This is a genomic window from Sinorhizobium fredii NGR234 (assembly GCF_000018545.1).
In the GTDB taxonomy this organism is placed as follows: Bacteria; Pseudomonadota; Alphaproteobacteria; order Rhizobiales; family Rhizobiaceae; genus Sinorhizobium; species Sinorhizobium fredii_A.
Map to the genome: position 1 here is coordinate 1,856,507 of NC_012587.1, position 110,739 is coordinate 1,967,245.

The following is a 110,739-nucleotide window of genomic DNA, read 5'->3' on the forward strand; positions in this document are numbered from 1 at the left end:
CATCGACTCCGCCGCCAGCGAATAATGACCGTAGCGCTCAACCTCATCGCGGAACGGCCGGATCATCTGGCTGTGACAGACATAGCAGCCCTCGCGGACATAGATATCGCGACCGGCAAGCTCCAGCGGCGAATAAGGCCGCATACCCTCGACCTTCTCGATGGTGTTCTCGAGGTAGAAGAGCGGAGCGATTTCGACGATGCCGCCGATCGAGACGACGAGCAGGGAACCGACGAGCAGCAGCGTCGCATTGCGTTCGAATAGCGCGTGTTTGTCGAGAATGGACATGGGTCTCCCCTCCTATTCCGCAGCCGCTGGCAGCGCCGCGGCATCGAGGATCGAGGCCTCGTCGCGGACACGACCGAGGATCGTCATTGTTACGTTGAAGGCCATGATGAGCGCGCCGGCGAAGAACAGGGCACCCCCGGCGGCACGCATGACGTAATAGGGCAACATCGCCGCGACCGATTCCGCGAAGGAATAGACGAGGAAGCCCTGGTCATCGTATTCGCGCCACATCAGCCCTTGCTGGATGCCGGCGACCCACATGGTGGCGGCGTAGACGACGATGCCGAGGGTGGCGAGCCAGAAGTGCCAGTTGACCATGCGCAGGCTGTAGAGCCGCTCGCGGTTCCAGAGCTTCGGCACCAGGTAATAGATGGCACCGAAGGTGATCAGGCCGTTCCAACCGAGCGCGCCCGAGTGCACGTGGCCAATCGTCCAATCGGTGTAGTGGCTTAGCGAATTGACGGTCTTGATCGACATCATCGGGCCTTCGAAGGTCGCCATGCCGTAGAAGGCGACGGCCATCACCATCATGCGGACGATGGGGTCGGTGCGGACCTTGTCCCAGGCTCCCGACAGCGTCATCAGGCCGTTGATCATGCCGCCCCAGGAGGGCATCCAGAGCATCACGGAAAAGACCATGCCGAGCGTCTGCGCCCAGTCCGGCAGCGCCGTATAATGGAGGTGATGGGGACCGGCCCAGATATACATGAAGATCAGCGACCAGAAGTGGATGATCGACAGCCGGTAGGAATAGACCGGACGGTTCACCTGCTTGGGGATGAAGTAGTACATCATCGCCAGGAAGCCGGCCGTCAGGAAGAAGCCGACGGCGTTGTGGCCGTACCACCATTGCGTCAGCGCATCCTGCACGCCCGCGAAGGCGGAATAGCTCTTCGAGCCGAGGAACGAGACCGGCACCGCCAGGTTGTTGACGATGTGGAGCAAGGCGATCGTCACGATGAAGGCGAGATAGAACCAGTTCGCCACATAGATGTGCGGCTCCTTGCGCACCAGGATCGTGCCCAGGAAGACAATGAGGTAGGCGACCCATACGATCGTCAGCCAGAGGTCGACGTACCATTCCGGTTCCGCATATTCGCGCCCCTGGGTGATCCCGAGCAGATAGCCGGTGGCGGCAAGCACGATGAAGAGCTGGTAGCCCCAGAAGACGAACCAGCCGAGATTGCCGCCGAAAAGCCGGGCGCGGCTGGTGCGTTGCACGACATAGAGGGAGGTCGCAATCAGAGCATTGCCGCCGAATGCGAAAATGACCGCTGAGGTGTGCAGCGGCCGGACGCGGCCGAAGTTGAACCACGGCTCGATATTGAGGTCGGGAAAGGCGAGTTGCAGCGCCACGACGACGCCGACGAGGAACCCGACGGCGCCCCAGAAAACCGTGGCAATCACGCCGTACTTCACCACCTCGTCGAAATATTCCTGCCGCTGCGGCGCGTGCCCCGAAATGGCGGGGCGAAAATCGACCCGCCGCATCAGCACGATCGTGCCGCCGAACAGCGCGAAGAACAGCACCCACATATGCGCTGCAAAAAAGCGATCCTCAGCGAAACCGGCCCCTACCAGCGCCAGGAAGGCGCCGACACCGAGCAGGATCGTCTCCACCGTATATTTCATTGTTGGACCCCCAACTTTTCCACCTGCCGGCCATCGCGCACATGGTCGCGCGTCGGCCAACGCGGCTGGAGATTTGTCGGAATCATCCATCCCCTGCCTTGATTCAGATCAAGGTTAGGTACGGCGCACTGCCGCATCTTCCCTGTCGTGGAGGGCCGCGACGTGAAGAGATGCTGGACGGGACCTGAGCGCATGATAACGAGAAGTCACGACCTCCACCAGAGGTGGAGGTTTGAAACGCTGCGCTTGAACCGCTAGAAGCGGTTTTGCTATAAGTTAGTAGCTACGGTTAAAGAGGTCGGCAAAGTCGGAAGCTTTGTCGGCCTTTTCTTGATTACGGATATAGCGTCTGACGACCTGCTCATCATAGCCAGCCGTTGAGACGAAGTACCCACGCGCCCAAAAGTGATAGCCTTTGTAGCGCCGCTTGCGGGCATATTTGTTGGCCACGTAAAGGGCTGTCTTGCCCTTCAGGAAGCCCACAATGTGCGACACCGAGTACTTCGGCGGGATCGAGATCAGCATATGCACATGGTCGGGCATAAGGTGCCCTTCCTCGATCCGGCAATCCTTTTGCAGAGCAAGCCGATGCAAAAGGTCACCCAATTCACGGCGCAAGTCACCGTAAAGACGTTTCGTTCGGTATTTACTTGAAAAGACCACATGGTATTTGCAGTCCCACGTCGCGTGTGATTGCGATCGTTCATCCATAAAACCTCCGTTCTATGTCTCGGCCAGCCTAGCGGTCCAAGCACGGAGGTCTCTCAATCACAATGTAGAACGCGTCCAGTCCTCCACCGGAGGTGGAGGTTTATTTTGCTTACAATCAAGGGACTCGCGCCTTCTCAAGGCGCGCAGTCGCGAACGCCGAAAGTGGCTGCCGCCGAGCCGTTCGCCTGGCTTGCGGAGGCTCACAAGGACCAATTGGCGCTCTGCGACAGCCTGGAGGCCATCGCCGATACCCTTCCGGACATCGACCGGGAGATCTGCGCCTATGCCGCAAGAATGCTTGGCCCCCTGCTCCGGGAACTGCACGCCGGTGAGGAGCGGCTGGTCTTTGCCTGTCTCGAAAGACGGCACGGCGACGATCCGGACCTGGCCGCCATGCTCGAAGAGCTGAAATACGAGCATTGCGAGGACGAGTGCTACGCGGAGGAGTTAGCCGAGATGCTGGCGCGGCTCGGGGCGGCGGACGCGAGCGCCAATGCCGAAACCGCCGGCTACATGCTGCGCGGCTTCTTCACGAATGTGCGTCGGCACATTGCCTTCGAACAGGAATGCCTGCGCGGCATTCTCGCGCGGCACGAGGGCGAGCAGCCGGATACACTGCCGGCCTGAGCGAAGGCATCATGCCGGTCAGGCGGCCACCGCCCTGCGCCGGTCGGCATGTTCCTGAATGACGAGGATGGCGCCGATGAGCTTGCCGGCGCATGATCGGCAGGGTGTCATGCGGCAGCGAACGACGACCGTGCGGCCATCGACGGTCTTGGCAAAGGTGTAATCGATTACCTCGCCGGCGAAGCAGCGGTCGAGATGGAGCCTGACGCGCTGTTCGAATCGCTGAAGGCCGATGAACTCGACGACATGCCGTCCAACCAGGTCCATCGGCCGTCGTTCCAGATGGCTCGCATGCGCGGCATTGGTGTAGAGATACCGGTAATCCGGCGTAATGACCGCGACACGGTCGGGAAGACAGTCGAGAATCGCCTCGTTTAGCAATTCCTCGTCGGCGCGTCCCTTCGTCGGCAGTTTCGGGGCCAGGTCGAGATCGAGCCCGGCGAGGTCGACGGTTCGCGTTGCCGCAAGATAGCGGTCGATCAGCGATTTGAGCAATCGCGAATGGCGCAGCACACAGGCGATGTCGTCCGCCTCGGAACGCAACAGGTCCACGAGAAACTGGAACTGCAGGCGGGCGTCTTCGACGCTGGCGGCCTTCTCGGAGTAGACGGCCCTCAGAATTGGCTCAAGTTCACGATCGAGGATACCGATCAGATGGTCGTCCGCGATCTTTACCGCATACTGCAACTGCGAATACTTGAACCAAAACAGCTCAATCAATTCGTTCAATTTGAAAACCTCATCCCGCGGCCAAGGCCGCGCCAATGCGTCCAGACGAGTTAGTGCAGCTGAAAATTTCTAAGTACCAACCCCTGATGCGACGCGAAACCGCGTTGCACCTTCCACGTCCCTAGGCCCACGAAGAGTGTACACGCATCGTATGGTCGTTCAACAGCAGAAGGAAAGCGGCAATCGGCCGCAAACGTTTCCGACGCCGAATATTAGCGGACACCGTTCGGAATTGAGGGCAACCCGATATTCGCAACGCTCCGAGAGATTGGGACGCGGCGCGGCAGGCAGGTCGAAGCGCGATCCGATATGCGCTTCGCGGCTCACAGCTCCCGTCCGCAAATAACCGATCGGCTCAGAGATTGCCCTTGATACGCCAGCGGTCGTGATACCAGAGCCATTGGCCCGGATATTCGCGGACCCAGCTCTCGACCTTGTCGTTCAGCATCTGCGCCGTTGCGTTGACGTCGACGCTGCCATCGGCCCTACGGGGGATTTCGACGGCCGGTTCCAGTTCCAGGCGGAAGCGGCCGCCGGGGAGACGGACGCAACGGGCCGGATAGACCTCGCAGTTGAACTGGCGGACCAGTTTGGCGAGCAGCGGATTGGTCTGGACATCCTGTCCGAAAAACTTCGTCTTCAGCCCCTTGCGGAACTTCTGGTCGACCAGCACGCCAACGGCGCCGCCGCGTTCGAGCTGGCGGGCGAGCGCAAAGGAAGAGCCCGCATGGGACGGCACGAGGCTGCCCATCCGCTCCTTGCGGAACTCGAAGACCTTCTCCGCCATGTAGGGATTGTTCGGCGGCCGGAAGAGGACAGTCACGTCCAGTCCAAAAGCGGACCCCGCCACCGGCAGCATTTCGAAATTGCCGCTATGCGCCGTGAAGACGATGAAGGGCCGCGGATTGTCGCGCAGTTCCAGGAAGAGCGGAATGCCCGAGACCTCCACCCTGCCCGGCTCCGGGCGGTGTGGATCGAAGTCGAACAACCGGTCAAGGAAGACATATTCGGCGGCGAGCCGACCCATATTGCCCCAGCTTTCGAGCGCGATCGCCTCTATCCAGGCGTCGCTCTTTTCCGGAAAGGCATTGCGCAGATTGGTGAGCGTCAGTTTATGGCGGCTTGTCTTCGGCCCGATCCAGCGCGCGACACGATCCATGAAATTGATCGCCGCATCCGCCGGGAAAAGCTTCAGGACATTGAGCAGCAGAAAGACGAGCTGCGCGATCAGCCATTGCCGGAAGCGATCGGCAGCGAGCACCAGCCGTGTGATCAGCATCCGCACCGGTATCAATCCATCCGCAGGATGATCTTGCCGAAGATCTGGCGCGACTCCATCCGTTCGAGCGCCCGATCGATGTCGGTCAGACCGACCTCCGTATCGATGACAGGATGAACGAGACCGCGCGCCATCTTCTGCATGGCGTTCGCCATGTTCTCCATGCGGCAGCCGAACGAGCCGAGCAGCTTCAACTGCTGCTGGAAGAGCATCATCAGGTTCATGTCGGTCGACACGCCTGAGGTCGAGCCGCAGGTGACGAGCCGGCCGCCCCGCTTCATCGACAGCATCGAGCCCGCCCAGGTGTCCTTGCCGACATGCTCGAAGACGACGTCGACGCCCTTCTTCCTGGTGAGCTTGCGCACCACGCCCTCGAAGCGGTCGGTGCGGTAGTTGATGACATGATCAGCGCCGAGCGCCCTCGCCTTCTCGATCTTGTCGTCCGAGCCGACCGTGGTGATGACGGTGCAGCCGATCTTCTTGGCGAGCTGGATCGCCGCCGAGCCGATACCGGAACCGCCGGCGTGGACGAGGATCGTCTCGCCCGGCTCGAGCTTGGCATTGTCGAACAGCATGTGCTCGACGGTACCGAACGTGACCGGAGCAAGCGCCGCGCCGACCGCGTCGACACCGGGGGGCGCCGGCACCAGCAGGCGCGCCGGCAGATTGATCTTCTCCTGGGCGAAACCGTCGAGGTGGAAGCCGTGCACGCCGCCGACATGCTCGCACAGATTGTCGCGCCCCTCCTTGCAGGGACGGCAGAGGCCGCAGGTGCGTGCGCCATAAATCGAAACGAGCTGGCCCGGCAGAACGCTCGCAACACCCGGTCCGATACTCTCGACGACGCCGGATGCTTCCGCACCGATGACCAGCGGCATCTTGCGCTTGGCAAAGGCCATGCCGCGCCAGCCCCAGACGTCGATATGGTTGAGCGCCACCGCCTTGACCCGGAGCGTCACCTCGCCGGGACCGGGCGCCTCCGGCTCCGGCAGGTCGGTGATTTCGAGCTTGCGGTCATCGAGCAGTTGCAGGGCGCGCATGGTCTTTCCTTTGAGTATTTTCAATTGTCGTGCGGCTAGGCGGTGCGGACTTCCATGGCATGTAGCGCGCTCGTCCTACCCCCTCTGGCCTGCCGGCCATCTCCCCCACAAGGGGGAGAATAGATGTGGCATGCTTTCCGCCTCTCAACCAGGACCTCCGCTTGTAGCAGCGTTTCAAGCGGAGCGAGCCGCCAACCCCACCGTTTCTCCCCCCTTGTGGGGGAGATGGCCGGCAGGCCAGAGGGGGTGGAGCTTGCGCCATTCCTAGGCCGGCTCGGCAGTCATCACCAGGCTGGCGTTCTGGCCGCCGAAGCCGAAGGAATTCGACAGCACGGCAGTGACCTGCTGGCTGCGCTTCGCGTTCGGCACGACATCGAGGACGATCGCCGGGTCCGGGTTCTGGTAGTTGATGGTCGGCGGCAGGGTGCCGGTGAGCATCGTCTGGATCGAGAAAACCGCCTCGACCGCCCCTGCGGCCGTCAGCGTGTGGCCGATCATAGACTTGTTCGACGACACCGGGATCGACGGCAGCCGTTCGCCGAAGACGGCCGACATCGACAAATATTCCATCTTGTCGTTCTCCGGCGTCGAGGTGCCGTGCGCATTGATGTAGCCGATGCCGGTTTCATCGATGCCGGCGTCGGCGAGTGCGGCGCGGATCGTCGCGATCGCCGGCCCGCCATCGGGCGAGGAGCGTGTGCGGTGGAAGAGATCGGCCTTTTCACCGCAGCCCTTCAGAATGCCATAGACCCGGGCGCCGCGGGCAATCGCCGCTTCGAGCGATTCGAGCACCAGGGTGGCGGCGCCTTCGGCGATCACGAAGCCGTCGCGATCCTTGGTGAAGGGCTTCGATGCCTTTTCCGGCGGTTCGTTCTGTGTCGACAGCGCCGAAAGCAGCGAGAAGCGGATCAGCGCCTCGGCACTGACGGAGCCGTCGGTCGCAACCGTCAGGGCCCGATCGGTGCGGCCCTGACGGATCGCCTCGACGCCGAGCTGGATGGCGGTGGCGCCCGAAGCGCAGGCCGTCGACAGCGTCACCGGCAGGCCGCGTGTCCCAAACCGATCGGCGAGCCGTTCGGAGATCGAGCCGAACAGCACCGCCTCGTGGAAGATCGGGTCGGCCTTCTGGCGCATGGCGGCGAGGAAACGGTTATAGGCGTCGCCCGGCCGCTCCGAGGCGGGCGCCCGGTCCGCGAGTTCGAAGCGCGCGTTCCACTCCGGTTCGATCGGCGGCGCAGCCAGGAACAGCGGGCCGTTGAAATCGCCGGAAAGCCCGGCCTGCGCGAGCGCTTCCAGTGTCGTCTCGCGCGCCATGGCGTAGGAGCGTTCGACGGCGTTCTCGGCTGGAATTTCAATGAAGTCGACCGTGCCGCTGATACGGGTCGAAAGCCCCTCGGTCGGAAAGCGGGTAATCTTGTGAATGCCCGAAACGCCGCCGCTGAGCGCCGCCCAATTGTCCTCCAGCCCCTGCCCGAGCGAGGTGATGACGCCCATGCCGGTAACGGCGACGATCGGACGGTCGAGGTGATCGGTGTAAGCCTTGCTCATGCTCGAGCTCCTTATTCCGCGGACAGCACGGCGATCCCTTCGCCGCGGGCATGGCCGATAGTCGTGACGATCGCGGCCCTGACAGGCGCCGTCATCGGCGCTTCGGCGGGGTCGAAGGGCGGCACCTTGGCCGCATGCCCGATCGAAAGTGCTGCAAAGGCCATACCGACCGGGAACTGAGCCTCAATGCCGTGACCGACGAGACCGCCATAGGCACGGACCGGCCGTCCGGAAAGCTCGGTATCGAGGAAGGCCTTCTCGCGCTGCGCAAGATCATGAAAGCCGCTGGTGCCGGAAAAGACCACGGTCGACTGCGGCTCGAGTTCCGCGCCCGGCCGCGCCAGATCCCTGAGCCTTGCTTCGAGCCTGCCGTCCTCGCGGTTACCCCGATCGCCTTCGATCGCATCGATCGTGGCATAGATGCGGGCGCCGCGGGCCTCGGCGTATTGGCGCGACTCCAGAACGAGGAAGGCGCCGACGGAACCCAGGATCATGCCGCCGCCGTTCCCCCGCTTGCGCGACCAGATCGGGTGCCACTCACCGAGGGCATGGCCCTGGATGGCTTCGATCAACAGGAGGATATCGAGACGCTCGGCAGAAAAGGCGCCGCCGACGAGCGTATGCGTCGACTGCCCGGCCTTGATGCGGGCAAAGGCGGTTTCGATCGCCGAAATGCCGGCCGCTTCCTCGCCCATGAAGGTGCGCGACGAGCCCGTCACCTTGTGGACGATCGAAATATTGCCGGCCAGCAGGTTGGAGAGTTGGGCAAGAAACAGCGTCGGGCGGAGCTCCGTCGTCAGCTTCTCGTTCAGAAGCTGTTCGCGATCGTTGCGCTTCAGGCCCTCGTCGACGATCAGCGAGTCGACATTGATGTCGCGCTCGCCGCCGCCGGCAGCGACGATCATGTCCATGCTGCCGCAGGCTTCGAGATTGTCCTTGAGCCCCGCATCGTCCAGTGCAAGACCGGCTGCGAAGACGCCAAGGCGCTGCCAGTTCTCCATCTGCCGCTGATCGCCGCGCTTGGCGATCTGCTGCGACCAATCGATCTCCGGCAGAGGATGGACCGGATAGGGCGCGAAGCGCTCCGTCTCGACCCGAGCCTTCGGCGGTTCGACGGCATTCAGCAAGGCCACATGCGGCTCGGCACCGACGCCCTGACTCGTCACAATGCCGACGCCGGTGATCACAACGTCGTTTGCGGATTTGGTCATCTTACTTCTCCGAAGCGGCCGTCGCGGCCATCAATCCCACTTCGTCGGCCCGCTTGCGGACGATCTCGCCGAGCGGCACCTGATCGAATGGCATCGTCCTGAGCTTGAGCTGGGCGTCGCAGATCTTCTTGCCGCCCGAGTTGATCCTGGCCTTGGTGACCGCGAAGCCCGAGCCCTCGTGCTCGAGAAATGCTTCGATTTCGAGCTCGGCTGAAGGCTCGACGAAGGTGCGCATCTTGGCGCCGTCGACCGACATCAGGAAGGGCATTGCCACGAATTTCGTGGCGGCAAGCACGAGAAAGCCGGAGGCCTGCGCCATCGTCTCGATCAAGAGCACGCCGGGAACCAGCGGATAGCCCGGGAAATGCCCCTCGAACACCGGGCTTTTCTCCGGAACGACGGACCGAGCCGTCAGCCGGCCCGCCGCGAGATCGACCGTTTCGATCCGGTCGATCATCTGGAAATATTCAAGGAGCATGAGCGCCCATCCCGTTCGTTTCGGGCTCAAGTAAAAATGCCGATGCCGCCTGTCAAGCGAAGGACGCTTCAGGCGGCATCGGTAGACGGGTCGAACCGTATCAGCGCAGAGGCGATCAGGCCTTGGCCGCCCGAAGCTCGTCGATCTTGGCACAGAGGTTCTTCAGCACGAAGTATTCCTCGGTCGACACCTTGCCTTCGTTGACTTCCTGGGTCCACTGCTCGAGCGGAATCTTGATGCCGAATTCCTTGTCGATCGCAAAGACGATGTCGAGGAAGTCCAGGCTGTCAATGCCGAGATCGTCGATCGTATGGCTTTCCGGCTTGATCGTTTCGCGGTCGATCTCGCTCGTTTCCGCAATGATGTCGGCAACCTTGTCGAATGTAGCTGTCACGCGCTTACCTCTTGAAAATCGAGTCTTGGCGATCCCTATAGAAAAATGCACCGCAAAAGCCAATGCCTCCCGGCCTTTTGCCACTCAGATTCGAAAAATGGTGTTGCCAAACGGAAACCGTGTGTCCGAGAGCCCAGATATCCGTCGAAAACGGCCCCGCGCCCGCACCGGCCGTGGCGCTTTTTGATCTGGATCAAGTGATCGCCAGCCAAAGCCGGTAAATTGACATTCGTCAGTTCCGCCTGAGACATAGTTTCGCGCTTCGCGGATTCATACACGTCTAGACTTGATTTAACCGGGACGTTCCCCTTTTGCTGGTGACAAACGGCGAGGCAGTTAGAGATGCAGATCGTGGTCGAACATAGTCGCAAGGACATCCACAATTCCGACATTCCCGTCATCTGCGCCGCGTGCGAGGCGCGCCACGGCGGCGTTTGCGGCACGTTGACAGCGAGCCAGCTCACCGAACTCAGCCGCCATGCGGCGCGTCGGCGCGTCGAGCCAGGCAGCGAGATGATCGGCCAGGGCGAAGCAGCGAACAACTATGCAAACATCATTCGCGGCGTGGTGAAGCTCAGCAAGATGCTTTCCGACGGCCGCCAGCAGATCGTCGGGCTGCAATTCGCCCCCGACTTCATGGGCCGCCCGTTCATGCGGGAGAGCGCCTTGAGCGCGGAAGCGGCGACCGACACCGACGTCTGCGCCTTTCCGCGCGCGGTTATCGAACGCCTCGTCGGCGAAGCGCCCGGTCTCGAGCACCGGCTGCACGAACAGGCGCTCAAGGAGCTGGACGAGGCGCGCGACTGGATGTTGACCCTGGGCCGCAAGACGGCCCAGGAAAAGGTCGCGAGCTTCCTCTATCTCATCGCCACCCATGTTGATCCAGAGAAGGGCGCGGCCAAGGAATTCGACCTGCCTTTGTCGCGGGCCGATATCGCCGACTATCTCGGTTTGACCATCGAAACGGTGAGCCGCCAGATCACGAAGCTGCGCAAGGAAGGGGTGATCCGCGTCGAGAACAGCCGCCGGGTGATCGTGCCGGACAGCCGCCGCCTGACGCGTCATGCCGGCATCGACTGCTGATCAGACCCAGGGGGCAGGCCCTGTCCGAAGCATCCCGCCGCCAGACGCGGGTCATCCAGCAGGATCGCCTCGGGTCCGATCGGTCGAAGGCGCTCAAGCCCTTCCCGGTCAATAAGGCCAACCGGAAACGGCGGGTATTCGGGTAACGGCGTTGAGCGTGGCTGACCGACCATGATCGCCAGATGCAGGCCGGCACGACGAACGAGCGCCGAACGCTCAGGGCTCGCATCGCCCTGCCAAAGCCTGAACCAGTCTGCGCCGGCGTCCCGCGCCCGACGCGCGGCGTCAGGCTCCTCCAGAAAAGCGAGAATGGCTATGTCTTCTCTGGCGGAACGTGCGGCGGCGATGAGTTCGAGGCTGCGCAGGCCCAGCATCGTTCGCCCGGCAGCATGCGCACCGGCAACCTCGTCGAGGATGCGCCCGACCTGCCGCGGATCGGCAAGCTTGATATCCAGGAGCACGCCCAAGGAACCGGAGGCCGCCAGCGCCTCTCGCAGCGTCATCGTCGCCGGCAGCAGGTGCCGCAGCGTTGCGAGGTCGACGTCCGAAACGGCGCGTGCATTGCCGCACAGTCGCCGAAGGTCATCATCGTGCATGCAAACGAAGGTGCCGTCCTTCGTGAGGCGAATGTCCGTCTCGATGGCATCCGCCCCGCAGCACGCGGCGGCCTGCAGCGCCTCTACGGTATTCTCAGCGGCAAGGGCGGCACCGCCGCGGTGCGCTATGATCAGAGGTTTGGGGCCGGAGCGAGCGATCCATAAATCAGAGGGCATCGTCGTCTCCGGCGGCTGGATACTCACAAAAGCAGGAAGGGCAGGACCAATACGGCGGAGGCCGCAGCAAGCGTGGTGCAGGCACGATAGAAGACCGCCACGGCGGCGTCGATATCGTCTGCCGTTGCAATGGCCCGGCCGGCGCCGTTGATCATCGGCTCGTCCACCGTGACCCCACCGTAAACACGCGGACCGGCAAGCTGAATATCGAGCGCGCCCGCCATCGCCGCCTCGGGCCAGCCGGAATTGGGCGAGCGGTGAAAGCCATGGTCGCGCTTTGCCACGTCGATTGCGGCCTTTGCCGCCTCGACGCCGCGCTTGAAACGGGCTCCGGCGGCAATCAGGAACACCGAAAGTCGTGCGGCCGGCAGGTTGGCGAGGTCGTCGAGCCGCGCCGAAGCCCAGCCGAAATGAAGATATTTCGGGCTTTTATGGCCGATCATCGAATCGGCCGTGTTCAGCATCTTGTAGGCAAGGAGGCCGGGAAGCCCCGCCACCGCATACCAGAGGGCGGGCGCGACGACACCATCGGAAAAATTTTCCGCAAGGCTTTCGATCGCTGCCCGGCAAACGCCGGGCTCGTCGAGCGTTTTGGGATCGCGGCCGACGATCATCGACACGGCCTCCCGTCCCCCTTCCAGACCATTACTGCGCAAGCCGTCAGCGACCCGGCGAACGTGATCGGCGAGGCTCTTCTGGGCTAGGAAAACGGCAACGGTGATCGCCTCGAGGATGAAGCCAACAGCGCCGAGAACATCGAACAGACGATTGAGCACCACACCGAGCAGGATGCTTGCCGCGAGGAGAATGAGGATCGTCGCAACGCCCCGCATCTTCAGCCAGCCACCGTCCGCGCCGCGATTGAGCGCCTCGTCGAAAACGCCGATCGCCTTCCCGAAGAACACCACCGGATGCGTCAGCCGCTCCCAGAGCCAGTCCGGATCGCCGACGAGACGATCGATAATCAGGGCGACAACGAGAACGAGAAATATTTCGATCGACATCTACACTCCTGCTCGGCGCAAGGCTTCCGCAAGACGACGGTCGCCATCCGCGTCCGCCGCCAGGCCGATTCGCAACCAGCGCCGATCGTAGTCGAACTTGCGCGTCAGAATGCGCTCCCGGCATAGGCCCGCATGAAGATCGTTTGCCCGTTCATGGTCGACGAGCGCAAAGAGGCCGGTACCCCCGACGACATTGAGGCCGGCGCCGCAAAGCACCGCGTGAAGTGCCTCATTGCGCTGGAGGATGGCATCCCTGATCGGTTTCGTGTCGCTTTCCAAAAGCTTCGCAGAAACGGCGAGCGCCGGGCCGGAAACGGCCCACGGGCCGAGCCATTCGCGGAAGGATTCGATGATCGTCGAGCCGGCGACGACGAAGCCAAGCCGCAGGCCTGCAAGACCGAAGAACTTCCCGAAGGAACGAAAGACGACAAGGTTGTCATGGGCGGCGACATGTGGCGCAACGCTTGCCTCCGGCTCCAGATCCCCGAACGCCTCGTCGACGACGAGGAGACCGCCATGCGCCTTCAGCGCCGTTGCCATGGCCAGAATTTCGTCGGGCAGGAAGAGTCGGCCGGTCGGGTTGTTGGGATTTACGAGAACCACGATGCCGTGCGCCGCCGAAAGGTCATCGGCGCGTGCGACGGGATCGACGACAAAGCCCGTCGCCTTCAAGACGCGCGCATATTCGCCATAGGTCGGCGAGAAAATGGCGGCGTGCCTGCCCGGAGCGGCGAGCCGCGGCAGCAACTGGATGACAGCCTGGGTGCCAGGTACCGGCAGCGGCAGAAGCTTGCCGGTCCTGTAATAGCCCTGCGCGGCAGCGCGCGTTGCCTCCTCCAGGTGCCGATCCGGCAAGCGATGCCAGGCCCGCGCGTCGATCTCGGGCAGTGCGACCGGGCACGGGTTGATGCCGGTCGAAAGGTCGAGCCAGTCGTCCGGAGCGCCGCCGAAACGGGCCGCGGCCTCGGTGATTGCGCCGCCGTGGACGATCGGGGCGGACATCGTCACTCCGAAAGGTCGATCAGATGCATGAAGGAGCCGGCAACGTTGCCGCGGCGAAGGCCGGCACGGCCGAGATCGACGCCTGCCGCATCCTCGACGGCAAAGAGCGGCTCGGCCTGCCCTTCGGAAACGATGGTCGAATAGTGAAATTCGTGCGCCGTCATCGCTCCCTCGAAAAACCCGGTGTCGAACGGCGCGACGCGCCGATAGCCGAGATGCCGCTTGCGCTCCGCAAAACTGGTGACGAGCGGCAACAGCCCGAGCATCTCGTAGCGTCTACCGTCCGCGGCGACAAGCCCCTCGCCCAGCGCCATGTAACCGCCGCACTCCCCGAAGACACGCGCGCCCCGCCCGGCTGCAGCATGCATCGAAGCGCGGAAGTGCGAAGCACCGGCGAGCAACTCGGTGTGCAGTTCCGGATAGCCGCCGGGCAGATAGATGGCATCGGCGCCGACATCGGGCGCTTCGTCGCCAAGCGGTGAAAAGAAGGAAATTTCCGCGCCCTGCCTCAGCCAACCGGAGAACAGATGCTCGTAACTGAAGGCGAAGGCGACGTCGCGGGCGATGGCGATCCGCTGGCCGAGCGGCCGCAGCGTCCTGGCTTCCGAGGGCGAAGCGGTGCGCAAGGGAGACGCGTTGGCGAGAATGGCATCGACATCGCAGCCCGACGCGACGCGCATTGCCGCGTGGTCGATGAAGGCTTCGAGCGTCCCGTGCTCGCCGGCCTGGACGAGGCCGAGATGCCGTTCCGGAAGCGTCAACGCACCATCCTGGCGCAGCACGCCGAAAATCGGCACGGAAGCGCGGTCGAGCGCATCGCGCAGCATCGCCTCGTGGCGGTCGCTGCCGACGCGGTTCAGAATGACGCCGGCGACGCGCACATCGTCGCGGTGATCGCTATAGCCGCGTACCAGCGCCGCGACCGAATGGGAAAGACGAGCGCAGTCGACAACCAGGACCACCGCCAGCCCAAGCGTCGCGGCGAGGTCCGCCGGCGATCCCGTGCCGTCCGCAGCACCGTCATAGAGCCCCATCATCGCCTCGACGATGAGGGTGGAGGCGTCTTTCGTCGCGGCCGCGGCGTTGGCGCGGAGCAGTTCCGTCCGCATCGCCCAGGGATCATAGTTGAGACAGGGCTTGCCGCTTGCGGCCGTATGGAAAGCCGGATCGATATAATCAGGGCCTGCTTTGCCCGGCGCTATGGGGAATCCCCGCCGCGCCAGCGCCCGCAACAGGCCGAGCGTCACCGTCGTCTTGCCCGAGCCGGAGCTCGGGGCGGCAATCATCAGACCGCTCATGCCGGGTTCCGGTGTACGCGGCTTAGGAACGGATCGGCGACAAGCGCACGGCCATTGAGCGCGCCCAGCCAGTCGAGCGACGGGCGCAGCCGAACGACTTCACCGACGACGACGATTGCCGGCGGCTCCAGCCCCGAAGCCGTAACGTCGGCCTCGGCACGGGAAAGCGTCGTCTCGAGCACCACCTGCTCGGGCGTCGCTGCGTTGCAGACGAAGGCGACCGGCTCGTCAGGCGAGCGGCCGGCGGCGATGAGGTTCGCCGAAATCTGGCCGATATGCTTCATCGCCATGTACATGACGATCACCGGCGACCCCTTGGCGATGCCCCCCCAGTTGATCCGGTCCGGCACCACGCCGGAGGAATCGTGCCCGGTGAGGAATGTGACCGCATGATTGACCTCCCGGTGGGTCACCGGAATGCCGGCATAGGCAAGTCCGCCGATACCTGCGGTGATGCCCGGCACGATACGGAACGGGATGCCATGCTCGACGAGCGTCAAGGCTTCCTCGCCACCGCGGCCGAACACAAAGGGATCGCCGCCCTTGAGGCGCAGTACCCTGAGCCCGGCGCGCGCGAGTTCGACGAGACGGAGCGAGATGTCGCGCTGCTTCGGCGACGGCTTGCCGCCGCGTTTGCCGGCAAACTCCAGTGCAGCGCCCGGCTTGGCGAGCTTCAGGCAATCGGCATTCACCAGCGCATCGTGGACGATCACATCCGCCTGCCGGAGCGCATTGGCGGCATGCAGCGTCAAGAGGCCCGGGTCGCCGGGTCCAGCACCGACGAGCCACACTGACCCAGGTACGAGTTCGGGCAGGCCGGCAAAAAATGTATCCGTCACGGCGCGTTTCTCCCAACTCGGCAATACAGCAGCGCTGATTCTCTTTTGAAGGAAATGACTGCAGAGCATTGAATCTGCATGTCAAACAACCTGTGATGGGTGCAAGCATATGCCATCAAACAGGATCCGAGGCCGCTGTTTCGGTGCAGGCGCCGGCGCAATGCCGCGGCCCCGCGATCGCCGCCGTCGCGCAGGCCGAGCGTATCTTCGGAACGAGCAGGACTGCATCGCGCCCCGCACCTGCCAATGCCGCGCCCTCGGCGACGCCATGGCAGCCAGTGTAAGCAAAGACGATTTCGGACGGGTTCTGCAGGCGCGTCGCCTCCGCCTCGAGCGTCGCCGCGTCGAAGAAGCGGACTGGCACGCCAAAATATCGACCCGCCGCATGAATGGCGGGCTCTTCGGCACGCGCATCGAGCGACGCGACGAAGGTGACGTCGGTCCTCCCCGCGCCGGCTTCAGCGAGCGCCCGCTCGGCAAGTGCGATCACTTCTCCGGGCTCTGTGTTGCGCTCGCAGCCGAGGCCGAGAACAAGTTTTGCGGTCGGGTCTGGTCTCGTGACCGAAGGCATCTGCGGCGCGGCTCCCCTGCAACGCCACACGTCCCAAGGGGCGCGCGAACTTGCTGCAATCCATTGAACATCCGCGCGAGTTGCCCAATACCCGGAGGTGTTGATTCGCGCAGCGGTCGGCGTTCCATACGAAGCGCCGGCCTGGGCCGAGAGCCGCACCGGTCTGGACAGCACCGGATCTGGCCCCCTGAATGGGTCGGCCGCACCGGACGCTCTTTCGATCCGCTCGCACGGACGCCGTCGCATGATCCCCATTTCTACCGAAGCGCATCCGGGCGGTCAAACCGGATTGCGCCATCGCAGCGTCGTAAACGGCGCATAAGAACGGCATTTTCTGCGGAAAATAGCACCGACAATCCTTTGCTTTTCGCTGTCGCCTCTGACACAAGGCGGAAGCAATTTCCAATCCGGCCCGAGCCTTCCGTGACCGATCTCGCCTTCCATCTCCTGCTCTTCCTGTTCGTGGCCGCTTTCATCGCCGGCTTCATCGATTCGATCGCCGGCGGCGGCGGGATGATCACCATTCCCGCCATGCTGATCGCCGGCATTCCGCCGCTCGAGACGCTCGGCACCAACAAGCTGCAATCGCTGTTCGGTTCCGGCTCGGCCAGCATCGCCTATGCGCGACACGGCCATGTGAATTTGAAGGACCAACTGCCGATGGCGCTGATGTCGGCCGCCGGATCCGTGTTCGGCGCATTGATCGCGACCGTCGTGCCAGCCGATGCGCTGAAGGGGGTGCTGCCCTTTCTGCTGATTGCAATCGCCGCCTATTTCGGCTGCAAGCCGAATATCGGCGATGTCGAGAAGCACCGCCGCATGTCGGCATTTCTCTTCACCCTGACCTTCGTGCCGCTGATCGGCCTCTATGACGGGATTTTCGGGCCGGGTACCGGCTCGTTCTTCATGCTCGGCTTCGTCTCGCTCGCCGGCTACGGCATCCTCAAGGCGACGGCCCATACCAAGTTCCTGAATTTCGGCTCCAATCTCGGTGCCTTCCTCGTCTTCGTGCTTTACGGCGTTGTGCTCTGGAAGGTCGGGCTGATGATGGGTGCCGGCCAGTTCCTCGGCGCACAGGTCGGCTCCCGCTATGCGATGGCGAAGGGCGCGAAGATCATCAAGCCGTTGCTCGTCGTCGTCTCAATCGCACTGGCCATCCGGCTGCTGGCAGACCCTGCGCATCCGCTGAGGATCTGGCTGGGGATCTGATCGCGCCGGCCTCTCCCAGGGACGGCGCTTGAATATGTCAGCCCTGCCTCGTCAGAACTCGACGCCCTTCTGCCCCTTGATGCCGGAGCGGAACGGGTGCTTGACGAGCTCCATCTCGGTCACCAGATCGGCGATCTCGATCAAATCCTCCTTGGCGTTGCGGCCGGTCAGCACCACATGGGTCATGTGCGGCTTCTCTTCCTTGAGAAAGCGGACGACCTCGGCGATGTCGATGTAATCGTAGCGCAGCGCGATGTTGATCTCGTCGAGCAGCACCATGGAATTGCGCTCGTCGCGGATCAGTTCCTTGGCCTTTTCCCAGGCTTTCTCGGCCGTCGCCACGTCGCGGGCGCGGTCCTGCGTCTCCCAAGTGAAGCCTTCACCGAGGGTGTAGAACTGGCAGAGGTCACCGAAATGCTTGTCGATCAGATCGCGCTCGCCGGTCTGCATGGCGCCCTTGATGAACTGCACGACGGCACAGGGCATGCCATGGGCAATGTGGCGGAAGATCATGCCGAAGCCGGCCGTCGACTTGCCCTTGCCCTTGCCGGTGTGGACGATGATCAGGCCCTTCTCGTCGGTCTTCGTCGCCATGATCTTGTCGCGCGCCGTCTTCTTCTTCGCCATCTTCATGGCGTGGCGGGCTTCGTCCTTTTCGGCGACCGGTTCGCCGGTGTTTGCGGTTTCGTCGCTCATTGCATCCTCCCTATTCGTTTCCGGCCTGCAGGCGTTCGTTCGCGGCACGGCCGGACAGGCTGTTCAGTTCAAATCGCGCCGAGTTGGAGCGCGGGTTCCACAGATCGCGATCGACAGCCTCCAGGAACCGATCGGCGAGCTCGGCAAGGGCAGCAGGGTTCTTGTCACGCAGGAAATCGAGAACCTTCTCGTCGGCGATGAAGGCCCGGTAGGCAGCCTCGAAATGATGGTCGCGCACCGCCCCGGTCGTCGCCGCGAAGGCGAACATATAGTCGACCGTCGCGGCGATCTCGAAGGCGCCCTTGTAGCCGTGGCGCATGACCCCGTCGATCCATTTCGGATTGACGACGCGGGCTCGCACCACGCGGCCGATCTCCTCCTCCAGCGAGCGGATCACCGGCTTCTCCGGCCGGGAGTGGTCGTTGTGATAGATCGCCGGGCGTTGCCCCTTGAGATGTTCCGCCGCGGCGCTCATGCCGCCTTCGAACTGGTAGTAGTCGTCGCTGTCGAGCAGATCGTGCTCGCGGTTGTCCTGGTTCTGGACGACGGCCTCGATGGTGCTGAGGCGCTCCTCGAAAAGCCCGCGCTCCGCCTTGCCGTCTTCGCCGGCGCCATAGGCATAGCCGCCCCAGGTGAGATAGGCGTCGGCGAGATCGCCGCGCTTCTCCCAGCCTTTTTCATCGATCAGCGCCTGCAGGCCCGCGCCGTAGGCACCCGGTTTCGCGCCGAAGACGCGGTAGGAGGCGCGGCGCGCCGCCTTCTTCGGCTCGACACCCTTTTCCTCGAGCCGCCGAGCCTCGGCGCGCATCCGGGCGGCGATCATGTTGTCGGCATCGTCCTCCTCGAGCGCGCCGATCGCGCGGATCGCCTTGTCGAAGAGGGCGATCTGTTCCGGGAAGGCGTCGCGGAAGAAACCGGATATCCTGAGCGTCACGTCGACGCGCGGCCGGCCGAGCACGGCAAGCGGCACGATCTCGTAGCCGGTGACGCGGCGCGACGCCATGTCCCAGATTGGCTTGGCGCCGATCAGCGCCAGCGCCTGGGCGATATCGTCACCGCCGGTGCGCATATTGGACGTTCCCCAGGCGGTGAGCCCGAAGGACGACGGCCATTCGCCGTGATCCTGCAGATAGCGGCGGATCAGCAGCTCGGCCGATTTCTTGCCGAGCTCGTAGGCCGCCGGCGTCGGGACGGCGCGGCTGTCGACGGAATAGAAGTTGCGGCCGGTCGGCAGCACGTCGGGACGTCCGCGGGTCGGCGCGCCGGAAGGTCCGGGCGCGACGAAGCGGCCGTCGAGGCCGGTGAGGAGGCCCTCGATCTCCGCCGCACCCGAATCCTGGATCGAAGGCTTCAGCCGTGCCTCGATCTCGTCGAGGACGGCGCGCGTGTTGGTCCAATCGTAAGGGCAGGCAACCTCGCCCGACACCAGTTTCGCCGCGAGAAGTTCGACCCGCTCGACTGTGTCGCCCGCGGTGCGCCACGGGGCATCGGAGAGGGTGGCGAGGAGATCGGGCTTCGGGCCGGTCCAGGGCGCTGACATGACGCAGTCGAGGGGGTCGAAAGGTTGCGTGTGGGGAGCAAGAACCCCCTCTGCCCTGCCGGGCATCTCCCCCACAAGGGGGGAGAGGACGGATGCCACCGCTCGCTCCCCATCGACTGTCAAATTGGAGATGCTTCCTGCAACTTCCGGCGGCGCTGCGGGTTCTGAGGGAGTTGTGGCTGCGAGTGGTAGCCGCGAGTCACTCTCCCCCCTTGTGGGGGAGATGCCCGGCAGGGCAGAGGGGGTGCCTTGCCCCGAAACACCCAACCCCGAATCCGCCGCAATCGCCCGCTGCAAACTCTGGTCCCCGCCCTCACCCAAACCGCGCGGCACCCGGGCGAGAGCCACGGTGAGATCCGTCAACAGTCGCCCCTCCGGCGCGACGCCGAAGATGTGCAGCCCGTCGCGGATCTGCATCTCCTTGAGGTCGCAGAGATAGGCGTCGAGCTTTTCGAGCGCCTTGTCGTCGCTATCGCCCTTTTCGATGCCGGCGTCGTTGTCGAGGCCGATATCGCGCACGAGATCGAGGATCTGGCGGCTGAGCAACCGCAGCCGCCGTGGATCGCCGCCGGCCGCCTCGTAATACTCGTCGACCAGCGCTTCGAGGTCCTTCAGCGGACCGTAGGACTCGGCCCGCGTCAAGGGCGGCGTCAGATGGTCGATGATCACCGCGCTGCTGCGGCGCTTTGCTTGCGTGCCCTCGCCCGGATCGTTGACGATGAAGGGATAGAGATGCGGTGTCGGACCGAACACCGCCTCCGGATAACAGGCCTCGGAAAGCGCCAGCGCCTTGCCTGGCAGCCATTCGAGGTTGCCGTGCTTGCCCATGTGGATAATCGCGTCGGCACCGAAGACCTGGCGCAGATGGGCGTAGAAGGCGAGATAGCCGTGCGGCGGCACGAGATCCGGAGCGTGATAGGTTTCCTTCGGATCGATATTGTAGCCGCGGGCGGGCTGTACGCCGACCAGGACGTCGCCGAACCGGGCGAGCGGCAGCGCGAAAACGTCATCGAGGAAGAAGGGATCGGTCTCCGGCGCACCCCAGCGCTCGCTCACCTCCTGCTGAATCTTTTTCGGAAGAGAGGCGAGGAAATCCTTGTACTCGCTCAGGGAAATTGTTTCGCGGATTTCCCGATCACGGCTCGCCGCATTGGTCGGTCCGGCCATCAGGAACCGGATCAGCGCATCGCCATCCTCAGGCAGATCGCCGACCGTGTAGCCTTCCGCCGCCATCGCTCTCATGACTTCGATCGTGCCGGCGGGCGTATCGAGGCCGACGCCGTTGCCGAGACGGCCGTCGCGGTTCGGATAATTGGCCATGACAATGGCGACCCGGCGCACCTGCGGCTTCGCCCGGCGCAGCCTCGCCCAGTTGGCGGCAAGCCGGGCGGCAAAGCGGACGCGATCGGCAAGCGGCTCGTGCCCGACGATGTTGGTTTCGACGAGCGGGTCGTAAACCGATGCCGCCTTGAAGGAGACGGCGCGCGAAAGAATGCGGCCGTCCACCTCCGGCAGAGCGACATTCATGCCGAGATCGCGGGCCATCAGACCCTGCGGCGAGGCTTCCCACGCCTCGCGGGACGATCCTGAAAAGATGACCTGCAGCACCGGTGCGCCGGTCGATTCCAAGACGGTCGGCTGCCGGTCGGCGCCGGGCGCCGAGACGGCGAAGCCCGTGGCGTTCAAGACAACGTCGGGCGCGGCTTCCGCGAAGATCGCTACAAGCGTGCCGATCGAGACCTGGTCCTTGAGGCTCGAGACGAACACCGGGAGTGCACGCATGCCTTCAGCCGCCAGCGCGTCAATCAATGCCTCAACGGGTTTGGTCTCACCGCTCTGGACGAGGGCGCGGTAGAAGCAGATGGCGACGGTGGGGAGGGTTACCGCCTCCGGGGGTGCATCCCCTCGTCCTCGAACAAGCCGCATCCACTCACCGACCCCGATCACACCCCTGCCCGGCCACCAGATGCCGGCCTTGAGCAACGGGCGCGCCGGCTGCGGCTTTTCGCCTCCGTCGATCAGCGCCTCGGCATAGTCGAGGAACAGGCTGGCATTGTCGGCGCCGCCCTCGGTGAAATAGGCCCAGAGACGCTGGCGGTCATCGGCCGAAACAGTCGAAAAAGGCTCAAGACCGGGATCCGGCTTGTCGTCTCCCGGAAGTACGGCAATCTGGAACTTGCCGGCGACCGCCGCCGCAAAAAGCGCCTCCAGCACGTATCGAAAATAGCTGGCGCCGCCGAGCGGCCGGACGACGATCAGCTTCGCATGGCGCGCCGTGCGCTCGACATAGGTGTCGACCGACATCGGATGCATGAGGCTCATCAGGCTGGCGATGCGCAGACTCTTCATTCCTGCGCGCCGGCGATGGGCGGCCGCAATCGAAGCAAGCTCGGTATCGGCGGCCGACAGGAACAGGATATCGGCTGGGCTTTGGCCGAGATCGATCGCCTCGTTGCCGTCGGCGATCGTTCCTTTCTGGGCTAGGAGAAGATGCATGGGTGCTCCTCCCGGGCGTCGTGAGAAGACCCCTCCTCAACCCCTCCCCACAAGGAGGAGGGGCTAGACAGCGCCGTGCTCGCCGCATCGGCGAAAGCCGTCTCGCCACGACGTAAACAAGAAGCTGCACGCGCACTCAAGCGGTGCGCTTTGGAGCCACCCCATCGCGGCAAACGCCAACGAAGCCCCTCCCCCTTGTAGGGAGGGGTTGGGGAGGGGTAATTCCCACACACGTTCAAGACCGCCTCACACCAGCGCCGAGATTGCCGTGCGCACGGCGGCCTCGTCCATGTCGTGCAGGCCGATGACGACGAGGCGCGTGCCGCGAGCCTCGCCCGGTGCCCAGGCGCGGTCGTAATACTGGTCGATACGGCTGCCGACCGCCTGGATCAGCAGGCGCATCGGCTTGCCGGGGATGTCGGCGAAGCCCTTGAGGCGCAGCACGTCGTGCTCGGCGATGACGGTCTTCAGACGATCGACGAAGAGGGTCGGGTCGGCGACCGGTCCGAGTTCGACGACGAAGCTGTCGAATTCGTCGTGATCGTGCTCCTCACCCGCCTCATGGTCCAACTCGTGGTGCGACTTGCGGTTGGCGATCTCGCCCTCGGTACCGACGCCGAGGCCGAGCAGGATCGCAGCCGCCACCTCGCCGTTCCTTGCCTCGATCATCGTCGGCTTGCGGCTGATGCGCGAGGCGACCTCCTCGCGCACGGACTTGAGGCCGGCTGCGTCGATGAGGTCGGTCTTGTTGAGGACGATGAGGTCGGCGGCGGTGAGCTGGTCCTCGAAGAGCTCTTCGAGAGGGCTCTCGTGGTCGAGATTGTCGTCGACGACGCGCAGCGCATCGACCTTGTCGTGATCATCGGCAAAACGCCCGGCGGCAACGGCAGCACTGTCGACGACGGTGACGACGCCATCGACCGTCACTTCGCTGCGGATGTCCGGCCAGTTGAAGGCGGCGACCAGCGGCTGCGGCAGGGCGAGACCCGAAGTCTCGATGACGATATGGTCCGGGCGGTTTTCGCGCTCGAGCAGCTTCGTCATGGTCGGAATGAAGTCGTCGGCGACGGTGCAGCAGATGCAGCCGTTGGTGAGTTCGATGATGTCCTCTTCCGAGCAGGCTTCCGCGCCGCAACCCTTCAGCACGTCGCCGTCGACGCCGAGGTCGCCGAATTCATTGATGATCAGCGCGATCCGCTTGCCGTCGGCATTCTGCAGCAGGTTGCGGATCATCGTCGTCTTGCCGGCACCGAGGAAGCCGGTGATGACGGTTGCGGGGATCTTGCCCGGCTGGGCCTTTGCGAGTGTCATGAATCAACCCTTCATTTTCAGCGGCAATCCCGCCGCGACGAAATAGACTTCGGCGGATTTCTCCGCGACGATCTGGTGGAGGCGGCCGGCATGATCACGGAAGTCGCGCGCCATGCGGTTGTCAGGCACGATACCAAGACCGACCTCGTTCGAAACCAAGATGAGCTGCGCCTTGAGATCTGGCAGCACGTCGGCGAGGGCCGCGAATTCGGCTGCCATGTCGCGCTCTTCCATCATCAGGTTCGTGACCCACAGCGTGAGGCAGTCGACAAGGATGGCGCGCCCCGGAGCATCGAGGCGGCGAAGCAGACCGGATAGATCGAGTGCCTCCTCATGCGTCGTCCAGCCCTTGCCCTGCCGCGCGGCCTGGTGACGGGCGATACGGTCGCGCATTTCCTCGTCATAGGCTCGGCCGGTCGCGACGTAGTGCATCGGGAGCCCTGAGGCTTCGACGAGTTTCTCCGCAAAGCTGGATTTTCCGGAGCGCGCGCCTCCGAGCACGAAAACCGGAGCGGCATGGGAGAGTATCATCCGACCAGACTCCGCGCATGGAGTCCGATGGGACCAAAGCAGTGATAGGAAGCGTGCGCGTGACCGGCACGCGCAGAAAGCAATCTAAAAGCCACGACAACCTCCGTGCTGGCATAGGGGAGGACTCCCCCGGGCGATGCCCTGATGGACGGCAGGTCTCCTGGCTCTCGGCGTCACGGGCAAAGCGCTGCGCACGCGGTGCGCATCGACATTTGAGCCCGAACGGGTCCGCCTCGCCTTCCCGGCGTTTGCTGGCTCGTGAGGGCGGACGATTCGTAGAAGAAGAGGCGTCCAGCCCGGCTGCTCACGATGCCACGCCAGTGGCTTTTCCGGCACGCCATCCGATCCCGCGACAACTGCACCATGCAGTTACATCGGTAGCGGAGCGGCATGCCCGATGGCGAACCCTGACCGTTCTACAGTCGCGGGGTCGGCTGCGATAAGGGCGCCCTGCGTGGGTCCGCCCGTCACATTCCCATTTACTCCCTCACGCCGCTTCGGTGCGAGGGAACCATCCATGGCCGTTAATTATGAAGCCGTGGCTGCAAAGTCAATCGACGGGCTGCGACGCGAAGCCGGCGAATTGCGGCAGCGCAGCCCCACCGCCGGCGCCGGGGTGCTCATATACTCCAAACGGGTGAGCAGACACCCCTCGCTGCCCCGTGATAAATACAGCTTTGCAGGCCCGACGCGGCTCACATGCTGCGCCCAGGCTGGTGGGAGGGTGCGATGGCATATTTGCGTCGTGCCGCATTTGCCGCGCTAATCGTCGCGCTTTACGGCTCTATGCCAAGCAAGGCCGCCGAACCGATCGGTCAGGCGATCCGGATCAAGACCGAAGTGAGCGGGGCGACCGGACCTCTGGTCGTCAGGGACCCGGTCCACCGGGACGAGCTGATTCGGACATCCAGATCGGGGCTCGGGCAATTCGTTTTCCGTGATGGAAGCAAGCTTGCCGTGGGTGCCGGTTCGTCAGTCGTGATCGACAAGTTCGTGTTCGACGACTCGAGATCGGTGCAGAAGCTGACCGTCGCGGCAGCGAAGGGAACGTTTCGCTGGATCAGCGGCAACTCGAAGCACTCGGCCTATCAGATCTTGACGCCGGCCGGTACGATCGGCGTCCGAGGCACGGTCTTCGACTTTTACGTCGGCGGCGACGGCACCACGGCGGTGGTGCTCTTGAGCGGCGCTGCCGAATTCTGCGGCCGAGGTGGCTGCCAACAGCTGACACGGCGCTGCGACTGTGTGGTCGCTCGCCCCAATGGCGACATGACCGACACGCGTCGAGTCGACCGGAGCATCCTCAGGACACTCGGCAACCGACAGGCATTGCCGTTCCTCTCCGGCGGACAGCAACTCTCGCCCGGATGGAGCGGCACCGGCTGCGGCCTTTCAGCGGCGATTCAGATCCGTCCCGATCCGCCTCAACCCCGTATTGTGCCGCCAACCAGACTTGCCCCGCCAATCGAAACGCCGCCCAAGCCCGACAAGCCACCGAAACCGGACAAGCCGCCCAAACCAGATAAGCCGCACAAACCGGATAAGCCGCACAAACCGGACAAGCCGCACAAACCGGACAAGCCGCACAAACCGGATAAGCCCAGCAAACCAGACAAGCCGGGCAAACCGGACCGGCACGACAAGAACTGGCGCGATGACAGGCGATGGTGATTGGGATCGACATTTGGTAGAAGGCGGCACAGTTCCCGGCGGCAGCAAAGCGCACTACTCGCCAGCCGCATCCTTCGCCGTCGGCTCATCGATGAAATGGTCGCCGCGCCGCGAAATCCGGCGATAGAAATCCGACAATCCCGGCGCCAGCGCGGACGCCTTGAGCTTTACCACCCCCAGAATGCGCCGACTGTCAGTGGAACGGGCGCGCAAAGCGTCGACCAGCCGCCGGTGGACTTCCAGCAATTCGGCGAACGCATCCGAGGCGGCAAAACTTTCGTCGCCAACGACACCAAAGAGCCGCGTTCGCGTGCTTTTGCCCTTCAGCCCCAATGCTCCGGCCTCCAGCAAGGCGCAACGACCAGCCAATTTTGCCGTTGTCTCGGATACGAGGATATCGAAACCGACCTCCTTGCAGGCGGCTTCGATGCGCGCCGCCACATTGACCGCGTCCCCGACGGCCGAATAGTTGAAATGCGCCTCGGCCCCCATGTTGCCGACGCAGGCGAGCCCCGTGTGGATTCCAATCCCGATGGCGACCCTTTGCTCCGCTCCAAAACCGAAGGCATCCTTGTCATTGAGGCGAGCAAGCGTTTCCCGCATGGCCAAAGCCGCACGAACGGCCTTGCTTGGATGGCCGGCCACGTCGACGGGCGCGTTCCAGAAGGCCATGATCGAGTCGCCGATGAACTTGTCGAGCGTTCCCTCGTTTTCGATGACATCGCGGCTCAACGCATCGAGAAGCGTGTTCAGGAACCCGACGACCTCCGTCGGAGCCAAACGCTCGCTGATCTCGGTGAAATTCCGGACATCGACGAACATGATCGTCAATTCGCGATCGTCTCCGCCAAGGCGCAGAGCATTGTGCGTGTGCTCGATGCGATAGAGCAGCGACGGTGACAGATACTGGCCGAAAGCGCGCCGGACAACGCGCCGTTCCCGGTCGGTCACGAGGAAGCGGTAGGCCGTCGCGGCGAAATGCGTGACCAACCCGGCAAGGATCGGGGCGAGAGGGTCGAACAGCAGTCCTGCATAGAGGAACGCGATCCAGGAGGCCGCCAGTGCAAAGCCGGTGATCAATAGTCCGCAGGCGAGCGCCACGCCCGGGCTGACGAAGGTCGTCAGCATCACGAGAAGACTGCCCGCAACGGCAATCGACAGGATCTCAAGTCCGTCCGCCCAGTCCGGGCGCGAGAGGAAGCGACCGGACAAAATCTGCTCGACGGTCTGGGCGTGGAGCGAGACGCCGGGGACGTTGTGTCCGAGAGCCGTCGTCCTGATGTCCAGCAAGCCGGCAGCCGAGGTGCCGACGAAGACAATGCTGCCCTCGACCGCGGCGCCAACATCCGGGGGACCACCTGATGCGGCAAGCACGCGGCCGGCCGACACGTACCTCTCCGCGCGGTCTTCACTGACGTACAGCCAGAGTTCGCCGGCAGCAGTGACCGGAACGTTGAAATCACCAATCTTGATGTGGGTTATGGTGTCGGGCACATCCGTTGCTCCGGCCAGCAGATAGGTGGAGGCGCCCTGAGCGACCCGCAGCGCCTCGAGCGCCAGATTCGGATAGAGTTGCTCGCCATCGCTGAGAAGCAGCGGGACCGCGCGTACGACCGCCGACGGGCTGTCGGGATTGAGGCTGATATGACCGAGGCCGGCTGCACTCGCTTCGAATTCCGGCCGGAGCGGCGTCGCGGCCGTGAGCCGCGGCGGCGCATCGAACGGGCTCTCGCCGGTAAAGGCGAAGCCCGCCTTGATCGGCGGTCGATAGCTTCCCTCGTTCGACAGGCCGAAACCCAGCACGACCGGCTTGCCGGCGATCGCCCCGGCAAAGATTTCGTCATTGTCCGGCAAGCGTTGCAGCAAAGCCGGCTCGATCCCCGGGACGTCACGCACAACCGTGCGCGGCGACAGCCGATCGGGCTCGGCGAACAGGATGTCAAAGGCAATGACGGCGGCGCCCATTTCGGACAGCCTGTTCACCAGGGCTGCCAATCGATCCCTTGGCCAGGGCCACTGCCCGAACTCCCTCAGCGACGCCTCGTCGATATCGACGACCCGCACGGGCAGGTCTTCGAAGGGCCGCGGCGCCAGGCGCTGGTATTCATCGAAGGTGATTTCGCGGGCGAACCGCAGCAACTGCGGATCGTTTGCCCGCAGCACCGTCAGCGCCGCGACAATTGCCAATCCGATAAGGACGCCGACCAGTTGGGCGCGTGTCATAACCGCCGACCTTTGTGCCGGGCAGCGGCCTGACCGGTTTCTCCAGCGAGAACCGAAGCCGCCTCGCCGGCCATGCTGCATCCTTCGCAGCGGCCATGCAATATCGACCAAAGAGGGTTCGACGGCGTGTCACGCGGCGGCGCAGCGGCTAGCCGAGCAAGCGGTTGAGCCAGGCGCCGTCGAGCACGCCCTCCAGCTCGGCGGCGATCTCGTCGAGCGCGCTGTCGACCGACTGGCGATAGTTGGCGCCCCCGCCTTCGATCCCCAGGCTCTTCAGCAGTGCGGCGCGATAGGCATCGCTACCGAAAAGCCCGTGGAGATAGGTTCCCATGACGCGGCCGTCGGCCGACATCGCGCCATCGGGGCGGCCGTCGATCGTCACAGGGGCGCGTTCGCAATCTGCGCCTGTCGTCTTGCCCAGATGGATTTCGTAGCCTTCGAGCCCCACGTCATGCTCCAGCGACCAAGCGCGGCTGTTGCGAACTGTCTTTTCAGGCGCCATTTCCGTTTCGACCGAAAGCAGCCCCAGCCCGGCGATCTCGCGCTCGCTTCCTTCGATGCCAAGCGGATCGGCAACGCGGGTGCCCAGAATCTGATAACCCCCGCAGATGCCGATCACCCGGCCGCCGCGCCGGACGTGACGCTCGAGGTCGCGGTCCCAGCCCTGCGCCCGAAAGTTCTTGAGATCGGAAATCGTCGATTTCGAACCGGGGATGACGACAAGCCCTGCATCCTGCGGCAGCGACATGCCCGGCCGAACGAAGACAAGCTCGACCTCCGGTTCTGCCGCAAGCGGATCGAGATCGTCGAAATTGGCAATGCGCGACAGGACGGGCACGGCGACTTTCAAAGCCTTGCCGCTGCCGCGGGCCAATTTCTCGAGAACCACGGAATCCTCGGCCGGCAGCCGTGCCGCACTTTTCAGCCAGGGCACCACGCCGAAACAGGGCCAGCCGGTGAAGCGGCCGACGGCTGCGATGCCGTCGTCAAAAAGGCTTACGTCGCCGCGGAACTTGTTGATGAGATAGCCGGCGACCATCCGCCGGTCCTCCTCCGGCAGGATTGCATGGGTGCCGACCAGCGAGGCAATGACGCCGCCGCGATCGATATCGCCGACGAGAACCACGGGAACGTTGGCATGAGTGGCGAAGCCCATATTGGCGATGTCGCCGGCCCTGAGATTGATCTCGGCGGGGGAGCCGGCCCCCTCGACGACGACGAGATCCGCTCCGGCGGAGACGCGTCCGAAACTCTCCATCACCGCGCCGAGTAGCTTCGGCTTCAGCGCCTGATATTCCCTGCCCTTGGCCTGCCCCGCGACCTTGCCCTGCAGGATGACCTGGCTGCCCACGTCGGATTGCGGCTTGAGAAGCACAGGATTCATGTGTACCGAGGACGGCACGCGCGCGGCCAGCGACTGCAGCCACTGTGCCCGGCCGATCTCGCCGCCGTCATCGGAAACGGCGGCGTTGTTCGACATGTTCTGCGGCTTGAAGGGCCTGACCTTCAGGCCGCGATTGGCGGCGAGCCGGCAGAGGCCGGCCACCAATACCGATTTTCCGACATCCGAGCCGGTTCCCTGGAGCATGATCGCGCGTGTCATGCGATCTCCCGTAACATCGAAACCTTGTCCGGCAAAGCTCTGTTTCGACGCCATTTCGCCGCAATTCGGCCGATCTAGATCACGGGGTGTGTCACCCGCTAGCCAAGCTTGGCGACGAAGCTCTGCGATCTAGCGAAAATGCGACATGGAATGCCGAATTTGGCAGCGAAGACTGGCCGTAGCACGCCCATGTGGCCGCCATTGAAACAACCCGGCTCTCCCGGCTTTAGTCCTGGCGATATTCGCGTTCGTTGCGACACCGGTCAACGCGATGATTTGCGGCCGGCGCGTGGCTGTTCGTGCCAGATGCATCCGCGGCCCCGAAAAAGTGCGAGGATCTCCGAAGAGGCAGGTCCGGTACGCAACACCTAACCGGACCTGAGGCAGTCGCCTGCCGCAGGCAAACAATTAGCCTGACATCCTTACCGGATGGTTAGTGAGAGCTTAACCAAAGGTGAATTCGCAATATTTCCGGATCCATCGCCCATTCCCGAACACGGGAGCGACAGGCAGAACCGCGCGCATCTCTCAACTGGACGGCCCTCCGACGACTTAGGCGACGATAAACTGAAGAAGTTGATTTCTCATCGGAAACACCTAGTCTGACTCGTCGTGGCCCACGTAGCGGCAGGAGGTCCGGGAACATGACGAAACTCCTCGCAATCACGTTCGCCGCCGCCGGCATCTATGTCCTGGCCAGCCCGACCCAGGCCGCGGAGTGCGGCAAGGTCAGCATTGCCGAAATGAACTGGGCCTCCGCCGGCATCGCCGCCCATGTCGACAAATTCATTCTCGAACACGGCTATGGTTGTACCGTCTCGCTTGTCGCCGGCGACACGATGACGACCTTCGCGTCGATGAACGAGAAGGCTGAGCCCGACCTGGCGCCCGAGCTTTGGATCCACTCGGTGCGCACGCCGCTCGAAGCGGCGATCAAGGAAGGCCGCCTTATCCAGGCTGCTCCAATTCTCAGCGAAGGTGGTGTCGAAGGCTGGTGGATCCCGAGATTCCTCGCCAACGCCCATCCGGAGATCAAGACCGTACAGGAGGCCCTGAAGCATCCGGATCTTTTCCCGGCGACCGACGATCCGACCAAGGGGGCGATCCACAGTTGCCCCTCCGGCTGGAACTGTCAGATCTCGACGGCCAACCTCTACAAGGCACTGGGGGCTGAGAAGGCTGGTTTCAGGCTTGTCGAGCCCGGTTCGGCAACCGCGCTTGACGGCTCCATTGCCGAGGCCTTCGAGACAAAGACCGGCTGGCTCGGTTATTATTGGGCGCCGACGGCAATCCTCGGCAAATATGAAATGATCCGTCTTTCCTTCGGCGTCGACCATGACCGGGCGGAATGGGATTCCTGCTCGGCCGTGCCGAACTGCTCGAACCCGAAAATCAACTCCTATCCCGTCTCCGACGTCTTTACAGTCGTGACGAAGTCCTTTTCCGAAAAGGCAGGCGTCGCAATGGATTACGTGAATGCCCGCGGATGGGACAATGCAACGGTCAACAAGATTCTCGCCTGGATGGATCAGAACCGGGCTCGCAATGCGGATGCAGCAAGATATTTCCTGGAGCGCTTTCCGGAAATATGGGCGAAATGGGTGAGCCCGGAGGTCGCAGAAAAGGTAAGGGCAGCGCTTTGACGGAAGCCGCATCACGGACGGGCGGGCGGATGTGTTGGCTGCGGCAGCCGCATGTTTCGCGACGAAGCCCCGCCCCGCGTCGCAAACAGCACAGCAGCGCGCCCGTTACGCTGTCACATTGCGGGGAACCTGGAAGCAGTTACGTCTCGTACACGCTCTCAAAGAAGCGGACCGGCGGAACGCAGCTCCAGCGGTGTTGCACTGACCGGCAGCGCCATTATTTTCGATCGTGCCAGCCAAGCCTTCGGCAGGCGGCTGCAATAGCATTCGGAGGTTTTTCATGGCTAGTCGCGCAATCGAGGTGAAGAACCTCTACAAGATCTTCGGCCCGCGTGGGCACGAGTATATCGATCATGTCAAGAACGGCATGGGCAAGGCCGAGCTCAATGAGAAATACGGCCATGTCCTCGGCCTGCAGGACATCAACATTCCAATGCCCGGCGGCTGCATAACGGTGGTGATGGGGCTTTCCGGTTCCGGCAAATCGACGCTCATCCGCCACATCAACCGGCTGATCGACCCGACCGCCGGCGAAGTCCTCTATGACGGCGTCGATGTCTGCAAGATGACCCAGAACGACCTTCGCCAGTTCCGCCGCCACAAGACGGCGATGGTGTTCCAGAAATTCGCGTTGCTTCCGCATCGCACCGTACTTGAAAACACCGTCTACGGCCTGGAGATCCAGGGGGTCGAGCAACGCGAAAGCGAGAAGCGGGCGCTCGGCTGGATCGAACGCGTCGGCCTCAAGGGTTTCGAGAAGCACTATCCGAACCAACTTTCGGGCGGCATGCAGCAGCGCGTCGGTCTCGCCCGGGCGCTGACCAATGACGCCGATATCCTGCTGATGGACGAGGCCTATTCGGCACTCGATCCGCTGATCCGGATGGACATGCAGTCAGTGCTGCTCGACCTGCAGAAGGAGCTGAAGAAGACCGTGGTCTTCATTACCCATGACCTCGACGAAGCGCTACGGCTCGGCGACAAGATCGCCATCCTGCGTGACGGTCGCGTCGTACAGCAGGGAACCGGCCAGGAAATCGTGCTCTCGCCGGCCGACGATTACATCACCGCCTTCGTCAAGGAGGTGAACCGCGGCCGGGTCGTGCATGTCGAGACGATCATGCGGCCGCTGTCCGGCAACCCCGAGGGTTTGGCGATCGCGGCGGATACGGTCCTCGAGGCGGCCGCCCGGACGATGACGGGTGCGCGTATCAACGCAGCCCACGTCGTCGACGCCAACGGCCGCCCGATCGGCGCCATCGACCTGCAGATGATCATCGGCGCGATGGTGACGCCGACAAGTCACAACGAACGCCAGGCGGCGTAAGAGCCGTCCGCGGGAGTGGAGGGGGCGCCGATGCGGTGCCCTCTTCCGTTTTACGCGGCCGATTGCAACTTGCCGCTGATGAACCGGAACTCCTGCGTCTTGCCGCCGAAACCATATGCTGCGGCCGGCACCTCATGGACGAGCACATAGCTTTCGGGATGGATCTTGCCGAGCAGGACTTCGAACCCGGCATAGACCGCTTCAACGTAAGCGGCGAGCTCCTGTTTCGTATTGGTCCCATCGACAACCTTGATGTCCAGCCAGAAGCTCTTCGTCTGCTGTGACGCGATCGACTTTCCGCCGGCGAACCAGTGCTGCGGGTCGATATAGCTGATCGTAACGGCCGTGACGGTCGGATCCTTGCGCAGGTGCAGGCGGGTCAATTCGCTGATGGTAGCGGCGATTTGGGCGGACAGGTCAGCGTTCGCCTCGGCCGCGACGGCGATGTTGATGATCGGCATGAGAGTTCCTTCCTCGGATAGATGCAGGGACGAGGGAAGCTTGCCATCATCTTCGCATCAGAAAAATCGAATTGTATTGCAGGAATAATTCTGCATAATTGAAGTATGAGGATGATCGACCCGGAGCTCTTGCGGACTTTCCTCGCTTTCGCCGAGGGCGGCTCGCTTGCCCGTGCGGCGGAGGTGATCAACCGCTCGCCGTCGGCCGTCACGGCCCAGATGCAGCGGCTGGAAGCACTGGTCGGCGAGCCTCTTCTCGCACCGGCCGGGCGCGGACGATCACTGACACCCGTCGGCGAGGCGTTCGTGGCTCATGCGCGCCGCATCCTCGACGCCCATCGCGACGCCTGGCTTAGCCTCAAGGGCGCCCGGGCCGACGGTCGCGTTGCACTCGGCAGTACCCAGGATTTCGCGGACACCGCGCTACCAGCCTTGCTGCGCCGCTTCGCGCGGTCGCATCCTCGGGTTCGCCTCGACCTCAGGATCGGCCGAACGAAAGAACTGACGGCGGCTTACGAGCAAGGCCAGATCGACATCGTCCTGGCGATGCGGCAGACACCTTCGGCAGATGAACTGCTTGTCTTGCGCGAACCGATGATGTGGTTGTGCGCCGAGAGGGGCGTAACTTTGCCCGACATCGATCTGCCATTGGCTGTGCTCGATCCGCCCTGCGGCTTTCGCGCCGCCGCGATATTCGCGCTCGAGGCGATCAACCACCCCTTCCGCATCGCCGCGACCAGCCCCAGTCTCTCCGGCCTGCGCGCCGCTGTGCTGAGCGGTGTCGCGGTGACGGCGCGCACCGAACGCTTTCTGGGCGCCGGGATAGCGGTCGCACCGAAGGATCTCGATCTGCCGGCGCTGCCCGTCGCGGAATTCAGCCTGCGCCTGCGCCCGAATGCAGAGCACGCCTCAACCGACCTCGCTCATCTTCTTGCGGATGAATTGCCGCGGCTGCCGACAGCCACTTGAGCACCGAGAGGCCTCGACGGTTCGATTCACATTTAGCTTGCTTCCTCGCACGCAAACACATAAAGATATGTTTATATCTCACTACAGTTTGTCCAGCCGGGAAATGCCGATGTCCATCGCAGCCAACGCTCTCTCCGACCTCCTCGCCCAGAAGGGTGTTTTGCTTGCCGACGGCGCGACCGGCACGTCGCTCTTCGCCATGGGCCTTGAAGCCGGCGAAGCGCCGGAGCTCTGGAATGAAACCAAGCCGGAAAACATCACCAAGCTGCATCAGGATTTCGTCGACGCCGGCGCCGACATCATCCTGACCAATTCCTTCGGCGGCACGCGCCACCGGCTGAAGCTTCACCAGGCGGAAGACCGGGTGCATGCGCTCAACAAGCGCGCCGCCGAGATCGCCCGAGCCGTCGCCGACAAGGCGCCGCGCAAGGTGATCACCGCCGGCTCCGTCGGCCCGACCGGCGAACTGCTGATCCCACTCGGTGCGCTTTCCTATGAAGACGCGGTCTCGGCCTTCGCCGAGCAGATCGAGGGCCTCAAGGCCGGCGGCGCGGAAGTCGCCTGGATCGAGACGATGTCCTCGCCGGACGAGATTCGTGCAGCCGCCGAGGCCGCCACAAAGGTCGGGCTGCCCTTCGTCTATACCGGCTCTTTCGATACTGCCGGCAAGACGATGATGGGCCTGCACCCGAAGGACCTCCACACGGTTGCCGCCGAGATCGGCGAAGGACCCGTCGCGGTCGGCGCGAATTGCGGCGTCGGCGCATCAGACATTCTGTCCTCGCTGCTCGACATGACCGCCGCCAATCCGGAGGGAACCGTCGTCGTCAAGGGCAATTGCGGCATTCCGGAATTCCGCGGATCGGAGATCCATTATTCGGGCACGCCGCCGCTGATGGCGGAATATGCCCGTCTGGCCGTCGACGCCGGCGCCAGGATCATCGGCGGCTGCTGCGGCACCTCCTGCAATCACCTGGCAGCGATGCGCCTTGCCCTCGACAACCACACCAAGGGCGAGCGCCCGTCTCTCGAGACGATCGTCGAAAAGATCGGCCCCTTGCGCAACAAGACGGCCAATGAAGGCCCAGTTGCTCCGGCACGCGAAAGACGCAGCCGCCGGGCTTAAGTCCGGTCATCGGCAGATATTGAAGGGCTCCGCGATCATGATGATCCGGAGCCTTTTTCTGATTTCCTGGCGCGCCGCAGGCATTGAGCAGGAAGCGCAAGGCGCTTCGCGTTCAGCCGGCCATGTCGAGCAGCATTGATCTCCTCCCGCCAATCGCGCCAGAACGACGCCTGAGGCCGTTGCGGATCGCATGCGGCTCGCCTATCCCGAAGCACGTTCGATTCGAGGGAGACGATTCGATGAGCGCGCCAGCCGCATTTCCGGACCGGGAAACGACCGCCGCCAAGCTTTCTGTGCTCGGCCAAGCGGATCAGGCCTTCGTCAAGCTGCTGATGGAAAATCCGGAGCAGGACGAGAACTTGTTCGAGGGGTTATACCGCCATCTCGACCTCGCCGCCGAGGCACGCTTGCTGAACACATTGAAGCTGGAGAAGCTCGGGCAGTGGCTCGGCAACGAGGCCCCGGCCCGGCTTCAGATGCGGCTCATGGAAGCCGCCCGCGCCAGCCAGCATCCGGCCTATCAGGCGTTCAAAAACGGACTGGCGAAATCCGGCGGCTTGGAAAGAGCTTTTCCAAAAGCTTGACAGAACCCGGTCGCGAGCGTCGAGCGTCCGTGCAGGCGACGCTCGTTGCCTCTCGCCCTAATCCCTTTGCCCTGACCCGCTCCCCGTTTTGACGGGGAGAGCGAATTGAGGCGGCGCCGCGTGTCCCTTCGCCCCGCTTGCGGGGAGAAGGTGGCCGGCAGGCCGGATGAGCAACTGTGTTTTTTAGCTAAGCGTAGGCTGCCACGATTGGCCGTTGCGCAGCATGGCGCCGAGGATGGTGAGGATCTTGCGGGCGATGGCTATGAGTGCGACCTTCGGCTTCTTACCGGCAGCAAGCAGGCGCTGGTGGAATGCCTTGAGCAGCGGATTCGCGCGGCAGGCGGTCAGGGCCGCCATGTAGAGCACGCCGCGCACCTCGGCACGGCCGCCCCAGATGCTGCGCCGGCCGCGGAAGACGCCGGTGTCGTGGTCATAGGGCGCCAGACCGACAAGCGCGGCGATCTCGCGCCTTGATGCCTGGCCGAGCTCCGGGGCGAGCGCCAGCAGCGTGTGGCTGAGAACCGGCCCGGCACCCTTGAAGGACTGGATCAGCCGATCCTTTTCGGCCAGCCCGGCATCGCTGGCGACGAGCTCGGCCAGGCGCTTCTCCAGCAACAGGATGTTGGCCTCGATGCTGCGCAGGCGGCGGGTAAAAATGCGCCGGACCACCGGGTCGCGCACCTGATCGAGCTGGTTCTTGAGGCTGACCTTGTCGTCGCTGAGCTGCCGGCGGGCGCCGACCAGTTCGGCGAGCTGCTCGCGCAACGGATCGACGCGCATCTCCCGCGTCGGCATGTCGGCGGTGTAGCGGGCGATGACCGCCGCATCGAGGCGGTCGTTCTTGGCCAGCCTGCCGAGCGCACGAGCGAAGTGACGCAGCTTGTGCGGGTTGACGTTCCTGACCGGTAGGCCAGCCTTTTGCAACGCCTGTTTCGGGCCGCGCTCGTAGCCGCCGCTCGGCTCCAGCCCGACCGCCCGTACCTGGCGGCGCTTCAACCGCTTAACAAGCTCCGCCCAGCCGGCCGCGTCGTTATCGACGCGAAAGCTCTCGCCGGTTTGCAGCACGGCAACGTCCAGCCATCCCTTGGCAACATCGATTCCAACCACCAGACCGTCTTCGACCATCTTTCGTCCCATCCTTGCGGTTCGGGGGCCTTGCCCCTTGCAACTGTTCGGGTTCTAAAAGAAGGCGGTCGGGCCCCAGCTCATCCACGGGTTAGGCTCCTGAGGGGCGACGGGCTCTCGGCCGCCGTCACGGAGCGCAGGCGCGCCTGCGCTCCGTGACGGAAACACAATCGCTGATTCGCGACACACAAGGGGCGAGCAGCGCGGAAGCCCCTAAGTTCATTCCCTCGCCAGCCCCTTCGCCAGGCGCACCAGATTGACGAACTCGCCGCGGTATCCAAACGGATCCGGCCCCTTGGCTCCAGCCGAGAGGTCGGCGATCGCCGCGTAGGAATAGTCCGCAACCGCCGAGTTGCCGGCGAGCTTCTGGCCGAAGGCGGCGACGGCGACGGAGAAACGGACGTCCTGCGGCGCCTCGGCAAGCGACGGCACCGCACTCGCTTCCATCACGGGGGTAGTGATCAGCTCGCTCCTGTCACCATCCGGTTTCTTGTAACGGATCTTGAGATAGGCGAGTTCGCCACCGCGAGCCGCCGCCGGTTCGCTCACTGGCTTCTCGGCCGTCGCGTAACGTAGGTCATCGTTGAGGACGGCCGGGCTGCCCTTCGGCGTCACTTCGTAGATCGCCGTCACGCTGTGCCCGGAGCCGATATCGCCCGCATCGACCTTATCGTTGTTGAAGTCCTCGCGCTTCAGCGCCCGCGTCTCGTAGCCGATCAGTCGATACTCGGCGATTGCCGCCGGATTGAACTCCACCTGCAGCTTCACATCCTTGGCGATCGGGAAGAGCGACGAGCCCGCCTCCTCGACCAGCGTCTTCTGCGCTTCCGCCAGCGTGTCGATATAGGCTGCAACGCCGTTGCCGTTCTGGGCAATCGTCTGCATCAGCGCATCGTTGTAGTTGCCGCGGCCGAAGCCGAGGACGGAGAGGAAGATACCGCTCCTGCGCTTCGTCTCGACCATCCGCTTCAATTCCTCATCGCTTGACGGGCCGACATTGAAGTCGCCATCGGTGGCGAGGAGGATGCGGTTGACACCGTCCCTGACGAAGGCCTTCTCCGCCAGTTGATAGGCCGCATCGATGCCCGCAGCACCCGCCGTCGAGCCGCCCGGCTGCAGTGTATCGATCGCCGAGAGTATCTTCGTCTTGTCCTTGACCGCAGTCGGCTCCAGCACCGTCCCGGCATTGCCGGCATAGGTGACGATCGACACCGTGTCGTCCGGCCTCAGCCGATCGACCAGCAGCCGGAAGGCATTTTTGAGCAGCGGCAGCTTGTCCGGTTCGTCCATGGATCCGGAGACGTCGATCAGGAAGACGAGGTTGGCTCTCGGCGCCTCCTTCTGGACCACCTCATAGCCCTTGATCGCCACGTGCATCAGCCGGGTGCCGGCGTTCCATGGCGTCGGCGTGACCGTAACCGTCGCCTTGAAAGGCTCCGCTGCCGTGGTCGGGCGCGGCCAATCATAGGGAAAGTAGTTGACCATCTCCTCGACGCGCACGGCATCGGGGTTCGGCATCTCGCCCGCCATGAGAGATCGGCGGACGAAGGAATAGGAGGCTGTATCGACATCGACCGAGAAGGTCGAAACCGGCTCGGCAGCGACGCTCTTGACCGGATTGGCATCGGCGTTGCCGAAGCGCTCGCGGTTTTCCGCCGGCGGCGGAAGCATGTCCGCCGGCGCGGGCGCCGGAATGGTCTCCATGCGGCTGCGCGCGGCAAGACCGACCGCTCCGCCCATGGTGCTCATCGGCGCCGCGGCATCGGCCGCCTGGTCCACGCTCTGCATTGCCCCGGAAGCAGCACCGGGCGCGTGGAAAGCCTCGCTGTCTGGCTCTGCCTTTCGCTCTTCCTTCGCAACAGGCGCCTCCGGCTTTGCCACCTGTATCTTCGGCTCGCTCTTGGCGGCGATCTCGCCTTCGGTGCCGAACGGCCGATCGTTGCGGACGATTTCGAGCGTCAGAAAGGCGGCGGCGGGTACGACGAGCAGTGTCGCCAGAGCCGAGCCGGCCAGCAATTTCCGGTTCATGATGGGGCTCCATATCCGGTTGAAGATGGAGCTTTGACGACCGGGGATTGTCGATCCTTGGGTTGCGGCCGAATTTTCTTCCGCCGCATCATAGGCCTGCATGGCCGCGGCAAGCGCCCGCGCCCGTGCCTCGCCCCTCGGCTCCGGTGGCGTCCGTCCGGACAGCATGTTGAGTTCGTCGGTCATTACACAGCCTCCTTGCCGAGCAGCGTCCGCAAGCGCTTGCGCGCCTCATGGACGTGCCAGGAGATGGTCGTTTCCGAGCAGCCGAGCACATCGGCCGCGGCCGCATGGCTCAAGCCCTCGGCATAGACGAGCAACACGGCATCGCATTGCTTTTCCGGCAGCGCCCGCACCGCCGCCCAGAGCGCCTCCCGCCTTTCCTCGTCTTCGCTTGCGGAACCAGCCTTCAAAGCGGGGTCGGACGCATAGGCCGCAATCTTTCTTTCGTCGCGCGCCTGCCGGCGGCAGTGATCGCGCGCCGCGTTCAGCGTCAATGTATAGAGCCAGGTGCGGAACCGGCTGGTGCCGCGAAAGCCGCGGATCGCCGAGCCCAGCCGGATGCAGACATCCTGCGCGATATCCTCCGCGTCGGCCTCGCTGCCCGACCAGCGCCAGGCGACCGCATGGACGAAGTCATAGTGACGCTCGATCAACCGGCCGAAGGCCTCGCGATCCCCCTTCACCGCCCTGTCAACGAGTTCCGTGTCCAAGTCCCTGCCCGCTCTTGTCCTGTCTTAACCCTTAGACGTCCACCGAACGTTCTTCCTTGGGGCCGGAGGCAAAAAATTGCGCTGGGTTCATCGTGGAGAACGCGCGACGACGGCGATGATCGGCCCGAGCGGAAACAACCGGTCTTGGCGGTTGATCTCCGGCGCGTAAAGGCTCGAGATCGTGCCGTCGAGGAAGAGCGCGTTCGGGCAATCGAGCCCGTCGAGAAACAGCGTCGCGAAGTCATGGAAGCGCACCGGGCGCTTCGAAACCACAAAAACGACCTCGCCGCTTTTCGTCACCCCGACGCCGTTGCGGGTCTTCAGGCTATCGCTGTCCGGCAGGAAGCGCGGGTGGAGCGCTCCGTCGATGACCAGCATCGGACCGGACTGCGTCGCAAAACGCGGCTTGATGCCGGCGTCGCGATAGGCCTCCGCCGCCATCACGCCGGCCTTGCCGTCGCCGAAATAGAAGACGCCATTCGGCAGCAGGTGAAAGTTGCCCCAGCCGGGGTTGGTATTGAGCGGCGCCTGCTCCACACCCTCTTCGACATGCAGGCCGACCGGGGAAAGGTCCTCGTGATACATGCCACCATTCATGGCGAAGACGATGTATTCGTCGCGCTGGCGCAGTTCGAGCGACAGCGCCTGGAAGGATTTGAAGGGTACGCCCGCCTGGTCCTTGTTGTAGAGGCGAATGTCGCTCGCCGCGGGGTCGAAGCTGCAGGCGACATAGTCCTCGCCGAGATGGCTCACGTTGCGGCAGGCGGCGAACGCAGGGGCAGCAAGGCCGGCGGAGAGCATGGCGGCGCCGGCGAGCAAAGATTTGGGAAACAGCGGCATGGTTGGCACCCGGATGGAATCGCACTGCGCAGCATCGCATAGATTGCGGCAGTTCTGTGCGCGCACGTCTTTGCCGACACGCGAATGAGTTCTCTCACGGCGCGGACGCGCCGCGTCGGCGGTGCGAGAGGCTATCAAGTGTCATCAAACGCGGTGGGCGCGTTCTCTATCAAAGACCAAGTGCCACCATATGGAAACGCAGTTGCTCTCTGGGATAGCGAAAGTCTCGGCCGATGGGACAGGCATCGCGGGAAAGGCAGCCATCTAAAAGACAGCCGGCCGCCCCGGCCTCGGCCTTGAGATGCGTGCGGCATCGCCCCACATCGAACAGACCGGTCCCCAGGGCATCCACCGGGCAGGCGGAAATGCACGGCTTGCCGATACAGTCGCCGCAAGGATGGTCGGCTGTAACGGAGCTCGTTTGCGGCAAGGCCCGGTCAAAGCCGAGCGCGCCGCGGTAGCCGTGCCACAGCCCATACCGCGGGTGGATCAATATGCCGAGTGGAGAAGCCTTCAAGCCTTCGGCGCGCATCGCCCATTGCTGGAAGGGCTGCCAGGGCGGATCGGAGGGGAAATAGGCGGTGGCGCCGGCGGCCTCGGCCACCGGCAAGATCACCTGCTTCGACCACTCGTCGAGCGGGTCGGCGCCGCCGCAATCCGGCTCGACTGCGCGCCAGCGGCTGAAGGACCTCCAGATCGAACCGCCGATATTGCCGATCAGCACGACGCTCGCGGCGGGCTCGCCACCGTCCAGCAGGGGCGCGGTTTCCCCCGGCGTGAAATTCACGCTGCCGCGCAAAAAAAGACCGTGCGGCTCGAGAGCCGCACGGATCGTTTCGACGAGATTGTCGACACAAGCGGGGGCAGCCGTCATTTCGGCTTCGGCCCCTGAAGTTCGTAATGCGGGCGCCAGACCTCCTTCTGGATCATGTCGGCCACCTGCGCCGCGCCGCCTTGCTCCCTGGCTCGCTCGGGACCCCTTCAGGTGAAGGCGTCCGGCATCGAGTCCTTGCGCTTGGCGATATAGTCCTTGAGGGCTTCGTCGATCGCCGGGTCGAGGTAAGGCGCCTCGTAATGTTCGAGCCAGCTACGGGCGAGCGCATTGGCGCGCTGCTCGATCCGCTTCTCGCCTTCGATCTCCCACTGTTCGAAGGAATTGTTGTCGGCGAGCGGCGAGCGGTAGAAGGCGGTCTGGAAGTTGGCCTGGGTGTGGGCGCAACCGAGATAGTGGCTGCCGGGACCGACTTCGCGGATCGCGTCGAGCGCCTGGGCGTTTTCGGAAAGGTCGACGCCCTCGGCCATCTTCTGCATCATGCCGAGCTGGTCCTGGTCGATCATGAACTTCTCGTAGGACGAGACGAGACCGCCTTCGAGCCAGCCGGCCGCGTGCAGCACGAAGTTGGTGCCGGCGAGCAGGGTCATGTTGATGGTGTTCGCCGATTCATGCGCGGCCTGGGCATCGGGGACCTTGGAGCCACAGAGCGAACCGCCGGTACGGAACGGCAAGCCAAGGCGGCGGGCGAGCTGCGCCGCGCCGTAGGAGACGAGTGACGGCTCCGGCGTGCCGAAGGTCGGGGCGCCCGACTGCATCGAGATCGAGGCGGCGAAGGTGCCGAACAGCACCGGCGCGCCCTTGCGGATCAGCTGGGTGAACGAGGCACCGGCGAGCACTTCGGCCAGGATCTGCGTCAGCGTGCCGGCGACGGTCACCGGGCTCATCGCGCCGGAAAGAATGAAGGGCGAAAGCACGCAGGCCTGGTTATGGCGCGCATAGACCTTGAGGGCGCCCACCATCGTCTCGTCGAAGACCATCGGCGAATTGGCGTTGATGAGGTTCAGCGTGACGGTGTTGTTTTCGACGAAATCGTCGCCGAAGACGATCTTCGCCATGGCGATCGTGTCTTCCGCCCGCTCCGGCGCAGTCACCGAGCCCATGAAGGGTTTGTCGGAGTAGCGGATATGGCTGTAGACCATGTCCAGATGGCGCTTGTTGACCGGGATGTCGACCGGCTCGCAGACCGTGCCGCCCGACGAGTGAACGGACGGCGCCATGTAGGCGAGCTTCACGAAATTGCGGAAATCCTCGATCGTCGCATAGCGGCGGTTGCCGTCGAGGTCGCGCACGAAGGGCGGGCCGTAGACCGGCGCGAAAACCGTTGCCTTGCCGCCGATATGGGCGTTGCGCTCGGGGTTGCGCGCATGCCAGGTGAAGTTCGACGGCGCGGTTTTCAGAAGTTCGCGGCAGAGGCCCTTCGGGAAATGCACGCGCTGGCCGCGCACATCGGCGCCGGCCGCCTTCCAAAGCTCGAGCGCTTCAGCGTCGTCACGGAATTCGATGCCGATCTCCTCGAGAATGATGTCGGCATTGCGCTCGATAAGCTGCAGGCCTTCCTCGTCGAGGACCTCGTACTCGCGAATCTTGCGCTGGATATAGGGCAGAGACGGTCCCGGACCGCCGCCGGTGCGGGATGCACGGCGCGCTGCCGCTCCCCGGCCCTCGCCACGCGCACGGCGTCCGCCGCCTTCGACCGCGCCTTGTTCTGTAACGTCGCTCATTCGCTCATTCCTCTCCCGCCGCGTCCTCGCACGAAGGACGCGGCAACATTTCGGTGGGTGGGCGCATAATCCTTTCCGCAGGTCGAATCCAGTGGCGGCACCATGCGCCCGGCATGGATTTGGCCTAATGCTACCAAGCCGCCGGAGCGGTACGGGTCTCAATGCGCCAACAGGTGGCGCAACTTAGACACTCTTTCGGCGTGTCCGAGTTTGCCGTTGCGACAGCTACGCGACGGCCGCGCGCCCCGGCCATTCACCGAAGGATTGAGCAGTCGGTCGAACTAACATCTTGAACTGTTGCATAATTTTACCGACCCACCGATTCCGCGGCTGCCCAATATGCGGTAGGACTATAGAGTAGGACGACAGGAGGGCCGCGTCGTCGTTTTTCATCATGTGCGACGTCGCTTTCGAAAAGAGATTTTTAGGCGCCGCCCGCTAAGGATGAGACGACGCGTCCGGAGTGTGATCCGTGCCCCCCGCGCGAAACGGCTATGCCAGGAACCGAGGAACCCTACTATGGCAGACGATGAAATCATTCTCGAGGACCTTTCCGACGAGGAACTCGTGCAGCAGATGCATGACGACCTCTATGACGGTCTCAAGGAGGAAATCGAAGACGGAACGAACATCCTCCTCGAGCGGGGCTGGACGCCCTATGACATCCTGACCCAGGCACTCGTCGAAGGCATGCGCATCGTCGGCATCGACTTCCGCGACGGCATCCTGTTCGTGCCGGAAGTGCTGCTTTCCGCCAATGCGATGAAGGCGGGGATGACCATCCTGCGCCCGCTGCTCGCCGAGACCGGCGCGCCGAAGCTCGGCAAGATGGTGATCGGCACCGTCAAGGGCGACATTCACGACATCGGCAAGAACCTCGTCGGCATGATGATGGAGGGCGCCGGCTTCGACGTCGTCGACCTCGGCATCAACAATCCGGTCGAGAACTATCTGGAAGCGATCGAGCGCGAGCAGCCGGATATTCTCGGCATGTCGGCGCTGTTGACGACGACGATGCCCTACATGAAGGTTGTCATCGACACGATGAAGGAAAAGGGCCTGCGCGACGATTACGTCGTTCTCGTCGGCGGCGCGCCGCTCAACGAGGAATTCGGCAAGGCCGTCGGCGCCGACGCCTATTGCCGCGATGCGGCGGTTGCCGTGGAAACCGCGAAGGATTACATGAGGCGTAAGCACAACCAGCTTGCCGCCGGCTGATCCGTCTGACTTTGAAAAAGCCGGCTGCGCGGATGAAACCGACAGCCGGCTTTTTTGTTTGTTAGAAGGGGGCGCTAGCGCCCCCTTGCGCGACGACTGGTAAGACGCGCGGCATTGCTAGGCTCAATTGGCTGCACGGGCGACGTTCCGACCGGCCGATTCGGTGGCGTTCACGGCATTTGCGGTATCCCGCCCCATGCCGCGGATCGTGTTTGCGCAGGAACTCAGGGTTGCGAGCGCCAGGAGGATCGCGCCGATCGTCGCGAGAGATTTTGTTGTCATGACCATGATTCCTCTGGGTTGATGCAAGGTGGAATAAAGATGGAAAACGCAACGTCGGCAAGAGAACGTGCACAACCAAGGAAAGTTCACGTTATCGGCTGCGGTGCCATCGCGCGCGAAATTCTTGCGATCTGCGAGGCCAACAAGCTCCACCATATCGAGTTGAACTGTCTTCCCGCCATCTGGCACAACACGCCGGAAAAGATCGTACCCGGCCTTCGCGAAGCGATCGCCCGGGCCCGTGCCGACGGCTTTGAGCGCATCTTCATCGCCTATGCCGATTGCGGCACCGGCGGCCTCCTCGACCGGCTCTGCGAGGAAGAGGGCGTCGAGCGGATTCCCGGACCGCATTGCTACTCGTTCTTCGCGGGCAACGCCGATTTTGCCGCACGCTGGGACGACGATATTACTGCCTTCTTCCTCACCGATTTTCTCGCCCGCCAGTTCGAGGCCTTCGTCGTCGAGCCGCTCGGCCTCGATCGCCACCCGGAACTGCGAGACATGTATTTCGGCCACTATCGCAAGCTCATCTATCTGTCGCAGGTCGAAGACGAGTCTCTGCAAAAGAAGGCCCGTCAAGCCGCCGAATATCTCGGGCTCGAATATGAGTACCGCTTTACCGGTTATGGTGATCTCAGCCGATCGCTGATCGAAGCCTGATCGATACCTCGACCAAGGTCCGTGTGGAGGGTTTTTCACGCCGCGTCGGCGGTGCGAAAGGTTCCTCGCCATTGCCGCGATACGCCAGGCAGCGTCTGCTTAAGGCGACGGTAACGCCTGTGTCGGCATATCCGTTGCTGCGCCGCCGTCATCGCGTGCGAGCCCAGAACAGTCCTTGCCATCGTCATGTACCAATCGAATAGCGCCCTCTCGGAAAAAGAAGCAAAACCGGCAGCCTCGGCCGGCCGGCGCATCGTCGTGGTTACCGCGGGGGGCGACAATCCGAACATCATGATAAACGCGCTCGCCGCCCAATTTTCCGACATCGTCGTGCTGCAGGAGCAGCCGGAATCCAAGGCGCTTTTTGTCAGACGGCGTGCGCGAAAACTCGGATGGGCGATGGCCCTAGGGCAGCTAGGGACGATGGTCGCCTCACGTTTCGGCAAACGCTTCACACGCCGGCGGTCAGCCGAGATCCTGCACTCCTACGGCGTGTCTTGCGAGGCCAACTCCTCCGTGCCGGTGCACCACATTGTCTCGATAAACGACGCCGAAGGCCGGGCGCGGCTCACGGCGCTGCGGCCCGCTGTCGTCTTCCTCATCAGCTGCCGCATGCTGAAACCGGAAACGCTGGCTGCTATCCCCTGCCCGGTCCTGAACTTCCATGCCGGCATCAACCCGCAATATCGCGGTCTGATGGGTGGCTACTGGGCACTCGTAAATGGTGACCCGGAAAACTTCGGTGCGACCGTGCATCTGGTCGACGAAGGCGTCGATACCGGCGGCATCCTCTATCAGTCGCGACAAACGCCGACCCGTGCCGATACGATGCACACCTACCCGCTGCTTCAGACCGCGGCCTCGACGGCTATCGCGATCCGGGCGGTCGAAGACGCGCTCGCCGGGAACCTCCAGCCCGTCGCCGTCTCTCAGCCTTCCCGGCAATGGTATCATCCACCCGCCTGGACCTGGCTCTGGAACGGCATGCGACGCGGCATCTGGTAAGGCGAGGAAGAGAGACTGATGCAGCAGGACCGCTCCGAGCTCGTTCTCGACCCGACCGACCACTGGACCGTATGGGACAATATGACCGGTCTACCCGCGGTATTTGCGGACCAGATTCTAGCCGGGCTCACGGAATCCGAGGCGGAAGCAGCGCTCCGAGTCCTCGTCGCAATCGGGCCGGGTCGCGCGACGGCGGCCGAGGATGCGGCATAGTCGCTTCGACGTCGCCCGCTATCCTACTGAGCGGCAGTCAGGACGCGTTTGGTTGCGCTATCCACAGCATGGCCCGTCTGCGTACTATCCTGCCTGAAGCCGCGCGCAGTGTTTGCGCAGGATGTAAGCGCGAGAAGTGCGAGACACAGCATTGCGATCGCAGTCTTTGGCATCATGACCTCCGTCGGCACATCCGATGGAAATGATGCGCGTTTCTGCGAAATCAAGCGGCGCGGGTGTCTCGGGTGAGGGAATACTGGCGGCATGCCCTATGTCATACCCAATCTATGATTGGAGAACCATGATGACCCGCAAATCATCGATCGTCGCAGCCGCGATTGCCGTTTTGACGCTCGCGGGATGTATGACCAATCAAGCCAGCCGAAACACGAGCCCGCCTCCCGCAAGCGCTTCAAGCGGCTCCGGCGGTAGCAGCATGGGCGGCGACAGCCAAGGCAGTGGAGGTTCCGGTTACTGATCGGCATCCAAGCCGAAGCCCGCTCGCGGTGTGGCGAACGGGCTTAGAGAGCCTCAGTAATAGGGCGAGTAGCACTGTTGACGGGAACCGCCGTAGGGCTGGAAGGAATTGTCCCAGGCGCGATAAGACCGGTACTGATCGTAGCACCAGCTCACATGGCGCTGTGGCAACCGAGGCTCGGCATAGCGGGGCTCCGCGTAACGCGGCGGCGCGGCGATGGCGCCGCCGATGACAACGCCCGCCCCGAAGGCCGCCAGCGGATACCACCAGCCGTTGTCATGCCGGCGATATCCTTCCCGGCGATAGCGATAACCGCGATACCCATTGTAATAGCCGTAGCGATCGCCTTCCGCTTCACGCCAGGCCCGGCGGGGGCCACCACGGTGGTGCCACGGCTTGTGGTGAACCAGTTCTACGCTGGAGCCGGACTGCGGCGCCGACGGAACGGGCATGGCCTGTGCAGGTCCATAACTCGTGAAAGCCGTTGCGGCCGCGAGGAACAGGATACCAATCTTCTTCATCTCAACATCCGATCTGTTGCAATGCTACCTGTTTGCCGAATGTGACGTGAATGGAGGGTGAATGACCTTTTGCTGATATTCCGAGCTCGCTGCGTAGTCAGCGTCTCGACTCGACCTCCCGCGCAATATCGCCGCCAAAAGAGCGGCTTTCCCGGGCGTGTTTCGGCGTCTCGAATGTCAAACACGTCCGCTCAGGGAGCCGTGACGCATTTCGCTTGCGTGGAAACCGTGGAGCGTCGTTTTTTGACACATCCGACGTCGTGGCAAGGTGAGCCACGACGCATGGACATGCGCATTGTCCCCTCTTGAGGAGAACAGGAATCCCATGGCAGACCGCATCATCGTCTACTGGCGCGATATTCCCGCCCAGGTCATCATCAAACAGGGCCGCAAGAGCGCCAAGCGCGAACTTTCGCTGCGTTTCACCGAGGCGATCGACATGTGCGCCATGCGCACCGGCGCCGCCGAGACCGACGACTATCTCGCCGAATGGCGCAAGGCCGACCCTGTCCCTGTGTCAGACGATCTCGAGGCGGAGGCCGACACGGCGGCGGCCGAACTGGAGGCCGCCTACGACCGGGAGCGGCTCGTTGCACTCGTCAAGGCCGGAGGGCGGGAAAATGCCTGATCCAAAAGTCGTCACCGGCAACGCCCAGCCCGCCAAGAAGGCGGCGAGCGGGGCCTATACGCCGACAAACGTGTCGCCGAGCCGGCGCTCGCGCCACAAATATACGGTCCGGCTGTGGGCGGTGCGCCATTCACGCTTCCTCGAGTGGTTCTACAATCGCTTCGCCGACATGTTCCTGATGCTCCACCCGCTCTGGAACGCCATCGGCTACGGCCGCGTTGAGCGACCGGTGACTTTCGTCGAACGCCACGTCAAGGGATTCCTGTTCGACTGTCGCATGTGCGGTCAGTGCGCGCTGTCCTCGACCGGCATGTCCTGCCCGATGAACTGTCCGAAGCAGTTGCGGAACGGACCCTGCGGCGGCGTGCGCGCCAACGGCAACTGTGAAGTGGAACCGGACATGCCCTGCGTCTGGGTGCAGGCGTGGAAGGGTTCGCAGAACATGGAGAAGGGCAACGCGATCATGAACGTACAGAAGCCCGTCAACCAGTCGTTGCGGGAAACCTCGTCCTGGTTGCGGGTGACGGCCGAAGCCGCGGCAAGCGCAGCGGCGAGGAAGGAAGGCCAATGATGAGCCCCGACATCAACCCTTTCGACCCTAGCGCGCCGCTCGATCCCCTGCCCGGCCATTCCTCGCGCGGCCGGCTTGAGCGGGTGCTCCGCCGCAGCGAATTTGCCGTGACGGCCGAACTCAACCCGCCGGACAGCGCCAACCCGCAGGACGTCTACGAGCGGGCTGCGATCTTCGACGGCTGGGTCGACGGCATCAATGCCGTCGACGCTTCGGGCGCCAACTGCCACATGTCTTCGGTCGGCATCTGCGCGCTTCTGACCCGCATGGGCTACGCCCCGATCATGCAGATCGCCTGCCGCGACAAGAACCGCATCGCCATCCAGGGCGACGTGCTCGGCGCCTCGGCCATGGGGGTGCAGAACATCATGTGCCTGACCGGCGACGGCGTGCAGGCCGGCGACCAGCCGGGCGCCAAGCCCGTCTTCGATCTCGACTGCATGTCGCTGCTCGAGACCGTCAGGATCATGCGGGACAACTCGAAGTTCCTCTCGGGCCGCAAGCTCACGACGCCGCCGCACGTCTTCCTCGGCGCGGCAATCAACCCCTTTGCGCCGCCGTACGATTTCCGGCCCTACCGGCTGGCAAAGAAGATCGAAGCGGGCGCCCAGTTCGTCCAGAGCCAGTACTGCTTCGACGTGCCGATGTTCCGCGAATACATGAAGAAGGTGCGCGACCTCGGCCTGCACGAGAAATGCTTCATCCTCGTCGGCGTCGGGCCGATGGCTTCTGCCAAGACGGCGCGCTGGATCCGCTCCAACGTGCCGGGCATCCATATTCCGGATTCGGTCATCACGCGCCTTGAGGGCGCACAGGACCAGAAGAAGGAAGGCAAGCAGCTCTGCATCGACATCATCAACGAGGTGAAGGAGATAGAGGGCGTTTCGGGCGTTCACGTCATGGCCTATCGCCAGGAGGAGTATGTGGCGGAAATCGTCCACGAGTCCGGCGTCCTGAAGGGCCGCAAGCCGTGGAAGCACGAGGCGACGCCGACGGAAACGCTCGTCGCCGAGCGGCTTGGGCATCTGCGCGAAGGCATCGAGGAAAACCAGCAGCGCATGGCCGAGGCCGCGGCACACCATCCGCATTGAGACAAAGCCACCTTCGTGGCTTTTGCAGAGGAAAACCGGCGCTTCGGCTCGCCCCGCGCCTTACAAACACTGACGGGGCCTATTACATAGCCCCACGCTCCAGGATCAGAGGATCTTATATGACCCGCACCATCGTCGCTTCCGCCACCCGCGAGATCGTCATCGGTTTCGACCAGCCCTTCTGCGTCATCGGCGAACGCATCAACCCGACCGGCCGCAAGAAGCTCGCAGCCGAAATGATCGAGGGCAACTTCGACACGGTCATCAAGGATGCGCTGGAGCAGGTCGCCGCGGGTGCGACGATGCTGGACGTCAATGCGGGTGTGACAGCTGTCAACCCGAATGAGACCGAGCCGCCGCTGCTGGTCAAGACCTTGGAGATCGTCCAGGGCCTCGTCGACGTGCCGTTGTCGATCGACAGCTCCGTGACGGCGGCAATCGAAGCCGGCCTTCGGGTCGCCAAGGGCCGGCCGCTGGTCAACTCGGTCACCGGCGAAGAGGAGAAGCTGGAAGCGATCCTGCCGCTCGTCAAGAAATACGACGTACCGGTCGTGGCGATCTCCAACGATGAAACCGGCATCTCGATGGATCCGGACGTGCGCTTCGCCGTCGCCAAGAAGATTGTCGAGCGCGCCATGGATCACGGTATCAAGCCGCACGACATCGTTGTCGATCCGCTCGTCATGCCGATCGGCGCGCTTGGCGATGCCGGCCGGCAGGTCTTCGCGCTGCTGCGGCGCCTCCGCGAAGAGCTGAAGGTCAACACCACCTGCGGCCTTTCGAACATCTCATTCGGCCTGCCGCACCGCCACGGCATCAATGCCGGCTTCATCCCGATGGTGATCGGCGCCGGCATGACCTCGGCGATCATGAACCCCTGCCGCCCGCAAGAAATGGAAGCCGTACGCGCCGCGAACGTCCTGAACGGCACCGACGCGAACTGCACCAACTGGATCATGACCTATCGCGACCACAAGCCGGCCGAAGGCGGCCATGCCGTGGCCGCTGCGGCTCCGGCTGCCGGTGGTGGACGCCGCGGTGGGCGTGCGGCCCGAGCCGGCGCTGGCGGAAGAGCGGAATAAGGCTTGTTGCCAAACTGCATCTGAAAGGGAGAACGACGATGAGAAGCCATCTGCGCCTCTTTGCCGTCCTTCTCCCTTTGGTCATCATCGCCAGGTATACGCTGTTAGACGATGCGGCGGAGTTTCAACGGTTCTACGCAGTTCTCCGGACCTCGTTTCTGCCGGTCTTGTTCATAACCGCTGCCGTGCTTACGGTCATATTGGTCACCACCGTTACGAAGAAAGTCGATCTCGGACCGCAGGACCGGGTCATCAACGTTTGCTTCTGGGGCAGCTCGGCCGTGTTGGCAGCAGCACTCACTTATGCATTCGCAGTCGTGAAGCTAGCCGGGACGCCATAGCAACGGATTTCGGCGCAGCCATTTGGCAACGTAAGAGTGGAGAGCACCCATGATACCACGCCGTCTTCGCCTGGACACTGCCACGCTCTGGTTCGAAGTCCCTTTCGTGATCGCGCTTCGGCTGCAGGCAATGCAGATGGCCGCGCTCTCGGGAAAGCCGCAGGATGCGACCGAACTTTACCGCATGATCTCCGAGAAAGCTGCCGCCACGGCCGATAGTATCCTCGCCGTCAATGTCACGCTCTGGAAAGCCTCCTTGGACAACGCGATGCAGCTGATGATTGGCCGTAGGGCGTCCGATCACGGAACGGCGATTGCGTCGGCCGCACTCCGGCCCTATGGCAAGCGGGTGCGCAGCAACGCCCGTCGTCTATCGCGCAAGAAAACCTGACCTTTGCTGCGCCCGTAAAACGCGCCCCTTGGGAAATGATGCTCGCAGATCGTTCCATGTCGGGATTGGACCACTATCGGGCGCCGTTCCGGTGCAGTCTGAAACCGTTTACCCGTGCTTTGCTTCCAAGATGAAGCGGACCTGACGAGAGACCTGAGCATGCGCATCGAAGGCACTTCCGAGATCGAGACCAATATGACCGAAGCCGCGCAAAAGAAACCTCTGGTGCTCTTCATGCCGTCCGGCAAGCGCGGCCGTTTCCCGATCGGCACGCCGATCCTTGATGCAGCGCGATCACTCGGCGTCTATGTCGAGAGCGTCTGTGGCGGGCGCGCGACCTGCGGCCGCTGCCAGGTCTCCGTGCAGGAGGGCAATTTTGCCAAGCACAAGATCGTCTCCTCGAACGAGCATATCTCGCCGGTCGGCCCGAAGGAGCAGCGCTACGCGAGCGTGCGCGAACTGCCCGACGGCCGCCGCCTGTCGTGTTCGGCCCAGATCCTCGGCGATCTCGTCATCGACGTGCCGCAGGATACCGTCATCAACGCGCAGGTCGTCCGCAAGGCCGCGACCGACCGCGTCATCGAACGCAACGCCGCCGTCCAGCTCTGCTATGTCGAAGTGGAGGAGCCGGACATGCACAAGCCGCTCGGCGATCTCGACCGGCTGAAGGCGGTTCTCGAGAAGGACTGGGGCTGGAAGGACCTCCTGATCGCGCCGCACCTCATCCCGCAGTTGCAGGGCATCCTGCGCAAGGGTAACTGGGCGGTTACCGCCGCCATCCACCGGGACATGGACTCCTCCCGGCCGTTCATCGTCGGGCTCTCGCCCGGCCTCAAGAACGAGGCCTATGGCGTTGCCTGCGATATCGGCTCGACGACGATCGCCATGCACCTGGTATCGCTTTTGTCCGGCCGTATCGTCGCCTCCTCGGGTGCATCGAACCCGCAGATCCGCTTCGGCGAGGATCTGATGAGCCGCGTCTCCTACGTGATGATGAACCCGGATGGCCGCGAGGCGATGACCAAGGCGGTGCGCGAGGCGGTCAACGGCCTTATCGGCAAGGTCTGCGCCGAGGGCGAGATCGATCGGCACGACATCCTTGACATGGTGGTCGTCGGCAACCCGATCATGCACCACCTGTTCCTCGGCATCGACCCGACGGAACTTGGCCAGGCGCCCTTCGCGCTCGCCGTTTCCGGCGCTCTGCAGTATTGGGCGCACGAGATCGACATCGAGGTCAATCGCGGCGCGCGGCTCTATATGCTGCCCTGCATCGCCGGCCATGTCGGCGCGGACGCCGCCGGGGCGACGCTTTCGGAAGGCCCGCACCGCCAGGACAAGATGATGCTGCTCGTCGATGTCGGCACCAATGCCGAGATCGTGCTCGGCAACAAGGAGCGCGTCGTCGCCGCTTCCTCGCCGACCGGCCCGGCCTTCGAGGGTGCGGAGATTTCCTCCGGCCAACGTGCTGCCCCCGGCGCGATCGAGCGCGTCCGCATCGACCCGGAAACGCTCGAGCCACGCTTCCGCGTGATCGGCGTCGACAAGTGGTCCGACGAGGAGGGTTTTGCCGAGGCCGCCGCCGCGACTGGCGTTACCGGCATCTGCGGCTCTGCGATCATCGAAGTCGTCGCCGAGATGTATCTGACCGGCATCATCTCGCAGGATGGCGTGGTCGACGGCGCGATGGCGGCAAGAAGCCCGCGCATCGTTCCGAACGGGCGAACTTTTTCGTATCTGCTGCATGACGGCGAACCGAAGATCACCGTGACGCAGAACGACATCCGGGCAATCCAGCTCGCCAAGGCCGCACTCTACGCCGGCATCAAGCTGCTCATGGAAAAGCAGGGCGTCGAGCACGTCGACACGATCCGCTTTGCCGGCGCCTTCGGCTCCTTCATCGACCCGAAATACGCCATGGTACTGGGCCTCATCCCGGATTGCGACCTCGCCGAAGTGAAGGCAGTCGGCAACGCTGCCGGCACCGGCGCGCTGATGGCGCTCCTCAACCGCGGCCACCGGCGTGAGATCGAGGAAACGGTAAGGAAAATCGAGAAGATAGAGACGGCTCTTGAATCGAAGTTTCAGGAGCACTTCGTCAATGCCATGGCGATGCCGAACAAGGTGGATGCCTTCCCGAAGCTCGCCGAAGTGGTCACGCTGCCGGAACGCAAGGTGCCCGCGGATGATGGCGGCGAAGGCGGCGGGCGCCGGAGGCGCCGGAGCCGGGAGTAGGCTCTTCGCCACCTGTCCGGCGCGCCAAGAGTCGCACTCAGCGGTTTGATATGGTCGCCTCGAGCCGCACCGTCAGCCCCACCTTCACCCGGTCCATGGCAACGAAGGTGCGGAATTTCTTCACGTTGCTGTTGCCGAAGAAGAGGCGCCGGGTCAACGCCTCGTAGTCGGCCATGGTGGCGACGACGATCACCAGGATGAAATCCGCCTCGCCCGTGACGTAGTAGCATTGCTGTACTTCCGGCGTCGCGGAAAACTCGGCCTTTGCTGCGTCGATCAGTTCGACCGACTCATTGACCACTTCGACCTCGACGAAGATCGTCGTCGGCTGACCGACCTTGGCCGGATCGACGATCGCGCAATTCGCCTGGATGACTCCCGCCTGTTCCATGCGCTTAATGCGCCGTTGCACCGCAGGCGCGGAAAGATTGACCGCCTCGCCGATCGTACGCTGCGGCGTCGCATTGTCCCGCTGTAGGATATACAGGATCGCCAGATCGAAGGAGTCGAGGGCGATTTTGGGGCTGGACTTCGCCAAGGCGGCCTCCTTACGAAACAAACTTGCAAACGACGCCCGTGAATACAGCGCAATTTTCGCGGCGTATGCAATATATCTTCGCCGGCTCTTTTCAACGAGGTTGGCCATGTTTCTCCTCAACACCCTTCCCAGCCACAATGCGCCGCTCGCCTCGGTCGACGCGGAAAGCCTCGGGGAACGCGCGGCGGACACGGTCGAACGGTTCCTAGCACACCGCGCCAATCATGCCGAAACGCCGCTGCATGCGCTCCCGGCCCTGGCGCCGAACTCGGCGTCGGCGCCATCCACATCAAGGATGAAGGCCATCGCCTTGGGCTGGGAAGTTTCAAGGCACTCGGCGGAGCCTACGCGGTGATCCGGCTTGTGCTCGAGGAAGCAGGCAAGGAACTTGGCCGCACGGTCGATGTTTCCGAACTTCAATCGTCAGACGTCCGGGCCGTCGCACGCGCCATGACATTCGCCTGCGCTACCGACGGCAATCACGGCCGGTCGGTTGCACAAGGGGCTGAGCTCGTGGGCGCGCGGGCGGCAATCTTCGTGCATTCGGGCGTAAGCGACGAGCGTATCGCAGCCATCGCCCGTTTCGGCGCCGAGATGATCCGCGTCGACGGCACCTATGACGATTCCGTGCGGGAGGCTGCGCGCGTCGCCGAGGCAAACGGCTGGACCGTCGTCTCCGACACCTCCTGGCCCGGCTACGAACGCATTCCCGGCCTGGTGATGCAGGGCTACACCGCACTTGTCCGCGAAGCCCTGAGGAAAATGCCGGAACCGCCGACACATGTGTTCATACAGTCCGGGGTTGGCGGGATTGCGGCGGCCGTCGCGGCCCACCTGGCGATCGTCCTTGGCGACAAACGTCCCGTCTTCACGGTCGTCGATCCCGCCCGCGCGGCCTGCCTCTTCGAGACGGCACGCGCGGGGCATCCGGTGAGGATTGCGCACGGAGAGCCGACAGTCATGGCCATGCTCGAATGCTACCAGCCTTCGCTGGTGGCATGGCGTGTCCTCTCCCGCGTCGCCGACGCCTTCATGACCGTCGATGAAAAGGATGCGATCTCCGTCATGAAGCAGCTCGCCAACCCGGTCGCTGGCGACCCGGCAATCGTTGCAGGTGAGAGCGGCGGCGTCGGACTGGCTGGGCTGATCAAGGCTGTCTCCGATCCAGAGATCAGGACAGTTCTTCGCATCGACGAGCACGCCCGCATCTTCCTCGTAAACACCGAAGGCGCGACTGATCCGGCTAAATTCGAAGAGATCGTCGGACTGACGCCAGCCGCGGTTGCGGCGAAGCACCAGATTGGAGCCGAAGAATGAGCAAGCTTTTCACCGATGTAGCGCCGCCCCTCGGGCCTAGCGTTGGCGGCATCAGCCACAATCCGCTCGAATACACGCCGGATGACGACCTTGTCGCCGGAGCCAATGTTCTGCTCGACGTCGTCAAGAGCCTCGCAAGCGCAGGGTGGAGGGAAACGAATGACCGATTTGAAACTGCTCGAACGTGAAATGGTCGGATGGCGACGCGACCTTCACGCTCACCCGGAGTTCGGCTTCGAGGAGAAGCGCACCTCCGCCTTCGTCGCGGAAAAGCTCAGGGAGTTCGGGCTTGAGGTCGCCGAAGGTGTCGGCGGCACCGGCGTCGTCGGTACGCTAAGGCGCGGCACCGGCAATCGCGCCATAGCGCTCAGGGCCGACATGGATGCGCTGCGCATCCCCGAACAAGGAAGCTTGGAATATCGCTCGCAAAAGCCGGGCGTGATGCACGCTTGCGGCCATGACGGCCACACGACCATGCTGCTCGGCGCGGCGAAGCTGCTTGCCCAGGATGGCGGTTTCGAGGGCACGGTGCGCTTCATCTTCCAGCCGGCGGAGGAATGGGGCAAGGGTGCACTCGCCATGCTCGACGACGGGCTGATGGAGCGGTTTCCCTTCGATGAAATTTACGGACTGCATAACATGCCCGGGCTGCCGATCGGCCATTTCGAGACGCGCCCCGGCGCGATCATGTCGGCCGAAGACAATTTCGAGATCGTGCTGAAGGGTGTCGGCGGACATGCGGCACGACCGCATGCGGGCAACGAAGTGCTGGTTGCCGCCTGCGCGCTGGTCACCAACCTGCAGACGATCGTCTCGCGCCGCCTGAGTCCCGCCGATATCGGCGTCGTCTCGGTAACGGAACTCATCACCGACGGTACCCGCAATGCGCTGCCCGGTCTCGCCCGCATCCTGGGCGACGCGCGCAGCTTCCGCCCCGAGGTCAGCGCCGAAATCGAGAAGCAAATGCGTGTCATCGCCGAGGGCACGGCACTTGCCCACAACGTTTCGGCGGAGGTGAGCTACACACGCGAGTTTGTGCCGCTCGTCAATGACGAACGGTTGGTCGAAGAGGCTTTCGACGCTGCGCGCCCCCTATTCGGGGCAGACAACGTCCGGACTGCCCGCGAGCCGATGACGGGGTCGGAAGACTTTGCGCGCTTCCTTGCCCATGTACCGGGTTGCTTCGTATTTCTCGGCAACGGCAACTCGGCGCCGCTGCACAACCCGAACTATGATTTCAACGATGCCGGACTGATCCACGGCGCCGGCTTCCACGCGGCGATCGTCCGGCAGCGTCTGCCCGAAGCCTAGAGCGGGATGAGGAAAAGTGTGGGCGGTTTTCCGCCCGCATCCCGCTCTAATCTTTTAGAACCGATCACGATGATTTTGGATCGATCAGACCCAAAATCATCGTGATCTAGCCGCCTCGCGCATTTGAAATGTTGGATGTTCGGCCGGATGGATGCTTCAGTCACGCCAGAACGGCTTGGCGACCTCGTCCTCCACCTGCCGGGTGGTCAATCCGATATCCTGGATCAACTCGGGGCCGTCCTTCGATAGCCGTGCCAGTTCCTCTCGGTAGTGGATGCGGCGATTCCAGGTTTCCACAAGGCTTCCAGAGGTCACCGGACCGTCGAGTCCGCCATGGGTTTCGTTTGCCCCCGGATGCGCAAACCAATGGCGTCCGGCGCCCGTCGTAAAGGAAAAAATGTGCATCGAGCTCCCCTTCCCTCCGCTGGAGTCCGTTCATGACTGGCACAAGTCGCGCATTCTGGAGAAAGTGGCACCCGGTGTATCGAAACCGCGCCAAATAGTTCCGAAAATTTCCGAAGCGCAGGGCGGCGAAGCGCCATTGTTTCGCTCTGTGCGATTTCCCATGCAGTCGGCATGCACTAAGATGCCGTATGCAGCGACCGTGCTTTGCCTTCGGTACGTTCGTGCTCGATCCCGAGGCGGGAACGCTTCGGCAGGAGGATAGCCCTGTGCCCATTTCATACCGTGGGCTATTGCTGCTGGAGACATTTGCCCGACATCCGGGCGAGGTCTTGCGCAAGGCCGATCTCCTGGAGGCCGCTTGGCCGGGATTGGCTGTGGAAGAGAGCAACCTCTCAGTGCAGATTGCCGCACTGCGGAAGCGTCTCGGTTCGGCTCCTGACGGGGTCGAGTGGATTGCGACCATCCCCCGCGTGGGCTACCGCTTCACTGCCGAGGTTCAGAGGTGCGAAAGCACCGACCGGGGCTCCGTGCCGCTTCCGGACCGACCATCGATCGCCGTCCTGCCCTTTTGCGACATGAGCGACGATCTGGGCCACGCCGGCTTTGCGAATGGATTGACCGAGGATGTGATCACGGATCTGTCGCGGATTCCGGACCTGTACATCATCGCGCGGAATTCGAGCTTCGCCTACAGGGATCAATCCCTCGACGTGCGCAGAATCGCCCAGGAACTCGGGGTCCGCTACCTACTGGAGGGAAGTGTCAGGCTCGACTCCGACCGGGTGCGCATCAACGCGCAGCTGATCGATGCAATCGGCGGGGGCCATCTCTGGGCCGAGCGCTTCGACCGAAGCCTCGACGACATTTTTGCGGTCCAGGACGAGGTGGCCGGGAAAATTGTCGAGGCGCTCGTTGGACGGCTCACGATTCCTCCACCCGACAGCCCGCCCACCGCCTAATGCATTGTCGCCCAAAGGTGTGCAGCGGTTTTGGACAACGACATGCACAAAACAAAGACCTAAAGCGCATCGCATGAATACGCGCTTAGAGCGGGATGCGCTCACATACGTTCGCGCCGCCGCTCAAACCATTTGTTTTACCGCATTTGTACGACGTCAGGTGATTCCACCTGACTGCAAAATGCTCTAGAAGGCGCACCATCCTTCTGTAGAAGGCGTCACGCCGTCTTGGCGGCATAGGAGGCCAGCAGTCCGCTCCATCCTTTCTCGGAGTCGAGCACACTGCGCAGATCCTCGGCCTTCGCGGCGAAACTGCCGAGATCGCGATGTATCAGAGTGACGGTGGTCTCGTTTTCGCCCTTCGCTTCGAACATGACTTCGACCTCGGTTTGGGACGCCGGGTCGAAGTCGAAATCGGCGTTGAGCTGCCATGCAAGAAGAATGCGATGCGGAGGATCGCACACGATGACGCGGCCCCAGTCGCGTTCCTCGCCGGCATTGCCAATCTCATACCAACGGCCGCCAGTTCTCGCCTCGACGATCACGGTGTTCTGCCCGGATTCCGTCAGGCTGTGCTGCTTGATCCACCAGTTTCCGATGCCATGGACGAAGACCTCGAAGGCCTTCTGCCGTGATGTGCGGACCGTCACGGATTTACGGACCGGAACCGGTTCGATCATGTGCATGAGGTTCCTCCCGGTTGCTCGCGCCTCTATCGTTCAGTCTGCCTCGACAATGGAATTGAAGGCAGCAAGCCGATCGCCCCAGAAGCGGTCCAGCCCCACAGGCTCGGCATTGCAAAGGCTCGACGAAGCTTCGTCTAGACGGGGGCGGCCACCCTGCCCGCGTCCATCTGGAGGTCGGCGAAGGCCTCGCGGACGTGATCGGCGACCGCCAGCACGGGTGCCGGTGCATCATCGACGACCTTCAGGCCGATTTCGTAGTGGCCGAGATCCGGCAGCCCGTCGCGCTCGCCAAGTTGCACCATCTCGCCTTGAACGAGGTACCGCGGCAGTGGCGCGATCGCCAGGCCGGCAAGCACCGCCGCACGCTGTCCCGTCGTATAGGCGCTCAGAAACGCGACGCGGAACTTGCGCCCTGCACGCGCGAGCTTCTCGACCGCATCGGCGCGCCAGACGCAGCCGTCCTCCCACATCGAAACCGGCAGCGGATCGCGCAGATGCGCACTGCCGCACTTGGCGCCGGCCCAGACGAGTTTTTCCTGCATGAGGATTTCGCCGTCCTGGGCCGCTTCGTCGGAAAGGCTGTTATATATGGCGATGTCGAGCCTGTGCTCGTCGACCCGCTTGCGCATCGCGGTGCTCATGCCGATCGACACATCGACGGTCACGTTGGGGTAGGTTTCGGCAAAGCGCTTCAAAACCACCGGCAAGATGCGTTCGCCGACGTCCTCCGGTGCGCCTACGCGCACGACGCCGTTCATGTCGGGCAGCAGGAAACGGGACACGGTCTCGTTGTTGAGCGACAGCAGCCGCCGCGCGAAGCCGAGCAGCAGTTCGCCCTTCGGCGTCAGCGAGACCGACCGCGCATCGCGCAGGAAAAGCGTGCAGCCCAGTGTCTCCTCGAGCTTCTTGATCTGCATCGAGACGGCGGAGGGCGTGCGGTACACAGCTTCGGCCGCAGTCGTGAAATTGCCGGTTTCGGCAATGGCGACAAAGGTCTTCAAGACGTCCATCTCGAGCAGCGGAAGCGCGTGGCGCAGTATCATGTTCATGGCGGCCTCCTCATTCAGAAAATCTGAAAGATACCTTAACTGCATTTCGTTTGATTGAATATCACATTGGAGCGATAGTCAAGCTCGTAAGGAGGCGGGAAGCACCCGCACAACATAAAGGAGCAAGGTCATGACCGCCCTGACATTGGCCATCGACAACGCCGCCGCAACCGCACGACGGATCAGCGGCACTCCTACAATCGATAAAAGCGTGCCGATGATGGACGCAGAAGCCGTGCATGCAAACATCCGGCAGGCGGACGAAGCCGGCGACTTCGTTCTCGCGATGCTGTCGCGAGCCCGGACCCTGATCGAGCGGATTGCGAATAGACGGCGCGCGACCAAGATCGCCAGAAACCGGGTGGAAACCCGGCGGCAATTGGCGAAACTGCCGGCATGGGTCCGAAACGACGTGTTGCAAGCAGAGGGCGATCAGCGCACCCGAGAGAAGCTGTTACGTCGCGCCCTAACAGATCACGATGCTTGATGGAAAACATCAAACATATTCGTTTGATTGATCAATTAGGTTGCGCCATAACCGAACACATGGTCGCGACCTTTTGAAAAGCTCAGAAGGAACCAGCAATGTCTACGAACCAACACCTTTCGTCGAGCCAGAGCCTTGCGGCTTTGCCCGGTCTTTTCAACCTGCGTGCACGTGCCTGGGCCGCTTGGAAGCGGCACCGCAACGAACGCGCTCTGGAAAACCTCTCTTACGACACGCTGAAGGATATCGGCTTCCCATCCGTCGACGACGCGGTGCATAAGACGGAGCAATGAACAGCGACACGACCTGTCATACGCCCTGCACTTGCTGGGTGGTGATGAAACGATGAAGGGCATTCCCGCATACGGAATGCCCTTCATTTTTTGGCACTTCGCCACGGCGCGACTCCTCAGACCGGCGCAGAATATCGCGGTCAACAGATGCAAGTCGGCCTTCGCGCCACTTGTCACGGTCCCTGCCGCTTGTCAGATACCGACATCAATCGCCCCCGCATCGGAAAAGTCGCAATCCGCAATATTGCAAACACCCCCTGCGATGCGAGACATCCGGCACCCAGCCACCTTTCTTGTCGGATTGCGCCACTTCGGACGGGCATTCCGTCGCTTTCATGCAATCGCCGGTTTCCGGGCCCGAAGAGCTCCATTGCCCCGATGTCGCAATGCGAAATTTCTTCCCGGTCGCGGCTTTCCATGTCAATGTCGCAAATCGACAAGCCGTTTGACATATTCCAAGCGACGAATAGACACCCTCGTCCAGCATGGGAAGCCTCATGAACAAGCCTCTGACCAAAAAGCGCTCGCTCGTCTTCTTTCTGGTGCCGAACTTTTCAATGCTGCCCTTCTCCGCGGCGATCGAAACTCTCCGCATCGCCAACCGCATGCTCGGCTACGAGGCCTATACGTGGCGCCTCGCCTCGACCGATGGGCAGAAAGTCTTCTCCTCGGCCGGCATCGCTCTCGAGGTCAACACCTCGCTTGCGGACGAGCGCAAGTTTCTGGCCGGCGAGAACCGCCCCTCCATGGTGCTGGTCTGTTCGGGCGTCTATGTCGAGGAGTTCCAGAACAAATCGGTCAATGCCTGGCTGCGCGAAGTCTACAATCGCGGCATTGCCGTTGGCAGCCTCTGTACGGGGGCCCATGTGCTGGCCTCGGCGGGCCTGCTGACGGGCAAGCGCTGTGCCATCCACTGGGAAAACCTGCCCGGCTTTTCCGAAAGCTTCCCGCAGGCAGAGGTCTATGCCGACCTCTACGAGATCGACAGCAACATTTACACTTGCGCCGGCGGCACCGCATCGCTCGACATGATGCTGAACCTGATCGACCAGGACTTCGGCGAGAGCTTGGTCAACCGTGTCTGCGAGCAGGCCCTGACCGATCGCGTTCGCGGTCCGCATGACCGCCAGCGGCTGCCCCTGCGCGCCCGCCTCGGCGTGCAGAATGCCAAGGTTCTCTCGATCATCGAACTCATGGAGGCCAATCTCTCCGAGCCGCTTTCGCTGCTCGAAATCGCCGAAAGCGCCGATCTGTCACGCCGCCAGATCGAGCGGCTGTTCCGCCAGGAGATGGGTCGCTCGCCGGCGCGCTATTATCTGGAGATTCGCCTCGATCGCGCCCGGCACCTGTTGATCCAGTCATCGATGCCGGTGGTCGAAGTGGCCGTCGCCTGCGGTTTCGTCTCCGCTTCCCACTTCTCCAAGTGTTATCGCGAGCTCTATAACCGCTCGCCGCAGCAGGAACGCGCCGAGCGCAAGTTGACGCTGCAGATGGCGCGCTGAACCGCGTCATTTCTCGGGATTGGAAGCGGCCGGCATCCTGCCGGCTGGCGCTTAGGATGCGAGCGCATCGAGCAGCGCAAGCTCGGAGATGACACGGTTTCGTCCGGCATGCTTCGCCATGTAGAGAAACTGATCGGCAGCGTGCAGGTAGTTCTCAAAGGCTTCCGGCGCTTCAATCGTCGCAAGACCGATCGAGACGGTGATCGCCAGTTCCTCGTCGTCGGCGACGATCTTCGATTTCGCCAGCTCCGCCCGCAGCCTCTCGCAAAAGGCGAAAGCGTCGCGCACACCGAGACCATCGAAAAGAATGCCGAATTCCTCGCCGCCCAGACGCGCCAGGAGATGCTGATCGCCGACAAGCACTTTCAAGCGACCGGCGACATGCTTCAACACGAGATCGCCGATCTCGTGGCCATAAGTGTCGTTGAGGCGCTTGAAATGGTCGATGTCGAGCACGGCGATCGATGTGCCTTCGCCGCGTCTTAGATATTGATCGACCAGGCGTGGGCCGGTCATGAAGAAATGCCGGCGGTTGAAGATTCCCGTCAGGTAGTCGCTCGCCGCCGCGAGTTTCAGGGCCTGAATGCGCTTCTGAAGCGAGGCGGCGTGCCGGATGCGGCCGCTGAACTCAGCCTCGAGGAACGGCTTGCGGATGAAATCCGCCCCGCCCGCCTCAATGAAGCGCGCCGCCACGCGCGCGTCGCCCTGTTCCGAGAGACCGATGATCGGTACGGCATCCTCTCCCTGACGCTTCTGCACCTCTCCAAGCAGCGCGAGACCCGCCAGGTCGGCAAGACCCGTGTCGGTAATGATAACGTCGACGGTTTCGCCCTGGTCCAGAACCTGCAAGGCTTCCCAGGCTTCCGACGCCTCGATCACCGCAAAAAAGCCACGCCGTAGAATACCCGCGAGATCCTGCCGCGAAGCGGCGCAGGAGTCGACGAGCAGCACCGTGGTTCGTCCCTTGGTGAGGACCCGGTCGACCGCCGCGATCAGCCGCTCGATCGATTCCGGCTCGTTCTTGACGATGCAGTCGGCAACACCTCGATTAAGGATCTGATCGCGGGTCCGATCGTTGAAGGCGGCCGTGAAGACGATAGCCGGCACGTTGTTCGCAAGGACGAAGTCCAACGCCTCGCAATTCGGCGCGTCGGGCAGGTTAAGATCGAGGACCGCGAGTGAAAACGCCCACTCCCCTGCAGCAGCGACCTCGGCCTTTACCGCCGCGAGCGAGGCGCAGTGAGAGACGTTTATCCCGTGCGTCAGCTCCAGACCGTGCTTGAGAGCGGCCGCGAACATCCGCGAATCCTCGACGAGCAGCAGACGCTTGTCGCGGTGCTTCTGAATATGGTTCGCCCGTCCCGACGCGCGGCGCAATCTCACGACCCCTGCAACCCCATCCCCTTCGGCAACCCACGCTCCCGGTGCAGCGGCGCCGAGGTTTTCTAGCCTCTGCGCGGACCGCTCCCTGGCCGGGTTTCCGGTGCCCCAGTATGCACTTGCGCCCGTTCGCGCCGCAGACCGAGGCCCCTTCGGTCAAATGTGCGTATCCGGGAGTTTCCCCATTTCTATTTGCTGCGATTGAACCGGCTGGCGGTTGCAATTTCGTTAACAAGGCAACCAGCAGCATGGGATTTCAACCGCTTGCTTGAAAATTCGCGCCTGGGTCAGGCGGGAATTTTCACCCTTTCGCTCAATGTCTTTATCTTTGTCAAAGTATCGAGGTTCTGATTGACGCGGCAATAGAACTCCTCGTTGACGAAGGGGCGCACCACGAAATCATTGCCCCCGGCCTTGAGGAAGCGCGCCGAAAGCAACCGGTTGGTCGATGAGGAAACGCCGATGATGCGCAACTGATGCGGGCCGTGGGCCGAGCGGATGCGGCGCGTCAGTTCGAAACCGTCGATATCCGGCATGTTGTAGTCCGTGATGACCAGCGCGATATCGGGATTGTTCTTCAGGATTTCCAGCGCGGCCGCACCGCTGTCGGCCGAACTCGTGCGGAAATTGTAGCGCTTCAGCTGCGTGGTCAGCAGCGCCCGGGCCGTCGGACTGTCGTCGACGATCAGCACGTGATGCTTCTTGTTGGTGAGGAACCGGCAGACCGATTCCGCCAGCATGTCGACCGCAAAGACGCTGTCCTTGATGACGTAGTCGACGATGTCCTTGGCAAGGATCGCCTCGCGCGTCTTCTCCTGGAAGGAGCCGGTGAAAACCACCGTCGGCACGCTCATCTCGATCAGATAGTTCAACGCCTCGCCATTCTCTGCGCCCGGCAGGTTGATGTTGGAAATGGCAAGCGAGGCAGGAAAGGACGCATTCTCGACGGCGAACTGCAAATCCTCGTAGTCGCGGCAGACGATCACGTCGATATCGAACAACTCCTTCAGCCGTTTCGAGACCATCGATGAGAACAGGTTGGAGTCCTCGGCAAGCACAATGCGGTGCTCGCCAAGGGATTCGCCGGAATAATACATTCCGGAAACGCCGAAGAATGACATTGATCGCCTATGTGAAAGAGTGTCCCCGCAAGCATCGTAGGGGAAGAGGCTTTATTGGGTGTTAATGGAACGATCGCCGGCAATCGATCGTACGCGCTCTATTATTTGACGCGGACAAATCACGCGCCTCGCCGGTCATCGCATCAAATCGCCTGACCGCACGGCATTTTCCGTATAGGATACCGGCATGGGTGAAGCTCAGACTCTCTTCGAAATGCTCCGCCAGTCTGTGAAGCCGGAGGTTGTAGACGCCTTCGAGCGGCTCGTCAAGGATGCGCCGGACCGCAAGCTCTGCCGCATCAATGCGCTCGCCTTCGCCACCTCCGAAGGGCTCGACGAGGAGGAGGCGATCGCGGGCTTCCTGCACGCCTCGCGGCTCGGCATTTTTGAACTCTCCTGGAACGTGCTCTGCCCCGGCTGTGGCGGGGTGCTCGATGCCAATACATCCTTGAAGACGGTGCAGAGCACGGAATACACCTGCGCGCTCTGCGCCGCCGGCTACGAGCCGACCCTCGACGAGATGGTCGAGGTGACCTTCACGGTGAGCCCGCGGGTGCGCCACATCGAGGCGCATAACCCCAATGAAATGCCGGCGATCGAATATTTCCGCCAGATGTATTGGGGTTCCGGCATCGACCTGCCGGACGACGACTACGAAGAAAAGTTCGACGAGTTCGTTATTGAAACGCTGGAACTGCCGCCGGGCGAAAAGGCGGTCCTCTCGCTGCAGCTTCCGGCCGAGTTCGTGATCGTCTTCGAGCCGGTGACGCATGCTGCGCAGTTCCTGGACGTCAGCGGCGAGCCGACCAGGGAGCGGCGCAACCTTGCCCTCGTCTTCGACCGCGCCCACCGCCATGCCGAAACACTGAGCATGCAGCCGGGCCCGCTTCGCATCCAGGTGGAGAACCATGCGGAGGTCCGCACGCTCCCCTCGGTCTGCATCGCCAACGAAGCGCTGCACGGCATGCTCGGCCGCCGCCGGCCGTTCCTCACCGCCAAGCGGCTGCTCTCCAATCAGACCTTCCGCGACATCTATCGCACCGACATGCTCGACGTCGATCAGCGGCTGAAGATCACCAGCCTCACCTTCCTCTTTACCGACCTGCGCGGCTCGACCGAGCTCTACGAGCGGGTCGGCGATCTGGCGGCATTCGATCTGGTGCGGGCGCATTTCCGGGTTTTGCACGAGATCGTCGCGGCCGAGGCCGGCGCCGTCGTCAAGACGATCGGCGACGCTGTGATGGCGACCTTCCCGACACCGGACCGGGCGGTCGCCGCGGCCATGCGGATGCGTGACGCCATGCGCAATCTGAACGACGAGCGCGGCCGCGAGGACCTGCTCTTGAAGATCGGCATCCACGAAGGGCCGTGTATCGCCGTCAACTTGAACGAGCGGCAGGACTATTTCGGCCAGACCGTCAATATCGCTTCGCGCGTCCAGCATCTTGCCACCTCGCGCGAGATCTTCGCGACCGGCTCGGTGCTCGAAGACCCGCGCGCCTCCGGCCTGCTGTCGGACCGCGGTCTAAGCCCGATGTCGCACAACGTCACGCTGCGCGGCATCGCCAACGAGATCAGCATTTTCGCGATTCCGTGAGGTTGCGACCGCGCGAAGCGGCGGAGTTCCTCAACGCCATCGTTCAGCTGGGGTTCAGGCTCGGCGGCCCAGTGTGGCGGCAGTAGAGGAGAAAGCCATGCGAATCCTGCCATTGCTGGTTGCCACGACCACGATAATGACAGGCACCGCCGAGGCCGGCAGTCAATCATCGAACACAAGCTCAAACAGTTCATCGAACAACGCGGTTGTTAACGAGCGGATCGTCGATACCTATTGCGAAGACGGCTATTGCGAGCGCCGGGTCTTGCGCCGGACATATCGCGACGGACGCGATGGTGGCGAAGGCGAGTGGCGTCGCTATTTTGATCACGACGACTGAGCGGGTATCGCGGCAAGCCGCGCTGACGACCAGCGCCGCGACCGACGGCTCGCTCCTATCGTTGCATCCGGCGGATTTCGCGCTGCTGCTCGAGCCCCATTTCGAGCGACAACTCTTTTTTCGTGTCGCGTGTCGGTGTCCGCTGCGATCGGACGTCCTAGATCTAGTGACGTACGATCCAGGGAGAGCAACTATGAGAAAGATCATCGTTGGTGCATTCGTGAGCCTTGATGGCATCATGCAGGCGCCGGGCGGGCCGCACGAAGATCCCGTCGGCGGCTTCAAGTATGGCGGCTGGGCCTTCCCCTATTTCGACGAGGCCATGGGACAGGCGGTGGACGACATGTTTGCCAAGCCGTTCGACCTTTTGCTTGGCCGGAAAACCTACGACATCTTCGCGGCACATTGGCCCTATGCCGGCGCCGACGATCCGATCGGCTCCTTGTTCGACCGCATCACCAAATATGTTGCGACGCGCAATCCGGCCCTGAAGCTCGACTGGCAGAAAAGCCAAACCTTGGGCGACGACGTGCTGGCGACGCTTGGAAAACTGAAGAGCGAGGATGGGCCGGACCTGCTGACGCAAGGCTCGACCGATTTCCTCCAGACCCTCTTTCTCCACGACCTGGTCGACGAGATGTTTATCTCGTACTTTCCCGTCGTTCTCGGGACGGGCAAGAAGCTGTTCGGCGACGGTGCGACACCGATGGCGCTGAAACTGGTCAGTTCGAAGGTTTCCGGAACCGGCGTCACGGTCAACAAGTATGTCCGCGGCGGACCAGTCGTCACGGGTTCGTTCGAATTCGATCAGCCAACCGAAGCAGAACTGGAACGGCGAAGAAAATTGACGTGAGCAAGGCGTTTGCACTGTGGGGCGGAACGCCGCGCTGATGAAGTCGCAATTCCGTACGGAATTCCTGCTGGGCGCCCAGATTCCCACGATTAGCCATGATTTCGGGCGTATAATGCGGCTTGGAGAAAGATGGGAGGATATGATGAGAACCGAAGAAGCCATGCATTCCGGTGTTCGTTGGATCGGCCCGGAAACGGATTTGCGGACGATCGCGCGGATCATGAAGGAAGAAGATATCGGCGCGCTGCCGGTCGGCGAGAATGATCGCCTGATCGGAATGGTGACGGATCGCGACATCACGCTGCGGGCGCTGGCGAACGGCAGGGATGTCTCTTCTTTGACTGCCCGCGACGTCATGACCAGGGAAGTCGTCTATTGCCGTACCAGTGAATCGGTCGAAGACGCCATTCACCTGATGGAGTCGAAGAAGATCCGGCGACTGCCGGTCATCAACGACGACAAGCGGATGGTCGGCATGTTGTCGATGGGCGACATTTCCCACTGCAGCAGCCAGCAAATGGCAGGCGAACTGGTCAAGGCGGTCAGCGCACACCATGCCTGAGCCGCACCCGGAAATTGTCTGGGTGCATAGAACGGCGGGCAGTGGCCCGCCGTTCTATTTCACGACAACGGATCCGTTGACGATCTCGATTGTCTCATCGCCCTGGAGGCCAATGTGATCGCCGCTTGGCGCGGTCACGAAGCAGCCGCTCGGGCAGATCATTTCCGTAGCGCCGGAATTGACGACCACTTCCATCCGGCTTTCCCCCTCGACGATTACCAGTATGGCGGATTCGCCATCCTTATTGGTCACCATCGCCGCATTCGCACTGCCGGCGACGAGCACGCCGCAAAGCAAGGCAGCAACAACTGTCTTCATGGCCTCCAGCGCGCTACCCGCGCGCCGCCCCCTACGGCCGGTCACCCTTTCGCCCGTGGCAAAACTACCGGCCACCCCCTTCAGCCCGACGCCAGATTGGACGGTGGCGGAGTGAATTGCCTCCTTTTTATGGCAGAAGTGCTGAATAAGCGCTGAATGGCGCGTTGCGCTGGTGTTCAGAAGCACTCGTTCGACGCAACGAACGGGCGTCCGATACGGCGACAAATTGATCACCTCTGGAATATCTTTTGGGCGAGATCTCCCCTTCCCCTTGATCCGGCGATTGTTGACGGTCTATGCGTTTGCGACGCCGGCCCGGCGTTTCGGGGATATAGGGTATACAAGGATTACCGCTTATGGAGATTTTCACGTCCGCCGGACTATTGGCGCTTATGCAAGTTATCGTCATCGACCTCGTGCTTGCCGGGGACAATGCCGTGGTCATCGGCCTTGCGGCAGCCGGCCTGCCGATCGAGCAACGCAAGAAGGCGATTCTCGTCGGCATCATTGCGGCCACCGTACTTCGCATCGTGCTTGCGGCCTTCACGGTCCAGCTTCTGGCCATCATCGGCCTCCTCCTCGCCGGCGGCATTCTCCTTCTTTGGGTCTGCTGGAAGATGTGGCGTGAAATCCGTTCGGGCGGACATGAAGAGGTTGGATTGGACGACGCCAACGCGCCGAAGAAAACCTTCTCACAGGCCGCGACCCAGATCGTCGTAGCCGACGTGTCGATGTCGCTTGACAACGTCCTCGCCGTGGCGGGCGCCGCCCGCGAACATCCGACGATCCTCGTCTTCGGGCTTATGCTCTCGATCGCAATGATGGGCGTTGCGGCAACCTTCATCGCCAAACTGCTCGCCCGCTACCACTGGATCGCCTATGTCGGTCTGGCGATCATTCTCTATGTCGCTATCGATATGATCTATCGCGGCGCGTTGGAAGTATGGCCACACGTCGCGCCGGTCGCCCAGGCCCTGGCCGGGATGTAACCGCGACTTCCGAGGAGGCGGCATCGTGCCGCCTCGTTCGTTTTTGTCACCTGTGCTCCGGACCGGTGCCATGGGCATAGCAACGACGTGCCGACGCCGGTCGCAGTAGCGAAGCATTCCGCGACCTTTTCTCAATGTCGCCTAATTGGCGGCGCTATGGACGACAGTTCTCGTCAACGGCTGCCGCTGCGCCTTCCAACGGACCGGCCGCGCGTCTCGCTCTGGTCCTCCTGCATCTGGGCCTTGTCTTCCTCAACCGCCGGCACCTCGATGTCGGACGGCGTCGCTTCCTCCGGCGTCGTGTCCTCTACCTTCACCGGGAACGGAGCGCCGATCTCCTCGTCGCGGAAACGCTCGTAGATCGATACTCGAAGGTCGTTGCGGACATTGCCGGCCGTCAGCACGTCGGCGACATAGATGCGCAACTCAAAGGTCATGCGCTCGTCGCCGAAGGCGGTGAAGCCGACATTGGGCGCCGGGTTCTTGAGGACCATCGGATGGGCGGCGGCAATTTCTTGCAGTATTTCGATCACCCGGCGCGGATCACTGGCATAGCTCAGGGTGACGGAGATCTCGGAACGTCCAAGCTTGTTGCGATGCGTCCAGTTGCCGACCGACGCGTTGATGAGCAGCGAGTTCGGCATCATGATCGACTGGTGCTGGAAGGTCTCGATCTCCGTCGCACGCACCGAGATGCGCCGGACGAAGCCCTCGGTCGTGCCGCTGACGATCCAGTCGCCAACCTTGAAGGGCCGCTCGACAAGCAGGATCAGGCCGGAGACGAAGTTCGAGACGATGTTCTGCAGGCCGAAACCGACGCCGAGTGAGAGAGCACCGGCCACGAGTGCAAGGCTCGAAAGGTCGATGCCGGCCGCCGACAGGCCGATCAGGCCGGCTATGCCGACGCCCGTATAGCCGATGCCGGTGCGGATCGAGTTGCGTACGCCGGCATCGACGCGGCTGCGCGCCATGACGTTGCCGTCGATCCAGCGCTGCACCCAGCGCGTCACGACAAAGCCTATCGCGAAGAAGAGCACGCCTGCGAGAAGGCCGACGAGCGAGATGGTAATGGTCCCGATCCGGATCTCAGTGACAAAACGATAGACCCAGGACTCGATATCCGCGATCTGGAAGCCCCACTGCAGCAGGATCAGCGGAATGAAGAAGAGGACCACCAGGGCATAAATGCCGAGACCGGCGACGAGGCCGATCTGATCGAGCCCCACCTGTTCCAGCTTGAAGCGTCGCTCGAGATAGCGTCCCGCCACCGTTTCAGCGAACGCGCCCTGTTTGGAAACCGATCGGCCGGTGAGAATACCGATATACATCGTCACCAGGATGGCGCCGGTGATGATGATTTGCGTGGCGATGAAACGCGCCAGACCGACATATCCGGAAAAGGCAACGGCGATAAGGCCTGCGCCCATCAACAGGAAGGAAACGGATACGATCCGCGGCCATGGCCTTCCGGGTGCATCAAACGGTTCGTCCGGCCTCAGAGTCGGCCGAATCCAGGCCATCGACATCAGAATGAGCCCGATGATGATCGATGCCAGGAAACTCTTGGCGACGGTCAGCAGAACGGGCGACCCAAGGGAGTCGCTGATGCTTCCCAGCAAGTAGTCGAGACCGTTGACCAGCACCATGGCGAAAATCGGCACCATCAGCATGCGTGCGCCGCGATCCGAGACGCGCACAAGACGCCAGCTCGATCGCGCCGGCGAAAGCACGGCACTCGCCAGTCTGGTGACGAAAAATACGACCACGCCCATGCCTAGCGTGACTGCAATGATCGGCGCTATGTCCGACCGCAAGACATTGAAGCTGCTAAGGAAGAAATAGCTGGAGGCAGCGAAGGCGGTGACCGCCATCGTCGGTATCAGAGTGGACCAGAACGCCAGCGAAAGCTGCCGGAAATAGGTCGGCTCGTCGTGTTCCTCATGGCTTAGGATGAAGGGCGCGAAGATCCTGTAGCTGCCGACAAGGAAGATCAGCGCACCGCAGAGCGAGAGAAAGATCGCGCTCAAGAAGGGAATGCGCTTGTAGTTCCACGCAAACGTCAGCCAGCTGCTGACGCTGCGCCACAACGCCCGGCTTTCGTCAGCCGTGGTCGCGATCGCCTCGCTCAACATCGCCACCGAAACCTCGGTTCGCTTCAGCAGCGTGTTGGAGAACAGCGCGCGACGCGTGGCGGTGATGCCGTTGGCGAGCTTCTTTGCCTCCACGGAAAGATTTTCCGCTCGTCCCGTCAATGCGTTGATGGCCCCGCGCTCGGCCAGCAGGCGCTTTCGCTCCTCGGTGACGATTGGCGCCTCTGCAGGCTGTCCCTCGCCCGGTGGATCGCCCAGTTCGGCAAGCCTGGCCTTGATCTCGTCGAGACGCGGCCGCGTTGCCACGGATGCCGAGATGATCTGCTTCGACAGTTCGTCGACCTGCACCTTGAGCTCGGCGAGCAGCGTATCGTCCTCGGCGGCCGTGTTGACACGATCGGCCAGCCGCTTGAGTTCGCGCTCGGACTGGGTGAGTTGGTCTTCCGCCTGCTGCAGCAATGGAGAAGCAGCCGCTGGTGAGTCGTCGGCCTCGTCTTGCGGCGCCCTTTGAGCGGGCTGCGCTGGCTCGGTTTGCGCGGTCGGCTGGGCCGGCTGCGAGGCCGTCGGCGCCGCGGGCGCAGCCTGTTCCGGTTGGACCGCTTGCTGGGCCATCGTCGTCCCTCCGCCGGCCAGAGTCAGCACGACAAACGAAACGGCGACCAAGAGAACGCTCAACTTTCCAGCGGAATGCAATTCAATATCCTTCGAAATCCGGTAAACACGTAGTTTCGCCGAAGCGATCACTCGTCCGATGTGCATACGCAACACGGCAAAAAGATGCAAAGCCGAGCCGGAGCGATGATTTCTACGTGAATCCACGTCAGTTCACAAATAATCCGCCCGTCGCCGACGCAAAGTGACAGCCCTTCGGCCACAGCGGCAGGAAACCCGCCAGATTTAGCCCAAAAGGGAGACTGGGAAACGAGAAAGAGGTATGATGAACTGCGCAATAGCGCGGTCTGCGTGGGGGAACGGGAATGGCAGAGTCATTACATCCGGCCGCGGTCGATCATCTACCCGTGTTCATCACCGCACCGGGCGACACGGATATTCTCTTCAACGTCATGGCGGTGTTCGTAGTGCTGCTGATCTTTCTGGTCGGCGTCCTGTACCTGCGGCTGCACGCACTACCGGAACACATGGCACACGGCGCCAGCAAGGTGCAGTTGCAGCTCGTGGCTGTCCTGTCGCTGGTTGCGCTGTTCACGCATAATCATCTCTTCTGGATCGCCGCCCTGCTGCTGGCCCTGATCGAGTTTCCGGATTTTTCGACACCAATGGATTCCATGGCCGACTCGCTTCGCAAGATCGCCGAGCGGGACGACAGGCCGCTTGGAACCGCGCCATCGGAAGCCCAGGTCACGCAGACAGGGCCCCACCCGCTGCAACCGGAACCTCAATGGGCGCCGTTCGAGCCGGAACCTACGGCAAGCGGCGACCTTGCGGAGCGGAGGGGTTGAGCCATGCTGGAGTTCATGATCTGCTCGATGCTGACGATCTTTCCGGACTTTCTCTTCCGCCGCTATGTTCAGGGAAAAAGGATCGGGCGGGAGATCAATCTCTATTCGATGTGGTTCGAGCTGCGTTGGGGTATCACCGCCTGCGTGATCCTCACGCTGTCGCTGATCACGCTCATTTTCTACTTTCATCCCTCTACGACGAACGTCACGGCCGCGTTCCGCACCGTGACGCTTATGCCCGAATCGGTCGGTCGGGTGGCGGAGGTCTTCGTCGGCACCAACGAGAAAATCGCGGCCGGCGCTCCCATATTCCGCCTCGACGATACCGAGCAGCGGGCGGCGCTTGAGACCGCCCGCCGGCGCATAGCGGAAATCGATGCCGAGACAGCGGTCACAACCACCGAACTGGTGGCAGCGGACGGGATGATCGCCCAGGCGGAGGGTGCCTATCAACAGGCGCTGGACGAGCTTGAAACGCAGGTCGAACTCAATCGCCTTAATCCGAATGTGGTGGCAAGACGCGAGATCGAACGGCGTCAGGTGGCCGTGAATGCGCGCCAAGGGGCGGTTTCCGCCGCCGTTTCGAACAAGCAGACCCTGGAGACGAAGATCGGCTCGCTTCTGCCGGCGCAAAAGGCAAGTGCCGAGGCTGCCCTCGCCCAGGCCCAGGTCGAGCTCGACAAGACTGTGGTGCGGGCCGGCACGGCCGGCATGGTCCAGCAGTTCACCTTGCGTCCCGGCGACATCGTCAATCCGATGATCCGCTCAGCCGGTGTCCTTGTACCCGATGACCGCCGCATCGGGCTGGTTGCCGGATTCGGCCAGATCGAGGCTCAGGTGATGAAGCCAGGCATGATCGCCGAGGCGACCTGCATCGGAAAGCCCTTTACGATCATTCCGATGGTGGTGGCCGAGGTTCAGGACGTGATCGCCGCCGGCCAGGTTCGGGCGGGGGAACAGCTCGTCGACGTGCAGCAGATGGCGCGTGGCGGAACGATCACCACGATTTTGGAGCCGCTCTTCGAAGGTCAGCTAGCGGGCATTCCACCGGGAAGTAGCTGCATCGCCAATGCCTACACCAGCAATCACGACGAACTGCACGCGCCGGACATCAGCACCACGCGCTGGGTTTACCTGCATGTGATCGATGCCGTCGGGCTAGTGCACGCCATGATTCTCCGGCTGCAGGCGCTGCTCTTGCCGGTGCAGACGCTCGTTTTGACCGGGCATTGATCCGGAGGGCGCCCGGATGTCGTGGAGGATACCCCGGCTGCCCCTTCTCGCTGGTCTCGACGGCTACGAAACGAGCGCTTTGCGCAGCGACGTCTCCGCTGGCCTGGCAATTGCCGCGGTCGGACTACCGAGCGCCATAGCTTACCCGGCGATCGCCGGCCTTCCTCCCGAAACGGGACTGTACGCCAGCATCACGCCGCTGGTGGCCTATGCGCTTTTCGGCCCCTCGCACAAACTCATCGTCGGGCCGGACGCGGCTACGATGACAGTGCTCGCCGCGGTCCTTGCCGCGATCTTTGCCACGCCGGGGGTATCGACCGACCGGGTCACCGTGGCGGCACTCCTGGCGCTGGCGGTCGGGGCTCTCTGTCTTGCGGCGCGAGCGGTGCGCCTCGGCGTACTCGCAACCTTCCTGTCGCGACCAATCCTGACTGGGTTCTTCGCGGGAATTTCTCTATCGATCCTTATCGGCCAGATCGAGCGGTTCACCGGAGTCGATATCGAGGCGGATGGCCTGGTCGCACCCGTCCTTGAGCTTCTACGCGAGGCGGTCTCGATCCATTGGCCGTCTCTGGTGCTGGCCGTCGGATGCTTTGCCCTGCTGCAGGTGGCCCGGGCTTTCAACTCTCCCGTACCCGGTCCGGTGATCGTCGTCGTTCTGTCCGTGCTGCTGTCCTTCCTCTTCGATTTCGAGGCACGCGGCATCGCCATTGTCGGAAACATTCCCGAGGGGCTGCCCTCGTTGATGGTGCCGCGGATGGGCGATTTTCCCTTCGACACGCTCCTCGTCGGCGCCGCAGCCATTTTTCTGGTGAGTTTCGGCTCGGGCGTTATCGCGGCGCGCAGTTTCGGGGCGCTCGGTGGCTACCAGGTCGACCCGAACCGTGAACTTTCTGGTTTCGGCGCCGCAAACATTGCCGCCGGACTCTTCGGCACATTTCCGGTCACGGCTTCCGATTCACGAACCGCCGTGAATTTCTCCGTCGGGGGCCGCTCGCAAATCGCCAGCCTCGTCGCGGCGGCGACATTGATGGCAGTGTTGCTCTTTCTGGGCGGCATCTTGCGCATCCTGCCGATACCGGCGCTAGGCGCGATCCTGGCGGCAACGGCCTTGAGCCTGATCGACCTGGCGGCCTTGAAGCACATCTGGCGGGTGAGCCGCATGGAATTCATCTTCGCTTTGATCGCGATGTGGGGGCCGATCGGGCTCGGCGTGCTGAATGGCGTGATCATCGCGATCGCCGCGACCCTGGTCTACATCCTGCGGAAGGGCATGTACCCGCGCGACGCTCTGCTCGGCCGGATTCCCGGCCGGGATGGCTTCTACAAGCTGCATCGCGAAGCTGCAGCCCGCCCGGTGCCGGGTTTTGGCGCCTGCATGATCCAGGGCAGCCTTCTTTTCTTCAACACTGACTACGTCCGAGACAGGCTGCTTTCCGTTGCCGGGGCTCTGCCGCCTGGCACCGTCTGGCTGGTAATCGATGCAAGCGCTATCCCGCAAATCGACAGTACGGCAACGGCGATGGTCGAAGAGGTTCAAGAGGAACTGAGGAAACGCGGCATCGGGCTTGGTCTGGCGGAACTGCACACGGAGGCGCGGGCAATGCTCGATCGGGCCGGCGTCATCAACAAAATCGGCTCCGCCATGGTGTTCGAGAGCATCGAGGATGCGCTCACTGCATTTGCAACTCGATCGGATCGCGCGGCCGAATGAGACCCAATGCATGTCGCCCGAAATTGTGCAGCGGCTTTGGGATGACGACGCGGCGCACTTTAGGACGGCACTAGCCAGAAACTCGTCAAGAGGGAGGAAGAAATGGCCAAGAACGGAAAAAAGGGCCGGGAAAAGGAAAAAGACAAGGTCAAAAATAGGGAAAAGGAGGACAGGCACAGGCTTGCTGCCAGCGCGCGATCGTCCGACGCAGGTTCGCCGCACGACTACGCAAAGGAACTCGATCGCCTGCAGATCGAAATCGCTCACCTCCAAGCGTGGGTGAAGAAAACGGGAGCCCGCATCGTGATCGTCTTCGAGGGGCGCGACGCGGCCGGAAAAGGCGGCGTGATTAAGCGTCTTACCGAGCGAGTGAGCCCGCGCGTCTTTCGTGTCGTCGCGCTCCCGGCGCCGACCGATCGCGAGAAGACCCAGATCTATATGCAGCGCTACATTCAGCAGCTGCCGGCCGCCGGCGAGGTCGTGATCTTCGACCGCTCCTGGTACAATCGGCCCGGCGTCGAGCGCGTGATGGGCTTCTGTACCGATGAAAAGGCCAAGCGGTTTCTAGAGCTTGCACCGCGTTTCGAGGCCGCTATGGTCGAGAGCGGCATCGTGTTGCTGAAATATTTCCTCGATGTGAGCGAGGACGAGCAGGAACGACGCTTCCGCCAGCGCATCGGCGACCCGCTGCGCCAGTGGAAGCTCAGCCCGATGGACGTCGAATCCTATCGCCGCTGGTGGGACTACACGCGCGCCTATGACGAAATGATCCGCATGACCGACACCGAATATGCCCCCTGGTGGATCGTGCCCTCGGATGACAAGAAGCAGGCTCGCATCAATTGCATTTCGCACATTCTGGCGTCGATCCCCTATGAGCACGTCAAATTTGACGAGCCCGATCTCGGCAAGCGGCAAAAGCGCCCCGATGACCATGTCGAAACCATGCGCGCGCGCCGATTGGTGCCGAATGTGTACTGATGAGAGGGTTGCGCGGTCCTGCGGAGCGCGCAACCCATCGGGGCCGTTCAGGCCTTGTCGGGCGCCCAGTTCAGGAAGAAACCGACATCGCCGGGCATGCCGCCCGGGAAACTGATGATCATCGCCTTCAGCTTGTAGCCCTGCGGCTTGCCATAGGTCTGGTAGCGCTCGAAGAACTCCTTGGCTTTGCCCTGGAGGGTCTCCGGCCAGTCCCGGTCGCCGCTGTTGATCGCCCGACCGCTGTCGCTGCAGAGTTCGGACGGGAAGCTATAGACCATCGCCTCGAACTTGCCGTCCCGGACCGCATTCGCCACGAGACGACGCACCATGGCGATCTCTTCCTCCGTCACCTGCTTCTTTAGGAAGTCCGCGGCGAAATCCGCGTGCTTCTGTTCCTGGATCGCCTTGAGCTTCCGATCCTTGTCCATTTCCTCCATTTCCCGCTGGAGGACCTGTTTGCGAAGCTCCTCGGCGCTCAGAGGTTTCGCACCTGCATCGATATCATGCTTCTCGGGCATCACGTTGATCCACTTCAAGAAAACGGGAAAGGCTGTCGTCCGAGCTCCCTGCTCCCAGATCAGCGGACAATCAGACTTGTTTCCCTCCAAGTGTACGACCGACTCCGGCGGAGTCAGCGTTCTCGCAACTCTTCATTCCCGAACAGAATAGCCTGCACCTCTGGCACCCAAGAGCAGGGCGCTTGTCAGCCGTCTCGTCGACGATGTCTGAAATCTTTCGACTGTAAGGATGCAACGGCCTCGCACTGCATTTCATCCTCGCCAGAGGTTACGGAAAATTCTACAACTGCGCCCGCACGATGACAACTCGGCGGGTGGCCGTATTCAGCGTGTGCGGGCTCCTCCGATCGAACGCTTCACGCCTCCCGCTTCGCGGCCCATTCCGCATATCCTTGCAGCAGTCCTTCGTAGTCTTCCATCGCTGGCACCGTCTCATAGCTGTGGGCGGCAGGCGTGGTTGCCCAAGGCAACTTCTCGCTTGTCCAGGTTTCGATGAAAGGCGCGTACCAACCGGCGTCATCCAGTATGGTGGCGCGGAGGTTCACAAACCAATCCATTCCTTCGGGCCGCGTGAACATCCAACTCATGCAGTGTGGGCAGAAATAGTGGTGCGTCGCGCCGTGCAGTCCGCCGATTACCGGATCGCCTCTGGTCACCGCGAAGCCGTCGCTCGGGATCGCGACACTCAGTGAGTAGGCGCTCGCCGTCATCCGCTGACACCCCGTGCAATGGCAGGCCATGGTGAGAAGCGGCGCGGTACTGACTTTGATGCGCACCTGTCCGCAACGGCACCCGCCTTCCCACGGCAGCGTTGTCATGCTCATGAACTTCCTCCCTACGTGGTCCTCTACTGGATGTTTCCTAAATCGGCTCCGATTGGTTGACCCGACGGCAGCGGATCTAGAACCCGGCGCCCGGCTGGGCGAGATATTCCTCCTCGGCGGGTGTAGAGGTCCGCCCCAGGATCGCATTGCGATGCGGAAAGCGCCCGAATCGTTCGACCACCTCCCGGTGGCGAATGGCATAGTCGAGATAATCGGCGTCGCCGAGCGCGGTAAAAAGCTTCACCGACATCGTTTGGTCGGTCAAGTTCTCGGAGTGTTCGAACGGCATGTAGAAGAAAGCCCGCCATTCCGTCGGCACCGCAATATCGGCACTGGCGCCGATGGCGAGCTTCGCTTCGCGCAGTGCAAGGCAGTCGGTCGCATAGGCGAGCGGCGAACCGCGATACATGTTGCGCGGCAATTGATCGAACAGGATAATGCCTGCGAGCCAGTTGCTCGGCGTCTGGCGCCAGATATCGTCATGCTTTCTCGACAGCGCCAGATGCGACGCCTGAAAGCGTTGCACGCACTGCTGATCGAGGTCGGCACTTGGCGTGAACCAGTGGTCGTAGGAAAGCTCCGTGAACCAGAAGTTCAACACCTCTTCCGGCGTGCAGATTTCCGCTTCATCGCGCATTCGGCTGCCTCTCGTGACTCGCTCTTCAGATAGGCGCCGATTTTGCCGTTTCCACTGCGGATCTTCAATGTCACCCGTTCGGCATCGGTTGCGGTCAGAGCGGGAGGAAAAGAGTGTGCAGATTTCCGCCCCGCATCCCGCACTAACCCCATTGGAATCGATCACGTTTATGACTTCGGGTCGATTCGGCCCAAAGTCATAAAAGTGATCTAGGGGCACGCTGCTCGGTAGCGGGACCGAGCGGGCGCATCCGCATCGCCGCATACAGACTTTGCAACTTGTCCTACCGCAGCGGCCAGACCCACATCAACATCGGTACTGCGACGATCACGATGACGATGGAGAGCGGCAGGCCGAGGCGCGGATAGTCGCTGAACCGATAACCGCCCGGTCCCATGACCAGCGTATTGCACTGATGCCCGATCGGCGTCAGAAAGTCGGAGCCGGCGCCGATCGCGACCGCCATCAGAAAGGCATCCGGCCTGTAGTCGAGCGCGGAGGCGAAGCTCGCGGCGATCGGCGCCATGACGAGCACGGTGGCGGCATTGTTGAGGAAGGGGGTGACCGCCATGGCCGCGACGAGGATGAGCGCAAGCGCCCCGGCCGGTGGCAGGTTGACGGCCATGCCGCTCAACCAGTTCGCTATCAGGTCCGAGCCGCCGGTCGTCCGCAATGTGTCGCTGACCGGGATCAGCGCTGCCAGCATGACGAGGATCGGCCCGTCGACGGCCCGATAGACCTCGCGCAGCGGGATGACGCGAAAGATCACCATGGCAAGCGCGGCTGCGAAGAAGGCGACCTGCACCGGCAGGATGCCGACTGCCGTCGCCCCCATCGCGGCTGCCAGCACCAGCAGCGGCACCGGGGCGCGGCGTGTGGTCCCGAGCAGGATGTCCCGCTGCGCAAGCGGCAGACAGCTGAAATCCTGCAGGAAGGCCGGCAGGTCCGCCCGCGCCCCTTGCAGGACGACGATGTCGCCGGCGCGCAACCTTATGCTGCCGAGGCGCTGTTTCAGCCGCTCGCCCTGGCGGCTTACGGCAAGAAGGTTGATATTGTGATTGTGAAAGAGGGCGAGCCGCTCCGCCGACATGCCGAGCAGAGGCGAGCCGCTGGCGATCACTGCCTCGATCGCTTCAATCTCGGTGCGCGCCGTCTCGGCTGACGTTGGCGATCGGTCGCCGGAGATTTTCAGCTTCGCTTGGGAGATGATGCGGTCGAGCGCGGCAGGCCCGCCTTCGAGCAGCAAGATGTCATCGGCCTCGATCACCACGTCGGGCAGCGGTGCCAGGTGGGTGCCGCGGCGGAAGATCGCGATGACGACCGCGCCGCCGTCGCCGAGCTTCACGAGACTGCTTAGCGACTTGCCGATCGCCGGAGAACCGGGCGCAGCCATGGCTTCGGACGTATAGTCGGTGATCTCGATCGCCTGCTGCACCGAAACCTGCTGGCTCTTTCGCTCCGGCACCAGCCGGTAGGCGAAGAGCAGAAAGATCGCCCCCACCAGCGCAAGCGAGGCGCCGACGGGCGTAAAATCGAACATGCTGAAACTCTCGCCGGTCAGCTCCTGTCGCATCCGCGATACGACAACGTTCGGCGAGGTGCCCACCTGCGTCATAAGCCCGCCGATCAGCGCGCCGAATGCCATGGGCATCAAAAACACCGATGGCTGGACGCTCGAGCGCCGGGCGAATTGGAAGGCGACCGGGATCATGATCGCGAGGGCGCCGATGTTCTTGATGAATGACGAAAGCACCGTGACGGTTACCACGAGCAGTGCGAGTTGCGCCCTCACCGAATTGAGGTCCGGGAGGAAGCGCTGGATCGCCGCATCGACGAAGCCGGACCGCGCCACGCCGGCGCTCACGATCAGCGCGCTGCCGACGATGATCACGATGTCGTCGCTGAAGCCGTCGAAGGCATGGTCGAAGGGCACGATGCCGACTGCGACCGCAAGCATCAGCGCTGAACACGCTACGACGTCATAGCGGAAGCGGTCCCAGATGAAGAAGACCATCATGGTGCCAATGACGAAAAGCGAAAGAGACTGTTCGGCAGTCATGGACAATTCCTGCGGCGGACTGAACGCGACACGCTCTGAGAATGCCCGCAGGGCTGCAACGCGCCATTCCTTGAAAAGGTCCGCGTTCCCCCGCACGCCGCAGCTTGCGTGTCCGACTGTCTAAATCGTTCAATCCCCCCGCTCTGCGCAACCGAAATATTCAGTAACCGCGCTGAAATGTCGTATGTCACCAGGAATCCTGAGAAACTTGTTCTGCTCTTTGATCGTTCCTGCTTCAGGAATACAATGATGCACCAGTTAGACGTGCAATCAGCACCTGCAGACGCCGGGTTCGCCGCGCGTCGCGGCCGAAGCGGAGGCTATCGCCATGCGGACTGCCCTTCCCGCGATTCTCACGGCTCTGATGCTCGCCGCCTGCACTTCGGCCGCCCCACCGTCGGTCGGCTACTCGCGCAACCTCGAGCCCATTCCGGGCAGCATCACCTACGGCGGCCAGCCGCGCACCAAGCTGACCAAGGCACCAGTCGGCAGCATCGTGCCGCACCGCTTCCGCGATAAATTCGGCCGTCAGGTCTCCGAAACCTACGTCATCGAGCCTGACCGCTCGCTGCGGCTGATAAGTCGCCGCATCGACTATGATCTCGTGACCGACCGGTAAGGATGAGGAAACTGCGCGCGGCTTATACGCGCCGCGTCTCGAAGCATTGGAATCGAGAGGATCGCCATGAAACATGTCTTGCCCGTGTTATTTGCCGCCCTGCTGCTCGGCGCCTGCACGGCCACGCCGCCACCGTCGGTCGGCTATGGGCGCCACATCGAGCCCATTCCCGGCAGCATCACCTATGGCGGCCAGCCGCGCACGAAACTCACCAAGGCGCCGGTCGGCAGCATCGTGCCGCACCAGTTTTTCGACAATTTCGGCCACCGAGTCTACGAGACCTATGTGATCGAACCGGACCGCTCGTTGCGCCTGGTAGGCCGTCGCATCGATTACGATATCTTCGGCGACATGGACGATTGACGGTCGGTTTTTGGACGGCGGCGCCGCACATCTTACCGAACGCGAAAAGGTCGCTGTAACACGTTGAGTCGCTGCATGTTTTTCTCCCTTGAATCAGCTCCGATTTAGGGAAACATGCAATTGGCAACCAGGTTCGCCACGATGAAACTCGCTTCTATCGCCTTCGCAGCCGCACTCCTTGTCTCGGCCTGCACCACCACGCCGCCCAAACTGGAGCCGATCCCCGGCAGCATCACCTACGGCGGCCAGCCGCGCACCAAGCTCACCAAGGCGCCGGTCGGCAGCATCGTGCCGCACCAGTTCTTCACGCAGCAAGGCGGGCTGGCCCGCGAAACCTATGTGATCCAGCCCGACCGCTCGTTGAAGCTGGTTCGCCGCTACATAGATTACGACTTCATCACGAGGCGCGATTGACGACATTGCGCTATCCTGCCCGCTTCGAGCTTGGGCGGCAGCTTCGACTAGAGCGGATGAGGAAAAGTGTGTGCGGTTTTCCGCCCGCATCCCGCTCTAACCTATTGGAATCGATCACGTTCATGATTTTAGGTCGATCCGACCTAAAATCATCGTGATCTAAGGCGTTAGGAACTCTAGAATTCGGAGATTGCCATGAAACACCTATTTCCCACCCTCTGCACTGCCCTGTTGCTCACCGGCTGCGAGGTGACGACGTCTTCGGTGGGCTATTCGCCCTACCTTGAGCCCATTCCCGGCAGCATCACCTATCGCGGCCAGCCGCGTACGAAGCTCACAAAGGCGCCGGTCGGCAGCATCGTGCCGCATCAGTTCATCGACCGGTTCGGCCGACGCGTTTACGAGACCTACGTGATCGAGCCGGATCGCTCGTTGCTGCTGGTCAGTCGACGTTACCGGGACTTCCTCCTCTTCGACGACGATTGACCTACTGCCGGCTTCCAAACGCGATGTCATGCTGCCCTGAGCAGCATGACCGCCCGTCTTGCCACATCGGCGAAGGTGACGCCGATTGCCGCGCCGCCGAGGCCGATGACGCCGAGCGCCCCTATGCCTATCAGCTTCCATTTGCGGACATCCTCGGTCACCGACTTCATCTCGGCAATTTCGTCTTTGACGAGCGTCATCGATCCCTCGAGCGTTCCGACCCGTTCGACGAGTTCGTCGATGCGCCGGTTCATCGACGCCCGCCCGGCATCGGACCTGTCCTCCGACCGGCGGAAGTCCTCGCGCAGATTCTTCACCTCGGCAATCAGGGTCCCGAGCTGTTGGTGAACCGTGGCGTCAACCATTCCGCTGCTCCCCGTGTTTTGCGCATTCACCCTTTGTCCAGACGGACGCGGCACAGAGCCCGACAACCGTCCGGTCTATCCTGCGCTGGTCTGCCGCCGTGGCACCGCGAGCCCCTGCGAGGTCAGTGCCGACCACTGCGCGCAGGCCGCCGACATTTGCCGGCGCCGAAGTTCCACAGCCCGCCAGAAACAGAACAGGCATCATAGTCAAGGCGCTTCGCATCAGCGCTATCGGCTGCTTCATTGTTTTGCCTTTCGATTGAATTGCGAACCGCCTGGGCGCCGTTTTCACGAATTTCCAGCACGGCCCAGGAAAGGGCGGCGCACACAAGCACACCGCCCAGGAACTTGCCCCATGGAATGGTCATCGCCCGAGCCCCAGGGCTTCGCGAACCGCCGGCATCGACGAGATCGCGTAGATCGCGAAGCCGACGATCGTCGCCAGAATGGCAAGCTGCACCCGCCAGTCGAGCACCACGAGGTTCAATTCCTTGAGCGCGGTGACGATCGTTCCACCGGCGGTCAACAGCCATGTCCAGAACCGCCCGGAACGGGCAACGGGCCTGCGCCGCGGTTCGGACCGCGCCGTGGGAGTCGACGCGGCCTCCACTGGCTCCGGCATAACATCGGAAGAACGGGAGGCGGCGAGCACCTGGCGAAGCACTGCCTCGACCCTATCCGGCTTCACCAGCGCCTTGTTGCGCCCGTCCCCGGCATAATAGGACTGCCCGCGCCTCAGCCCCCGCCGGTCGCCGTCGGTCTCTGCAAGCACGGGAAGCGATGCCCATTCCATCGCCAGCCGCCGGCCGAACTCGGTCGCGCTGATCTCGCCGGAAACGAAGCTTGTGAAACCGCGGCAGTTCAGGAGATGAAGCGCTAAGCTGTCCTGAAGCGCGGGCTCGAAGACCTGCTCCTCCCTGAGCCACGGGATTTCCCGCAGCAGCCCAAGCAGGGTTGCGCGCATGAATTGATAGGCGCCGGCGGCGCTTGACCCATGCGCCTTCGACCACGTCTTCTGGGCGGCAATCACCTCACCGAGCGTCATCGCAGTCAGCGGCTTTGTCAGGCCGGCTTGCCTGTGGGCATAAATCACATCATAGGAGGCGCGATCGTTCCGCCCGACTTCCGCTTCGCGGATGAAGGCAAGCAAAAGCGCCGCGCCGTGAGGCATGGTTTGGGGCATGGGGGTACCTTTGGTGTTTGGAAAAGAAAACCCCGAACGCGGGGATCCTGAGTTTGGTCGTCAGGCGTCGCGACGCCTAATCGATTCGCGGGCAACCAGGCTCGGCTCCGAAGACGACCCGGTTGCGTTCCCCTCGACGACCAATGCCCTTTACTTCGATGGCACTAGCCGATGTCCGCCCGATTCTGGGATTTCGAAGATACCGGCGAGCCAGTTGGAGTGCTTGGCGTGTGGTACATTGATATTCTTCCGGGAAGTTCTCTTGAGAATATCGCCGCGGCGGATACTCATCGTAGTAACGTGGGCCTGCTCGGCCGATATATATGTCGAAATCTTGGGAAAAGCTGCCTGCTGGCGCGGCAATCGAGGTCGCTACTGTTGCGGCTGCCAACAAGGGTTTAAACGATAACCCTGCCATCTGCATTCTCCTCGCTAAGCTAGACGATTCTGGAAGGCAAATGATGAACGACGGCAGAACGTTCCTTTACTGCTTCACCAGTAGTCCTTGGCCGGTCGGTATAGTCAATATTGATTGCCCATGGGCAGCAGCAAACTCATTCCACATCGCATTTTGCTGCTCGCACCCTCTGAAGGCATAGTCGTCAAGCACGATAGTCGCCCCGGTGACGACTTTATCCCAGACCCGCTCTATACATTCTTGCTCATATTTCGCGACATTGAGGTCGATTGAGAGATAGGCAATCTTTTCGATCGGCACGTCATGAAGGGTTGCCGGCAGAAGTCCCTTCACCAAAATTGCATTCTCAAACTTGGAGAAGTTTTGCTTTGCGATCTCATAAACATCGAAGTAGATGCCCGAGTTACGCTGCTTTGCCAGCATTGCCTCGTTGACAGTCATCTCGCCCTCGGGAATGCCTGCGAAGGTGTCGAAGAGCCAGAATTTCCGGTCAAGCACGGAAAAATTAAGATACTCACAAACGGTCATCGAAAGCAGGCCGGCGTTCACGCCGAATTCGACAAAATCGCCTTCGAGTCTGAGCGCTCGAAGCGCGGCAAAGCAACACGTGTGAGCCCGCCAACGGATGTCAGGGACGCGCTTGCGCTTTTGCCACGCCACTCGGTTACCCGCCTCAGCGAAGCGCCAAGCAGCGGCAAATCGCAGATCGCTCAGGAAATCCGTATTCTTGTTTATGACCTTGAAGCCGTCGGCCTTGTAACCGGGTAGAGAGTCCTCGCCTTCGGCAAGGAACCGAAGGCGCTTTTTGACTTCGCGGATACCCATTTCACACTCCGCTACTATATCCACGCTTACGCAAGAGCCATAGGGCGTGCAAGGCCTAAGATGAGAGGGCCTAGGCGTTCCGACTCGGAGTAGAGCCGGTTTGCGCCGTTAGTTTAGCCGCAATCGTGAGCCGCTTGCCAATGAACTCGATATCAGTCCTCGCTACGGGTTGGAGGAACGTACCAAGTCAACGTCATTCGGTGGCAAACAGCAATTGCGCCTCCGCGTGTAACCAACTCAGCGAGAACCATTACGAAGCCGAAATACGTTGGGCGACTCGCAACGCCGATGTCACTGCCAACGTCACTGTCCTGTTGCCCTTGGATGTGGCAGGTTGCGGGCCGTGGCAACATTCGATATGAGCAACAAGAATCCAATTTCGAGACAAATTAATGGCCAAATCGAAGGTCGTGGTCGTCTTTCCTGTTTACAACGGCGAAAGGACTCTCTTCAGCAGTCTACAGTGCATCGCCGATCAGACATTTCGAGATTTCGAAGCGATTGTTATCGACAATAAATCGACCGACGACACACTCGGAGTCGCTGAGCAGTTTTGTAGATCGGATCGTCGCTTCTCCATCGTGAGAAACGAACAGCATGTCAGTGCACCGGAGAACTTCGCTCGCGCTTTCCAACTCGGCGCAGCGCGTGGCGAATATTTCTGCCTTCGCGCATGCGACGACCATTCTTCTCTAGATTTTTTGGCGTGCTTGGTCGAGGCTCTTGACCGGGACCCCACCAAATTACTTGCGGCATGCTCTACAAAGGTGATCGAGCCGAACGGAAGTAGAATAAAATCTCCGGATAAAGCCACTCTTGACTTCACCCAATCATACGTTTCAGGGCGTGTGCCAAGAAACCTAACGTTCCCGGCAGAGTGGATTTACGGCCTGTTTAGGGCCAGCGCCAAAGACATGTTGATGGCACGCTGGTTCGAACTCGGCAATCCCTGGTGTCTCGCATCCTATATCGTGGCAGAGTTTGTCGTTCGTGACTCGGTCGCGTACGTGCAAGGACCAACATACGACTTTACTGAGGGCTCTGGATCGCAGAAACGTTATGGAGCAAAGAGTTTCCGTGAGAAGCTTGATCAGCGGCTAAGATATACATTTGGATGCTATAAGTTAGCAAGAAAACTTCCTCCGGTAAGAATTATCACAAGGTTAAAGTTCTTTAAGATGTGCTGGAATGATGCACGGCGGAAGACGCGTTACAAGCTTTTCTGGATTTTTTAAACCATGAAAAGCACTGCTAGCGAGTTCGTCTTCCCCAGCGGAGCGTCATTTGCCCTTCGCTAGGGAGGGACAACAAAACCACTGGTCGCGACTGGACCTGCACAGTATTTGCTACTAGCGAGCTGCAGAAGCGTTAAAGATCGAGCGCGGCAGTCCATACCGCGTCAATCTGCATCTCGGTTAAGCCGAGCGCCCATCCGATGACTGCTATCAAGGCGTGCAGTCGGTTGAACGAGGTGGCATATTCCCATTCGATCTGGACGCGGTCCCTTTCGGGGCCGACCGGCATGGCGTCAATCGCAGCCATCACTTGGGTCGGAGAAATTCCCGCATTGACGAGCCCCAGACGCAATTGTCGTGCTGAAATCGAGGGCATAAAGGAACGTATCTGTTCTACTGTCGGGGGCCTGTACGCCTGGACTGGGAATTTCGGATTGTCGGCGAGCCATTTGCGAATGGTAGGATTAAGGCCGAAGGTATCATCGGGTCTCGATAAATAGTCGCAATCGTAGGTTTGACCGCTTATATCAGTCAGGTTGATCGAGAGCTCGTAAACTTCCGACTCTGAAGTCGCGCTGATTGCATGGACCTCATTGAGCGCCATTCTCACTTGGGTGGAGCTAATCATGCTTATGCGGTCCTTTGGATGAGAAGCCAATCTGACGAAGTGACGATCCCTCGCACACGCCAAGTTCCCGAAAGCGCTGATCCGGCCCCGGAATAGCCGCTCTGAACGTAAGCGTTGGTGCTGTACAAACAAGGAATCACTGCAGCTTGTCGCGCGGGGTTGGAGCCGTTCTGCGCCATCGCAAGGACAGTCCCGATTGGGAAGCTTGTGTTAGTGGATGACGTGCCAGTATAAACCTCCGCTGCAACGAACCCCAACGCATGCGTATGGGTCGCCCCGCTAACTGAATTCGTGGTCGCGTTCGTAATGTCCGAGGGTGTCCCCAATGTCAGGGTGCGGCTTGCGGAAATTGCACCGCCACCGGTGAGGCCATTCCCGGCCATTACCTGGGTCGCATTGCTCGCAGGCGTATAGCCGTAGAGCGTGTTGATGTCGGCAGCTGCGAGGTTGCCCGAGTGCCAGATCGTATTGTGCGCGGCGACTGAGTTGTCATAGAATTTCAGCGCGTCAACACTGTTGACGTTCGACAGATACAGATAGTCACCCGTGTCGTCGTTCGCGACGCGGATGCCATCGCCATTCGCCGTGCCGTCCCGGTGCTGGATATAGCCCTTGCGGTCGCTAGCTTTCCAGAAAGCGATAAAGGGGTCGCCCGTTGCCGAGCCGAGAAGCGAGAAGGCTTCGCCGTCAGAGGTGACCCGAACTTGCGTGAATTGATCATATACGCCGGAAATGCGGGTATTGGGGACAGTGCCGGTCGTGAGGTTCGCGGCGTTGTTGGCACCGAGCGTTGCACGCGCTGTCGCGGCATCCGCATCGTCGAGCACTGTCTGCGCAAAAGCCGAAACCCCAAGCGTCGTAAGTGCGGCGCCGGCCGTTGTGTCATCCAGCAGCGTCCGCGCAAACGGTGTCAACGCCGTCGTCGCATAGACGTCCGCCGCGGCCGTGTAGATCATCTTGTCCGTACCCGTCGTAAGACCGGCAATCGAAGCGAGCGCCGCGCTGGCCCCCTGGGCGCCGAGCGCCGTGCGGGCCGCACTGGCGCTGGTGGCGCCGGTGCCGCCAGCCGTGATCGGCCGCGCCGCATTGGCGTCGGCCGTCAGGTCATCGATGAGCGCGTTATAGGGCACGCTCTGGATCGTCGTGTTCGGCACCCCCTTGGTACCGGCCGGTGGGGAATAGATTCCGCCTGTTCTTGGCAATGCAGCCTCCATGAAAAAAGCCTCCCGATGGGAGGCAGTCAGTGGGTGGAATGGTAGAATTTTCGGAGTTCGTGCAACTGCCTCCTCAATCGTCCTTCGGACAGGGGCTCTATGGAGGGCAAGTCAGCGACGAATATATGAAGGTGACGAGCCACGCAGATCGCCGGTATCGATTCCGCATTGCCGCCCGCGGGCGCTTTGCGCCAAGCAAACTTCACGCTTCCGATTGCAACTCGGAAACGCCGACGTAAATCCGGTTGAACAAATAATAAAACATGGGACGCAAAACAAATGTCGAAAGGAAAAAACTTGCATCATAAAATTGTGTTTCAGTATTTAAATAAAAATGGTCACCCACGCCCATTATGTACTCGCAATAACTATCATTATCACTCGACACGCAGAAACCCGCCTCAGCACCAGATTCGATGTAAACTGCGCTAAATTTATCACTTGTACTTAAATTGTAGTCATTCACACTTACGTCAGCCTTCGGCACGATATAAATAACCGTGTCGTACCCAGAGACTTTCGAAAATGCATAAACATGCAGCACTGCGTAGGACACTATTGTGAGATACGCGAGCGTGCAAAGCATCCTTATCATGCAGTCCCCCATTAATGCTGCCGCACCAAAATATGCCGCGGGTTTGCGACGGTGCGCCGTATGTCAACGGCGGGGACGCCGCCCTCAGGCGCCGGATCCGGGCCCGCTCCTGCGGGCCTTTTTCGCGGGTTGCAACCCAGAATCCCAACGATAGGGAACATCCGAACGGTTGCAATGGGTTTCTTGCTTCGGTTCGCGGAAGACGTTCGGAAGGCCGCGATCAAGTGTGCCCCGCGGCCTTGCGCAGCTATCAGCGTCGACGCAGCAGCCCCGCGTCCGTACCGGAATCGTGGCGTTTGAAATCGCGTGCCGCGCGCCTGCGTGTCATTTCAGTATCCACCGGCGCTGAAGGAACCTGCCTCACATCCGCAACCACTCTGCCGGCCCGCACGGCATCTGCGACACGTCCGAGAATCGTGTCATAGTCCGCGTCGGGGATTGCTGCACCGATGTCGCGTCCGATCCGATTGTTGTGAAGATCCATGTAATGCGACTTGTAGCTGGATGGAGCCATTCTCTCACGTCCGTCCCCCACAGCAGCCGCCATATCCGGGCTGCGCTGAGCCATGCGGGCGCTCCAGAGCGCGTGACGGATACCGTCGCGACAATCGCCCTGCGGTCTCTTTCTCGGGTCGTAGTCGATACCCGGCGCACAACCCTGTACATTTATCCGTCCACTTGCCGACTGGGCATTGAAGCCGTCGTAAAATGGAGTCGCTGGGTGGCCGTTCAGCCTGAAGTGCTCCCACACCGCTGCCCCCAAATCACCGGCGCCAGTTGGCGACCAGCCGAACTCGCGTTTAAGTCCCGCCAACTCGTCCGCCGTCAGCGAATTGCCGGAATTCGGATGGTTCCGAAGGCGAACCCATGGGTCTCCTGCCAATGCTTCGGCCGAAGCGCCTAAGATTTCGCCAGCTTTCGCGACTCGTTCGCCGAGTGAATTCGGCGGCGATGCCGACGATCTGACTATTGTTTGCAAGTTTGCATCAGGAACGGCAAAAGCCTGTTTCTCCGCGAGCGCAAGCGCGTCTGCGAAAGTCAGGCCATTCAACAGAGTTCTATAGTTTGGCATGGGATTACTCTTCCTATGAGGTCCGCCGCGCGATCCACGCGATTCATCAACCCGACGATTGACGGCCGCGGCGATCATTTCCGGCAGGCATTGATCTAGGTCGTGGTCTTGCGCCCCTACTTCCGCCCCCTGTGCCCCGCCGCGAAAAGCCTGCCGTAATCCACCCGGCGCATGCCGTCCGGCCCGCGGATCACCGCGTCGGGGCGGGTCCTCTCCACCTCCTGCGCCATCACGCCGATATGCTTCGGCCCGCCGGCCTGCTCACCCTTGTAGTCGAACTCGTAGAGATTGTGCGCCTTGAGCCTGCCGACCTTCTCGATGTTCTTCTTGGCGCGGCGATCGGATAGCGGAATCTTCTCGAACATCCCAAGGACGTTCCCGAGCAGATTGCCGCCCGACTGCTGCCGGGCGTTATAGGCCGCCATCTGGTTCTGGTAGTTCTGCTGCACCAGCCCGGCATAGTCGACCGGCTGGATCGACTGCCCCTGCGTCGGCACGAAGTTGGGGGTCGTCACCTGCGCGCCGGAAAGCAGCGCCGAGATCTCGTTGATCGGCTGGTTGCGCAACGCATATTGCTCGTTGAGATGGTTCGCTCGCGCGGTATTCTCGGCATTGATCTGCGCCTGTTGTGCGTTGAAGCTCTGATCTTTGAGCGCATTGTTGGCGGCCGTCGCCGACTGCCCGTTCTGGTGCATCTGCTGCTTGGCGTTGTTGCCGAAGTCGGCGTTCTGCAGCGCCTGGGCGTAGCCCTGCGCCTGTGCCGCATTCTCGAAGCTCGCCTTCTGGTTGGCGAGGTTGGCGAGGCGCGTCTGCTCCTGGCCGGCGTTAAGCACGGCGGCGATGCGGGCGTCGTTGGACGTCCGGTTCGCCTCGTCGATCGCCCGGTTATAGGCCTCCGATCCCGGCTGCAGGCCCTGGTTGGCAAGCCGCGTTTCCAGCGCCGCCCGGTCGCGTTCGAGCTGCGGGTTGAGCCGCGCCATCAGCGCATTCTCGTATTTCGAGGTGTCGAAATCCGTCTCGTAGCTGCGCGCAATGTTGCCGGCATTGCCGACCGAGGTTTGAAGCTCCGGCCCGGCGGAAAACTGCTGGTATTGCGGCAGCGTGAGCTTCGAATGGTCGCCTGCAGCCGGCGCCTTCGAAATGTCCATCGGCTTCCCGAGCAGATCGTTCAGCCGGCTCGATTGCGAAGTGGCGAGCGTCGCAAGATTGAGGCTCGCCTGGTCGTTCTGTTTCTTGATCTTGTCCTGCATCTCCGAGAGCGTCTGCGTCGCCGTCGCCACGGGCAGATCGTAGACGTTCCCGCTCAAGGGGTCGGTCCATTTCTGCTTCGTGTAGCTGTAGGTGAGGCTGCCGTCCGGCGTCACCTGGTTGACATTTCCCATGTATCCGTTTGCAACGGCCGTGCCGATGTTGGTAGCGGTCTGCGCGGCCGCCGTCGCCTTCGGATCCGGGGGCGTGGGCGCTTTTGATTTTCCCATGGAGCACCTATCGTTGGTTGACGGGATGGGCCCGCCAGTCGTTGTCGGTCAGAGTGAAGATGATTTCCGCTTCCTCCCGTCCGCGAAGGCGGGGGATGCGGTACCTTGTGAAGCCGAAACGCCGGGCGATCGAGACCATGCCGGCGTTCTCCTCCGAGACGCGCAGCACCGCCATCTGGCAGCCGATCTCGTCGAAGGGATAGCCGAACATGGCCTTCAGCACCGGCCGCGTCAGCCAGCCTTTGCTGGTGGCGGCGGCCGAAAGCTCGACGACGCCCGCTTCAGGCGAATAACTGTGGTAGACGACGCCGGCGACGAGCCTTCCCTCCGCCGTCACGCCCAGCGTGGTGAAGTCGGCAAAGCCGCGTCCGCAGCCGTCGATATGGGCGGCGACGAAGCCGGCGATCGCTTCGTTGGTCGCCGGGTCCCCCGCCCCGCCCCAGATGATGTTCAAGCACTCGCCTCCCCGGCCGCGACCTGCAGCGTCGCAAGATCGACCTCGATGTCGAGCTTCACCGCGCCGCCGGAGGTGATCACGCATCCGACCGCCAGCATGTCGCCGCTGGCGCGGACGTTCTGGCGAAAGTCGTAGCGCAGCGCTTGCGACACGCCGTCCCAGCGCGCCACGTCCCAAAGGCCTACGTCCCATTCCGGCGAGGCGATGTCGCCTTCCGTCACCCGGTCGAAGGGTGGCGTGGTCCTGTCGAAATCGGCGCGGGCGAAGAGCTGTACCTTGGGCCGGGTCTTGGCGCGCAAATACATATGCGCCATCGTCGCCGCCGTGCGCTGGCCGAATTGACCGGCCGGCGTGAACTGCGAGAGATAGCTGGCGGCAAAAGTCAGCCCGTCGTCGGTGCCGCCGGTGTCGCCCTGCCAGCAATAGCCATCGCGCGAACCGAAGAAGAGCCCGCCCTGCAGCGTCTCGAAGCAGCTGGCCCGCCAATTGCTGATCGTCGCCCAGCGCCCGCTGAGCACGTTCAACACAAAGGTCTTGTCGCTGACGACGCTGTTGTCCGGAAAGGCGACGAAGACTAGGTTCTGCTCAGCCCAGGGTTTGATTGTCCAGCCGGAGCCGGTGGCGTTCGCCGCCTGCCTCCAGTCGTCCTCGATCGGCCGCGAGATCGAAACCTGGCTCAGCGCCTGCCGATCGCGCTGGAACACCTGCGACATCGGCGTCAGCCCGTCCGAGGTCGCAATCAGCACGTCGCCGCCGACGCGGATCCAGGCGTTCTTTCCAAGCGGCTTGCCGATCTGGTAGACGCCCTTCAGCGCGAAATCGCTGGCGCTCGACGGGTCGGAGCCGGCATAGACGGCGATCTCCCCTTCCGTCGAGACGAAGACGCAGAGGTCGGAAAGGCCGTCGCCACTTTCCAACGACCAGGAAAAGCCGGTGATGAGCGAGCCGCCCTTCTTCATGACGCCGCCGAGCGGGAACACGGCAGCCGCGCCGCCGATCGCGTTCACCGGCAGGTAGTAAGCGTCGAGCGTCGCGTTCTTCAGGAAGAACTCGCGGTTCTTGAACAGCCAGCCGTAGTTGAGCTCAGCCATGGCCGTCGCATCTGGAAAAGTGATCGTCGGCGTCGTTGTCCAGGCAGTGCCGTCATAGATGCGGCGCGTGTCCGCGCCATTGAGGCAGACGAGAAAGGAACCGCCGGCGGTGGTGTGCTGGAAGGCGCACCAGTCGCCGCCGGCAAGGCCGCTCACCGCCGCGGCCGTCGTCGCCGGCGGGGCAGCCGGGGCTGTCATGTTGTAGATCGCGGTAGCCGTCGCCATGAACAGCTTTTCGTTGTTGCCAAACTTGTATTTGAAGGCGCTGCGGATGGCGCCGCCGTCGGCCGCGAGCCCGACCTTGCGTGAGCCGCCGCGGATCTTGCATCCGGCAAGCGTCGGCAGGAAGTTCGTAAGCACGGTGGCTGAGCCCGGTGCCTGCGAAGCCATGTCGGCGCTGGTGACCAGTCCACCTTTCGGCGCCGGAAAGATCACGGATTGAGAGGTCTGCGATCGGCCGATGCTCACCGATCCGCGGTTGGTCTGCGGCAGGTGGCCAGGGCGAACTCTCATCATGAGATCCCCCTGTCCGCATTGATCTCCTGCAGGAGATCCGCCTCGAACTCGGCGAGGTTGTCCTCGAAAGCCAGGCCCTTCTGCCGCTTCCAGCGCCAGATCAGCCCCTTCTTCAGCAACCGTTCCGGAAAGAGCGTCGTGTCGTCGTCGGCGCGAAAAGTATCGCGCTCCTCGTAAGGATCGCCGAGCACCCAGTTTCGCGAGAGGTAGTCGATCGTCGCGCCGGCGGAAGAAGCGGCCGGCGAGACGAGCATCTCACGGCCGCTTAGGTGGCAATAGGGTTCGGCGGACGCAACACCGACGATCACCGCCCATTGCGCGCCGTTGGTGATCGGCCGGAAGAAGCGGCCGTCCGCGGCCCGCACTGCGCCGCCCGGCACCAGCCGCTGATAGTCAGCAGGCAATATCTCAGGCGAAGCGGAGACGGCATGCGTCTTAAGCATCCGCTTCCAGTCGGCGCGCCGGGCGATCTCGGCGCCCGCCTCCTCGGCGAGCGCCACCATCGTCTGGGCGTTCGGATCGGTCGTGCCGTAGACACTGTCGAAGCGGTCGAGCGAAACGATGTCCGCGACGTCGTTGATCAGGGTCAGCAGCGTCATGGCGTCAGCCCTCCAATGACCGTTTCGGCGTTGCCCCAGCGCAGGCGCTCGTCGGCAAGCCCGAGCCCGGCCATTGCCTGGCGTTTCAGTGCCTCGGCCGCGCCCGCCTTGCCGGCGTCGCGCTCCCAGATGGCAATCTCCTCGACGAGCGCATACAGATAGACGTCCGGCGCCCTTTCGATCAGCCAGTTGCTTGGTGCGACGGCCGTCAGCGGCGGGATTTTCGCATAGTAGGTGAGGCGGATGTCCTCGGCTCCCTTCGGCCGCACCTGGATGGCACTGCCGACGATCGCATAGCCGATCGGCCCGCCCCCGGAAGTTGCGTGACGGCCCAGTTCCTGCAGCGGCAGCGCCCGGAGCACCCGGCCGTCGGCGGCAAGCACCTGCCGCGCCTCGAGAAAATCCGCCGACAGGCTGCCCTCGCCGTCGGTCAGCGGCACCGTTACCATCCTTTCCATGTCGGCAACGCGCATCACGCGGTTGAGCTTGAGCTCCGCGAGCGCAAGAAAACGCGGGAAGAGGTGGGTGACGTCGTCGCGGCCGGAATAGTCGCCGGCGTCGACGAGAAGCGACGCATAGTCGGATATGGTCATAGATGTCCCTCGAAGCTGCGCCAGGCGCGGTTGTCGCCGTCGTTGAGCCACCGCTTCACGTAGCGGTCGTCACCTTCGGAATGCGCCCGAACCAGGTTTTCGGAATGCGCCACATTGAGCGGGACCGAGGCGACCTTGGTCCATTCGCCAAAGGCGTTACCGGCGGTCGCATTGCGGCTGAATTCGTTCTGGCGGACGAGGTTTTCGACCGGATAGTCCGTCCGCCAATGGGTCCTGTTGCCATCCTCCATCACCCAGACGGAGCGGCCGGTCAGAAAATCATAGTCGAAGAGCTTCCATTCGCCGTCGCGTACAATCATCCTTCGTCACCTGGAAGAGGATCGTTGCGTTCGGCTTTTCCTTGCGCGATCAAAATCTTTGCCGCCTTGACTGGCAAATCGAGTACGGTGCCAGCTGGAATCCGTTCTTCTCCAATCGCCCAGGTATCATAGAGAAGCTTAACGGGTACCGTGGTCGTCTTTGTGTCTGTCATTCATTTCTCCGGAAACAGGGACCGACACGCAGTCGGCGTACTGAGCTGAAACTTCGAAGCTGGACTAGCTGGCGGAACTCAGTCCGAAGAGGTCAGCGGCAACGCCAAGGCCCCTTTCGTTGTGTACCTTCAGCGTCCCCTCACCGATGATGACCCCCTTGTCGGCATCGCCTGTCTTGGCCACGTCGCGGTCCTCCTGGATCTGGCGCAGCCACAGGAAGGAGAGCATGTCGGAGTCGATGAAGAAGGCGTTGCGGGCGACTCCACCATTCACCGCCTGCACCCGGTTCGGGTGGATCATCACCGTTCCGAAAGGGCCTTCGTAATAGTCCGCCGTCGCGACAATGGTGTTGCGTTCGCCTCCCTGCGACACCGCATAGCGGAACGGCGCGACGTTGCTGTCGGACATGAAGGTGACGAAAACTGATTTGACATAGGGAGAGACAGAGACGTGACGGAAGTTGGCACCGTTCTGGTAGCCCTGCTGCATCACGGTATCGAGGATGGCCTTGGTGAAGGGACGCTGCGTGCCGTCGGTCGGCGCCACAGTAAGACCGGTGCCAATGTTGAAGCCGCCATTCGCGCCACCGGCGCCCCTTGAAGCGTTGCTAACTATCCAGGTGCTGAGCGATCCGAATTCACGCGTACTGCCAGCGACGGTTGCGTTCGTGTCGACGATCGCGAACTCCACGTCCTTCCGAATTTCAACGCCCTTCTTTAGCTTCTGGTACTTGCGCTTCTGCACGTTACCGGCCTCCGCCGTCACCTCCTGGGTCGCGGAAATGATCCAGTCCTTGCGCATGATCTGGGTATAGTTGCCAAGCCGCTTCGGTGGGGTGATTGCGCCGAAGGCGTATTCCTCGCCTTCCTCGCGGACATTTGCGCCGGGCGCGGCCAGTTCGTCCGTCTCCCATTCGGGGTGATAGGTGGTGCACTTGCCCTTTTCGATCAGCGAATAGATCGGTGTGTCTTCCGGCGTGATGCGCGACACCACGTCGGAAAGCTCCTCGCGATTGCCGACGGCCTGCGTCGTCTGGAATGTATTGGTTAGAACTGCCATTTCCTGATCCTTCTATGATGAGACGCACCGGCCGCTCGGCCGAGAAGGCGCGGAAGCCGATGATTTTTGATGGGGTACCTTTGCCTTGGGTAGCCGTTCTCGAAGCCGCCTACCCTCCGTCACGCAAGGGGGCGCTGTCCGCCCAGGTCTTCCGGTCGCTATTCGAAATCGACCGCCATCGCGTCGCGGATCGACCCGCTTCTCGCGAGCCGCCGCATTGCCTCGCGACTTTCACGCTGCTGACGCTGTGCTTGGTTCTTCGCCTTCGTCCGCGGCGCCGCGGCCGGTGCCACGGCCACCTTTTGCAAGGCCTTTGCCCTCGCTCGCTTCGCAAGAAGCCCGAGCCTGGCATAGTGGGCAAGCTTGAAGAGCCGGTGGTCGACGACCTCGCGAATCTCCTCGTCGGTAAAGCCGAGTTCTCTCGCCGCCTCGAAAGCGTCTGCGAAGAAGGCTTGCCGCCCTTCATCCTGCCCGGTCTGCGGAAAGGCTTCGAGAAGCTTGGCGTTTTCTCCTACGAGCCTCTCTTCGCTCGCTGCGTCCTGAAGCGCCCCCGCAATGCCCGCCGGTTCTTCGCCGAGCGCCATTACCCGCAATAGCTGCTTCAGCCCCGCCTGGTGTAGCGCCCACTGTCGCTGATAGGTCTCCGGATCGTGGAGCCTCAGCTCCTCCGGCGGATCCGGGGGAATCTGGGCCGAGATCAGTTCCGCAACGGCATTGGCCGTAACCGCGACCCGGCTGCTCATGCTTTCGAGCATCCGCTCGCGGTTAGCGAGATTCTGAGTCTTATGCCGGTAGTCCCGGTCCCGCATGTAGCCGAGTTTCAGTTCCTCGAGCGAAATTTCTTCCCCGCTCTCCAGCGTGACGATCGTGTTCTCGACTTCATCTTTTGCCTCCTCCTCGTCAGCAAGGATTGGTTCGTCGCCTTCGCCGTCAGGATCGTCCTGCTCGTGAACGTCGTCTATGGTCTCGCGGTCCCGGCGTTCTTCGTCCTCATCTGGCAGTTTGGCCTCGTCCGGCTCCCGGAAGTCGAGCTTGTCGAAGCTTGCGGGCTCATGCGAGCCGACAACGGCTTTGCTCCCGCCGAAAGGCGGGTTGGCACTATCGTTCATCATGGAAAGACCTCTTGAGAGAAATTCGGCACGGAATGCCGCTCTCGCGCATTCCCGCAGCGGGAAATTCGCGATACTTAATACTGCACCGATTTCATGAATCGGTTTGGCAATAACGCGCTTGAAGGCGGCAGGCCAACCGCGCTCGATCTCGCTTCATAGCGGCGCGTTCGTGCCTTCGGTTTTAGCCTGCTCCGTCAGGAACTTCAGTTTTGCGCAGAAGTTGCGGACCGCCCGCGCTTCGGCCGCGAAAGCGGCCCGCGCTTCATGGTCCGTGAGTTGCGCGTTGATACATCCGTTGATGGCCGCCGCCTCCAACTCCTGCATCAATCGCTCGAACAGCGGATTGTCGAGAAGCGCCCGCGCCGCCGCCTGTTTTTCCTCTGGCTTCATCTCACTGCTCTTTCTTGCGAGCCGACCGACCAACCGAGCGGGGCAAGCGGCAGGATTGCTTGTTGTCTTGAGTTTTTACCGACCGTTCGGGAGGGTGTGGTGCAGGCACCCTCGGCTGCGCGGGGATGCGAGCCGGATAGTAGCACCGTCGATTTGCCGAAGATGAGTGGGTGCGTTCCGAAGACGACCAGCCGCCTCCGAGCCGCGTTTAGTCACGCTCGGGGGAAAGCTGCGTTCCTGTCGTCGTGATGCCTATATCCGGCGTTCCGTCGGTTGCCCAACAGGAACATGGTGCACCCGCAGGGCCGATACCATAGGCGCAGATCTGATCAGGTGTCGTGCATTGCCGAGGACCTGGCCGGGCCACAGGCTGGGATACAGGCGCGTTACCTTTGACCGTCCCCCGCACGGGTACGGCTGGCGTACCCGTTTCACTGCATGAGGACAGAACGAGCGGAGCCGTGACGAAGAACAGCGAGATGCGTCGAAGACTTTTCATAATACTAGCCCTATTTTGGGGTGCGAGATGTTTCAACCCCCGGGGGCATCAAACTCACGTCTTTCCCGCGATTGCTGCCTGCGGCAGACACCGAATCCCTTAACCGCCTTTCCCTCAGAAGACCACTGATTCTTCTCTTGGAACAGTTCGCTAACTAAAGCGCCAAAACTGCTGCACACTCTTGAGCACCTGCATTAGATGCTCGAAATGCCGGTGCGAACTCGTCGGCTCGGATAACGGCATCGGCGCCGCATCTTGCCAGCTGTCGGCAATTCCTGCTTTAAGTCACCCGGGGTTTGATCGATCGTCTGCAAGCTCCCCGCCATACCACCGGTTCCGGCGGTACGAACGCCAGTTCGGGAAGGCGCTTTCGGCAGGCACGGATACGAGAGAAGCGACAATCCATGACAAGCGTTCTGGCGGCAAGCGGCGGCGTCAAGCAGGTGATCTGCATCAGCTGGGGCACCAAATATGGCGCCCCTTCATCAACAGACTCTATGCCATGGTGGCGCGCAACATCACGCCGCCCTTCACCTTCACCTGCTTCACCGACAGCCGCGACAACCTCCGCCCCGAGATTGTCTGCGAGGACCTGCCGCCGCTCGATGTCGAGATGCCGACCAACACCAAAGGCATCTGGCCGAAGGCGCGACTCTGGGGGCCGAAGCTCGGCAATCTCAAAGGACCTGTGCTGTTCCTCGACCTCGACGTCGTCATCGTCGGGTCGCTCGACAGTTTCTTCGAGGCCGGCGGGCCGGATGACGTGGTGCTCGCCGTCAACCAGACGACGCCCTTCGAGCGGCTCGGGCAGACGTCGGTGTTCCGCTTCCCGGTCGGCAAGCTCGTGCCGTTGCAGGAGAAGTTCCGGACTGATCCCCAAGGTGTCGCCGATGAGTATCGCTTCGAGCAGCGCTTCGTGACGCGCAACGCGCCGGGCCGGGCCAAGTTCTTCCCGCGACGTCATGTCCTGCACTTCCGCCAGGACTGCCGCTGGCCGTTTCCGCTGAACTACTATCTGGCGCCGCGCCTGCCGGCCGATGCCCGGATCGTTCTCTTCCCGCGCGGGCTTCTGCCGCAGCACGCGATCGACGGTCAGTTCGGCTACAAGGGCCGCGCCGCCACACCGCTCGGCCATGTCCGCGGTCTGTTTTCTCCGGAACGAAGGGAGAAAAAACCGTTTCGCTATCTGCGCCACTATATTCGCCCAAGCCTGTGGGTCGCCGAGCATTGGCGCGAGTGATTGCGCAATTCAATGTGCTAAATCTAGGAGCGATCTGGCATACATCGGCTTGGTGTCGAGAATGCAAGTATCCGCCACTTCGACGCTCGGTGCGGTTTTTCCCGCCCCGACTAGGCAGATGACTGCTCGCCTCATCGCCGAAGTCGCTTGACTTAAGTGCACTCGCCGTTCCCGGCGCCATCTAAAGAAAGAGCTTTAGCCTTCTCTTCATCCCGGCATCCCCCCGATATGCGCCGCCGCCAGCGGCTCGCCGCCGATCATTTCCGCGGCATTCTGCTGTCGCTTCAGGTTTAGTTCGGCGTCGATCTGGTAGCGCTTCAGCGCACCCTTCTGCTGGATCTCGACAAGTTTCAGCTCGCGGTCGACCTCCAGCCTGCGCCGATCGTTTTCCGCCGAAAGTCGCGCCTTCTCGGTGTCGGCCTGCTGCCGCATTTGCAGCTTCTGCATCTCAGCGTTGGGCTGACCTGCGCTCGCGTCCATCCGTCGCTGGATTTCTTCCGGCGTCGGCTTGGTAAAATAGAGGTCGGGCGATTTCAGACCCGCCGCCTCCACCGATTTGGCGATGCCGTTGTAGAGGTTGTCGGGCGAGACGTAGGGGTTGTCCGGCCCGAGCGTCATCAGCAGCTTCTCCTGAAGCTGCTGGATCATCTGGATCATCATCATGTCGCGCTCGCGCGTGCCGGCGCCCAGCCCGGTGTTGACAGTCGCATCCATCTCGGCGTTCCAGTGGCGCGGATCGAATGTCACCCATTGGCCGCGCAGTCGAACGGCGCGCGGCCGGTCCTGGTGCTTGATGACGAGGCGCAACAGCCCCTTGAAAACGCGCCGCAGCCCTTGCGCAAAGGTGCGCACCATCAGTTCCGTCTGGCCGATACCTGCCTGCTCGATCAGCGCCGTCGCCCGCGCCGTCATGTTCGTCAGCGCATCCGGTGCGAGCCCGCTCGAGGCGTCGGAAATGCCGGTGCGGTCCGTCGCCTCCTGGTCGAGATAGGAGAGCATAGCGAAGGATTCCTTCGCCACGAACGGCACCATCGTGTAGCCGAGCGCCGCCCGCGCATCGATGCCCTGGCTGACGCGGATCGGCTGGCCGAATTTCGGGTTGAGGACGCTCTCGGGATTGGCGATCGCCCCTTCCTGGACGATCGGCTGCTGGTTGTTCTGCCAGTAGAGATTGTCGAGCGTCTGGCGCATCAGCACGGTCTTCACCCGCTGGATCTCCGCCATGTCGTCGGTGACCGAGCCGCCTTCGCGCTGGTGCGGCCGCCGCTCGATGATCAGGTCGGCGAACGGCACCTCGTCCGATTCGTCGTTGAAATGCAGGTTGCCTCGCCGAGAGGCTTTTAGTCCCTAATCCGCGTGCCTTCCTCGCCCGGCTTCTCGATCGCCACGGCCTTCGCCCGGATTTTGGTTTTCACGGAACCGTAAACGCCAGCTTCGTCACAAAAACCCATATCGATCATCACTGTGAATCGACCGTCTTCAAAACCCAGGAATTCGATATCACCGAAATCATCATTGGGAATTATGCCAGGCGGATCGAAGGAAATGTGATCGACTCCTTCGAACACTAGGAAACCGTCATGGATGTTTTCATCGTAATTCCACGTTCCTGACCGAAGACGAGATATCGAATCGATCTGGATCTTGACCTCCTTCTTCCAACCGTCAAGCACGATTACCTTGCAGGCGCGGTCGCCGAGGTAAATGCTGCGCAAGAATTCGTCCGGATTCATTCTTCCTACCTTATCGGCCAATGCGCTTCGGGACTGTCGTAGGGCACTACGTTTCCATAGATGTCGAGTGACGGGCCTTGGTTGTTCTTACCTCTGCCCGTACCCATAAGATGTCCATGCCCATGCGGCGTGGGATCATACCAATGCCCTCGCGGATTCATTCTATGGTAATTGGAGCCATTCGAATAGCGCGTGTGTGTATCGACAGGATTTGCACCAGGAACCGTACTTCCTCCCAGCGGCTCGAAGGCGATATTGCCTCTTGGGTCCACGATGTAACGCTGAATAGGCAGCCCAGTGCGAGGGTCCACAATCTGAGCTCTTTGAAGCTCTTCCAGCCGCCGATGCAAATTGCCTCTGGCCTGGACGGAAGAGGAACCGCCCGGCGGTTCCAGAAACGCCTCATTCGGATTGAGGCGTCGTATCTGCCTCATAAGTATCCCTATTTGATCCGCCATCTGTTCTTGCGCAGGGCTTCTTGCCGGGAGACCGCGCCTAGTAGGCGGCCGCGCCTGGGCGAATTCCTCGCCGCCCCAGCTATGCCGGCTTGCGTGACGGCCCCAGTTCGGCGAACGACTGTTGGCTTCCTCGCCGAAATCGCGCAGTTCCAGGGCGCCGCCCAGGCCCAGCGGCGCTTCATAAAAGTCGTCAAAGTCACTGATTCGTCTCACCCCGGTATCCCTCCGATATGCGCCGTCGTCAGCGGCTCGCTGCCTACAATCTCCGCAGCATTCTGCTGTCGCTTCAGGTGTAGTTCGGCGTCGATCTGGTAGCGCTTCAGCGCACCCTTCTGCTGGATTTCGGCGAGCTTCAACTCGCGCTCGATCTCCAGCCTGCGCCGGTCGTTCTCCGCGGAAAGCCGCGCCTTCTCGGCGTCAGCCTGCGCCCGCATCTCAAGCTTCCGCATCTCGTGATTCGGCTGGTTGGCGCTTGCCTGCATCCGGTGCTGGATCTCCTCCGGCGTCGGCTTGGTAAAATAGAGGTCGGGCGATTTCAGCCCCGCCGCCTCCACCGATTTGGCAATGCCGTTGTAGAGATTGTCCGGCGAGACGTACGGATTGTCCGGCCCGAGCGTCATCAGCAGCTTTTCCTGAAGCTGCTGGATCATCTGGATCATCATCATGTCGCGCTCGCGCGTGCCGGCGCCGAGGCCGGTATTGACCGTCGCATCCATCTCGGCATTCCAGTGGCGCGGATCGAAGGTCACCCATTGGCCGCGCAGCCGCACGGCGCGCGGCCGGTCCTGGTGCTTGATGACGAGGCGCAGCAGCCCCTTGAACACGCGCCTCAAGCCCTGCGCAAAGGTGCGCACCATCAGTTCCGTCTGGCCGATGCCCGCCTGCTCGATTAGTGCGGTCGCCCGCGCCGTCATGTTCGTCAGCGCGTCCGGTGCGAGGCCGCTGGAAGCGTCGGAAATGCCCGTGCGATCGGTCGCCTCCTGATCAAGGTAGGAGAGCATCGCGAAGGATTCCTTCGCCACGAACGGCACCATCGTGTAGCCGAGCGCCGCCCGCGCATCGATCCCCTGGCTGACGCGGATCGGCTGGGCGAATTTCGGGTTGAGGACGCTCTCCGGATTGGCGATCGCCCCTTCCTGGACGATCGGCTGCTGGTTGTTCTGCCAGTAGAGATTGTCGAGCGTCTGGCGCATCAGCACGGTCTTCACCCGCTGGATCTCCGCCATGTCGTCGGTGACCGAGCCGCCTTCGCGCTGGTGCGGCCGCCGCTCGATGATCAGGTCGGCGAACGGCACCTCGTCCCATTCCTCATTCGAAAGCAGGTGCTCCTCGCCCGTGCCGCCGGCGAGGACGAGCCGCCGCAGTTCCGCGATGCCGTCGTCGTCCGCGTCCACCTTCACATAGAGCTCATAGTAATCCACCTCCTCCAGCGCCTTCGGCACGGCGTCCTTCGCCTCGAAGACGCCGCGTCTGCGGGTGAATTCCTCGTCGTCGCGCCCGCTGTCACCGGTCGAGGCCGGCAAGCCTTCGATCAGGTCACGGTCGTAGCCCGTTGCGATCAGGTCCGAGCGGCGCATGCGCGTGGCAATGCCGGCAATCGGGCTATCCGCGATGGAGATCGCTTCGGGGTGGATGAGGAATTCCTCGAGAGGCACGGCCGCCAGCCGCGGCGTGCCCCGCTCCAGACGGCGGCGGATCTTCACGCTGTAGCTCGGCTGCTCCACCATCCCTTGCGGCGTCTCGATCTTTTCGGTCGTCCTGGATTGCTCCACGACCTCCACCTCGTCGTCCCCAATGAGTTGAACAAGCGCCGCTTCGTCGAGCCCGGTGTGGGTCGAGACCGCGACCGACGTCTGCTTCTCGTACCACCAGCGGATCACGCCATTCCTAAGCTTCAACGCATCATGCGCCGCATCCTGCACGGCGTCGTAGCCGTCGCTTTCGGGAAAGACTACGTAGTTGATGTAGTCGGTCGCCTGCTCTGCTGCCGCTTCGTCACCCTCATTGACGGGCGCATATTCCACCACCTTGTCGTTGCCGAGTATGGTGCGGATCAGCGACGGGAGCACCTTCTTGACTGCGGCGCGAACGTCCCGGGAGACGACCTTGGAGCGGTTGGCATCCGCCGGCACGTCCTTCATCGTGCCGTCGTAATATTCCATCGCCCTGATGCGATCGATGGCGAGTTCGTCACGATAGTTTTCGCAGTCCTTGACCAGTTGGCTGACAAGGGCGCAGAGGCGTTCATCGGTCATTGCGGCCATCAGAGAACCTTTCGGGCGGTGAAATTCCAGTTTGCATTGCCGTTGTTGGCTCTCGCGTATCGCTTCATCATCAGCGCGTAACGCGAGGCGGAGATCAGGTCGTCGCGCTCCTTGACGATCCTGCCGTCCTTGCGGTGATAGAGGCGGAACTCCTCGAACCACTCCGCGCAGGTGGAAAACACCTTCCAGCGCCCGGTCTGCATGCGCTGCAGCATGTCGGAGAGTCCGGCCTCGACGCCATTGGTGCCGTCGTCGAAGGTCGCCCGCTCCGCAAGGAGTGGCAGCCCCTGCGCGCGGTACTGCGCCGCAAGCTGCTCTCCGCTTCCCTTGTCGTGCTGCAAGCCGTCATGCGGCCAGGCGAAGGGAAGCCAGGCGCCCCAGGGTTTCAGGGCCGCCGCATGGATGATCGGCGTCGCCTCCCGCTCGCGATAGATCCTCGTCACGTAGAACACGTCGGCGTCACGGTCCCAGGCGCAGCCCACGGCCGCGAAAGGATGATCCCAGCCGAAGTCGAGACCGCCGATCTGCACCCAGTGCTTAGGTATGTCGAACGGCTCGACGCGGATCGCTTCCTCCGTCACCGGAAAAATCCGGCCCGATCCCAGCGCCGGGACACCCTTTGTACGTGCCTCCCGCTCATGCGCGGGGTAGCTTTCGATGATCCGCTGACGCTCTTCGGGCGTATAATGCTCCGCGTCCTCGATCGTCATGGTGATGACCTCGCGGTCCGGCGATTTTTCCATGAGGTATCGCGCCACGACGTTGCTCAGGCCCTTGAGCGGCGTGAAGGTCACTGCAATCGCGCCGCGCGTCGCGTTCGTGCGCGTGATCCCCTCGAAATAGACGTCTTCCGGCGGCTCCTCGTCGAACCAGACATAGTCGACCGTATTCGCTTGCCATTTGCCGCGGCCTTGCTCATAGGCCTTGAAAAGCAAAGTTGAAGCCCCGCCGGAGACATGCCGCACCGTCACGCTGTCGAGCGCCCCCGAGGCGCCGGAGCGCCGCGTCGTGGCGCGTATCGTTGCCTTCGGAATGAAGCCTGTGCCCCAATCCGCCTCGTTGAGCGGCGGGCCGACGAGCAACCGCTGGACGCCGTCGCGCGTCAGCTCGTAGGACTCCGAGCCGGCGAGCATGACGATCGGTTTGTCGAAGCGCCTCCCCTGCCACCAGTTCGGGTAGCGCCCTGTCAGATGCATCGCCGCCTCGGCCGCTCCGGCCAGCGTCTTACCGAGCTGGTTGCCCGCCATGAACAGCCGCTCTCGATAGCTGGCTCCGGCCGCATGAAATTCCCGTTGCTTGGCATAGGGTCGATAGCGCGCCAGAATGTCTGTCCGCCGCCGGCGGTCGAGCTCGGCCATCAGCATGACCTGCTCTTTCAGCATCGCCGATATCTCGGGCGCAGTCGCACCGGATGTGCTCGGTGGTGTCATCCGTGGCGATTTCCCCGTTTTCTGGATAGAGCGGGATGAGGAAAAGTGTGCGCGGTTTTCCGCTCGCATCCCGCTCTAACTCATTAGAATCGATCGCGATGACTTTGGGTCGTTTCGACCCAAAGTCATCGCGATCTAGAGCCCGAGCTTCGAACATTCTGTTGCACGAGCAGAAGAAGGGTCGGCGGGAGTGTCGCCGCTGGACTGCGATCGAATAAGCTCAATAATGGTTCAGGCGTGACTACCCCGCGGATCGCCCGGAGGCAGACCAGGAGACGCACTCATGATCGAAGGCCATTGCCATTGCAGGTCGGTCCGCATCACGGTACCGGTCCGCCCTGAAACCCTGGGCGATTGCAATTGCTCGCTCTGCAGCCGGCTCGGCACCCTCTGGGGCTACTACGCCCCAAGCGACGTGACTGTGAGTGACGAAAACAAGCGCCTCGTTGGCTATGTCCAGGGCGACAAGACGCTCACCGCATTCCATTGCGGCATCTGCGGCTGCACCACGCACTGGTCGCCGATCGGCCGCGGTTCGGCGAAGATGGGCGTCAACCTGCGGATGTTCGACCGCTCGGTCTGGGAAGATATCCCGCACCGCCTCATCGATGGCGCGGCTTGGTGAACGCCCGGCGGGCGCCTCGATCGGGTGCTACAGCGACCTTTGCGCGCCTCGTAAGGCGCGCGGCACTGTAGGCCTCATATCCTGCCCATCAGCAACAGGATCAACAATATGACGACCACCACACCGAGAAGCCCGGAAGGGCCGTACCCCCAACTGGCCGAATAGGGCCAGGCCGGGATCGCTCCGATCAGGAGCAGGATCAGAATAACGAGAAGGACAGTTCCAAGCATATCACGATCCTCCGCTGCATAATTGGCCGTTTTGACGACAAGATCATGCAGCTATTCAAGTTATCGCAGCGATTTTCTCGCGTGTTGAAGGCGGAGGCGCGCTGCAAATTGCATTTCACTTCCTATCGAATGCCGAAAGGCCTCTGTTGGTTCCGTTCTGGGAGCAGGCTGAACGCCCGGAGAGCGTGCTCTGCGTTCGAAGCAGCACTCATTTTACGTGTATCGTGGGGAACAGCTTGCAAGTTCCAAAGGCATTTCTATCGGGCCGTTCTCGGCTCTTGGAGAACATGCTAAAATTCCACCGGCAACAGGGGGAAATCCAAAAATGCCACGTATTGCAAATCTCTATTTCAAGACAGCCATTATCTTTTTGATCCTGGGCATCTCAATCGGCCTGCATATGTCGATCTCGGGCAATCACGCCGCCACCGGTGCGCATGCGCATGCCAACCTGCTCGGCTGGGTGACGATGGCAATCTTTGGCGGTTACCATGCGCTCAATCCGCAAAAGGCGGCCAGGCGCCTGGCGATGATCCAGTATGCCGTCTACACCTTCGGCGTGGCCGTCTTGATCCCGTCGCTCTATCTGCTGCTCTCCGGCAACGCCGCCATGGAGCCGATCGTCGCCGTTTCGTCGCTCATCGCCTTTGCCGGCGTTCTGCTGTTCGCGGTTATCATCTTCTCGAGCAGCGAAGCGGCTGTGACGACCGCAACATCGCCGGCGCGCTGACCAGGGCTCGATCAGGAGGCACCTTCGCGCGCCGGTCGCCTTGGCCGGCGCGCCCGGGTCTTTCGCGCATTGAACAGCGGGCGGATCGCTGAATCCAGCGCGCGGATCCGCTCGATCAGCTGATCGTCCGACAGCTCGTCCGTACCGCCTGCGGCCGCGTTCAAGTCCTTGGGCAGCAGCGAGGCGACGAGCTTCAGATAGGTCTCGGGCTTTTCCGCCCGAATGCGGGCGATCACGCCAACGCCATGCGCCGCGAAATCCGCCCGCACCGCATCGAGGAACGCGCTCCCCAACTGGCCACGCCACCTGGTTGGTCCCATCGGCGTGAGGGATCCGGCCGTTGCATCGTCCGGCACCTGCGCTTGCGATGCGGCGTTTTCGTCATCGAGCATCGCGCTCTCCGCTTGTCCTGTCCATCGCTCCCCCTCATTGGAATATAGGGCGTCGATGATGCGTGTATTCGACATACGTAGCGCCACCCATAATTGCGCCGGAATCGCGACTCAGATTGAATGCTGAAGACCAGCATTGCCTGTCTTCATCGAACCATTTCGCCGTCAGCAGGGAACCATGCGCCGCATTCTTGCCGCCTTCTTGATTGCCGCCACAACCGCTTCCGCCGCTCCTGCGGGTCAATCCGGAAAACCACAATATTTCGTCAAAGCGTGGCTTCAAAAGGCCGACAAGACCTTCGAGCACACCACAAGCTGGTGCGGTGAAAACTATCGCTGTTTCATTCCGATCGGCGATCACATGATCGAGCTGCGCGAGTTGTCCCGCTCCAATTACACGCTTATCTTCACATCCGATCCATCGGAAGAGGTCCCCTGCTGCGTCTTCCGCAACGGCTCACGCGAGGCCCGCCTTGAGAGCGCGTACCCTCGCGTTGCATCCCTTTACTTCAGGCCGGAGACATGGGGTGACGAAGGCATTAACGCGTTCGGAAAGCTCATCATCGTCGTTGAGGACCTCTAGTACTAGGGTTGAAACGACCGTGCAGTTGATCAACGGGCAGCACCTCGACAGCGACCATGTCGATGCTCCCTCAAAGTGAATCGAGAAGCGGGTGCCTGCGATGCTTCCGCCCAACATAGGTAGATCGAAACATGCGTCCGCTCTTGGCTGCAGCCTTCCTTATCGCCGCTTCAGTCCCGCCCGCCTTCGGGGCGAGCCAAAGCGGCGAACCGCGCTATTTCGTCAAGGCCTGGCTCCAAAAGGCCGATAAGAGCTTCGAGCACGCAACCGGTTGGTGCGATGGCAGCTACCTCTGTTTGCTTCCGATTGCGGAGCATTTGATAGAGCTGCGTGAGGTGTCGGGCGACAGCTATCTGCTTTCCTTCAAATCCGCTCCCCCCGAGCCTAAACCCTGCTGCATATTCCGTGACGGCTCCTTCCAAATATGGCTCAGAAGCGGTAGCCCTCGCGTCGCCGTGCTCTTCTACCCACCCTATAAGCGGGGCGAAGTTAGCGTCACCCAGTTCGGCAGGCTTATCATTGTGGTCGAGGACTTAGACAAGCCGAATCCGGCAACGCCTACTTCACGCCTGTAAGCACAATACGAACGATAGCGGCCGTCTCTGCTGCGCCTTGGCCCCAGTTGTGTTGCCTACGCCCCATGCACACCCAGCGATTACTCGCGCCAGGCTTTCAGCGTAAGCCCTTGCTTCCGCCGGGCTCATGTAGCCAGGTTCCCGGGCTTCATATTCGTGGAACTGCTCAACAACCTTGCGTTGCGTCTCCGCATCCGCACTCCGACAATCCATCGCGGCCGGCGATGCTGCCAAACTCGCGTGCGCCTCCTTGGTAGAGGATGCATCGAGCTAGCCACGTCGTGACGCTTCCGAACCGCCCTGCGGATTCGGGTCGACGCGAAAGGCGCATCGCCGGCCGCATACGACGCCGCGGCGTCTTGAAGACGCGCAGGTCGCCGTAAGCTTGATCTGATAAGAAATGAGAGGAAGTCTGGTGCGCCCGTCGCTAGAGGCGGGGCCGGCATCAATCGCTGGAAAGGCACCAGCGATGTGAGGACAAAATTCCTATCCTTGATTTATGGAATACTCCAGGGGGCCTGCTCATGCAAGCTCCGCTCAGCGGCGGAATGTTCGATTTGGGACTTAGCCACAGAATTCTGTGCTCCGGTGTAAACCCCCGCAATCGCGAATGCCACCCCATTTGGCATCCACGTTCCTCGCCCGGGCCGAAACAGCAAAGTCGTCCGAGCATCTTATTATACAAACGTATATTATAAACTACTTGCATAATACTTTGGGCTCTGTTTCAATCGCCAAACGGCTGATGCACAAGGGCTGGGCCTAGGTCTTTTGAAGAATGCTTCAAACCGCATGACGCTATCTAATACCCCGGCATCGCACGATTTGCGGACGCTGGCCTGATGCTCGCTCCGGCGAGCCGTACTATCATTTGAATGCTATCAGCAGACGGACGCCTGGAAGCTGACAGCCATATTTAAACTGACTGCCAAGACGCGGTGCGAACCGCAAATATTTTAGAACCTAAACATGTTACCCGCGTCCCGGCCGCGCCGGGAACAGAAAGGCCCCCAACGCATTGCCTTCGCGGGGGAAGGAGTTGTTCACATGCGCAACCATTGGATCTATGTCGCCATCGGATTTGTCGCTGGCGCTGCACTGTTTCTCTCCACCGCCTGGCAGCGGACGCCGCCGGTCCAGGAAGTCACCCTAAAGCTCGAAAAGACCAGTCGTCTGCAAGCCCCCACCATCCAGACCTCTTTCGTGATGGAGCGTTTCGGCCCTGCCAGGGCGGTAGAATAGCCGCTCTACGGCTGCTCCCTGCTTCTCCTGCATGTTTCCTTAAATCGTCGCCGATTCAAGGCTAAGAACATGCAGCAATTCAGAGTGCTGCAGTGCCCTTGCCTTTCCTCGGCGGATGGGCAAGGTACTGGCGCCGACCCATCCGGCCGGCGCGAGAAGCGAGGGAGTTCGCCTTGAATTCTGATAAGAAGCCCGCTGCGACGATCAGGGTCGAAAAGCGCATGAACGGCCGCTGGGCCTTCGCGCTCACCTATCGCGGTGTGACCTACCCTGCCCAAGGCCAATTTGGCAGCCAGTTGCAGGCGCAAGCTGCGGCCCAGGCCGCGATGAGGTTGCTTGAGAGGCGAGGCTGAATCACGACCCGACGTGCCGGATCGCCCTTGCGCGTCAGTCGTAAGGCGAATTGCACAGGCGGCGGCGGCCGCTGAAAGGCT

112 protein-coding genes, 4 pseudogenes and 1 riboswitch (2 of these 117 only partly in view) are annotated in these 110,739 nt (G+C 62.2%); of the genes and pseudogenes, 48 read left to right on the forward strand and 68 right to left on the reverse strand.

Annotated features, from left to right (window positions below; genetic code table 11):
* From ccoO to tnpA, 3 genes are all read right to left on the reverse strand, one after another.
* Positions 1-288, reverse strand: the beginning of a protein-coding gene (ccoO, locus tag NGR_RS20230; RefSeq protein WP_012708329.1) for a cytochrome-c oxidase, cbb3-type subunit II. It extends 444 nt beyond the left edge of the window; 288 of the gene's 732 nt are visible here — the first part of the coding sequence; its start codon is at positions 286-288; the stop codon falls past the left edge of the window.
* 12 nt (positions 289-300) lie between these two features.
* Positions 301-1,920, reverse strand: a complete 1,620-nt coding sequence (ccoN, locus tag NGR_RS20235; RefSeq protein ID WP_012708330.1) for a cytochrome-c oxidase, cbb3-type subunit I — start codon at positions 1,918-1,920, stop codon at positions 301-303.
* 276 nt (positions 1,921-2,196) lie between these two features.
* Positions 2,197-2,631 carry an IS200/IS605 family transposase gene (gene tnpA / locus NGR_RS20240; RefSeq protein ID WP_012706922.1) on the reverse strand — a complete coding sequence of 145 codons (435 nt, stop codon included), beginning with the start codon at positions 2,629-2,631 and terminating at the stop codon, positions 2,197-2,199.
* A 105-nt stretch (positions 2,632-2,736) separates the two neighbouring features.
* On the opposite strand from tnpA, the gene NGR_RS20245 reads away from it, so the two are divergent.
* The gene (locus tag NGR_RS20245) at positions 2,737-3,258 is read left to right on the forward strand and encodes a hemerythrin domain-containing protein (RefSeq protein WP_012708331.1); all 522 of its coding nucleotides are present in this window, start codon (positions 2,737-2,739) and stop codon (positions 3,256-3,258) included.
* 18 nt (positions 3,259-3,276) lie between these two features.
* On the opposite strand, the gene NGR_RS20250 is transcribed toward NGR_RS20245, so the two are convergent.
* The 7 genes from NGR_RS20250 to NGR_RS20280 form a co-directional block, all read right to left on the reverse strand.
* Positions 3,277-3,987 carry a PAS domain-containing protein gene (locus NGR_RS20250; RefSeq protein WP_012708332.1) on the reverse strand — a complete coding sequence of 237 codons (711 nt, stop codon included), beginning with the start codon at positions 3,985-3,987 and terminating at the stop codon, positions 3,277-3,279.
* Positions 3,988-4,342: 355 nt separating this feature from the next.
* The gene (locus NGR_RS20255) at positions 4,343-5,266 is read right to left on the reverse strand and encodes a lipid A biosynthesis lauroyl acyltransferase (protein WP_164924629.1); all 924 of its coding nucleotides are present in this window, start codon (positions 5,264-5,266) and stop codon (positions 4,343-4,345) included.
* An 11-nt stretch (positions 5,267-5,277) separates the two neighbouring features.
* The gene (locus tag NGR_RS20260; RefSeq protein ID WP_012708334.1) at positions 5,278-6,306 is read right to left on the reverse strand and encodes a zinc-binding dehydrogenase; all 1,029 of its coding nucleotides are present in this window, start codon (positions 6,304-6,306) and stop codon (positions 5,278-5,280) included.
* 264 nt (positions 6,307-6,570) lie between these two features.
* Positions 6,571-7,854, reverse strand: coding sequence for a beta-ketoacyl-ACP synthase (locus NGR_RS20265; RefSeq protein ID WP_012708335.1), 1,284 nt, complete (start codon positions 7,852-7,854; stop codon positions 6,571-6,573).
* 11 nt (positions 7,855-7,865) lie between these two features.
* A complete protein-coding gene (locus tag NGR_RS20270) occupies positions 7,866-9,065 on the reverse strand; it encodes a beta-ketoacyl-ACP synthase (protein ID WP_012708336.1) in 1,200 nt (399 codons plus the stop codon).
* 1 nt (position 9,066) lies between these two features.
* Positions 9,067-9,543, reverse strand: a complete 477-nt coding sequence (locus NGR_RS20275) for a 3-hydroxyacyl-ACP dehydratase FabZ family protein (RefSeq protein ID WP_012708337.1) — start codon at positions 9,541-9,543, stop codon at positions 9,067-9,069.
* Positions 9,544-9,658: 115 nt separating this feature from the next.
* On the reverse strand, positions 9,659-9,937 hold the full coding sequence (locus tag NGR_RS20280) for an acyl carrier protein (protein WP_012708338.1): 279 nt from the start codon (positions 9,935-9,937) through the stop codon (positions 9,659-9,661).
* 342 nt (positions 9,938-10,279) lie between these two features.
* Between NGR_RS20280 and NGR_RS20285 the strand changes: the two genes are divergently transcribed.
* Positions 10,280-11,020, forward strand: a complete 741-nt coding sequence (locus NGR_RS20285; RefSeq protein ID WP_012708340.1) for a Crp/Fnr family transcriptional regulator — start codon at positions 10,280-10,282, stop codon at positions 11,018-11,020.
* On the opposite strand, the gene NGR_RS20290 is transcribed toward NGR_RS20285, so the two are convergent.
* The 6 genes from NGR_RS20290 to NGR_RS20315 all read right to left on the reverse strand — a co-directional run bounded on the left by NGR_RS20290 (position 10,999) and on the right by NGR_RS20315 (position 16,507).
* Positions 10,999-11,793 (reverse strand): glycerophosphodiester phosphodiesterase, encoded by a 795-nt coding sequence (locus NGR_RS20290; RefSeq protein WP_012708341.1) that lies wholly within the window; start codon positions 11,791-11,793, stop codon positions 10,999-11,001. The genes NGR_RS20285 and NGR_RS20290 overlap by 22 nt on opposite strands.
* Positions 11,794-11,816: 23 nt before the next feature.
* Entirely contained in the window at positions 11,817-12,797 is a 981-nt protein-coding gene (gene cbiB / locus NGR_RS20295) for an adenosylcobinamide-phosphate synthase CbiB (RefSeq protein WP_012708342.1), read from the reverse strand.
* Positions 12,798-13,799 (reverse strand): threonine-phosphate decarboxylase CobD, encoded by a 1,002-nt coding sequence (gene cobD, locus NGR_RS20300; protein WP_012708343.1) that lies wholly within the window; start codon positions 13,797-13,799, stop codon positions 12,798-12,800.
* A gap of 2 nt (positions 13,800-13,801) precedes the next feature.
* Positions 13,802-15,097: a cobyrinate a,c-diamide synthase gene (locus NGR_RS20305; protein WP_012708344.1), complete on the reverse strand. Its 1,296-nt coding sequence runs from the start codon at positions 15,095-15,097 to the stop codon at positions 13,802-13,804.
* On the reverse strand, positions 15,094-15,936 hold the full coding sequence (gene cobA, locus NGR_RS20310) for a uroporphyrinogen-III C-methyltransferase (RefSeq protein ID WP_012708345.1): 843 nt from the start codon (positions 15,934-15,936) through the stop codon (positions 15,094-15,096). Before cobA ends, NGR_RS20305 begins: the two co-directional genes overlap by 4 nt.
* A gap of 115 nt (positions 15,937-16,051) precedes the next feature.
* Positions 16,052-16,507 carry a cobalamin biosynthesis protein gene (locus NGR_RS20315; RefSeq protein WP_164924362.1) on the reverse strand — a complete coding sequence of 152 codons (456 nt, stop codon included), beginning with the start codon at positions 16,505-16,507 and terminating at the stop codon, positions 16,052-16,054.
* 423 nt (positions 16,508-16,930) lie between these two features.
* On the opposite strand from NGR_RS20315, the gene NGR_RS20320 reads away from it, so the two are divergent.
* The gene (locus tag NGR_RS20320) at positions 16,931-17,716 is read left to right on the forward strand and encodes a TSUP family transporter (protein WP_164924363.1); all 786 of its coding nucleotides are present in this window, start codon (positions 16,931-16,933) and stop codon (positions 17,714-17,716) included.
* Positions 17,717-17,767: 51 nt separating this feature from the next.
* Here the strand turns inward: NGR_RS20320 and cobO are convergent, their stop codons facing one another.
* The 4 genes from cobO to cobU all read right to left on the reverse strand — a co-directional run bounded on the left by cobO (position 17,768) and on the right by cobU (position 24,290).
* On the reverse strand, positions 17,768-18,412 hold the full coding sequence (gene cobO, locus NGR_RS20325; RefSeq protein WP_012708347.1) for a cob(I)yrinic acid a,c-diamide adenosyltransferase: 645 nt from the start codon (positions 18,410-18,412) through the stop codon (positions 17,768-17,770).
* Positions 18,413-18,422: 10 nt separating this feature from the next.
* Complete coding sequence (gene cobN / locus NGR_RS20330) at positions 18,423-22,448, reverse strand: cobaltochelatase subunit CobN (protein WP_012708348.1); 4,026 nt, start codon at positions 22,446-22,448, stop codon at positions 18,423-18,425.
* Between the two features lie 246 nt (positions 22,449-22,694).
* Positions 22,695-23,759 carry a cobalamin biosynthesis protein CobW gene (gene cobW, locus NGR_RS20335; protein ID WP_012708349.1) on the reverse strand — a complete coding sequence of 355 codons (1,065 nt, stop codon included), beginning with the start codon at positions 23,757-23,759 and terminating at the stop codon, positions 22,695-22,697.
* A 3-nt stretch (positions 23,760-23,762) separates the two neighbouring features.
* The gene (gene cobU / locus NGR_RS20340) at positions 23,763-24,290 is read right to left on the reverse strand and encodes a bifunctional adenosylcobinamide kinase/adenosylcobinamide-phosphate guanylyltransferase (RefSeq protein ID WP_012708350.1); all 528 of its coding nucleotides are present in this window, start codon (positions 24,288-24,290) and stop codon (positions 23,763-23,765) included.
* A gap of 133 nt (positions 24,291-24,423) precedes the next feature.
* Positions 24,424-24,821: riboswitch (cobalamin riboswitch) on the reverse strand.
* Between the two features lie 198 nt (positions 24,822-25,019).
* Between cobU and NGR_RS20345 the strand changes: the two genes are divergently transcribed.
* Positions 25,020-25,961, forward strand: coding sequence for a FecR family protein (locus tag NGR_RS20345; RefSeq protein WP_012708351.1), 942 nt, complete (start codon positions 25,020-25,022; stop codon positions 25,959-25,961).
* Between the two features lie 54 nt (positions 25,962-26,015).
* Here the strand turns inward: NGR_RS20345 and NGR_RS20350 are convergent, their stop codons facing one another.
* Entirely contained in the window at positions 26,016-28,184 is a 2,169-nt protein-coding gene (locus NGR_RS20350) for a CHASE2 domain-containing protein (RefSeq protein ID WP_012708352.1), read from the reverse strand.
* Between the two features lie 148 nt (positions 28,185-28,332).
* Positions 28,333-29,787 (reverse strand): cobyric acid synthase, encoded by a 1,455-nt coding sequence (locus NGR_RS20355; protein ID WP_012708353.1) that lies wholly within the window; start codon positions 29,785-29,787, stop codon positions 28,333-28,335.
* A gap of 644 nt (positions 29,788-30,431) precedes the next feature.
* On the opposite strand from NGR_RS20355, the gene NGR_RS20360 reads away from it, so the two are divergent.
* Both NGR_RS20360 and NGR_RS20365 read left to right on the forward strand, forming a co-directional pair.
* Entirely contained in the window at positions 30,432-31,430 is a 999-nt protein-coding gene (locus NGR_RS20360; protein ID WP_012708354.1) for a glycine betaine ABC transporter substrate-binding protein, read from the forward strand.
* 280 nt (positions 31,431-31,710) lie between these two features.
* Positions 31,711-32,757 (forward strand): quaternary amine ABC transporter ATP-binding protein, encoded by a 1,047-nt coding sequence (locus NGR_RS20365; protein WP_012708355.1) that lies wholly within the window; start codon positions 31,711-31,713, stop codon positions 32,755-32,757.
* Positions 32,758-32,807: 50 nt separating this feature from the next.
* Here the strand turns inward: NGR_RS20365 and NGR_RS20370 are convergent, their stop codons facing one another.
* Positions 32,808-33,218: a tautomerase family protein gene (locus NGR_RS20370; protein WP_012708356.1), complete on the reverse strand. Its 411-nt coding sequence runs from the start codon at positions 33,216-33,218 to the stop codon at positions 32,808-32,810.
* 105 nt (positions 33,219-33,323) lie between these two features.
* Here NGR_RS20370 and NGR_RS20375 point away from each other — a divergent pair, with 105 nt between their 5' ends.
* The 3 genes from NGR_RS20375 (at position 33,324) to NGR_RS20385 (ending at position 35,897) form a co-directional block, all read left to right on the forward strand.
* On the forward strand, positions 33,324-34,187 hold the full coding sequence (locus tag NGR_RS20375) for a LysR substrate-binding domain-containing protein (protein WP_164924364.1): 864 nt from the start codon (positions 33,324-33,326) through the stop codon (positions 34,185-34,187).
* Positions 34,188-34,296: 109 nt separating this feature from the next.
* Positions 34,297-35,313 carry a betaine--homocysteine S-methyltransferase gene (gene bmt / locus NGR_RS20380; protein WP_164924365.1) on the forward strand — a complete coding sequence of 339 codons (1,017 nt, stop codon included), beginning with the start codon at positions 34,297-34,299 and terminating at the stop codon, positions 35,311-35,313.
* Positions 35,314-35,552: 239 nt separating this feature from the next.
* Complete coding sequence (locus NGR_RS20385; protein ID WP_012708360.1) at positions 35,553-35,897, forward strand: hypothetical protein; 345 nt, start codon at positions 35,553-35,555, stop codon at positions 35,895-35,897.
* A 183-nt stretch (positions 35,898-36,080) separates the two neighbouring features.
* On the opposite strand, the gene NGR_RS20390 is transcribed toward NGR_RS20385, so the two are convergent.
* The 6 genes from NGR_RS20390 to NGR_RS20415 all read right to left on the reverse strand — a co-directional run bounded on the left by NGR_RS20390 (position 36,081) and on the right by NGR_RS20415 (position 43,159).
* Positions 36,081-37,022 (reverse strand): IS110 family transposase, encoded by a 942-nt coding sequence (locus NGR_RS20390; protein WP_012707869.1) that lies wholly within the window; start codon positions 37,020-37,022, stop codon positions 36,081-36,083.
* A 219-nt stretch (positions 37,023-37,241) separates the two neighbouring features.
* Complete coding sequence (locus NGR_RS20395) at positions 37,242-39,236, reverse strand: vWA domain-containing protein (protein ID WP_164924366.1); 1,995 nt, start codon at positions 39,234-39,236, stop codon at positions 37,242-37,244.
* The gene (locus tag NGR_RS20400; RefSeq protein ID WP_012708362.1) at positions 39,236-39,763 is read right to left on the reverse strand and encodes an RNA polymerase sigma factor; all 528 of its coding nucleotides are present in this window, start codon (positions 39,761-39,763) and stop codon (positions 39,236-39,238) included. The genes NGR_RS20395 and NGR_RS20400 overlap by 1 nt, the downstream gene beginning before the upstream one ends.
* A gap of 87 nt (positions 39,764-39,850) precedes the next feature.
* Positions 39,851-40,603 carry a phosphodiester glycosidase family protein gene (locus NGR_RS20405; RefSeq protein ID WP_012708363.1) on the reverse strand — a complete coding sequence of 251 codons (753 nt, stop codon included), beginning with the start codon at positions 40,601-40,603 and terminating at the stop codon, positions 39,851-39,853.
* 169 nt (positions 40,604-40,772) lie between these two features.
* Entirely contained in the window at positions 40,773-41,477 is a 705-nt protein-coding gene (locus NGR_RS20410; RefSeq protein ID WP_012708364.1) for a 4Fe-4S dicluster domain-containing protein, read from the reverse strand.
* Between the two features lie 107 nt (positions 41,478-41,584).
* Positions 41,585-43,159: a trimethylamine methyltransferase family protein gene (locus NGR_RS20415; protein ID WP_012708365.1), complete on the reverse strand. Its 1,575-nt coding sequence runs from the start codon at positions 43,157-43,159 to the stop codon at positions 41,585-41,587.
* 519 nt (positions 43,160-43,678) lie between these two features.
* Between NGR_RS20415 and NGR_RS20420 the strand changes: the two genes are divergently transcribed.
* Positions 43,679-44,377, forward strand: coding sequence for a corrinoid protein (locus tag NGR_RS20420; RefSeq protein WP_012708366.1), 699 nt, complete (start codon positions 43,679-43,681; stop codon positions 44,375-44,377).
* A gap of 123 nt (positions 44,378-44,500) precedes the next feature.
* Here NGR_RS20420 and NGR_RS20425 read toward each other — a convergent pair whose 3' ends face one another.
* The gene (locus NGR_RS20425) at positions 44,501-44,659 is read right to left on the reverse strand and encodes an entericidin (RefSeq protein ID WP_164924367.1); all 159 of its coding nucleotides are present in this window, start codon (positions 44,657-44,659) and stop codon (positions 44,501-44,503) included.
* 39 nt (positions 44,660-44,698) lie between these two features.
* Here NGR_RS20425 and NGR_RS20430 point away from each other — a divergent pair, with 39 nt between their 5' ends.
* The 3 genes from NGR_RS20430 to NGR_RS20440 all read left to right on the forward strand — a co-directional run bounded on the left by NGR_RS20430 (position 44,699) and on the right by NGR_RS20440 (position 46,537).
* The gene (locus tag NGR_RS20430) at positions 44,699-45,319 is read left to right on the forward strand and encodes a DUF1638 domain-containing protein (protein WP_012708368.1); all 621 of its coding nucleotides are present in this window, start codon (positions 44,699-44,701) and stop codon (positions 45,317-45,319) included.
* A gap of 186 nt (positions 45,320-45,505) precedes the next feature.
* Positions 45,506-46,324, forward strand: coding sequence for a formyl transferase (locus NGR_RS20435; RefSeq protein ID WP_012708369.1), 819 nt, complete (start codon positions 45,506-45,508; stop codon positions 46,322-46,324).
* Positions 46,325-46,342: 18 nt separating this feature from the next.
* Positions 46,343-46,537 carry a hypothetical protein gene (locus tag NGR_RS20440; protein ID WP_012708370.1) on the forward strand — a complete coding sequence of 65 codons (195 nt, stop codon included), beginning with the start codon at positions 46,343-46,345 and terminating at the stop codon, positions 46,535-46,537.
* Between the two features lie 531 nt (positions 46,538-47,068).
* Here the strand turns inward: NGR_RS20440 and NGR_RS20445 are convergent.
* Positions 47,069-47,536: a BA14K family protein gene (locus tag NGR_RS20445; protein WP_012708371.1), complete on the reverse strand. Its 468-nt coding sequence runs from the start codon at positions 47,534-47,536 to the stop codon at positions 47,069-47,071.
* Positions 47,537-47,861: 325 nt separating this feature from the next.
* Between NGR_RS20445 and NGR_RS20450 the strand changes: the two genes are divergently transcribed.
* The 7 genes from NGR_RS20450 (at position 47,862) to NGR_RS20480 (ending at position 53,875) form a co-directional block, all read left to right on the forward strand.
* On the forward strand, positions 47,862-48,164 hold the full coding sequence (locus NGR_RS20450) for a virulence factor (protein ID WP_012708372.1): 303 nt from the start codon (positions 47,862-47,864) through the stop codon (positions 48,162-48,164).
* Positions 48,157-48,735 (forward strand): methylenetetrahydrofolate reductase C-terminal domain-containing protein, encoded by a 579-nt coding sequence (locus NGR_RS20455; RefSeq protein WP_164924368.1) that lies wholly within the window; start codon positions 48,157-48,159, stop codon positions 48,733-48,735. Before NGR_RS20450 ends, NGR_RS20455 begins: the two co-directional genes overlap by 8 nt.
* Positions 48,735-49,826 carry a methylenetetrahydrofolate reductase gene (locus NGR_RS20460; protein WP_012708373.1) on the forward strand — a complete coding sequence of 364 codons (1,092 nt, stop codon included), beginning with the start codon at positions 48,735-48,737 and terminating at the stop codon, positions 49,824-49,826. The genes NGR_RS20455 and NGR_RS20460 overlap by 1 nt, the downstream gene beginning before the upstream one ends.
* Before the next feature lie 119 nt (positions 49,827-49,945).
* Entirely contained in the window at positions 49,946-50,908 is a 963-nt protein-coding gene (locus NGR_RS20465; RefSeq protein WP_012708374.1) for a methyltetrahydrofolate cobalamin methyltransferase, read from the forward strand.
* A 38-nt stretch (positions 50,909-50,946) separates the two neighbouring features.
* Entirely contained in the window at positions 50,947-51,249 is a 303-nt protein-coding gene (locus NGR_RS20470; protein ID WP_012708375.1) for a hypothetical protein, read from the forward strand.
* Positions 51,250-51,298: 49 nt separating this feature from the next.
* The gene (locus NGR_RS20475; RefSeq protein ID WP_012708376.1) at positions 51,299-51,640 is read left to right on the forward strand and encodes a hypothetical protein; all 342 of its coding nucleotides are present in this window, start codon (positions 51,299-51,301) and stop codon (positions 51,638-51,640) included.
* 159 nt (positions 51,641-51,799) lie between these two features.
* Entirely contained in the window at positions 51,800-53,875 is a 2,076-nt protein-coding gene (locus NGR_RS20480; protein WP_012708377.1) for an ASKHA domain-containing protein, read from the forward strand.
* A gap of 37 nt (positions 53,876-53,912) precedes the next feature.
* On the opposite strand, the gene NGR_RS20485 is transcribed toward NGR_RS20480, so the two are convergent.
* Positions 53,913-54,413: an Lrp/AsnC family transcriptional regulator gene (locus NGR_RS20485; protein WP_164924369.1), complete on the reverse strand. Its 501-nt coding sequence runs from the start codon at positions 54,411-54,413 to the stop codon at positions 53,913-53,915.
* Between the two features lie 106 nt (positions 54,414-54,519).
* Between NGR_RS20485 and NGR_RS20490 the strand changes: the two are divergent.
* From NGR_RS20490 to NGR_RS20500, 3 genes and pseudogenes are all read left to right on the forward strand, one after another.
* A pseudogene (locus tag NGR_RS20490) lies at positions 54,520-55,730 on the forward strand (diaminopropionate ammonia-lyase).
* Positions 55,727-55,918 (forward strand): hypothetical protein, encoded by a 192-nt coding sequence (locus NGR_RS20495; RefSeq protein ID WP_164924133.1) that lies wholly within the window; start codon positions 55,727-55,729, stop codon positions 55,916-55,918. The pseudogene NGR_RS20490 and the gene NGR_RS20495 overlap by 4 nt, the downstream one beginning before the upstream one ends.
* Positions 55,890-57,041 (forward strand): M20 aminoacylase family protein, encoded by a 1,152-nt coding sequence (locus NGR_RS20500; protein ID WP_012708380.1) that lies wholly within the window; start codon positions 55,890-55,892, stop codon positions 57,039-57,041. The genes NGR_RS20495 and NGR_RS20500 overlap by 29 nt, the downstream gene beginning before the upstream one ends.
* A 156-nt stretch (positions 57,042-57,197) precedes the next feature.
* Here NGR_RS20500 and NGR_RS33195 read toward each other — a convergent pair whose 3' ends face one another.
* Positions 57,198-57,446 (reverse strand): DUF1127 domain-containing protein, encoded by a 249-nt coding sequence (locus NGR_RS33195; RefSeq protein ID WP_012708381.1) that lies wholly within the window; start codon positions 57,444-57,446, stop codon positions 57,198-57,200.
* A gap of 188 nt (positions 57,447-57,634) precedes the next feature.
* Between NGR_RS33195 and NGR_RS20510 the strand changes: the two are divergent.
* Positions 57,635-58,396: pseudogene (locus NGR_RS20510) on the forward strand (winged helix-turn-helix domain-containing protein); the annotation flags it as partial.
* Between the two features lie 227 nt (positions 58,397-58,623).
* Here NGR_RS20510 and NGR_RS20515 read toward each other — a convergent pair.
* Both NGR_RS20515 and NGR_RS20520 read right to left on the reverse strand, forming a co-directional pair.
* Entirely contained in the window at positions 58,624-59,091 is a 468-nt protein-coding gene (locus tag NGR_RS20515; RefSeq protein WP_012708383.1) for an SRPBCC family protein, read from the reverse strand.
* A 134-nt stretch (positions 59,092-59,225) separates the two neighbouring features.
* Positions 59,226-60,140: a LysR substrate-binding domain-containing protein gene (locus tag NGR_RS20520; protein ID WP_012708384.1), complete on the reverse strand. Its 915-nt coding sequence runs from the start codon at positions 60,138-60,140 to the stop codon at positions 59,226-59,228.
* A 130-nt stretch (positions 60,141-60,270) separates the two neighbouring features.
* On the opposite strand from NGR_RS20520, the gene NGR_RS20525 reads away from it, so the two are divergent.
* The 3 genes from NGR_RS20525 to NGR_RS20535 all read left to right on the forward strand — a co-directional run bounded on the left by NGR_RS20525 (position 60,271) and on the right by NGR_RS20535 (position 62,422).
* Entirely contained in the window at positions 60,271-60,627 is a 357-nt protein-coding gene (locus tag NGR_RS20525) for a hypothetical protein (RefSeq protein WP_012708385.1), read from the forward strand.
* 98 nt (positions 60,628-60,725) lie between these two features.
* Positions 60,726-60,920: a hypothetical protein gene (locus tag NGR_RS20530; protein WP_164924371.1), complete on the forward strand. Its 195-nt coding sequence runs from the start codon at positions 60,726-60,728 to the stop codon at positions 60,918-60,920.
* A gap of 497 nt (positions 60,921-61,417) precedes the next feature.
* A complete protein-coding gene (locus tag NGR_RS20535; RefSeq protein ID WP_012708387.1) occupies positions 61,418-62,422 on the forward strand; it encodes a GlxA family transcriptional regulator in 1,005 nt (334 codons plus the stop codon).
* A 51-nt stretch (positions 62,423-62,473) separates the two neighbouring features.
* Here NGR_RS20535 and NGR_RS20540 read toward each other — a convergent pair whose 3' ends face one another.
* Positions 62,474-63,805, reverse strand: a complete 1,332-nt coding sequence (locus tag NGR_RS20540; protein WP_164924372.1) for a GGDEF domain-containing protein — start codon at positions 63,803-63,805, stop codon at positions 62,474-62,476.
* 284 nt (positions 63,806-64,089) lie between these two features.
* On the reverse strand, positions 64,090-64,923 hold the full coding sequence (locus NGR_RS20545; protein WP_012708389.1) for a response regulator: 834 nt from the start codon (positions 64,921-64,923) through the stop codon (positions 64,090-64,092).
* A 187-nt stretch (positions 64,924-65,110) separates the two neighbouring features.
* On the opposite strand from NGR_RS20545, the gene NGR_RS20550 reads away from it, so the two are divergent.
* The 4 genes from NGR_RS20550 (at position 65,111) to NGR_RS20565 (ending at position 68,275) form a co-directional block, all read left to right on the forward strand.
* On the forward strand, positions 65,111-66,520 hold the full coding sequence (locus NGR_RS20550) for an adenylate/guanylate cyclase domain-containing protein (RefSeq protein WP_012708390.1): 1,410 nt from the start codon (positions 65,111-65,113) through the stop codon (positions 66,518-66,520).
* Positions 66,521-66,617: 97 nt separating this feature from the next.
* Positions 66,618-66,860: a hypothetical protein gene (locus NGR_RS20555; RefSeq protein WP_012708391.1), complete on the forward strand. Its 243-nt coding sequence runs from the start codon at positions 66,618-66,620 to the stop codon at positions 66,858-66,860.
* A gap of 193 nt (positions 66,861-67,053) precedes the next feature.
* A complete protein-coding gene (locus NGR_RS20560) occupies positions 67,054-67,713 on the forward strand; it encodes a dihydrofolate reductase family protein (protein ID WP_012708392.1) in 660 nt (219 codons plus the stop codon).
* Between the two features lie 142 nt (positions 67,714-67,855).
* On the forward strand, positions 67,856-68,275 hold the full coding sequence (locus NGR_RS20565; RefSeq protein ID WP_012708393.1) for a CBS domain-containing protein: 420 nt from the start codon (positions 67,856-67,858) through the stop codon (positions 68,273-68,275).
* A gap of 54 nt (positions 68,276-68,329) precedes the next feature.
* On the opposite strand, the gene NGR_RS20570 is transcribed toward NGR_RS20565, so the two are convergent.
* Complete coding sequence (locus NGR_RS20570; RefSeq protein ID WP_037395347.1) at positions 68,330-68,593, reverse strand: hypothetical protein; 264 nt, start codon at positions 68,591-68,593, stop codon at positions 68,330-68,332.
* A 356-nt stretch (positions 68,594-68,949) separates the two neighbouring features.
* Here NGR_RS20570 and NGR_RS20575 point away from each other — a divergent pair, with 356 nt between their 5' ends.
* Positions 68,950-69,582, forward strand: a complete 633-nt coding sequence (locus NGR_RS20575) for a TerC family protein (RefSeq protein ID WP_012708395.1) — start codon at positions 68,950-68,952, stop codon at positions 69,580-69,582.
* A 173-nt stretch (positions 69,583-69,755) separates the two neighbouring features.
* Here the strand turns inward: NGR_RS20575 and NGR_RS20580 are convergent, their stop codons facing one another.
* Positions 69,756-72,284 (reverse strand): mechanosensitive ion channel family protein, encoded by a 2,529-nt coding sequence (locus NGR_RS20580; protein WP_164924373.1) that lies wholly within the window; start codon positions 72,282-72,284, stop codon positions 69,756-69,758.
* A 365-nt stretch (positions 72,285-72,649) separates the two neighbouring features.
* Here NGR_RS20580 and NGR_RS20585 point away from each other — a divergent pair, with 365 nt between their 5' ends.
* From NGR_RS20585 to ppk2, 4 genes are all read left to right on the forward strand, one after another.
* Positions 72,650-73,132, forward strand: a complete 483-nt coding sequence (locus NGR_RS20585) for a hypothetical protein (RefSeq protein WP_012708397.1) — start codon at positions 72,650-72,652, stop codon at positions 73,130-73,132.
* Between the two features lie 3 nt (positions 73,133-73,135).
* Positions 73,136-74,365 (forward strand): HlyD family secretion protein, encoded by a 1,230-nt coding sequence (locus NGR_RS20590; protein WP_012708398.1) that lies wholly within the window; start codon positions 73,136-73,138, stop codon positions 74,363-74,365.
* Between the two features lie 16 nt (positions 74,366-74,381).
* Entirely contained in the window at positions 74,382-76,079 is a 1,698-nt protein-coding gene (locus tag NGR_RS20595; RefSeq protein ID WP_012708399.1) for a SulP family inorganic anion transporter, read from the forward strand.
* A gap of 102 nt (positions 76,080-76,181) precedes the next feature.
* Complete coding sequence (gene ppk2, locus NGR_RS20600; RefSeq protein WP_012708400.1) at positions 76,182-77,060, forward strand: polyphosphate kinase 2; 879 nt, start codon at positions 76,182-76,184, stop codon at positions 77,058-77,060.
* Positions 77,061-77,107: 47 nt separating this feature from the next.
* Here ppk2 and NGR_RS20605 read toward each other — a convergent pair whose 3' ends face one another.
* From NGR_RS20605 to NGR_RS20620, 4 genes are all read right to left on the reverse strand, one after another.
* A complete protein-coding gene (locus NGR_RS20605) occupies positions 77,108-77,578 on the reverse strand; it encodes a histidine kinase (protein ID WP_012708401.1) in 471 nt (156 codons plus the stop codon).
* 356 nt (positions 77,579-77,934) lie between these two features.
* Complete coding sequence (locus NGR_RS20610; protein WP_164924374.1) at positions 77,935-78,402, reverse strand: GFA family protein; 468 nt, start codon at positions 78,400-78,402, stop codon at positions 77,935-77,937.
* Between the two features lie 76 nt (positions 78,403-78,478).
* On the reverse strand, positions 78,479-79,039 hold the full coding sequence (locus NGR_RS20615) for a DUF924 family protein (protein ID WP_012708402.1): 561 nt from the start codon (positions 79,037-79,039) through the stop codon (positions 78,479-78,481).
* 283 nt (positions 79,040-79,322) lie between these two features.
* Positions 79,323-81,098 carry an SLC13 family permease gene (locus NGR_RS20620; RefSeq protein ID WP_012708403.1) on the reverse strand — a complete coding sequence of 592 codons (1,776 nt, stop codon included), beginning with the start codon at positions 81,096-81,098 and terminating at the stop codon, positions 79,323-79,325.
* A 328-nt stretch (positions 81,099-81,426) separates the two neighbouring features.
* Between NGR_RS20620 and NGR_RS20625 the strand changes: the two genes are divergently transcribed.
* From NGR_RS20625 to NGR_RS20640, 4 genes are all read left to right on the forward strand, one after another.
* A complete protein-coding gene (locus tag NGR_RS20625) occupies positions 81,427-81,717 on the forward strand; it encodes a membrane protein (protein WP_012708404.1) in 291 nt (96 codons plus the stop codon).
* A gap of 66 nt (positions 81,718-81,783) precedes the next feature.
* Positions 81,784-82,080: a hypothetical protein gene (locus NGR_RS20630; protein WP_012708405.1), complete on the forward strand. Its 297-nt coding sequence runs from the start codon at positions 81,784-81,786 to the stop codon at positions 82,078-82,080.
* Positions 82,081-82,221: 141 nt separating this feature from the next.
* Positions 82,222-82,494 carry a hypothetical protein gene (locus tag NGR_RS20635; RefSeq protein ID WP_164924632.1) on the forward strand — a complete coding sequence of 91 codons (273 nt, stop codon included), beginning with the start codon at positions 82,222-82,224 and terminating at the stop codon, positions 82,492-82,494.
* 195 nt (positions 82,495-82,689) lie between these two features.
* A complete protein-coding gene (locus NGR_RS20640; RefSeq protein WP_012708407.1) occupies positions 82,690-82,980 on the forward strand; it encodes a hypothetical protein in 291 nt (96 codons plus the stop codon).
* Positions 82,981-83,006: 26 nt separating this feature from the next.
* Here the strand turns inward: NGR_RS20640 and NGR_RS20645 are convergent, their stop codons facing one another.
* The 5 genes from NGR_RS20645 to NGR_RS20660 form a co-directional block, all read right to left on the reverse strand.
* A complete protein-coding gene (locus tag NGR_RS20645) occupies positions 83,007-83,345 on the reverse strand; it encodes a DUF1515 family protein (RefSeq protein WP_012708408.1) in 339 nt (112 codons plus the stop codon).
* Positions 83,338-83,568 carry a hypothetical protein gene (locus tag NGR_RS33200; protein WP_240545207.1) on the reverse strand — a complete coding sequence of 77 codons (231 nt, stop codon included), beginning with the start codon at positions 83,566-83,568 and terminating at the stop codon, positions 83,338-83,340. The genes NGR_RS20645 and NGR_RS33200 overlap by 8 nt, the downstream gene beginning before the upstream one ends.
* The gene (locus tag NGR_RS32625; protein WP_193377906.1) at positions 83,468-83,713 is read right to left on the reverse strand and encodes a hypothetical protein; all 246 of its coding nucleotides are present in this window, start codon (positions 83,711-83,713) and stop codon (positions 83,468-83,470) included. Before NGR_RS32625 ends, NGR_RS33200 begins: the two co-directional genes overlap by 101 nt.
* Positions 83,710-84,528 (reverse strand): membrane protein, encoded by an 819-nt coding sequence (locus tag NGR_RS20655; RefSeq protein ID WP_012708410.1) that lies wholly within the window; start codon positions 84,526-84,528, stop codon positions 83,710-83,712. Before NGR_RS20655 ends, NGR_RS32625 begins: the two co-directional genes overlap by 4 nt.
* Before the next feature lie 484 nt (positions 84,529-85,012).
* Complete coding sequence (locus tag NGR_RS20660; protein WP_012708412.1) at positions 85,013-85,771, reverse strand: TylF/MycF/NovP-related O-methyltransferase; 759 nt, start codon at positions 85,769-85,771, stop codon at positions 85,013-85,015.
* Between the two features lie 392 nt (positions 85,772-86,163).
* On the opposite strand from NGR_RS20660, the gene NGR_RS20665 reads away from it, so the two are divergent.
* The gene (locus tag NGR_RS20665) at positions 86,164-87,006 is read left to right on the forward strand and encodes a glycosyltransferase family 2 protein (protein WP_012708413.1); all 843 of its coding nucleotides are present in this window, start codon (positions 86,164-86,166) and stop codon (positions 87,004-87,006) included.
* Between the two features lie 133 nt (positions 87,007-87,139).
* Here the strand turns inward: NGR_RS20665 and NGR_RS20670 are convergent, their stop codons facing one another.
* From NGR_RS20670 to NGR_RS20725, 13 genes are all read right to left on the reverse strand, one after another.
* Complete coding sequence (locus tag NGR_RS20670; RefSeq protein ID WP_012708414.1) at positions 87,140-87,634, reverse strand: hypothetical protein; 495 nt, start codon at positions 87,632-87,634, stop codon at positions 87,140-87,142.
* A 2-nt stretch (positions 87,635-87,636) separates the two neighbouring features.
* The gene (locus tag NGR_RS20675) at positions 87,637-88,848 is read right to left on the reverse strand and encodes a hypothetical protein (protein WP_012708415.1); all 1,212 of its coding nucleotides are present in this window, start codon (positions 88,846-88,848) and stop codon (positions 87,637-87,639) included.
* Positions 88,849-89,693: 845 nt separating this feature from the next.
* Complete coding sequence (locus tag NGR_RS20680) at positions 89,694-90,515, reverse strand: DUF6973 domain-containing protein (protein WP_012708417.1); 822 nt, start codon at positions 90,513-90,515, stop codon at positions 89,694-89,696.
* Positions 90,516-90,631: 116 nt separating this feature from the next.
* Positions 90,632-91,993, reverse strand: a complete 1,362-nt coding sequence (locus NGR_RS20685) for a tail fiber domain-containing protein (protein WP_012708418.1) — start codon at positions 91,991-91,993, stop codon at positions 90,632-90,634.
* Between the two features lie 7 nt (positions 91,994-92,000).
* Positions 92,001-92,447 (reverse strand): GNAT family N-acetyltransferase, encoded by a 447-nt coding sequence (locus NGR_RS20690; protein WP_012708419.1) that lies wholly within the window; start codon positions 92,445-92,447, stop codon positions 92,001-92,003.
* The gene (locus NGR_RS20695; protein WP_432654030.1) at positions 92,444-94,057 is read right to left on the reverse strand and encodes a hypothetical protein; all 1,614 of its coding nucleotides are present in this window, start codon (positions 94,055-94,057) and stop codon (positions 92,444-92,446) included. The genes NGR_RS20690 and NGR_RS20695 overlap by 4 nt, the downstream gene beginning before the upstream one ends.
* Entirely contained in the window at positions 94,054-94,656 is a 603-nt protein-coding gene (locus NGR_RS20700) for a hypothetical protein (RefSeq protein WP_012708421.1), read from the reverse strand. The genes NGR_RS20695 and NGR_RS20700 overlap by 4 nt, the downstream gene beginning before the upstream one ends.
* Positions 94,653-95,249 (reverse strand): phage adaptor protein, encoded by a 597-nt coding sequence (locus NGR_RS20705; RefSeq protein ID WP_012708422.1) that lies wholly within the window; start codon positions 95,247-95,249, stop codon positions 94,653-94,655. The genes NGR_RS20700 and NGR_RS20705 overlap by 4 nt, the downstream gene beginning before the upstream one ends.
* On the reverse strand, positions 95,246-95,569 hold the full coding sequence (locus tag NGR_RS20710) for a hypothetical protein (protein WP_012708423.1): 324 nt from the start codon (positions 95,567-95,569) through the stop codon (positions 95,246-95,248). Before NGR_RS20710 ends, NGR_RS20705 begins: the two co-directional genes overlap by 4 nt.
* Positions 95,566-95,742 carry a hypothetical protein gene (locus tag NGR_RS32405; protein WP_165447156.1) on the reverse strand — a complete coding sequence of 59 codons (177 nt, stop codon included), beginning with the start codon at positions 95,740-95,742 and terminating at the stop codon, positions 95,566-95,568. Before NGR_RS32405 ends, NGR_RS20710 begins: the two co-directional genes overlap by 4 nt.
* Positions 95,743-95,806: 64 nt before the next feature.
* On the reverse strand, positions 95,807-96,802 hold the full coding sequence (locus tag NGR_RS20715; protein ID WP_012708424.1) for a DUF5309 domain-containing protein: 996 nt from the start codon (positions 96,800-96,802) through the stop codon (positions 95,807-95,809).
* A gap of 158 nt (positions 96,803-96,960) precedes the next feature.
* On the reverse strand, positions 96,961-97,914 hold the full coding sequence (locus tag NGR_RS20720; RefSeq protein ID WP_012708425.1) for a hypothetical protein: 954 nt from the start codon (positions 97,912-97,914) through the stop codon (positions 96,961-96,963).
* Between the two features lie 153 nt (positions 97,915-98,067).
* Positions 98,068-98,304, reverse strand: coding sequence for a hypothetical protein (locus NGR_RS20725; RefSeq protein ID WP_012708426.1), 237 nt, complete (start codon positions 98,302-98,304; stop codon positions 98,068-98,070).
* 903 nt (positions 98,305-99,207) lie between these two features.
* Between NGR_RS20725 and NGR_RS20730 the strand changes: the two are divergent.
* A pseudogene (locus NGR_RS20730) lies at positions 99,208-100,043 on the forward strand (glycosyl transferase).
* A gap of 207 nt (positions 100,044-100,250) precedes the next feature.
* Here the strand turns inward: NGR_RS20730 and NGR_RS20735 are convergent.
* The 4 genes and pseudogenes from NGR_RS20735 to NGR_RS20750 form a co-directional block, all read right to left on the reverse strand.
* Positions 100,251-101,366 (reverse strand): annotated as a pseudogene (locus tag NGR_RS20735) (portal protein); the annotation flags it as partial.
* A 17-nt stretch (positions 101,367-101,383) separates the two neighbouring features.
* Positions 101,384-101,776: a DUF6258 family protein gene (locus NGR_RS20740; protein WP_012708429.1), complete on the reverse strand. Its 393-nt coding sequence runs from the start codon at positions 101,774-101,776 to the stop codon at positions 101,384-101,386.
* Positions 101,777-102,443: 667 nt separating this feature from the next.
* A complete protein-coding gene (locus NGR_RS20745) occupies positions 102,444-104,498 on the reverse strand; it encodes a portal protein (protein WP_012708431.1) in 2,055 nt (684 codons plus the stop codon).
* Positions 104,498-105,928: a terminase large subunit domain-containing protein gene (locus NGR_RS20750; RefSeq protein WP_164924376.1), complete on the reverse strand. Its 1,431-nt coding sequence runs from the start codon at positions 105,926-105,928 to the stop codon at positions 104,498-104,500. Before NGR_RS20750 ends, NGR_RS20745 begins: the two co-directional genes overlap by 1 nt.
* Before the next feature lie 283 nt (positions 105,929-106,211).
* On the opposite strand from NGR_RS20750, the gene NGR_RS20755 reads away from it, so the two are divergent.
* A complete protein-coding gene (locus tag NGR_RS20755; RefSeq protein ID WP_012708433.1) occupies positions 106,212-106,553 on the forward strand; it encodes a GFA family protein in 342 nt (113 codons plus the stop codon).
* 74 nt (positions 106,554-106,627) lie between these two features.
* On the opposite strand, the gene NGR_RS20760 is transcribed toward NGR_RS20755, so the two are convergent.
* On the reverse strand, positions 106,628-106,783 hold the full coding sequence (locus NGR_RS20760; protein ID WP_012708434.1) for a DUF3309 family protein: 156 nt from the start codon (positions 106,781-106,783) through the stop codon (positions 106,628-106,630).
* A gap of 325 nt (positions 106,784-107,108) precedes the next feature.
* Here NGR_RS20760 and NGR_RS20765 point away from each other — a divergent pair, with 325 nt between their 5' ends.
* Positions 107,109-107,513, forward strand: a complete 405-nt coding sequence (locus NGR_RS20765) for a hypothetical protein (protein ID WP_012708435.1) — start codon at positions 107,109-107,111, stop codon at positions 107,511-107,513.
* An 11-nt stretch (positions 107,514-107,524) separates the two neighbouring features.
* Here the strand turns inward: NGR_RS20765 and NGR_RS20770 are convergent, their stop codons facing one another.
* The gene (locus NGR_RS20770; RefSeq protein WP_164924377.1) at positions 107,525-107,905 is read right to left on the reverse strand and encodes a hypothetical protein; all 381 of its coding nucleotides are present in this window, start codon (positions 107,903-107,905) and stop codon (positions 107,525-107,527) included.
* A 178-nt stretch (positions 107,906-108,083) separates the two neighbouring features.
* On the opposite strand from NGR_RS20770, the gene NGR_RS20775 reads away from it, so the two are divergent.
* The 4 genes from NGR_RS20775 (at position 108,084) to NGR_RS20790 (ending at position 110,658) form a co-directional block, all read left to right on the forward strand.
* The gene (locus NGR_RS20775) at positions 108,084-108,488 is read left to right on the forward strand and encodes a hypothetical protein (protein WP_164924633.1); all 405 of its coding nucleotides are present in this window, start codon (positions 108,084-108,086) and stop codon (positions 108,486-108,488) included.
* 131 nt (positions 108,489-108,619) lie between these two features.
* Positions 108,620-109,063, forward strand: a complete 444-nt coding sequence (locus NGR_RS20780) for a hypothetical protein (protein ID WP_012708438.1) — start codon at positions 108,620-108,622, stop codon at positions 109,061-109,063.
* A gap of 1,047 nt (positions 109,064-110,110) precedes the next feature.
* Entirely contained in the window at positions 110,111-110,305 is a 195-nt protein-coding gene (locus tag NGR_RS20785) for a hypothetical protein (protein ID WP_014328792.1), read from the forward strand.
* A 173-nt stretch (positions 110,306-110,478) separates the two neighbouring features.
* A complete protein-coding gene (locus tag NGR_RS20790; protein WP_012708440.1) occupies positions 110,479-110,658 on the forward strand; it encodes a hypothetical protein in 180 nt (59 codons plus the stop codon).
* Between the two features lie 34 nt (positions 110,659-110,692).
* Here the strand turns inward: NGR_RS20790 and NGR_RS20795 are convergent, their stop codons facing one another.
* A protein-coding gene (locus tag NGR_RS20795) for a BA14K family protein (RefSeq protein ID WP_012708441.1) crosses the window boundary here: on the reverse strand, positions 110,693-110,739 show its 3' portion. It continues 355 nt past the right edge of the window; only the last 47 of its 402 coding nucleotides appear in the window; its start codon lies beyond the right edge, outside the window — the gene reads right to left on this strand; the stop codon is at positions 110,693-110,695.

What these genes read in the sequence shown, in the direction of transcription:
- ccoN (WP_012708330.1), bottom strand. Translation starts at nt 1,920, where the DNA reads ATGAAATATACGGTGGAGACGATCCTGCTCGGTGTCGGCGCCTTCCTG.
- tnpA (WP_012706922.1), bottom strand. Translation starts at nt 2,631, where the DNA reads ATGGATGAACGATCGCAATCACACGCGACGTGGGACTGCAAATACCAT.
- NGR_RS20255 (WP_164924629.1), bottom strand. Translation starts at nt 5,266, where the DNA reads ATGCTGATCACACGGCTGGTGCTCGCTGCCGATCGCTTCCGGCAATGG.
- NGR_RS20260 (WP_012708334.1), bottom strand. Translation starts at nt 6,306, where the DNA reads ATGCGCGCCCTGCAACTGCTCGATGACCGCAAGCTCGAAATCACCGAC.
- NGR_RS20265 (WP_012708335.1), bottom strand. Translation starts at nt 7,854, where the DNA reads ATGAGCAAGGCTTACACCGATCACCTCGACCGTCCGATCGTCGCCGTT.
- NGR_RS20270 (WP_012708336.1), bottom strand. Translation starts at nt 9,065, where the DNA reads ATGACCAAATCCGCAAACGACGTTGTGATCACCGGCGTCGGCATTGTG.
- NGR_RS20275 (WP_012708337.1), bottom strand. Translation starts at nt 9,543, where the DNA reads ATGCTCCTTGAATATTTCCAGATGATCGACCGGATCGAAACGGTCGAT.
- NGR_RS20285 (WP_012708340.1), top strand. Translation starts at nt 10,280, where the DNA reads ATGCAGATCGTGGTCGAACATAGTCGCAAGGACATCCACAATTCCGAC.
- NGR_RS20290 (WP_012708341.1), bottom strand. Translation starts at nt 11,793, where the DNA reads ATGCCCTCTGATTTATGGATCGCTCGCTCCGGCCCCAAACCTCTGATC.
- cbiB (WP_012708342.1), bottom strand. Translation starts at nt 12,797, where the DNA reads ATGTCGATCGAAATATTTCTCGTTCTCGTTGTCGCCCTGATTATCGAT.
- cobD (WP_012708343.1), bottom strand. Translation starts at nt 13,799, where the DNA reads ATGTCCGCCCCGATCGTCCACGGCGGCGCAATCACCGAGGCCGCGGCC.
- NGR_RS20305 (WP_012708344.1), bottom strand. Translation starts at nt 15,097, where the DNA reads ATGAGCGGTCTGATGATTGCCGCCCCGAGCTCCGGCTCGGGCAAGACG.
- NGR_RS20315 (WP_164924362.1), bottom strand. Translation starts at nt 16,507, where the DNA reads ATGCCTTCGGTCACGAGACCAGACCCGACCGCAAAACTTGTTCTCGGC.
- cobO (WP_012708347.1), bottom strand. Translation starts at nt 18,412, where the DNA reads ATGAGCGACGAAACCGCAAACACCGGCGAACCGGTCGCCGAAAAGGAC.
- cobN (WP_012708348.1), bottom strand. Translation starts at nt 22,448, where the DNA reads ATGCATCTTCTCCTAGCCCAGAAAGGAACGATCGCCGACGGCAACGAG.
- cobW (WP_012708349.1), bottom strand. Translation starts at nt 23,759, where the DNA reads ATGACACTCGCAAAGGCCCAGCCGGGCAAGATCCCCGCAACCGTCATC.
- cobU (WP_012708350.1), bottom strand. Translation starts at nt 24,290, where the DNA reads ATGATACTCTCCCATGCCGCTCCGGTTTTCGTGCTCGGAGGCGCGCGC.
- NGR_RS20345 (WP_012708351.1), top strand. Translation starts at nt 25,020, where the DNA reads ATGGCATATTTGCGTCGTGCCGCATTTGCCGCGCTAATCGTCGCGCTT.
- NGR_RS20350 (WP_012708352.1), bottom strand. Translation starts at nt 28,184, where the DNA reads ATGACACGCGCCCAACTGGTCGGCGTCCTTATCGGATTGGCAATTGTC.
- NGR_RS20355 (WP_012708353.1), bottom strand. Translation starts at nt 29,787, where the DNA reads ATGACACGCGCGATCATGCTCCAGGGAACCGGCTCGGATGTCGGAAAA.
- NGR_RS20360 (WP_012708354.1), top strand. Translation starts at nt 30,432, where the DNA reads ATGACGAAACTCCTCGCAATCACGTTCGCCGCCGCCGGCATCTATGTC.
- NGR_RS20365 (WP_012708355.1), top strand. Translation starts at nt 31,711, where the DNA reads ATGGCTAGTCGCGCAATCGAGGTGAAGAACCTCTACAAGATCTTCGGC.
- NGR_RS20370 (WP_012708356.1), bottom strand. Translation starts at nt 33,218, where the DNA reads ATGCCGATCATCAACATCGCCGTCGCGGCCGAGGCGAACGCTGACCTG.
- NGR_RS20375 (WP_164924364.1), top strand. Translation starts at nt 33,324, where the DNA reads ATGAGGATGATCGACCCGGAGCTCTTGCGGACTTTCCTCGCTTTCGCC.
- bmt (WP_164924365.1), top strand. Translation starts at nt 34,297, where the DNA reads ATGTCCATCGCAGCCAACGCTCTCTCCGACCTCCTCGCCCAGAAGGGT.
- NGR_RS20385 (WP_012708360.1), top strand. Translation starts at nt 35,553, where the DNA reads ATGAGCGCGCCAGCCGCATTTCCGGACCGGGAAACGACCGCCGCCAAG.
- NGR_RS20390 (WP_012707869.1), bottom strand. Translation starts at nt 37,022, where the DNA reads ATGGTCGAAGACGGTCTGGTGGTTGGAATCGATGTTGCCAAGGGATGG.
- NGR_RS20395 (WP_164924366.1), bottom strand. Translation starts at nt 39,236, where the DNA reads ATGACCGACGAACTCAACATGCTGTCCGGACGGACGCCACCGGAGCCG.
- NGR_RS20405 (WP_012708363.1), bottom strand. Translation starts at nt 40,603, where the DNA reads ATGCCGCTGTTTCCCAAATCTTTGCTCGCCGGCGCCGCCATGCTCTCC.
- NGR_RS20410 (WP_012708364.1), bottom strand. Translation starts at nt 41,477, where the DNA reads ATGACGGCTGCCCCCGCTTGTGTCGACAATCTCGTCGAAACGATCCGT.
- NGR_RS20415 (WP_012708365.1), bottom strand. Translation starts at nt 43,159, where the DNA reads ATGAGCGACGTTACAGAACAAGGCGCGGTCGAAGGCGGCGGACGCCGT.
- NGR_RS20420 (WP_012708366.1), top strand. Translation starts at nt 43,679, where the DNA reads ATGGCAGACGATGAAATCATTCTCGAGGACCTTTCCGACGAGGAACTC.
- NGR_RS20425 (WP_164924367.1), bottom strand. Translation starts at nt 44,659, where the DNA reads ATGACAACAAAATCTCTCGCGACGATCGGCGCGATCCTCCTGGCGCTC.
- NGR_RS20430 (WP_012708368.1), top strand. Translation starts at nt 44,699, where the DNA reads ATGGAAAACGCAACGTCGGCAAGAGAACGTGCACAACCAAGGAAAGTT.
- NGR_RS20435 (WP_012708369.1), top strand. Translation starts at nt 45,506, where the DNA reads ATGTACCAATCGAATAGCGCCCTCTCGGAAAAAGAAGCAAAACCGGCA.
- NGR_RS20440 (WP_012708370.1), top strand. Translation starts at nt 46,343, where the DNA reads ATGCAGCAGGACCGCTCCGAGCTCGTTCTCGACCCGACCGACCACTGG.
- NGR_RS20445 (WP_012708371.1), bottom strand. Translation starts at nt 47,536, where the DNA reads ATGAAGAAGATTGGTATCCTGTTCCTCGCGGCCGCAACGGCTTTCACG.
- NGR_RS20450 (WP_012708372.1), top strand. Translation starts at nt 47,862, where the DNA reads ATGGCAGACCGCATCATCGTCTACTGGCGCGATATTCCCGCCCAGGTC.
- NGR_RS20455 (WP_164924368.1), top strand. Translation starts at nt 48,157, where the DNA reads ATGCCTGATCCAAAAGTCGTCACCGGCAACGCCCAGCCCGCCAAGAAG.
- NGR_RS20460 (WP_012708373.1), top strand. Translation starts at nt 48,735, where the DNA reads ATGAGCCCCGACATCAACCCTTTCGACCCTAGCGCGCCGCTCGATCCC.
- NGR_RS20465 (WP_012708374.1), top strand. Translation starts at nt 49,946, where the DNA reads ATGACCCGCACCATCGTCGCTTCCGCCACCCGCGAGATCGTCATCGGT.
- NGR_RS20470 (WP_012708375.1), top strand. Translation starts at nt 50,947, where the DNA reads ATGAGAAGCCATCTGCGCCTCTTTGCCGTCCTTCTCCCTTTGGTCATC.
- NGR_RS20475 (WP_012708376.1), top strand. Translation starts at nt 51,299, where the DNA reads ATGATACCACGCCGTCTTCGCCTGGACACTGCCACGCTCTGGTTCGAA.
- NGR_RS20480 (WP_012708377.1), top strand. Translation starts at nt 51,800, where the DNA reads ATGCGCATCGAAGGCACTTCCGAGATCGAGACCAATATGACCGAAGCC.
- NGR_RS20495 (WP_164924133.1), top strand. Translation starts at nt 55,727, where the DNA reads ATGAGCAAGCTTTTCACCGATGTAGCGCCGCCCCTCGGGCCTAGCGTT.
- NGR_RS20500 (WP_012708380.1), top strand. Translation starts at nt 55,890, where the DNA reads ATGACCGATTTGAAACTGCTCGAACGTGAAATGGTCGGATGGCGACGC.
- NGR_RS33195 (WP_012708381.1), bottom strand. Translation starts at nt 57,446, where the DNA reads ATGCACATTTTTTCCTTTACGACGGGCGCCGGACGCCATTGGTTTGCG.
- NGR_RS20515 (WP_012708383.1), bottom strand. Translation starts at nt 59,091, where the DNA reads ATGCACATGATCGAACCGGTTCCGGTCCGTAAATCCGTGACGGTCCGC.
- NGR_RS20520 (WP_012708384.1), bottom strand. Translation starts at nt 60,140, where the DNA reads ATGAACATGATACTGCGCCACGCGCTTCCGCTGCTCGAGATGGACGTC.
- NGR_RS20525 (WP_012708385.1), top strand. Translation starts at nt 60,271, where the DNA reads ATGACCGCCCTGACATTGGCCATCGACAACGCCGCCGCAACCGCACGA.
- NGR_RS20530 (WP_164924371.1), top strand. Translation starts at nt 60,726, where the DNA reads ATGTCTACGAACCAACACCTTTCGTCGAGCCAGAGCCTTGCGGCTTTG.
- NGR_RS20535 (WP_012708387.1), top strand. Translation starts at nt 61,418, where the DNA reads ATGAACAAGCCTCTGACCAAAAAGCGCTCGCTCGTCTTCTTTCTGGTG.
- NGR_RS20545 (WP_012708389.1), bottom strand. Translation starts at nt 64,923, where the DNA reads ATGTCATTCTTCGGCGTTTCCGGAATGTATTATTCCGGCGAATCCCTT.
- NGR_RS20550 (WP_012708390.1), top strand. Translation starts at nt 65,111, where the DNA reads ATGGGTGAAGCTCAGACTCTCTTCGAAATGCTCCGCCAGTCTGTGAAG.
- NGR_RS20555 (WP_012708391.1), top strand. Translation starts at nt 66,618, where the DNA reads ATGCGAATCCTGCCATTGCTGGTTGCCACGACCACGATAATGACAGGC.
- NGR_RS20560 (WP_012708392.1), top strand. Translation starts at nt 67,054, where the DNA reads ATGAGAAAGATCATCGTTGGTGCATTCGTGAGCCTTGATGGCATCATG.
- NGR_RS20565 (WP_012708393.1), top strand. Translation starts at nt 67,856, where the DNA reads ATGAGAACCGAAGAAGCCATGCATTCCGGTGTTCGTTGGATCGGCCCG.
- NGR_RS20570 (WP_037395347.1), bottom strand. Translation starts at nt 68,593, where the DNA reads ATGAAGACAGTTGTTGCTGCCTTGCTTTGCGGCGTGCTCGTCGCCGGC.
- NGR_RS20575 (WP_012708395.1), top strand. Translation starts at nt 68,950, where the DNA reads ATGGAGATTTTCACGTCCGCCGGACTATTGGCGCTTATGCAAGTTATC.
- NGR_RS20580 (WP_164924373.1), bottom strand. Translation starts at nt 72,284, where the DNA reads ATGGCCCAGCAAGCGGTCCAACCGGAACAGGCTGCGCCCGCGGCGCCG.
- NGR_RS20585 (WP_012708397.1), top strand. Translation starts at nt 72,650, where the DNA reads ATGGCAGAGTCATTACATCCGGCCGCGGTCGATCATCTACCCGTGTTC.
- NGR_RS20590 (WP_012708398.1), top strand. Translation starts at nt 73,136, where the DNA reads ATGCTGGAGTTCATGATCTGCTCGATGCTGACGATCTTTCCGGACTTT.
- NGR_RS20595 (WP_012708399.1), top strand. Translation starts at nt 74,382, where the DNA reads ATGTCGTGGAGGATACCCCGGCTGCCCCTTCTCGCTGGTCTCGACGGC.
- ppk2 (WP_012708400.1), top strand. Translation starts at nt 76,182, where the DNA reads ATGGCCAAGAACGGAAAAAAGGGCCGGGAAAAGGAAAAAGACAAGGTC.
- NGR_RS20605 (WP_012708401.1), bottom strand. Translation starts at nt 77,578, where the DNA reads ATGCCCGAGAAGCATGATATCGATGCAGGTGCGAAACCTCTGAGCGCC.
- NGR_RS20610 (WP_164924374.1), bottom strand. Translation starts at nt 78,402, where the DNA reads ATGAGCATGACAACGCTGCCGTGGGAAGGCGGGTGCCGTTGCGGACAG.
- NGR_RS20615 (WP_012708402.1), bottom strand. Translation starts at nt 79,039, where the DNA reads ATGCGCGATGAAGCGGAAATCTGCACGCCGGAAGAGGTGTTGAACTTC.
- NGR_RS20620 (WP_012708403.1), bottom strand. Translation starts at nt 81,098, where the DNA reads ATGACTGCCGAACAGTCTCTTTCGCTTTTCGTCATTGGCACCATGATG.
- NGR_RS20625 (WP_012708404.1), top strand. Translation starts at nt 81,427, where the DNA reads ATGCGGACTGCCCTTCCCGCGATTCTCACGGCTCTGATGCTCGCCGCC.
- NGR_RS20630 (WP_012708405.1), top strand. Translation starts at nt 81,784, where the DNA reads ATGAAACATGTCTTGCCCGTGTTATTTGCCGCCCTGCTGCTCGGCGCC.
- NGR_RS20635 (WP_164924632.1), top strand. Translation starts at nt 82,222, where the DNA reads ATGAAACTCGCTTCTATCGCCTTCGCAGCCGCACTCCTTGTCTCGGCC.
- NGR_RS20640 (WP_012708407.1), top strand. Translation starts at nt 82,690, where the DNA reads ATGAAACACCTATTTCCCACCCTCTGCACTGCCCTGTTGCTCACCGGC.
- NGR_RS20645 (WP_012708408.1), bottom strand. Translation starts at nt 83,345, where the DNA reads ATGGTTGACGCCACGGTTCACCAACAGCTCGGGACCCTGATTGCCGAG.
- NGR_RS33200 (WP_240545207.1), bottom strand. Translation starts at nt 83,568, where the DNA reads ATGCGAAGCGCCTTGACTATGATGCCTGTTCTGTTTCTGGCGGGCTGT.
- NGR_RS32625 (WP_193377906.1), bottom strand. Translation starts at nt 83,713, where the DNA reads ATGACCATTCCATGGGGCAAGTTCCTGGGCGGTGTGCTTGTGTGCGCC.
- NGR_RS20655 (WP_012708410.1), bottom strand. Translation starts at nt 84,528, where the DNA reads ATGCCCCAAACCATGCCTCACGGCGCGGCGCTTTTGCTTGCCTTCATC.
- NGR_RS20660 (WP_012708412.1), bottom strand. Translation starts at nt 85,771, where the DNA reads ATGGGTATCCGCGAAGTCAAAAAGCGCCTTCGGTTCCTTGCCGAAGGC.
- NGR_RS20665 (WP_012708413.1), top strand. Translation starts at nt 86,164, where the DNA reads ATGGCCAAATCGAAGGTCGTGGTCGTCTTTCCTGTTTACAACGGCGAA.
- NGR_RS20670 (WP_012708414.1), bottom strand. Translation starts at nt 87,634, where the DNA reads ATGATTAGCTCCACCCAAGTGAGAATGGCGCTCAATGAGGTCCATGCA.
- NGR_RS20675 (WP_012708415.1), bottom strand. Translation starts at nt 88,848, where the DNA reads ATGGAGGCTGCATTGCCAAGAACAGGCGGAATCTATTCCCCACCGGCC.
- NGR_RS20680 (WP_012708417.1), bottom strand. Translation starts at nt 90,515, where the DNA reads ATGCCAAACTATAGAACTCTGTTGAATGGCCTGACTTTCGCAGACGCG.
- NGR_RS20685 (WP_012708418.1), bottom strand. Translation starts at nt 91,993, where the DNA reads ATGGGAAAATCAAAAGCGCCCACGCCCCCGGATCCGAAGGCGACGGCG.
- NGR_RS20695 (WP_432654030.1), bottom strand. Translation starts at nt 94,057, where the DNA reads ATGATGAGAGTTCGCCCTGGCCACCTGCCGCAGACCAACCGCGGATCG.
- NGR_RS20700 (WP_012708421.1), bottom strand. Translation starts at nt 94,656, where the DNA reads ATGACGCTGCTGACCCTGATCAACGACGTCGCGGACATCGTTTCGCTC.
- NGR_RS20705 (WP_012708422.1), bottom strand. Translation starts at nt 95,249, where the DNA reads ATGACCATATCCGACTATGCGTCGCTTCTCGTCGACGCCGGCGACTAT.
- NGR_RS20710 (WP_012708423.1), bottom strand. Translation starts at nt 95,569, where the DNA reads ATGATTGTACGCGACGGCGAATGGAAGCTCTTCGACTATGATTTTCTG.
- NGR_RS32405 (WP_165447156.1), bottom strand. Translation starts at nt 95,742, where the DNA reads ATGACAGACACAAAGACGACCACGGTACCCGTTAAGCTTCTCTATGAT.
- NGR_RS20715 (WP_012708424.1), bottom strand. Translation starts at nt 96,802, where the DNA reads ATGGCAGTTCTAACCAATACATTCCAGACGACGCAGGCCGTCGGCAAT.
- NGR_RS20720 (WP_012708425.1), bottom strand. Translation starts at nt 97,914, where the DNA reads ATGATGAACGATAGTGCCAACCCGCCTTTCGGCGGGAGCAAAGCCGTT.
- NGR_RS20725 (WP_012708426.1), bottom strand. Translation starts at nt 98,304, where the DNA reads ATGAAGCCAGAGGAAAAACAGGCGGCGGCGCGGGCGCTTCTCGACAAT.
- NGR_RS20740 (WP_012708429.1), bottom strand. Translation starts at nt 101,776, where the DNA reads ATGAATCCGGACGAATTCTTGCGCAGCATTTACCTCGGCGACCGCGCC.
- NGR_RS20745 (WP_012708431.1), bottom strand. Translation starts at nt 104,498, where the DNA reads ATGGCCGCAATGACCGATGAACGCCTCTGCGCCCTTGTCAGCCAACTG.
- NGR_RS20750 (WP_164924376.1), bottom strand. Translation starts at nt 105,928, where the DNA reads ATGACACCACCGAGCACATCCGGTGCGACTGCGCCCGAGATATCGGCG.
- NGR_RS20755 (WP_012708433.1), top strand. Translation starts at nt 106,212, where the DNA reads ATGATCGAAGGCCATTGCCATTGCAGGTCGGTCCGCATCACGGTACCG.
- NGR_RS20760 (WP_012708434.1), bottom strand. Translation starts at nt 106,783, where the DNA reads ATGCTTGGAACTGTCCTTCTCGTTATTCTGATCCTGCTCCTGATCGGA.
- NGR_RS20765 (WP_012708435.1), top strand. Translation starts at nt 107,109, where the DNA reads ATGCCACGTATTGCAAATCTCTATTTCAAGACAGCCATTATCTTTTTG.
- NGR_RS20770 (WP_164924377.1), bottom strand. Translation starts at nt 107,905, where the DNA reads ATGCTCGATGACGAAAACGCCGCATCGCAAGCGCAGGTGCCGGACGAT.
- NGR_RS20775 (WP_164924633.1), top strand. Translation starts at nt 108,084, where the DNA reads ATGCGCCGCATTCTTGCCGCCTTCTTGATTGCCGCCACAACCGCTTCC.
- NGR_RS20780 (WP_012708438.1), top strand. Translation starts at nt 108,620, where the DNA reads ATGCGTCCGCTCTTGGCTGCAGCCTTCCTTATCGCCGCTTCAGTCCCG.
- NGR_RS20785 (WP_014328792.1), top strand. Translation starts at nt 110,111, where the DNA reads ATGCGCAACCATTGGATCTATGTCGCCATCGGATTTGTCGCTGGCGCT.